125 protein-coding genes, 5 tRNA genes, 1 rRNA gene and 2 pseudogenes (1 of these 133 running past the window's edge) are annotated in these 115343 nt (G+C 43.6%); 50 read left to right on the top strand and 83 right to left on the bottom strand.

The genetic code is table 11. From position 1 onward, the window contains the following. The 5 genes from F955_RS13810 to F955_RS13830 all read right to left on the bottom strand — a co-directional run bounded on the left by F955_RS13810 (nt 1) and on the right by F955_RS13830 (nt 4918). Nucleotides 1-77 (bottom strand) — tRNA-Ile (locus F955_RS13810). 61 nt (nt 78-138) lie between these two features. Next, nucleotides 139-1676: ribosomal RNA gene (locus F955_RS13815) — 16S ribosomal RNA — on the bottom strand. Between the two features lie 433 nt (nt 1677-2109). Further along, nucleotides 2110-3186, bottom strand: coding sequence for a DUF6670 family protein (locus tag F955_RS13820; protein ID WP_004896061.1), 1077 nt, complete (start codon nt 3184-3186; stop codon nt 2110-2112). Between the two features lie 18 nt (nt 3187-3204). After that, a complete protein-coding gene (gene pssA, locus F955_RS13825) occupies nt 3205-4023 on the bottom strand; it encodes a CDP-diacylglycerol--serine O-phosphatidyltransferase (RefSeq protein ID WP_004896063.1) in 819 nt (272 codons plus the stop codon). Between the two features lie 37 nt (nt 4024-4060). Continuing rightward, nucleotides 4061-4918 carry a 23S rRNA (adenine(2030)-N(6))-methyltransferase RlmJ gene (locus tag F955_RS13830; protein WP_004896065.1) on the bottom strand — a complete coding sequence of 286 codons (858 nt, stop codon included), beginning with the start codon at nt 4916-4918 and terminating at the stop codon, nt 4061-4063. 114 nt (nt 4919-5032) lie between these two features. On the opposite strand from F955_RS13830, the gene F955_RS13835 reads away from it, so the two are divergent. Both F955_RS13835 and F955_RS13840 read left to right on the top strand, forming a co-directional pair. Continuing rightward, a complete protein-coding gene (locus F955_RS13835) occupies nt 5033-5635 on the top strand; it encodes a 2OG-Fe(II) oxygenase (protein WP_004896067.1) in 603 nt (200 codons plus the stop codon). A 59-nt stretch (nt 5636-5694) separates the two neighbouring features. Continuing rightward, entirely contained in the window at nt 5695-6222 is a 528-nt protein-coding gene (locus F955_RS13840; RefSeq protein ID WP_004896069.1) for a hypothetical protein, read from the top strand. A gap of 68 nt (nt 6223-6290) precedes the next feature. Here the strand turns inward: F955_RS13840 and F955_RS13845 are convergent, their stop codons facing one another. The 6 genes from F955_RS13845 to F955_RS13870 form a co-directional block, all read right to left on the bottom strand. Then, complete coding sequence (locus F955_RS13845) at nt 6291-6548, bottom strand: DUF2789 family protein (RefSeq protein ID WP_004809704.1); 258 nt, start codon at nt 6546-6548, stop codon at nt 6291-6293. 117 nt (nt 6549-6665) lie between these two features. After that, nucleotides 6666-6920, bottom strand: coding sequence for a DUF2789 family protein (locus F955_RS13850; RefSeq protein ID WP_004809708.1), 255 nt, complete (start codon nt 6918-6920; stop codon nt 6666-6668). A 53-nt stretch (nt 6921-6973) separates the two neighbouring features. Then, nucleotides 6974-7252, bottom strand: coding sequence for a DUF2789 family protein (locus tag F955_RS13855; protein ID WP_004809710.1), 279 nt, complete (start codon nt 7250-7252; stop codon nt 6974-6976). A gap of 168 nt (nt 7253-7420) precedes the next feature. Then, nucleotides 7421-8407: a malate dehydrogenase gene (locus F955_RS13860; RefSeq protein ID WP_004809714.1), complete on the bottom strand. Its 987-nt coding sequence runs from the start codon at nt 8405-8407 to the stop codon at nt 7421-7423. A gap of 173 nt (nt 8408-8580) precedes the next feature. Beyond that, nucleotides 8581-9219 carry a ribonuclease T2 family protein gene (locus F955_RS13865; protein WP_004896072.1) on the bottom strand — a complete coding sequence of 213 codons (639 nt, stop codon included), beginning with the start codon at nt 9217-9219 and terminating at the stop codon, nt 8581-8583. A gap of 31 nt (nt 9220-9250) precedes the next feature. Then, entirely contained in the window at nt 9251-11152 is a 1902-nt protein-coding gene (locus F955_RS13870) for a lytic transglycosylase domain-containing protein (RefSeq protein WP_228127701.1), read from the bottom strand. Between the two features lie 366 nt (nt 11153-11518). Here F955_RS13870 and miaB point away from each other — a divergent pair, with 366 nt between their 5' ends. The 4 genes from miaB (at nt 11519) to F955_RS13890 (ending at nt 15187) form a co-directional block, all read left to right on the top strand. Further along, nucleotides 11519-12976, top strand: a complete 1458-nt coding sequence (miaB, locus tag F955_RS13875; protein WP_004809718.1) for a tRNA (N6-isopentenyl adenosine(37)-C2)-methylthiotransferase MiaB — start codon at nt 11519-11521, stop codon at nt 12974-12976. A 39-nt stretch (nt 12977-13015) separates the two neighbouring features. After that, nucleotides 13016-14092, top strand: coding sequence for a PhoH family protein (locus tag F955_RS13880; RefSeq protein WP_004896076.1), 1077 nt, complete (start codon nt 13016-13018; stop codon nt 14090-14092). A 22-nt stretch (nt 14093-14114) separates the two neighbouring features. Next, nucleotides 14115-14597: an rRNA maturation RNase YbeY gene (gene ybeY, locus F955_RS13885; RefSeq protein ID WP_004809720.1), complete on the top strand. Its 483-nt coding sequence runs from the start codon at nt 14115-14117 to the stop codon at nt 14595-14597. A gap of 143 nt (nt 14598-14740) precedes the next feature. Then, nucleotides 14741-15187, top strand: coding sequence for a hypothetical protein (locus tag F955_RS13890; protein WP_004896077.1), 447 nt, complete (start codon nt 14741-14743; stop codon nt 15185-15187). On the opposite strand, the gene F955_RS13895 is transcribed toward F955_RS13890, so the two are convergent. Further along, nucleotides 15122-16147 carry an IS30-like element ISAba125 family transposase gene (locus F955_RS13895; protein WP_004994718.1) on the bottom strand — a complete coding sequence of 342 codons (1026 nt, stop codon included), beginning with the start codon at nt 16145-16147 and terminating at the stop codon, nt 15122-15124. The genes F955_RS13890 and F955_RS13895 overlap by 66 nt on opposite strands. Nucleotides 16148-16260: 113 nt before the next feature. Here F955_RS13895 and F955_RS13900 point away from each other — a divergent pair, with 113 nt between their 5' ends. Beyond that, complete coding sequence (locus F955_RS13900) at nt 16261-16560, top strand: antibiotic biosynthesis monooxygenase family protein (protein WP_004896079.1); 300 nt, start codon at nt 16261-16263, stop codon at nt 16558-16560. Here the strand turns inward: F955_RS13900 and F955_RS13905 are convergent. Continuing rightward, the gene (locus tag F955_RS13905; protein ID WP_212749370.1) at nt 16557-17420 is read right to left on the bottom strand and encodes an energy transducer TonB; all 864 of its coding nucleotides are present in this window, start codon (nt 17418-17420) and stop codon (nt 16557-16559) included. The two genes, F955_RS13900 and F955_RS13905, sit on opposite strands and share 4 nt — an antisense overlap. Before the next feature lie 268 nt (nt 17421-17688). Between F955_RS13905 and F955_RS13910 the strand changes: the two genes are divergently transcribed. The 3 genes from F955_RS13910 to F955_RS13920 all read left to right on the top strand — a co-directional run bounded on the left by F955_RS13910 (nt 17689) and on the right by F955_RS13920 (nt 19909). After that, on the top strand, nt 17689-18378 hold the full coding sequence (locus F955_RS13910; RefSeq protein WP_004896084.1) for a hypothetical protein: 690 nt from the start codon (nt 17689-17691) through the stop codon (nt 18376-18378). 151 nt (nt 18379-18529) lie between these two features. Beyond that, entirely contained in the window at nt 18530-19243 is a 714-nt protein-coding gene (locus F955_RS13915) for a DUF3108 domain-containing protein (RefSeq protein WP_004809730.1), read from the top strand. A gap of 90 nt (nt 19244-19333) precedes the next feature. Then, nucleotides 19334-19909 carry a xanthine phosphoribosyltransferase gene (locus F955_RS13920; protein ID WP_004809732.1) on the top strand — a complete coding sequence of 192 codons (576 nt, stop codon included), beginning with the start codon at nt 19334-19336 and terminating at the stop codon, nt 19907-19909. Between the two features lie 260 nt (nt 19910-20169). Here the strand turns inward: F955_RS13920 and F955_RS13925 are convergent, their stop codons facing one another. The 3 genes from F955_RS13925 to F955_RS13935 form a co-directional block, all read right to left on the bottom strand. Further along, the gene (locus F955_RS13925) at nt 20170-20847 is read right to left on the bottom strand and encodes a hypothetical protein (RefSeq protein ID WP_004896088.1); all 678 of its coding nucleotides are present in this window, start codon (nt 20845-20847) and stop codon (nt 20170-20172) included. Between the two features lie 83 nt (nt 20848-20930). Beyond that, nucleotides 20931-22133: a CsgG/HfaB family protein gene (locus F955_RS13930; protein WP_004896089.1), complete on the bottom strand. Its 1203-nt coding sequence runs from the start codon at nt 22131-22133 to the stop codon at nt 20931-20933. Continuing rightward, nucleotides 22127-22510: a hypothetical protein gene (locus F955_RS13935; RefSeq protein WP_004809738.1), complete on the bottom strand. Its 384-nt coding sequence runs from the start codon at nt 22508-22510 to the stop codon at nt 22127-22129. The genes F955_RS13930 and F955_RS13935 overlap by 7 nt, the downstream gene beginning before the upstream one ends. 854 nt (nt 22511-23364) lie before the next feature. Here F955_RS13935 and F955_RS13940 point away from each other — a divergent pair. After that, entirely contained in the window at nt 23365-23793 is a 429-nt protein-coding gene (locus F955_RS13940) for a hypothetical protein (RefSeq protein ID WP_167539045.1), read from the top strand. Between the two features lie 25 nt (nt 23794-23818). Here F955_RS13940 and wrbA read toward each other — a convergent pair whose 3' ends face one another. Further along, a complete protein-coding gene (gene wrbA, locus F955_RS13945) occupies nt 23819-24415 on the bottom strand; it encodes an NAD(P)H:quinone oxidoreductase (protein WP_004896093.1) in 597 nt (198 codons plus the stop codon). A gap of 110 nt (nt 24416-24525) precedes the next feature. Between wrbA and F955_RS13950 the strand changes: the two genes are divergently transcribed. Next, a complete protein-coding gene (locus F955_RS13950) occupies nt 24526-25809 on the top strand; it encodes a YihY family inner membrane protein (RefSeq protein ID WP_004896096.1) in 1284 nt (427 codons plus the stop codon). Nucleotides 25810-25931: 122 nt separating this feature from the next. On the opposite strand, the gene F955_RS13955 is transcribed toward F955_RS13950, so the two are convergent. Then, nucleotides 25932-26858, bottom strand: coding sequence for a DMT family transporter (locus tag F955_RS13955; protein WP_026056804.1), 927 nt, complete (start codon nt 26856-26858; stop codon nt 25932-25934). A gap of 106 nt (nt 26859-26964) precedes the next feature. Between F955_RS13955 and F955_RS13960 the strand changes: the two genes are divergently transcribed. Then, on the top strand, nt 26965-27765 hold the full coding sequence (locus tag F955_RS13960; RefSeq protein ID WP_004896099.1) for an AraC family transcriptional regulator: 801 nt from the start codon (nt 26965-26967) through the stop codon (nt 27763-27765). 59 nt (nt 27766-27824) lie between these two features. Here the strand turns inward: F955_RS13960 and F955_RS13965 are convergent, their stop codons facing one another. Together F955_RS13965 and F955_RS13970 are read right to left on the bottom strand one after the other, a co-directional pair. Further along, nucleotides 27825-28466 carry a fumarylacetoacetate hydrolase family protein gene (locus F955_RS13965; protein ID WP_004896100.1) on the bottom strand — a complete coding sequence of 214 codons (642 nt, stop codon included), beginning with the start codon at nt 28464-28466 and terminating at the stop codon, nt 27825-27827. Nucleotides 28467-28497: 31 nt separating this feature from the next. Then, on the bottom strand, nt 28498-28995 hold the full coding sequence (locus tag F955_RS13970) for a YcxB family protein (RefSeq protein ID WP_004809751.1): 498 nt from the start codon (nt 28993-28995) through the stop codon (nt 28498-28500). 171 nt (nt 28996-29166) lie between these two features. Between F955_RS13970 and F955_RS13975 the strand changes: the two genes are divergently transcribed. Beyond that, a complete protein-coding gene (locus tag F955_RS13975; RefSeq protein WP_004896103.1) occupies nt 29167-30468 on the top strand; it encodes a hypothetical protein in 1302 nt (433 codons plus the stop codon). Between the two features lie 102 nt (nt 30469-30570). On the opposite strand, the gene F955_RS13980 is transcribed toward F955_RS13975, so the two are convergent. The 4 genes from F955_RS13980 to F955_RS13995 all read right to left on the bottom strand — a co-directional run bounded on the left by F955_RS13980 (nt 30571) and on the right by F955_RS13995 (nt 31251). Beyond that, a tRNA-Arg gene (locus F955_RS13980) sits at nt 30571-30647 on the bottom strand. Between the two features lie 296 nt (nt 30648-30943). Then, nucleotides 30944-31020: transfer RNA gene (locus tag F955_RS13985), tRNA-Arg, on the bottom strand. A gap of 48 nt (nt 31021-31068) precedes the next feature. After that, nucleotides 31069-31145 (bottom strand) — tRNA-Arg (locus F955_RS13990). Between the two features lie 16 nt (nt 31146-31161). Beyond that, nucleotides 31162-31251 (bottom strand) — tRNA-Ser (locus F955_RS13995). 262 nt (nt 31252-31513) lie between these two features. On the opposite strand from F955_RS13995, the gene rnr reads away from it, so the two are divergent. From rnr to F955_RS14025, 6 genes are all read left to right on the top strand, one after another. Continuing rightward, entirely contained in the window at nt 31514-33961 is a 2448-nt protein-coding gene (rnr, locus tag F955_RS14000) for a ribonuclease R (protein WP_004896105.1), read from the top strand. A 78-nt stretch (nt 33962-34039) separates the two neighbouring features. Continuing rightward, nucleotides 34040-34627 carry a hypothetical protein gene (locus F955_RS14005; RefSeq protein WP_004896106.1) on the top strand — a complete coding sequence of 196 codons (588 nt, stop codon included), beginning with the start codon at nt 34040-34042 and terminating at the stop codon, nt 34625-34627. A gap of 74 nt (nt 34628-34701) precedes the next feature. Continuing rightward, nucleotides 34702-36741: a M3 family metallopeptidase gene (locus tag F955_RS14010; protein WP_004896108.1), complete on the top strand. Its 2040-nt coding sequence runs from the start codon at nt 34702-34704 to the stop codon at nt 36739-36741. Between the two features lie 40 nt (nt 36742-36781). Continuing rightward, a complete protein-coding gene (locus tag F955_RS14015) occupies nt 36782-36982 on the top strand; it encodes a YheV family putative zinc ribbon protein (protein ID WP_171058649.1) in 201 nt (66 codons plus the stop codon). Nucleotides 36983-37010: 28 nt separating this feature from the next. Beyond that, nucleotides 37011-37442 carry a hypothetical protein gene (locus F955_RS14020; RefSeq protein ID WP_004896113.1) on the top strand — a complete coding sequence of 144 codons (432 nt, stop codon included), beginning with the start codon at nt 37011-37013 and terminating at the stop codon, nt 37440-37442. A 57-nt stretch (nt 37443-37499) separates the two neighbouring features. Next, a complete protein-coding gene (locus tag F955_RS14025) occupies nt 37500-38387 on the top strand; it encodes a DMT family transporter (protein ID WP_004896116.1) in 888 nt (295 codons plus the stop codon). A gap of 43 nt (nt 38388-38430) precedes the next feature. Here the strand turns inward: F955_RS14025 and F955_RS14030 are convergent, their stop codons facing one another. The 5 genes from F955_RS14030 to F955_RS14050 form a co-directional block, all read right to left on the bottom strand. Then, entirely contained in the window at nt 38431-40626 is a 2196-nt protein-coding gene (locus F955_RS14030; protein WP_004809766.1) for a TRAP transporter large permease subunit, read from the bottom strand. Between the two features lie 176 nt (nt 40627-40802). Next, a complete protein-coding gene (gene rrtA, locus F955_RS14035) occupies nt 40803-41381 on the bottom strand; it encodes a rhombosortase (protein ID WP_004809768.1) in 579 nt (192 codons plus the stop codon). 59 nt (nt 41382-41440) lie between these two features. Further along, entirely contained in the window at nt 41441-42481 is a 1041-nt protein-coding gene (locus F955_RS14040) for a hypothetical protein (protein WP_004809769.1), read from the bottom strand. 547 nt (nt 42482-43028) lie between these two features. Further along, nucleotides 43029-43415: a hypothetical protein gene (locus F955_RS14045; protein ID WP_004809771.1), complete on the bottom strand. Its 387-nt coding sequence runs from the start codon at nt 43413-43415 to the stop codon at nt 43029-43031. Beyond that, complete coding sequence (locus F955_RS14050; protein ID WP_008302635.1) at nt 43408-43665, bottom strand: FAD assembly factor SdhE; 258 nt, start codon at nt 43663-43665, stop codon at nt 43408-43410. The genes F955_RS14045 and F955_RS14050 overlap by 8 nt, the downstream gene beginning before the upstream one ends. 176 nt (nt 43666-43841) lie before the next feature. On the opposite strand from F955_RS14050, the gene F955_RS14055 reads away from it, so the two are divergent. After that, nucleotides 43842-45014, top strand: a complete 1173-nt coding sequence (locus tag F955_RS14055) for an acyl-CoA dehydrogenase family protein (protein WP_004809773.1) — start codon at nt 43842-43844, stop codon at nt 45012-45014. 63 nt (nt 45015-45077) lie between these two features. On the opposite strand, the gene F955_RS14060 is transcribed toward F955_RS14055, so the two are convergent. The 30 genes and pseudogenes from F955_RS14060 to F955_RS14205 all read right to left on the bottom strand — a co-directional run bounded on the left by F955_RS14060 (nt 45078) and on the right by F955_RS14205 (nt 61366). Continuing rightward, nucleotides 45078-46583: a flavin-containing monooxygenase gene (locus F955_RS14060; RefSeq protein ID WP_004809775.1), complete on the bottom strand. Its 1506-nt coding sequence runs from the start codon at nt 46581-46583 to the stop codon at nt 45078-45080. A 219-nt stretch (nt 46584-46802) separates the two neighbouring features. Further along, nucleotides 46803-47168, bottom strand: coding sequence for a 50S ribosomal protein L17 (gene rplQ, locus F955_RS14065; RefSeq protein ID WP_004786886.1), 366 nt, complete (start codon nt 47166-47168; stop codon nt 46803-46805). Between the two features lie 18 nt (nt 47169-47186). Beyond that, a complete protein-coding gene (locus F955_RS14070; RefSeq protein WP_004809777.1) occupies nt 47187-48194 on the bottom strand; it encodes a DNA-directed RNA polymerase subunit alpha in 1008 nt (335 codons plus the stop codon). 16 nt (nt 48195-48210) lie between these two features. After that, nucleotides 48211-48837, bottom strand: a complete 627-nt coding sequence (gene rpsD / locus F955_RS14075) for a 30S ribosomal protein S4 (RefSeq protein ID WP_004809780.1) — start codon at nt 48835-48837, stop codon at nt 48211-48213. Nucleotides 48838-48849: 12 nt separating this feature from the next. Continuing rightward, entirely contained in the window at nt 48850-49236 is a 387-nt protein-coding gene (gene rpsK / locus F955_RS14080) for a 30S ribosomal protein S11 (protein WP_001040166.1), read from the bottom strand. 19 nt (nt 49237-49255) lie between these two features. Continuing rightward, nucleotides 49256-49612, bottom strand: coding sequence for a 30S ribosomal protein S13 (gene rpsM / locus F955_RS14085; RefSeq protein ID WP_004281492.1), 357 nt, complete (start codon nt 49610-49612; stop codon nt 49256-49258). Nucleotides 49613-49719: 107 nt separating this feature from the next. Beyond that, nucleotides 49720-49836: a 50S ribosomal protein L36 gene (rpmJ, locus tag F955_RS14090; protein WP_000867907.1), complete on the bottom strand. Its 117-nt coding sequence runs from the start codon at nt 49834-49836 to the stop codon at nt 49720-49722. Between the two features lie 19 nt (nt 49837-49855). Next, nucleotides 49856-51175, bottom strand: a complete 1320-nt coding sequence (gene secY / locus F955_RS14095) for a preprotein translocase subunit SecY (protein ID WP_171056626.1) — start codon at nt 51173-51175, stop codon at nt 49856-49858. A gap of 45 nt (nt 51176-51220) precedes the next feature. After that, nucleotides 51221-51661, bottom strand: a complete 441-nt coding sequence (gene rplO / locus F955_RS14100) for a 50S ribosomal protein L15 (protein ID WP_004809786.1) — start codon at nt 51659-51661, stop codon at nt 51221-51223. Between the two features lie 3 nt (nt 51662-51664). After that, on the bottom strand, nt 51665-51841 hold the full coding sequence (gene rpmD, locus F955_RS14105) for a 50S ribosomal protein L30 (protein ID WP_004896123.1): 177 nt from the start codon (nt 51839-51841) through the stop codon (nt 51665-51667). A gap of 5 nt (nt 51842-51846) precedes the next feature. Then, entirely contained in the window at nt 51847-52344 is a 498-nt protein-coding gene (gene rpsE / locus F955_RS14110) for a 30S ribosomal protein S5 (RefSeq protein WP_004657688.1), read from the bottom strand. 2 nt (nt 52345-52346) lie between these two features. Continuing rightward, nucleotides 52347-52697, bottom strand: coding sequence for a 50S ribosomal protein L18 (gene rplR, locus F955_RS14115; protein ID WP_004281497.1), 351 nt, complete (start codon nt 52695-52697; stop codon nt 52347-52349). Between the two features lie 14 nt (nt 52698-52711). Then, the gene (gene rplF, locus F955_RS14120; RefSeq protein WP_004809790.1) at nt 52712-53245 is read right to left on the bottom strand and encodes a 50S ribosomal protein L6; all 534 of its coding nucleotides are present in this window, start codon (nt 53243-53245) and stop codon (nt 52712-52714) included. 13 nt (nt 53246-53258) lie between these two features. After that, on the bottom strand, nt 53259-53654 hold the full coding sequence (gene rpsH, locus F955_RS14125; protein ID WP_004809793.1) for a 30S ribosomal protein S8: 396 nt from the start codon (nt 53652-53654) through the stop codon (nt 53259-53261). A 12-nt stretch (nt 53655-53666) separates the two neighbouring features. After that, nucleotides 53667-53972 (bottom strand): 30S ribosomal protein S14, encoded by a 306-nt coding sequence (rpsN, locus tag F955_RS14130; protein ID WP_004809795.1) that lies wholly within the window; start codon nt 53970-53972, stop codon nt 53667-53669. Between the two features lie 9 nt (nt 53973-53981). Then, entirely contained in the window at nt 53982-54518 is a 537-nt protein-coding gene (gene rplE / locus F955_RS14135) for a 50S ribosomal protein L5 (protein ID WP_004809796.1), read from the bottom strand. Nucleotides 54519-54534: 16 nt separating this feature from the next. After that, a complete protein-coding gene (gene rplX, locus F955_RS14140) occupies nt 54535-54852 on the bottom strand; it encodes a 50S ribosomal protein L24 (RefSeq protein ID WP_004809797.1) in 318 nt (105 codons plus the stop codon). Between the two features lie 9 nt (nt 54853-54861). After that, nucleotides 54862-55230, bottom strand: coding sequence for a 50S ribosomal protein L14 (rplN, locus tag F955_RS14145; RefSeq protein ID WP_001982634.1), 369 nt, complete (start codon nt 55228-55230; stop codon nt 54862-54864). Nucleotides 55231-55321: 91 nt separating this feature from the next. Beyond that, entirely contained in the window at nt 55322-55579 is a 258-nt protein-coding gene (gene rpsQ / locus F955_RS14150; protein WP_004809803.1) for a 30S ribosomal protein S17, read from the bottom strand. Continuing rightward, nucleotides 55576-55773, bottom strand: coding sequence for a 50S ribosomal protein L29 (gene rpmC / locus F955_RS14155; RefSeq protein ID WP_004786915.1), 198 nt, complete (start codon nt 55771-55773; stop codon nt 55576-55578). The genes rpsQ and rpmC overlap by 4 nt, the downstream gene beginning before the upstream one ends. Continuing rightward, on the bottom strand, nt 55773-56186 hold the full coding sequence (gene rplP / locus F955_RS14160) for a 50S ribosomal protein L16 (RefSeq protein WP_004809805.1): 414 nt from the start codon (nt 56184-56186) through the stop codon (nt 55773-55775). The genes rpmC and rplP overlap by 1 nt, the downstream gene beginning before the upstream one ends. Then, a pseudogene (rpsC, locus tag F955_RS14165) lies at nt 56165-56942 on the bottom strand (30S ribosomal protein S3). The gene rplP and the pseudogene rpsC overlap by 22 nt, the downstream one beginning before the upstream one ends. 1 nt (nt 56943) lies before the next feature. After that, entirely contained in the window at nt 56944-57273 is a 330-nt protein-coding gene (gene rplV, locus F955_RS14170) for a 50S ribosomal protein L22 (RefSeq protein ID WP_001982638.1), read from the bottom strand. 11 nt (nt 57274-57284) lie between these two features. Continuing rightward, entirely contained in the window at nt 57285-57560 is a 276-nt protein-coding gene (rpsS, locus tag F955_RS14175) for a 30S ribosomal protein S19 (protein ID WP_004673001.1), read from the bottom strand. Nucleotides 57561-57579: 19 nt separating this feature from the next. After that, entirely contained in the window at nt 57580-58404 is an 825-nt protein-coding gene (gene rplB, locus F955_RS14180; RefSeq protein ID WP_004809807.1) for a 50S ribosomal protein L2, read from the bottom strand. Between the two features lie 11 nt (nt 58405-58415). Further along, the gene (gene rplW, locus F955_RS14185; protein WP_004809809.1) at nt 58416-58736 is read right to left on the bottom strand and encodes a 50S ribosomal protein L23; all 321 of its coding nucleotides are present in this window, start codon (nt 58734-58736) and stop codon (nt 58416-58418) included. After that, nucleotides 58733-59335 carry a 50S ribosomal protein L4 gene (rplD, locus tag F955_RS14190; protein WP_004786925.1) on the bottom strand — a complete coding sequence of 201 codons (603 nt, stop codon included), beginning with the start codon at nt 59333-59335 and terminating at the stop codon, nt 58733-58735. Before rplD ends, rplW begins: the two co-directional genes overlap by 4 nt. A gap of 11 nt (nt 59336-59346) precedes the next feature. After that, nucleotides 59347-59985: a 50S ribosomal protein L3 gene (rplC, locus tag F955_RS14195; RefSeq protein WP_004809812.1), complete on the bottom strand. Its 639-nt coding sequence runs from the start codon at nt 59983-59985 to the stop codon at nt 59347-59349. Nucleotides 59986-60045: 60 nt separating this feature from the next. Then, a complete protein-coding gene (gene rpsJ / locus F955_RS14200) occupies nt 60046-60357 on the bottom strand; it encodes a 30S ribosomal protein S10 (protein WP_000070912.1) in 312 nt (103 codons plus the stop codon). Between the two features lie 274 nt (nt 60358-60631). Continuing rightward, entirely contained in the window at nt 60632-61366 is a 735-nt protein-coding gene (locus tag F955_RS14205) for a type 1 glutamine amidotransferase (protein ID WP_004896130.1), read from the bottom strand. Nucleotides 61367-61528: 162 nt separating this feature from the next. Here F955_RS14205 and F955_RS14210 point away from each other — a divergent pair, with 162 nt between their 5' ends. From F955_RS14210 to F955_RS14240, 7 genes and pseudogenes are all read left to right on the top strand, one after another. Next, nucleotides 61529-62731, top strand: coding sequence for a PLP-dependent transferase (locus F955_RS14210; RefSeq protein WP_004896132.1), 1203 nt, complete (start codon nt 61529-61531; stop codon nt 62729-62731). Nucleotides 62732-62749: 18 nt separating this feature from the next. Continuing rightward, nucleotides 62750-64333 (top strand): helicase HerA-like domain-containing protein, encoded by a 1584-nt coding sequence (locus F955_RS14215; protein WP_004896134.1) that lies wholly within the window; start codon nt 62750-62752, stop codon nt 64331-64333. 152 nt (nt 64334-64485) lie between these two features. Further along, a complete protein-coding gene (gene hmpA / locus F955_RS14220) occupies nt 64486-65694 on the top strand; it encodes an NO-inducible flavohemoprotein (protein WP_004896136.1) in 1209 nt (402 codons plus the stop codon). 85 nt (nt 65695-65779) lie between these two features. Then, the gene (locus F955_RS14225) at nt 65780-66220 is read left to right on the top strand and encodes an RrF2 family transcriptional regulator (protein ID WP_026056807.1); all 441 of its coding nucleotides are present in this window, start codon (nt 65780-65782) and stop codon (nt 66218-66220) included. A 99-nt stretch (nt 66221-66319) separates the two neighbouring features. Beyond that, nucleotides 66320-67096 (top strand): annotated as a pseudogene (gene yihA, locus F955_RS14230) (ribosome biogenesis GTP-binding protein YihA/YsxC); the annotation flags it as partial. A gap of 249 nt (nt 67097-67345) precedes the next feature. Next, the gene (locus F955_RS14235; RefSeq protein WP_004896140.1) at nt 67346-68290 is read left to right on the top strand and encodes a metal-dependent hydrolase; all 945 of its coding nucleotides are present in this window, start codon (nt 67346-67348) and stop codon (nt 68288-68290) included. Between the two features lie 97 nt (nt 68291-68387). Continuing rightward, nucleotides 68388-68807, top strand: coding sequence for a VOC family protein (locus F955_RS14240; RefSeq protein WP_004896147.1), 420 nt, complete (start codon nt 68388-68390; stop codon nt 68805-68807). Here the strand turns inward: F955_RS14240 and F955_RS14245 are convergent. Next, the gene (locus F955_RS14245) at nt 68789-70039 is read right to left on the bottom strand and encodes a dicarboxylate/amino acid:cation symporter (RefSeq protein ID WP_004896149.1); all 1251 of its coding nucleotides are present in this window, start codon (nt 70037-70039) and stop codon (nt 68789-68791) included. The two genes, F955_RS14240 and F955_RS14245, sit on opposite strands and share 19 nt — an antisense overlap. A 199-nt stretch (nt 70040-70238) precedes the next feature. Here F955_RS14245 and F955_RS17000 point away from each other — a divergent pair, with 199 nt between their 5' ends. Beyond that, nucleotides 70239-70367 (top strand): hypothetical protein, encoded by a 129-nt coding sequence (locus F955_RS17000; protein ID WP_005223361.1) that lies wholly within the window; start codon nt 70239-70241, stop codon nt 70365-70367. Between the two features lie 58 nt (nt 70368-70425). Here the strand turns inward: F955_RS17000 and F955_RS14250 are convergent, their stop codons facing one another. After that, complete coding sequence (locus F955_RS14250) at nt 70426-71298, bottom strand: acyl-CoA thioesterase (protein ID WP_004809832.1); 873 nt, start codon at nt 71296-71298, stop codon at nt 70426-70428. 285 nt (nt 71299-71583) lie between these two features. Here F955_RS14250 and plsB point away from each other — a divergent pair, with 285 nt between their 5' ends. After that, nucleotides 71584-74145, top strand: coding sequence for a glycerol-3-phosphate 1-O-acyltransferase PlsB (gene plsB / locus F955_RS14255; protein ID WP_004896151.1), 2562 nt, complete (start codon nt 71584-71586; stop codon nt 74143-74145). Between the two features lie 120 nt (nt 74146-74265). Here the strand turns inward: plsB and F955_RS14260 are convergent, their stop codons facing one another. Beyond that, nucleotides 74266-75084 (bottom strand): NAD-dependent epimerase/dehydratase family protein, encoded by an 819-nt coding sequence (locus F955_RS14260; RefSeq protein ID WP_004896153.1) that lies wholly within the window; start codon nt 75082-75084, stop codon nt 74266-74268. A gap of 34 nt (nt 75085-75118) precedes the next feature. Here F955_RS14260 and recG point away from each other — a divergent pair, with 34 nt between their 5' ends. Together recG and F955_RS14270 are read left to right on the top strand one after the other, a co-directional pair. After that, a complete protein-coding gene (gene recG / locus F955_RS14265) occupies nt 75119-77164 on the top strand; it encodes an ATP-dependent DNA helicase RecG (protein WP_004896155.1) in 2046 nt (681 codons plus the stop codon). Continuing rightward, nucleotides 77151-77786: a ComF family protein gene (locus F955_RS14270; protein ID WP_004896158.1), complete on the top strand. Its 636-nt coding sequence runs from the start codon at nt 77151-77153 to the stop codon at nt 77784-77786. Before recG ends, F955_RS14270 begins: the two co-directional genes overlap by 14 nt. Nucleotide 77787: 1 nt before the next feature. Here the strand turns inward: F955_RS14270 and F955_RS14275 are convergent, their stop codons facing one another. Continuing rightward, complete coding sequence (locus F955_RS14275; RefSeq protein WP_004896159.1) at nt 77788-78189, bottom strand: NUDIX hydrolase; 402 nt, start codon at nt 78187-78189, stop codon at nt 77788-77790. 31 nt (nt 78190-78220) lie between these two features. Next, nucleotides 78221-78811, bottom strand: coding sequence for an LOG family protein (locus tag F955_RS14280; protein WP_017401471.1), 591 nt, complete (start codon nt 78809-78811; stop codon nt 78221-78223). A 153-nt stretch (nt 78812-78964) separates the two neighbouring features. Between F955_RS14280 and F955_RS14285 the strand changes: the two genes are divergently transcribed. After that, the gene (locus F955_RS14285; RefSeq protein ID WP_004809844.1) at nt 78965-79978 is read left to right on the top strand and encodes a CorA family divalent cation transporter; all 1014 of its coding nucleotides are present in this window, start codon (nt 78965-78967) and stop codon (nt 79976-79978) included. Between the two features lie 271 nt (nt 79979-80249). On the opposite strand, the gene F955_RS14290 is transcribed toward F955_RS14285, so the two are convergent. The 8 genes from F955_RS14290 to dxs all read right to left on the bottom strand — a co-directional run bounded on the left by F955_RS14290 (nt 80250) and on the right by dxs (nt 89056). Next, nucleotides 80250-80540 carry an STAS domain-containing protein gene (locus F955_RS14290; RefSeq protein ID WP_004896164.1) on the bottom strand — a complete coding sequence of 97 codons (291 nt, stop codon included), beginning with the start codon at nt 80538-80540 and terminating at the stop codon, nt 80250-80252. A gap of 12 nt (nt 80541-80552) precedes the next feature. Further along, nucleotides 80553-81188: an MlaC/ttg2D family ABC transporter substrate-binding protein gene (locus F955_RS14295; protein ID WP_004896165.1), complete on the bottom strand. Its 636-nt coding sequence runs from the start codon at nt 81186-81188 to the stop codon at nt 80553-80555. A 17-nt stretch (nt 81189-81205) separates the two neighbouring features. Next, nucleotides 81206-81883, bottom strand: a complete 678-nt coding sequence (gene mlaD, locus F955_RS14300) for an outer membrane lipid asymmetry maintenance protein MlaD (protein ID WP_004896166.1) — start codon at nt 81881-81883, stop codon at nt 81206-81208. Beyond that, nucleotides 81883-82662, bottom strand: coding sequence for a lipid asymmetry maintenance ABC transporter permease subunit MlaE (mlaE, locus tag F955_RS14305; protein ID WP_004896168.1), 780 nt, complete (start codon nt 82660-82662; stop codon nt 81883-81885). Before mlaE ends, mlaD begins: the two co-directional genes overlap by 1 nt. Further along, nucleotides 82659-83477, bottom strand: coding sequence for an ABC transporter ATP-binding protein (locus F955_RS14310; RefSeq protein WP_004809856.1), 819 nt, complete (start codon nt 83475-83477; stop codon nt 82659-82661). The genes mlaE and F955_RS14310 overlap by 4 nt, the downstream gene beginning before the upstream one ends. A gap of 402 nt (nt 83478-83879) precedes the next feature. Continuing rightward, nucleotides 83880-85751 (bottom strand): DEAD/DEAH box helicase, encoded by a 1872-nt coding sequence (locus tag F955_RS14315; RefSeq protein ID WP_004896169.1) that lies wholly within the window; start codon nt 85749-85751, stop codon nt 83880-83882. 450 nt (nt 85752-86201) lie between these two features. After that, the gene (locus tag F955_RS14320) at nt 86202-87032 is read right to left on the bottom strand and encodes an inositol monophosphatase family protein (protein WP_004809859.1); all 831 of its coding nucleotides are present in this window, start codon (nt 87030-87032) and stop codon (nt 86202-86204) included. Between the two features lie 119 nt (nt 87033-87151). Next, complete coding sequence (gene dxs / locus F955_RS14325) at nt 87152-89056, bottom strand: 1-deoxy-D-xylulose-5-phosphate synthase (protein ID WP_004896170.1); 1905 nt, start codon at nt 89054-89056, stop codon at nt 87152-87154. A 310-nt stretch (nt 89057-89366) separates the two neighbouring features. Here dxs and ribA point away from each other — a divergent pair, with 310 nt between their 5' ends. After that, nucleotides 89367-89969 (top strand): GTP cyclohydrolase II, encoded by a 603-nt coding sequence (gene ribA, locus F955_RS14330; protein WP_004809863.1) that lies wholly within the window; start codon nt 89367-89369, stop codon nt 89967-89969. A gap of 138 nt (nt 89970-90107) precedes the next feature. On the opposite strand, the gene hemN is transcribed toward ribA, so the two are convergent. Then, nucleotides 90108-91481: an oxygen-independent coproporphyrinogen III oxidase gene (hemN, locus tag F955_RS14335; protein ID WP_004896171.1), complete on the bottom strand. Its 1374-nt coding sequence runs from the start codon at nt 91479-91481 to the stop codon at nt 90108-90110. 238 nt (nt 91482-91719) lie between these two features. Here hemN and hemF point away from each other — a divergent pair, with 238 nt between their 5' ends. The 5 genes from hemF to F955_RS14360 all read left to right on the top strand — a co-directional run bounded on the left by hemF (nt 91720) and on the right by F955_RS14360 (nt 96814). Then, nucleotides 91720-92664 (top strand): oxygen-dependent coproporphyrinogen oxidase, encoded by a 945-nt coding sequence (hemF, locus tag F955_RS14340; RefSeq protein ID WP_004896172.1) that lies wholly within the window; start codon nt 91720-91722, stop codon nt 92662-92664. Nucleotides 92665-92946: 282 nt separating this feature from the next. Then, the gene (locus F955_RS14345; protein ID WP_004809869.1) at nt 92947-93153 is read left to right on the top strand and encodes a hypothetical protein; all 207 of its coding nucleotides are present in this window, start codon (nt 92947-92949) and stop codon (nt 93151-93153) included. Nucleotides 93154-93244: 91 nt separating this feature from the next. Beyond that, the gene (gene aroE / locus F955_RS14350; protein ID WP_004896179.1) at nt 93245-94033 is read left to right on the top strand and encodes a shikimate dehydrogenase; all 789 of its coding nucleotides are present in this window, start codon (nt 93245-93247) and stop codon (nt 94031-94033) included. Between the two features lie 391 nt (nt 94034-94424). Then, nucleotides 94425-96248, top strand: coding sequence for an acyl-CoA dehydrogenase C-terminal domain-containing protein (locus F955_RS14355; protein ID WP_004896181.1), 1824 nt, complete (start codon nt 94425-94427; stop codon nt 96246-96248). 356 nt (nt 96249-96604) lie between these two features. After that, nucleotides 96605-96814 carry a cold-shock protein gene (locus F955_RS14360; protein WP_004786992.1) on the top strand — a complete coding sequence of 70 codons (210 nt, stop codon included), beginning with the start codon at nt 96605-96607 and terminating at the stop codon, nt 96812-96814. A gap of 340 nt (nt 96815-97154) precedes the next feature. Here the strand turns inward: F955_RS14360 and F955_RS14365 are convergent, their stop codons facing one another. Beyond that, nucleotides 97155-98117, bottom strand: a complete 963-nt coding sequence (locus tag F955_RS14365; RefSeq protein WP_004896182.1) for an HNH endonuclease — start codon at nt 98115-98117, stop codon at nt 97155-97157. A gap of 119 nt (nt 98118-98236) precedes the next feature. Then, nucleotides 98237-99391, bottom strand: a complete 1155-nt coding sequence (hemW, locus tag F955_RS14370) for a radical SAM family heme chaperone HemW (protein WP_004896183.1) — start codon at nt 99389-99391, stop codon at nt 98237-98239. A gap of 124 nt (nt 99392-99515) precedes the next feature. Here hemW and F955_RS14375 point away from each other — a divergent pair, with 124 nt between their 5' ends. Both F955_RS14375 and F955_RS14380 read left to right on the top strand, forming a co-directional pair. Then, complete coding sequence (locus tag F955_RS14375; RefSeq protein WP_004896185.1) at nt 99516-99974, top strand: DMT family transporter; 459 nt, start codon at nt 99516-99518, stop codon at nt 99972-99974. A gap of 40 nt (nt 99975-100014) precedes the next feature. Beyond that, a complete protein-coding gene (locus F955_RS14380; RefSeq protein ID WP_004896186.1) occupies nt 100015-101373 on the top strand; it encodes an MATE family efflux transporter in 1359 nt (452 codons plus the stop codon). A gap of 236 nt (nt 101374-101609) precedes the next feature. Here F955_RS14380 and F955_RS14385 read toward each other — a convergent pair whose 3' ends face one another. Continuing rightward, entirely contained in the window at nt 101610-101819 is a 210-nt protein-coding gene (locus tag F955_RS14385; protein ID WP_004809883.1) for a DUF1737 domain-containing protein, read from the bottom strand. A 255-nt stretch (nt 101820-102074) separates the two neighbouring features. Between F955_RS14385 and F955_RS14395 the strand changes: the two genes are divergently transcribed. Both F955_RS14395 and F955_RS14400 read left to right on the top strand, forming a co-directional pair. Then, entirely contained in the window at nt 102075-103373 is a 1299-nt protein-coding gene (locus F955_RS14395) for an ABC1 kinase family protein (protein ID WP_004809887.1), read from the top strand. Between the two features lie 117 nt (nt 103374-103490). Further along, a complete protein-coding gene (locus F955_RS14400; protein WP_004809889.1) occupies nt 103491-103742 on the top strand; it encodes a type B 50S ribosomal protein L31 in 252 nt (83 codons plus the stop codon). A gap of 62 nt (nt 103743-103804) precedes the next feature. Here F955_RS14400 and crcB read toward each other — a convergent pair whose 3' ends face one another. After that, the gene (gene crcB, locus F955_RS14405; protein ID WP_004896190.1) at nt 103805-104185 is read right to left on the bottom strand and encodes a fluoride efflux transporter CrcB; all 381 of its coding nucleotides are present in this window, start codon (nt 104183-104185) and stop codon (nt 103805-103807) included. 167 nt (nt 104186-104352) lie between these two features. Between crcB and F955_RS14410 the strand changes: the two genes are divergently transcribed. Next, nucleotides 104353-104685 carry a HopJ type III effector protein gene (locus F955_RS14410; protein WP_004896192.1) on the top strand — a complete coding sequence of 111 codons (333 nt, stop codon included), beginning with the start codon at nt 104353-104355 and terminating at the stop codon, nt 104683-104685. 80 nt (nt 104686-104765) lie between these two features. Here F955_RS14410 and F955_RS14415 read toward each other — a convergent pair whose 3' ends face one another. Beyond that, nucleotides 104766-105317, bottom strand: a complete 552-nt coding sequence (locus F955_RS14415) for a hypothetical protein (protein ID WP_004809895.1) — start codon at nt 105315-105317, stop codon at nt 104766-104768. 195 nt (nt 105318-105512) lie between these two features. Between F955_RS14415 and F955_RS14420 the strand changes: the two genes are divergently transcribed. Then, nucleotides 105513-106139: a class I SAM-dependent methyltransferase gene (locus tag F955_RS14420; RefSeq protein ID WP_004896194.1), complete on the top strand. Its 627-nt coding sequence runs from the start codon at nt 105513-105515 to the stop codon at nt 106137-106139. 14 nt (nt 106140-106153) lie between these two features. Here the strand turns inward: F955_RS14420 and F955_RS14425 are convergent, their stop codons facing one another. After that, nucleotides 106154-106735 carry a hypothetical protein gene (locus tag F955_RS14425; RefSeq protein WP_004896195.1) on the bottom strand — a complete coding sequence of 194 codons (582 nt, stop codon included), beginning with the start codon at nt 106733-106735 and terminating at the stop codon, nt 106154-106156. Nucleotides 106736-106746: 11 nt separating this feature from the next. Further along, complete coding sequence (locus F955_RS14430) at nt 106747-107223, bottom strand: Holliday junction resolvase-like protein (RefSeq protein WP_004809901.1); 477 nt, start codon at nt 107221-107223, stop codon at nt 106747-106749. 123 nt (nt 107224-107346) lie between these two features. Between F955_RS14430 and F955_RS14435 the strand changes: the two genes are divergently transcribed. The 4 genes from F955_RS14435 (at nt 107347) to F955_RS14450 (ending at nt 110449) form a co-directional block, all read left to right on the top strand. Beyond that, the gene (locus F955_RS14435; protein ID WP_004809903.1) at nt 107347-107991 is read left to right on the top strand and encodes a ParA family protein; all 645 of its coding nucleotides are present in this window, start codon (nt 107347-107349) and stop codon (nt 107989-107991) included. 116 nt (nt 107992-108107) lie between these two features. After that, on the top strand, nt 108108-109247 hold the full coding sequence (locus F955_RS14440) for an AI-2E family transporter (RefSeq protein WP_004896196.1): 1140 nt from the start codon (nt 108108-108110) through the stop codon (nt 109245-109247). Nucleotides 109248-109375: 128 nt separating this feature from the next. Then, the gene (gene sodC / locus F955_RS14445; RefSeq protein WP_004809907.1) at nt 109376-109939 is read left to right on the top strand and encodes a superoxide dismutase family protein; all 564 of its coding nucleotides are present in this window, start codon (nt 109376-109378) and stop codon (nt 109937-109939) included. Nucleotides 109940-110152: 213 nt separating this feature from the next. Next, nucleotides 110153-110449 (top strand): DUF3817 domain-containing protein, encoded by a 297-nt coding sequence (locus tag F955_RS14450; protein WP_004896197.1) that lies wholly within the window; start codon nt 110153-110155, stop codon nt 110447-110449. Between the two features lie 209 nt (nt 110450-110658). On the opposite strand, the gene craA is transcribed toward F955_RS14450, so the two are convergent. The 3 genes from craA to F955_RS14465 all read right to left on the bottom strand — a co-directional run bounded on the left by craA (nt 110659) and on the right by F955_RS14465 (nt 114067). Further along, nucleotides 110659-111888 (bottom strand): chloramphenicol efflux MFS transporter CraA, encoded by a 1230-nt coding sequence (gene craA / locus F955_RS14455; protein ID WP_004896199.1) that lies wholly within the window; start codon nt 111886-111888, stop codon nt 110659-110661. A gap of 249 nt (nt 111889-112137) precedes the next feature. Next, the gene (locus tag F955_RS14460; protein WP_004896201.1) at nt 112138-112515 is read right to left on the bottom strand and encodes a hypothetical protein; all 378 of its coding nucleotides are present in this window, start codon (nt 112513-112515) and stop codon (nt 112138-112140) included. A gap of 142 nt (nt 112516-112657) precedes the next feature. Further along, the gene (locus F955_RS14465) at nt 112658-114067 is read right to left on the bottom strand and encodes an FAD-binding oxidoreductase (RefSeq protein WP_026056737.1); all 1410 of its coding nucleotides are present in this window, start codon (nt 114065-114067) and stop codon (nt 112658-112660) included. Nucleotides 114068-114421: 354 nt separating this feature from the next. Here F955_RS14465 and serA point away from each other — a divergent pair, with 354 nt between their 5' ends. After that, nucleotides 114422-115343: the 5' portion of a phosphoglycerate dehydrogenase gene (gene serA / locus F955_RS14470; RefSeq protein WP_004809918.1), read on the top strand. Its footprint extends 311 nt past the window's final position; the window shows 922 of its 1233 coding nt (coding positions 1-922); its start codon is at nt 114422-114424; the stop codon falls past the right edge of the window.

Here is a 115343-nt window from a genome sequence, read left to right on the forward strand (position 1 = left end):
TGGTGGGTCTGACAAGACTTGAACTTGTGACCCCACGCTTATCAAGCGTGTGCTCTAACCAACTGAGCTACAGACCCTCAGATACATCGTCATGAAGAACAACTTGTTGTGGATTCTTACCAATCATCAATCTTTCGTTAAGGAGGTGATCCAGCCGCAGGTTCCCCTACGGCTACCTTGTTACGACTTCACCCCAGTCATCGGCCACACCGTGGTAAGCGTCCTCCTTGCGGTTAGACTACCTACTTCTGGTGCAACAAACTCCCATGGTGTGACGGGCGGTGTGTACAAGGCCCGGGAACGTATTCACCGCGGCATTCTGATCCGCGATTACTAGCGATTCCGACTTCACGCAGTCGAGTTGCAGACTGCGATCCGGACTACGATCGGCTTTTTGAGATTAGCATCCTCTCGCGAGGTAGCAACCCTTTGTACCGACCATTGTAGCACGTGTGTAGCCCTGGCCGTAAGGGCCATGATGACTTGACGTCGTCCCCGCCTTCCTCCAGTTTGTCACTGGCAGTATCCTTAAAGTTCCCGGCATAACCCGATGGCAAATAAGGAAAAGGGTTGCGCTCGTTGCGGGACTTAACCCAACATCTCACGACACGAGCTGACGACAGCCATGCAGCACCTGTATCTAAGTTCCCGAAGGCACCAATCCATCTCTGGAAAGTTCTTAGTATGTCAAGGCCAGGTAAGGTTCTTCGCGTTGCATCGAATTAAACCACATGCTCCACCGCTTGTGCGGGCCCCCGTCAATTCATTTGAGTTTTAGTCTTGCGACCGTACTCCCCAGGCGGTCTACTTATCGCGTTAGCTGCGCCACTAAAGCCTCAAAGGCCCCAACGGCTAGTAGACATCGTTTACGGCATGGACTACCAGGGTATCTAATCCTGTTTGCTCCCCATGCTTTCGTACCTCAGCGTCAGTATTAGGCCAGATGGCTGCCTTCGCCATCGGTATTCCTCCAGATCTCTACGCATTTCACCGCTACACCTGGAATTCTACCATCCTCTCCCATACTCTAGCTTTCCAGTATCGAATGCAATTCCTAAGTTAAGCTCAGGGATTTCACATCCGACTTAAAAAGCCGCCTACGCACGCTTTACGCCCAGTAAATCCGATTAACGCTCGCACCCTCTGTATTACCGCGGCTGCTGGCACAGAGTTAGCCGGTGCTTATTCTGCGAGTAACGTCCACTCACTTTAGGTATTAACTAAAGGAGCCTCCTCCTCGCTTAAAGTGCTTTACAACCAAAAGGCCTTCTTCACACACGCGGCATGGCTGGATCAGGCTTCCGCCCATTGTCCAATATTCCCCACTGCTGCCTCCCGTAGGAGTCTGGGCCGTGTCTCAGTCCCAGTGTGGCGGATCATCCTCTCAGACCCGCTACAGATCGTCGCCTTGGTAGGCCTTTACCCCACCAACTAGCTAATCCGACTTAGGCTCATCTATTAGCGCAAGGTCCGAAGATCCCCTGCTTTCCCCCGTAGGACGTATGCGGTATTAGCATTCCTTTCGGAACGTTGTCCCCCACTAATAGGCAGATTCCTAAGCATTACTCACCCGTCCGCCGCTAGGTCAGTTACCGAAGCAACCTTCCCCGCTCGACTTGCATGTGTTAAGCCTGCCGCCAGCGTTCAATCTGAGCCATGATCAAACTCTTCAGTTTAAAATCAATAGTGCTTTATTCAAAACACCAAATCTGGCTCATCAATTTTCTGACATTCATTTCTCAAATAAACTTCGAGTAATTTCTACCATTCAATCAATGAAAATAATTTCGATCAATCAACCAGTAAAAATCCACACAAGTTGTTCTTCATAATCTCTTAATGATCTTCTTGCTACTTCGTCAGCAGCAAGCTAGGTCGGCTATATTACTCTCTATCTCTAGAAAGTCAACCAGTAAATCAGATTATTTTTAAACTTATCAAATAAAACCTAACTCAACCAATCTTAACTAAGTTACTGTTTTATCAGAAGTTTTAATCTTCATCACCGCCGATGGATGTGCATTCTACAGTATTTCAGGAGGCTTGCAACCCCCTTTTTCAACAAAAACCACCGTCTGTTTATTTATTCTACAGAAATCAGCTTTTTCTCTATCTTTTGACTAAAAATGGTACAGAATCGGGCACGTTACTTAATATTTTTTCTTCTTTGCTGAGTTCCTGAAAGCGTAAAGCTCGACAATCGATGTATTCAATATAGCCCCCTTCCTCATTTTCTTCCTGATCATTGATCTTTACCTGATAGCTAAAACTCCCTACATAGCCTGCCCCAAGACCAAATTTAAAATCACCTCGACTTTGTCCTTGAATTGAAATCTGAATTCCATCTTTATTTTCACAGTGCCATTCGAATTCACGTGGTAAATACATTTTCTGGCCATTTGGTGTGGTCACACTTGGATAGACCCGATGCACTTTAAAAATTACCTTTTCATCCAGCATTTGGGTCTGCTGGCTTTCCAAATCTTTATAGTAAATGCGTGACTGAATAATCTTATTAAAGCTATCTCGTACCTGAACCAAAATAATCTGTCGGTTTTGACTCAGGTTAATCATCTGATAAGTCAAGAAAGCAAATGGCAAATAGGGAAACTTGAAACTACGAGCATATTCAAAGCTGCCCAGACTTTCGATTTGGTATTGTTGATCTTTATACTGAATGACACCTTCACACCAGCATGGAATCGACCAATAATCAGCCAAAGAAAATCGAAGCTGGGTAAAGTGGGTAATCAACTCGATAGCTCTAATTTTCAAATCAACACTGAGCTCGTCATCCTGGCGGGTGAAATGAAATTCCGGAAATATACTGCTCAATTGCTCACGTGTATGAAAATTAAAGTTACAGCTTTCAAAACGACACTCATTTTGGATGGAATAATGATTCAACTGACCGACCATGTGCGGACTGGTACTACAGATTACCGTTGCTGTATCCAAGGCATCCGTATGAATGGCATCGGGATTACATAGCATCGGCACATTCGGCTGACCGATCATGCTAAAAAAATTGAAATAATGCAGTGGCGCAGGCAGATTGGGAATAACAAAACGATGGTGAATATATTTATATTTTTTATTTGGACCATGACAGGCCAGATCGGCCTGGGCAGCAGGAGTCTGATTCAGCTGTTTCGAACGATCCAATAAATCCTGAAGAAACGCCATATCAGACTCTCCTGCATACTAGCTCACTTGTCGTTTCGCCATAAAAGTCGTAACAAAACCAGACAAAGCATAAATTACAGAGATAACCAGAATCCCGACCGGAATGTTGTAAGTCATCGCTGCAAAGATAAATACGGCAATTGGCAAGACAAAAAATGGAACCCGCTTACGCTCTACCGTTTTAAAAGAATAGTATTTGATATTAGAGATCATCAGCAAACCGGTAATCACAATCGCAACGGCATTGATGATCTGAACCACTGAATCTTTAATATCGAAAATTTCCGGGAAATCTAAACCGACCCAGACCAGCGAAATAATCATTACGGCAGCAAGTGGACTCGCGACGCCAATGAAGTAGCGCTTATCAACCACACCGATCTGCACATTGAAACGTGCCAGACGGAAAGCCGCACAAGCGGTATAAACAAAACATGCCGCCAGACCGATCCGGCCCAACTCACTTAAGCCCCAGCTGTACATCAAGATAGCAGGTGCTACACCAAAGGCCAGCATATCCGATAGCGAATCAAACTGTTCACCGAATGGACTTTGCGCCCCAATGGCACGTGCAACACGTCCATCCAGGCCATCGAGTAATGCTGCAATAAAAATCGCATAAATGGCTTGCTGAAAATTGCCATTCATACTGGCAATAATCGAGTAAAAACCTGCTAACAACGCTGCGGTTGTAATCAGGTTCGGCCATAGATAGATGCCTCGACGCTTAATTTTTTGCCCTTCGTGAGTATGCTCTTCTTCTTCCACCTCAAAGGTGATGCCATCAAAAGGCGCTTCGGTGGAAGAGTCACGTTCCGGTTTGCTTATATTTGTCATTCTTGTCGATCCTAGCTATGACCTGATCTTTAAAAAATTATTCGCCTACTAACCAGCGAACTGCGGCGTGACCACCAGTTTCCTGCATACGTAAATGCGGGAATAACCATTGAAGTGCTTCATCAGCATCTTCAGAGAACTTCCAAGGTGGGTTAATCACCAACAGACCACAACCATTTAAACCAACAGGAGTGTCGTCTGGCCATACACATATTTCACAGATCAGCTGACGGCGAATACCAGTCTTGAACATTTTTTTCTCGAAACGCTCAATCATGGCACGGTCTTTAATTGGATACCAAACAGCAAATACACCTGTCGGCCATTTTTTATAAGCTGCTGCAATCAACTCGACTAACTGAGGGAAATCTTTACGTTCCAGCTCATACGGCGGGTCGATCATTACCAGACCGCGTTTTTCTTTCGGTGGAATGACTGCGAGCAAACCTTCATAAGCATCACGCTCATGCAGACCAGCACGCTTGTCAAAAATATTCTGATCAAGCTGCTGGAAGACATCACGCTGCATTTCAAAAATGGTGGCTTTGTCGATTTCACGCATGCCTTCAAGGGCAAACCACGGGGAACCCGGATACGCGCCTTTACCAAAATTTTCACGCATTTTTTCAACAATTTTTAAATATTGCTGTATGCCTTCAGGGGCATTGCGCTTAATTGAATCATCCAGTTTAATCAGGCGATGAATACCGTTTAAGAACTCACCAGACTTCTGCGCTTCTGAAGTCGACAAGTCATATTTACCTGCGCCGCCATGCGTATCAATATAACGATATGGCTTGTCTTTATTATTAAGGCGAGACAAAATCTGAAGCAATAACACGTGCTTCATGACATCGGCAAAGTTGCCTGCATGGAAGTGGTGACGATAATTCATGTTTCAATTATTCCTAAGATCAATAGCTATTTTAACATGAAAAACTGATTCGTTCAGAAACGATTATTGCTCTAAAATAGCAAACCTTTTTACCACACGCTCGAGAATTGAAAAATGGAAGCAGTTGTCATCCCAGGGGATTGGAATGTTGATCAAATCTTAGATGATTTAGATCAACATGGCTTTAGTGTTGTTGACGGTGCTTATTCAATTGAATATCAACATGCGGTCAGTCAAGAATGCCTAAGTCACTTAAACGAATTTCGTGATGCCGCGATTCAAAATGGCGTAGTAAGCAACATCCGCAGTGATCATATTCTTTGGTTACAACCTAAATTTCAAATCTCTCACCAACATACCGAAACCCTGCAACAATTTTCTCAAGTTTTAAACCGCGCATTTTATTTGGGTATTAAAGATGTCGAAGCGCATTTTGCCTGCTATAACGCAGGTGAATTCTATGCTCTTCACCGCGACAACCCGCAAGGTAAGAATGGCCGCATGATTTCCTCGGTATATTATCTGCATGAAGAATGGCAAGATGACTGGGGGGGTAAACTACATTTACAAGATAAAAATGGACAGTGGCATACGATTTCACCTAAGCCCAACCGTTTAGCATTCTTCCAAAGTGATTTATTGCACGAAGTATTAGTAGCCAAACATCAACGTTTATCCATTACCGCGTGGTTACGCTCAGATACCTCTTTAATCTAGCCTTTAAAAGCAGACAATCATCCTCATATAGCAATCATTAAGACACGAGGACTGCGTTCATGCGACCAACCACCAAAGAGATCATTGCACGCATTGGTGAAACAGATCAGCTATTTTTAAATGGCAATACCCCTGAGCTGGCGCTTGAACGGGCTGACCTTCGCCTGCAACTGGTAGCGATCAGCCAGTTACGTCAGGAACAGGTGCATTTTCTGCAAGAAGCGATTGTTCTGCTGGAACAAGGTCGAATCGAGTTTGAAGAAATGCCACTCGATCTTTATATCAATCTGTCATTGCATTTGGCTAAAGCCTACATGATCTATTTTGAACTGACTAAAGAAAATCGCTATGCACTGATTACCCAGCAGATTTTAAAACCGATGACCCGTTATGAGCATGCGGATATCTATTTCTTCCTGGCATATGCCTCAGCAAGCAAAAAAGAACCGGCTATGACCCGTCACTGGTTAAATAAATACAGTAAATTGAACAATTTTGATCTGGAACTGGTAGATCAACATCCAGCATTTGAAGAATACCGTCAACAGGACTGGTTTATTCAAATTCTACACAGCCGGATGCATTAAAACTGCGAAATTATTCTCATAAAAAATGCCTCATGAATGAGGCATTTTTTATAACTAGTTTTATCTTCTTAAGCCAGTCGACGGCGATCGGCATCTAAGTGTAACTGTTGATTCAGTTCATCAACCCAAATTGCCCAGTCATCGTCTTGTACCAAATGACTAATTAACAATGAACGCTGTGCTTTATTCCAGAAATGCGCATCATGCAATGAGATTTCCTTAGGTAACTGATGAGTACGTACATATAGCTCAATGGCAGCAGGACTATTCGGCAAACCAAGTTGCGAAAATAATAGGGGTAAGGATGGTTGCATTGTTCCGAGCATCTCGCCCTCCTTATATCAGTTAATTTGTAATTCTTTATAGAACTAACTTATAAGATAAGACAAAAAAAACCTAGTCCTGTGACTAGGTTTGTTTGTATCTTTTTGTATAAAAGTGGACTAAGCGCTTTGCTTGTCACTCTCTACATGCAGTAATTGATTGAGCTTATCAATAATTACAATCCATTCATCATCTTGATGCCAATGTTCACGAAGAAATGCACTCTGCCCCTCACTCCAAAATTCCGCATCTGGCAGAATAACTTCAGATGGAAGCTGATGGGTACGGGTAAATTCATCAATCGACCTTTCATCTGCTGGCAGGCCGAGTTGTTCAAATAATAATTCTAAAGTAGGTTGCTGTTCCAATACCATTTGATTGCTCCGTAATAGAAATAAAAAATAATTTGCTGCTAGTTTTTTAACGTTCAAGGATGTGAGGAGGTCGGCAGATCACAAGTACCTGAACCCTCTGCTTCTATATGCAATTGTTCATTCAGTACATCGACAAAAATGGCCCAATCATCATCTTGCTTCCAATGCCCAATTAGAAAGTCATGTTGGTTCTTGGTCCAAAAAGGTGCTTTATGTAATGGCACATCCATCCCGATCTGATGGGTTCTGATAAATTCATCGATTGCTTCAGGGCTTGAATCCAAGCCGAGTTGCTCAAAAAAAACTTCCATGGTAGGTCGCTGCTCTAACATCTCAGTACCTCCTCTTTTATTGATGACTCTGCTTACAAATTAAACGACTTATATAGAAAGTTCAGTTGTCGCTCTTTGACAGGATGTTATTTTTTGTTTTTAGGATATTCTGAAATAAAAAAGCACTCCATTTGGAGTGCTTTTTTTATTTAATCTTAAAAGACTAAATTAGTTAAGCATGTCAGCCACTGCTGCGCGCTCTTCTTCAAGTTCGTTCAATGTAACATTGATACGTTCACGGCTGAATTCGTCGATTTCAAGACCTTGAACGATTTTGTATTCACCGTTTTCAGTCGTTACAGGGAAACCGAACATTACGCCTTCAGGGATACCATAAGAACCGTCAGAAGGAATACCCATCGTTACCCATTTGCCGTTAGTGCCAAGAGCCCAATCGCGCATATGATCGATTGCAGCGTTTGCAGCAGAAGCAGCAGAAGACAGACCACGTGCTTCAATGATCGCAGCACCACGTTTACCAACTGTTGGAAGGAATACGTCTTTGTTCCATGCAGCATCGTTGATTTTGTCTTTCAAGCTTTCGCCGTTTACGTTTGCAAAACGGTAGTCAGCATACATCGTTGGAGAGTGATTACCCCAAACAGTCATGTTTTCGATGTCAGAAACTGCAACACCCGCTTTTTGCGCAAGTTGAGTCAACGCACGGTTGTGGTCAAGACGTAACATTGCTGTGAAGTTTTTCGCTGGAAGATCTGGCGCAGATTTCATTGCGATGTAAGCATTTGTATTCGCAGGGTTACCCACAACAAGCACTTTAACGTCACGGCTAGCAACTTCGTTCAGTGCTTGACCTTGACCGATAAAGATTTCGCCGTTTACCTTAAGAAGGTCAGCACGTTCCATACCAGGACCACGTGGACGAGAACCTACTAACAATGCATAGTCAGCATCTTTGAATGCAACTTTAGGATCATCAGTACCGATCATGCCTGCCAATAATGGGAAAGCACAGTCGTCAAGTTCCATCATCACGCCTTTAAGCGCTTGTTGAGCTTTCTCAACAGGAATTTCTAATAATTGAAGAATAACTGGTTGGTCTTTACCCAACATTTCACCGCTAGCGATACGGAATAATAGGCTGTAACCAATTTGACCAGCAGCGCCAGTAACGGCAACGCGAACAGGTTGCTTCATGTAATTATCTCCAATTGAGAGGATAGTCAATGCGGATTAAATAGCTGTTCTATCTAATCTTAATAATCATAAACGGCAAAGATTGTACTCCAATCCTTTCGGAGATGCATGTAAAAGCGAATGAATTCCAACAAAAGTCTGATAGGAAATATAAATTAATTTGGCTGAAAAGCTTAGTATGTACCTTTAATTGTAATGTTCTGAGGGCAGGTATTTACTATACTGCTCGGACATTGCTTATATTGGCCATTGCTGCGATAGCACACCTTAACCGCAGTCAGCAGGCTGACACTACGGTTGGTCTGGCAGTTAAACCGGATGCCGCTGGCGGGTAATTGCGGATTAATCTTAAGGAATTTTGTACGCAATGTATTAATCGACATGACCATGTTTTCTTGGTCTGTCAGTTCCTGTGGTACTTTCAGACGATCCGCATAATTAATAATGGTCCGAAAATACTGGCTGGCACTCATGGGAATACACCCTCCAGTACTCTGCCATAAGCGTGCCCGTGAAGCCTCGTCCGGCATGACACGAGCAACCACCTTGGCTTGTAAAGGTGGAAGTGCGGATGAAGTCTGCGTGCTGCAATCCTGTTGACTGGTTTCAGGAAATAAGCCGGAGATATTCAAGGAATAACCTTCCAGACATTTTCGCTTTTTGGCCAATTCAGGATACAGACTGCAAAGTGCGGGAACCATCTGCACATCCATGATATAGCCCGTCGGTGCCGCAAGCGCAGGAAAACTCCCTCCTGCGACTATACAAGCAGAAAGCCATACTGATACTCGACGACTATTCATTAACTTCATGAATAATTCACTATCCCTAAATCATTAATTTTTATTGTGTACTACGTAGCGGAATTGCTTGCATACGTTTCCCGATTGATTGTGCTCCCTGGCCCAATAGGATGCCATAATGTGTCGCATTGGTCATGACATGTTTCACATAATCCCGTGTTTCTAATAAAGGAATGGTTTCCGTGTACTGATCTGCTGCTAGATTCTGTAAGTCTGGCTGCCAACGGCGTGCGCGATTCGGTCCGGCATTATAACCTGCCGTTGCTAAAACAGGACTGTTGCTGAGCTGGCGTTGAATCGTAGACAAATAGAAGGTGCCATAACGAACATTGGTATTCATATCGCTTAATGCTGCCGGATTATAGGTTTCGCCCATCTGACGCGCGACCAGTTTGGCCGTATCTGGCATGATCTGCATCAAGCCACCTGCCCCGACATGTGAACGCGCCACAGTATTAAATCGGCTTTCCTGACGCATCAAACCATAAGCCCATGCCGGATCAACACTGGCATTCTGGCTATGGCTGACCACATAATTTCGATATGGCATTGGGAAACGGTAATCATAGTTGTGCTTATTCACTGTACGATCTGCAGCATAAATAGCACGGTCATGCCAGCCCATATCATGCGCACGTTTCGCTGCGGCAAGCAGTAGATCATCATCATGTTTCAAGTAAGCCTGACGCACGGCCCAGTTCCATTCACGGTTTACATACGCAGCTGAAGCATTGATATTACGCAAGGCAAAAGCACGGCGGAAATGAATATCCTGATTCAGGCGTTGCATGGCCTGAGCAGAAGGCTGTGCGGATTTCGGCGTACCTAAGGTTAACTGTCCTAAGCGGTCACGTGCCAGCAAGTTATGATAATCATCACCAGTGGCCAGTTTTCGATAAATATCTTCAGCTGCTTTTTTTGATGCTCGGTCTGAGCGCTGTTCACTTGCACGAGCCAGCCAGTATTGCCAGCGGTCTTCCTGTTTCTGGGTCACACTCATCGCATCAATCGCCCGAATCAGACTTTCCCAAGCGCTAAAGCGAATCGCCTGACGTGCATAAATTTCTGCTTCTTCCGGACTAAATGACAGGCCATAACTCAGATCCAGATAATTCAGGACTTCACGATTAAAGTTGTTCTTCATCACCGTGGTGCCACCGATATAGCCGACTACACGGTACAAAGCTTTTTGGATCTGTTCAGGGGTGCCTTCAGCAGTACGTCGCACACTCGAAAATGCTGTATTCAGATCACTATCCGCCAGTCGCCCCATGGCATACACCAGATAAGCATGATCAGCAGTGGTCGCTTTGGGTGCCGTCCATAAATAGGCTGTCGGATTGGCCTGAATGCTATTAAGCTGCGCCAAAGAAAGGTTGAGGCCGATACTCTGGGCGGTCGCAATCGCCTGTCCAGACTGACCGGCACGCAATTGTGTCCAGAGTCGTTGCTGACGGTCTTCAATGGTTAATAAGGGACTGGACAGCATCATTCGACCTAAACCGGCACAGGATTCCGGTTGAGAATTGGTGGTCAGCCAGACATCTTTATATTCGGCATAGACCAGAGGATCACCACTTTTGGCACGTACCTGAGCAATCGCGCAGCTTTCTGCCTGATCTGGATTGGTCACATATTGCAGGACCGGCTGTGCTGCTGAAAAATCGGCCTGCTTTACTTTTTCTTCAACATAGTCTGCTGCCAGCTTTTCTGCCATGGCAGATTGCGGATAACGCTGGGCAAAATTAATAATCTGACTGGCCGGCTGCATGCCAAGATTTTGATTCAGAATCCAGTATTCCGGGTAGTAACCCAAGGCATCATTTTGCATGGCTGCACGATACTGTTGTAATAATTCAATATTTCCAGCATTTGCCGCAGTGAGTGCGTCATTAAATTGTTCTTCGGCAGCTTGAACGCCCATTGAACTCAGACAGGCCATCCCTACAGTGAATAATCTTGAATATTTATGTGTACTTATAATCTGTTTCAACATTAACTTAACTTCTATCATGTAGTTCGTGCCAGACAATTTTGTTCAACATCGGTGCTAGTTTATAAATTCTAGACCGACTCTACTGTTCTCTTATGTAACCTTATGATTCAGCAATATTAATTTTCAAACATTTTCTGTCCATAAATCAATATTTTCAGGCCACCAATAAAGGCTATAAGTTTAAGCGACTTTCCTGCTAAAATATGCGACTTCCAAAAAATTCATTCTGTGAATTGAATTCTAATTGACCTGATTCGCAGATTAATAAGGTCGTCCGTTCACAATTTAAACGTATTATCCCTAGGAGCCTTCATGACGGTTCAAACCTTCATTCCGAAGAGTGCCCCAGCTGCCTCAGAAAACACTGTTACCCAGCCAGCGCACACCCCAGCCCACGATGCTACAGTCAAAAAACTGTACATTGAAACGCAAGGGTGTCAGATGAATGAGTATGACAGTCATCGTATGGCCGACCTTTTGGGCGACTCACATGGCTATGTGCTAACCACTGACCCTAAAGAAGCAGATATTCTTCTGATGAATACTTGCTCAATTCGTGAAAAAGCACAAGAAAAAGTATTCTCTGAATTGGGTCGCTGGCGCAAACTAAAAGAAAAAAATCCGGATCTGATTATTGGTGTGGGTGGCTGTGTTGCTTCACAAGAAGGTGACAACATTCAGAAACGTGCCAATTATGTTGACATGATTTTTGGTCCACAAACCCTGCACCGTTTGCCGCAAATGCTGGATCAGCATTTTGAGCAAGTAGAAAAGCCAAAGAAAGATAAAATTAAACTGGTTGATATTTCCTTCCCGGATATTGAAAAATTCGACTTCCTGCCTGAACCACGTGTTGAAGGTTATAAAGCCTTTGTATCAATTATGGAAGGCTGTTCAAAATACTGTTCTTTCTGTGTGGTGCCGTATACCCGCGGTGAAGAAGTATCACGTCCGCTGGATGATGTCCTGGCAGAAATTGCAGGTCTGGCAGAAAAAGGCGTACGTGAGATTTCACTATTGGGTCAGAACGTAAATGGCTATCGTGGTGAAACCTTTGATGGCAAGATCTGTACTTTTGCCGATCTGTTACGTTTAGTTGCAGAAATTCCAGGTATTGGCCGCTTACGTTATACCACGTCGCATCCACTCGAATTTAATGATGACCTGATTCAATGCTACCGTGACCTGCCACAAATGGTGTCACATCTGCATTTACCAGTACAAAGTGGTTCCAATGACGTCCTTCAAGCGATGAAGCGTAACCATACGATTGATGTCTATATCGAGAAAATTGCCAAACTCCGTAAAGTCCGTCCGGATATGCACTTATCTTCAGATTTCATTATTGGTTTCCCGGGTGAAACCGACGACAACTTCGAAGAAACATATCAGTTTATTAAAGATATGGACTTTGATCATTCGTACAGCTTTGTGTATTCAAAACGTCCGGGTACGCCTGCTGCGGAACTTGAAGACACTACACCTGAACAGGTGAAAAAAGAACGTCTGGCAAAAGTTCAAAAATGGATCAAGCAATCCAGTATTGAGAAAACGGATGCGATGCTTGGCACCATTCAACGTGTTCTCATAGAAAAAGTTTCTGACAAGGATCCAAATGTCCTGGTAGGCACCGCAGATAACACACGTTATGTGACATTTATCGGTGATCCTGCATGGGTTGGACGTTTTGCCGAGATTGAAATCACTGAAATAAAAACACTCAATTTAGTTTACGGTGAGCTATTGAATCTTGAGCCTGACGTGGCGTAATGTAGGGATATAAGAACCCATCTCTATAAGGAACTCTCTTTGACAGCAGCGATTCGACGTACAGTAGCTTTTCCTGGAATTTCAATGGACCGTTTACAGAGCATGCTCGGTGCTTATAACGGTCATTTGAAGCAAATTGAACAACGTTTAGACGTCAAAGTTTCCCATCGAGGCGATAGCTTTTTTATTGATGGTGAGATCGATGCCGTTGAGAGAGCGGAGTTGCTCCTACAGCGACTTCATGAAGAATCTGAACAGAGCGGTCAGATCAGTGCAGATACCCTGCACCTGATGATCCAAGGCAGCCAAACCGACCGTGAATTGCAGGACAACCTGCATGATCAGGAACATACTGGTCTGGACAATGTCTGGCTGCAGACTCGCAAAGGCCGTATCAATCCACGTGGTGCCAACCAGAAACGTTATGTACAACGCATTCTGCAAAGTGACATTTCTTTCGGTATTGGTCCTGCCGGTACAGGTAAAACCTATCTGGCGGTAGCAGCTGCAGTGGACATGCTGGAACGTAATGAGATTCAGCGTATCCTCTTGGTACGTCCTGCGGTAGAAGCCGGTGAAAAACTTGGCTTCCTGCCGGGTGATCTGTCACAAAAAATCGATCCATACTTACGTCCGCTTTACGATGCCCTGTATGAAATGCTGGGTTTCGAAAAAGTAGCCAAATTGATTGAACGTCAGATCATTGAAGTGGCACCACTGGCTTATATGCGTGGTCGTACCTTGAATCACTCCTTTGTGATTCTGGACGAAGCACAGAACACGACACCTGAACAGATGAAAATGTTTTTGACCCGCCTGGGCTTTGGCTCTCGTGCAGTGATTACCGGTGACGTGACCCAGGTCGACTTGCCACGTGGTCAGCAATCTGGTTTGGCCCATTCACTTCGTGTATTGGAAAATGTGAAAGAGATTCATATCACCCGCTTCCATTCCCGTGATGTGGTACGTCATCAGCTGGTTCAGAAAATCGTTGAAGCCTATGAGGGCTGGGATAGTGAACAACAACGTTTAACTGCCGAAGCACGTGCCGAACGCAAAGCACGTCAGGAAGCCTTGGTCGCTGAAAATGATGCGGCAGCTGACGCCCAGCATTAATATTTACTTTTAAGGATTTGTTTTGAAACTTAGTCTTAGTCTACAACAGGATTTTCAGGCACCTGAACTCGTGATTAAGCGTGCCTATATCAAGAAAGTTGTAGAAACTGCTTTACGTCATATCGGTACGCAAAGTGATTGTGAAATTGGTATTGCCTGTGTCGACAATGATGAAAGCCACAAACTGAATCTGGAATATCGCGGAAAGGACAAACCCACCAATGTGTTGTCTTTTCCAAGTGATCTTCCGGATGAAATGGCAGAAGTTTTGGATGCTTTTCCGATTGGAGACTTGGTCATCTGTATCCCAGTGGTATTGCGTGAAGCCGTTGAACAAGGCAAAGCACCTTTGACTCACTTTACCCATATGCTGGTTCATGGCACCTTGCACCTGATGGGCTATGATCATGAGACTTCAGATGAAGATGCAGAAGAGATGGAAGGCATTGAGATCGAGATTCTGGCAAAATTCGGTTTTGCAAATCCATATCTGGAAAGAGACTAAAATTTTCCGACTATAAAAAGTGAGCTTCGGCTCGCTTTTTTATGCCTGTAAATAGCAATCAAATCAATGCTATTTAATTCAACCAAAGCTGATAAAATACACCTCATAACAATAAAGATGATTAGCTAAAGTTCAGGATAAAAATGAAAAAGATTCTTCTCGTATTGCTACTCATGGGTACTTCCCTTCTATCTTCAACGCTTTATGCAAGTTCAAAGACGCTATGTAAAGAAACTCAATTTCAAAAAGCAGATGAAGTCTGGACAGGTCATTATTATTTAAATGGCGTCATGGAAACAGGCTCTGAAATGCTGTTATTGCCTGAAGGTAAATTTAAATGGTATCTAACTTATGGAGCCCTAGATCAATATGCTGAAGGTAGATGGTGGAAAAATGGCAACTGCATCGGTTTAAAACCTGAGCGTAAATATAAAAAGCATCTGAGGATTTTTCCAAAGCATCTAAAAATTGAAGGCAAATTTTTAAATGTGATTTGGAACAGTTCCGGAGAACACGGGGCGAATTCAAACATGAGGTGCGACAGTTTCAAAAGCCATATGATAATCAACAAGCTGAGCAAATTTCTCTAATGGTGTAAGCCAATCTAACGCCTTTCTAGGACGAGTATTCAGTGACATGGCAACTTGATTTAAATAATGCTGATCTGCCTGATTTAAATCAATCCCTTTAGGTAAATATTGCCTAATTAAACCATTCATATTTTCGCATGTGCCTTTTTGCCAAGGTGAATGTGGGTCACAGAAATATACATCTATGCCTAAATCTTCTTCGAGTATTTTATGTTCTGACATCTCGCGTCCACGGTCATAGGTCAACGTTTTACGCAGTTCTGCAGGTAAATATTTCAGAGCTTCAGTTAAAGCCTTGCGCACTGATTCTGCCTTTGCATCAGGTAATGTTGCCAAGATACAGAGCCGTGTATTTCGTTCAATAAGTGTTGCTATCGAACTTTTATTGTCTTTACCTTTAATTAAATCAGCTTCCCAATGACCCGGTATTTTTCTTTCTTGAACTTCGGCTGGGCGCTCATGAATAGTTTTAATATCCTGTAATATAGAATCTTTTTTAGGTTCACCGTTAGCTTTTCGCTTTTTATTTTCATGACGCAGACAGGATAATAAGTCTTTTTTCAACTCACCCTTTGGTAATGCTCGTATCGTTGAATAAATCGTTGTATGGCTTACATTCATTGTTTGATCCAAATCAGGAAATGTCTTTAAACGCTTTGCTATTTGCTGAGGAGACCATAAACAACGGATCGCTTCAACAATAAATTTCCAGAGGATTGAATCGATTTTGAGTTTTCTGTGACCACGTCTACGTCTAGCGAAGGTGTTATCAGAAGCATATCGAGCTTGATAAACGTCATTGATGCTATTTCTTTTAAGCTCACGATAGATCGTACTAGGATGTCTTTTAATGAGTTCAGCAAATTTTCTGGCTGAAAAGCCTTCTTTTCTTGACTCAAGCATTAATGCAGTACGATCTTCAAAGTTAAGATGATGGTATGACAATTTTATATACTCCATAAACCCTTTAAATTAATTAGGTGGTTTATGTCGCACTTCAAGTTTTACTCTGCCCGGTTATTATCATCGTGTGGAAGAATAATTTCAGAAATTAGTTAAAATTAGAAGTTACTATGCAATATGTCGTTATTTTTAAAGCTAAAATTAAGCAGTTAGACACAGATTACTTTGCCACTGCCCAACAGATGCGGGAAAAGGCCTTGACCCAGTTTCACTGTCAGCATTTTGAAAGTTTAACTGAAGGAATCACTGAGATTGCACTTTCCTACTGGAGCAGCCTGCAGGATATTCATGCCTGGCATCAGGACGCTGAACACCAGGCCGCGCAACAATTCGGTAAAGATAACTGGTATCGCTATTTCAGCGTGGATGTCTGTAAGGTATTACGCCATTATGAAACAGCGCCAGATTAACGCACTTCAAACTCGGCTTCTGCCGGATCAAAACGCCAGGTTCGGATAATTCGTAATTCTGAAATATCTTTCATGTTGGCATCAAAAGCACCAAACGGCGCAGCCTTACGTAATGAGGTTCGAGCAGCTTCATCCAATACAGTATGACCAGAAGATTCCAACAATCGAATCGCTCGAATACCCCCATTTTGATTCAGGATCACCATTAAGCGGACGTCACCCGCCAAGCGCTGTATACGGGCAGATTCAGGATAAAAACGATTCCCATAAAATTCGACTTTTTGACGGAATTTTTCCAGATAAGCTGCAGATACATCCTGCTTGGCTTGGATACCGTCAACAGTTTTAATTTTCTGCTGACGGCTAAAGTTTTTCTGGCGCTGCGTATATTGAGCTTCCAGACTCGCGACCATAGCAGCTTTGGCTTGAAACTGGCTGTTGAGTTCTTCCTGACGTTTCTTGCGCTGATTTTCTTCTGCCTGTTTCTGCCAGCTTAGGGTTGTCATCAGAACTTTTTCTTCAAAGCTCAACTCTTGTTTTTGTTGCAGCATATCTTGGCTGTTTTGAAATATTTCTTCTTTTCCAGCTGTCTGATCCGGCATCGGCAATGGAGCATCACTGGACATACGATGCGCTTCACGGAACTGACCGGAACCTTGCTGATCTATCTGGGCAAGAAAATCAGCATGCTCGATTTTGTCATTACTGATTCGCAGGCTGACTGCAATTTCCTTGGTCGAAGTATCCTGTTCCGATGGCATTCCAAACTGCAGCATTAAAATCATGATATGTAACAATGCAGCAATCCCTACAGCACTGCTAAAAATTGGATCTTTCCACCATGATTTAACCAAGGGCATCAGGGTCATTCTAGTCACATTTTTCAGGCTCAGCCAGGAGCCTTTATCCTTAATATCTTGCAAAGAAAATTTTTCAATATACAAACATTGATACATCTTTCACTTTGAGTAGATAGTGAGAGCTATATCAAATCTTCTACGTTGTATAAACAAAACACTAAAAATGGTGCAATTTATTTTGCTAAACTGCAAGCACACGCTCTTGTATTTTTTATACTTTTCGACAAGATACATGCTATCAAAAATATAGTTGCCAGGATGCTTCCATATGCAAACCATCATTTCCAATATTTCCAGACGCATTCGCCAGGTGTATCAGAAGGCGGAAGGGTTTATTGAAGATGAACGCGAGTTTCCCCTCTCTCAGGTATTTTTGAATGCAACTTTTCAGCGTTTTGTGACTGATAACGTCAAAGCCTTAAAAGATCTGCATGCGGATCTGCATGATGACTGGTTACGCTTATATGCAACACTTGATTACAATGGCATGGTCATTACTCTGTCTGTTGACCTGAAACTGGTACAGATGGAGCTGAATAAAGACCGTCAGCTGATTGTTTTTGAACAGATTAGCGATACCCAAGTAATTGATGCTAAATACCCAAATATGTTCTATAAAATTGGCGTACGTTGTGCCCTATTTTTCTATCAGCGCATTTTGAATAAAGATCCTCTCGGTATGATTCTGGAAAAGCTGGGTGTAATTAAAGTTGTTGATGACTTATTACATTTAGATCTTAACCGCTGGCTCGGTAAAAGCCGATCAGTGATTGATACTTTGTCTAAAGTACATGTCAATCATGCTGTATTACGTGAGGCTGAACTGGTCGTTAGTGGAAATGTGAATCTAGCAGCCTTGTTCAGAAAGCTGTCTCAAGAAAAAGAAGAAAGCTGGGATGATGCAGATGAATTTAGTGAAAATCAGGTCACCCCAATCAAGCAAAAACAAGATTCGTAAAGTGTTTAAGTTGTGAAACAACAATGAAAAAAATGACATGAATGATACACTTCTGCAAATTTTATCAGTTCATTCTCCCTCCACATTTTAGTCTGATAATAAAGGCTTGGCAGAAGTGACTGACTGCCCTTTCATACAGGAAAATTCACTTATGGCACAACACTTAATTAAAACTATTGGTATGACTGCAGGACTGACCACAGCACTGGTATTCACAGGCATGTCCAGTCAAGCTTTTGCCATGAGCCCATTCCAGGCGACTTATCAGTTTAGCTATAATGGCAAGAACATGGGATCGGCAACACGAACCTTAACTAAGTCAGGCAATAACTGGACTTATGTATTTGCAGCCAAGGCTGCCGCGATTGCTTCTGCGACAGAAACCAGTCATTTTACTTTTAATAATGGCAAGATTAATTCTAGCAATTTTAGCCGTAGCAGTAAGGTATTGGTTAATAACAATACCATGAGTATCAAGTTCAATCCGTCTTCTAAAACTATTCATACTAAAAAAGATGACAAGGCACGTTCATTTGCTTGGAGAGATGGTGCCCTGGATGAATTAAATGCCGAGTTACAGATCCGTGAAGACCTAAAAGCTTCTGGTTTAAAAAGCAATTATTACATTGCAGATGCTAAAGAACTGGAAGCACGTAAATTTGTTAAGCAAGGTACAGAAAATATCAAAACCAATTACGGCACCTTTAGCACCATGAAAGTCGTAATGAAACATGACAAGCCAGGACGCGAAACCATCTTCTGGTTAGCCCCAAAACTTGATTATTTACCAGTCAAGGTAGCGCATGTCGATAAGAAAACTTCCTATGGTTTGTTACTCACTGGCTATAAAGGTCCAACGAACTAAGCATTTTTAACGATTTTCGCTTGATTTTTTCCGGGTGCTTTTTAAAATACGCTTTTGCTTGAAAAAGCATCTGGTCTTGAGGATTCTCCCGTGCACGCACTAGAACAGAAAATCTTAGCTGAAGGTATCGTTCTATCTGAAGAAGTTTTGAAAGTTGATTCTTTCTTAAATCATCAAATCGATCCTGTTATGATGCAGCAAATTGGTCAGGAATTTGCGCGTCTATTTAAAGATGCTGGTATCACTAAAATCATCACTATTGAAGCATCAGGGATCGCACCTGCTGTAATGGCTGGCCTTGAGCTGGGTGTTCCAGTGATCTTTGCACGCAAATATCAATCATTAACTCTGAAAGATGATCTGTATCGCTCTAAGGTATTTTCTTTCACCAAGCAAACTGAAAGTACCATTGCAATTTCTAAAAAGCACATCAACGCTGCTGATAAAGTACTGGTAATTGATGACTTTCTTGCAAATGGTCAAGCGGCTCTTGGCTTGGCAGACCTGATTCACCAAGCAGAAGCATCTGTCGTGGGTATTGGTATCGTGATTGAAAAATCATTCCAGCCGGGCCGTGACATTCTGCTTGAAAAAGGTTATCGCGTAGAATCATTAGCGCGTGTGAAATCACTAGCAAATGGTACGGTTGAATTTGTTCAAGACTAAAATTTCTCGAATTAAATTAAAGAAGAGTACTGAGGTGCTCTTTTTTTATATCCGTTTTCTTGAATTGAAATATTTTTAAGACAACTATATTCTTCTATTGCTTCGTTTTTTCCTAAAAAATTTCAATTAAAAAATAATCATTAATAGAAATTGCTTTACTTTCCGACAAGTAGACAATATTTTTTAAAAATTTTTATATAAAATAAGAGGCCTAACTATCTGCCAATAGTTAGACCTGTAAGAAAATCAAGCAAGTTATATTATTGTCCTACTGTGACAGTAATACTTCCAGTATTTACTGCACCAATTGCAGTAGTAGTAATGGTGTTGGCCACACTATTATCTACACCTTCTGCAATTGCACTTACAGAGGCATCAACTGCTCCAGCATTATAAGCAATATTCGCTACACTATAATTGCTTAAAGTTTTATTAACTTCCTCATCAAAAGTCCTATCCAGCGTTGTGCTCAATGTATCTGAAATATCCGCACTCGTTGTACTCTCCGAAATATCTTCTCCAATTGTTTCGTTATTGATTTCACTAGTTACATCAGTATATGCCCAATCTAGGGTTTCATTAAGTGTATTTGAAGTCACTGTACTCAAGCTACCTTGCGCGATTTCAATACTACCTGTATTAGCTGCACCCATTGCTGTAGTTTCAATTGTATTTTCAACTGAATTGACCACATCTTGAGTATCTGTTCCAAGATCTGATCCTAAATTGGCATAAGCCTCTGTATTAACACTTGCATTAATATCAGCACTATTGACAGCTAGATTCAGGGCAGATCCATTTTCGACCTGCTGGGAAATTGCATCCAGAGATGCCTGTAAACCGGTATCTACCTCTACATTTGTGTTTTGAGCATATGCCATACCTGCACCAGACAGGAAGGTGACGGATAAAGCGATTGTTTTGATCGTGTTTTTCATCTTTGTTTTTCCTTTTCTAGTTTTGAAGCACTCCTCGCTAAGTACTTCTTTTACTAATGGGAGCGAGCCCACTTGTGAAACTATTAATCACGCAATGTGCTTGACCAATAGTTTTCAACAACTTCAGGATTGGCATCCCATAGCATGGATGTTTTCTCCTCGTCTTTTTCTTTGCTGTTTTTTTCCTGCTTCTCTTTTTCCTCTAGCATTTTGTCTGAAGAGTCTGGAGAGTGTTTTTTACTGATATATTTAATGAGATCCTGTTTACTTATTTCAGGTTCTGGATCAGGATTTTGGATTACCTCGGATTCTTTGTTTTTTGGTGCTTTGGTATCTTTACTCGGTGTATTGGTAGATTTGTTTTTCTCTTGAGATTGCTGAATATCGTCCGAGGTTAATTCCTGAACCGGGGTACTTGAATCTAGATTATGTTGTTGCTGATTTTTTTTATATTTATGCAAAGCCACCGAACTTCGAGTTAAGTTTAAACGTCCAAATTCTGGTGGAATTTCTGCACGACACTTCTCGAACACTGGCGGTGGAACGACTTGGCTCAGTAATTCAAAAGTGGCCAGATTCAACATCTGACGTAAAGCAAAATTCGTCGCTTCGCGCTCACCTTTTCCGATCTGAATATTTAATAAGGTACGGCCGGTAAATCTTCCAGCGCTGATACCATAATCCTGTGCAGCAATCTGTTTCTGTAATGAGACATTCGCGACAACTTTACTGCTGCGTGTATCAGTCAGAGATAGATCCAAACCTACCATAATTCGGGTTTGACTATAATTCGGTCCAACACCTGCAATCTGCATGTCCAACCCGCCACCTGGAATAAAATCCAGGCTATTAATACTGCCCGTCACATAATAATCAGAGGCCTGGATTTGTCTTGGATCACGAATCCCCCACTTGGCTTCACTTTCAATAATACGAGGATCACGCCGGTTCATTACACTGACCCCAGACTGAAATAAGGCGGATTGCACCATATCTCCTGCGCCTTGGGTCACCATTTTTCCACTACCACCATTGGTTACGACGTCTTTACCTGTCTGGTCTAAAATTGCTCCTACAGAAAAGCTGATGTCATTGCGCAATTGCCCCTTTAAGCAAGATAAGGCCATATCAAAGGGAGTAAAAATATCAGTAATTGGCGGACCTTGTACCAGTTCTACCGGCTTTGAATTTGAAGATGCCAGACCGGTACATCCTGTCAAGGATTGAGTAAAAATCAAAATGATACCGGCGGAAGATAAAGACCTTCCATACGGGAAATTCAGCATAGTGTTTCTCCCGGCTGGTTACTCACATTTGGGCAGCGTGGTGAATTCCGATTGGAATTAGAACTCACTGGAGCTTCATTGAATAATTCACTGGAAATATTTACACCATTATCTGAGCCCTCCACCGTAATATTATTGGTTGGAGTATTCACAGTGCCGATAGAATTTGAAGAGGTGTTATATACGGTAGTTCTTGCTTTTCCAAAACTTTCATAATAATCAGACTCTCTGAGTTCAATCAGATTTGCCTGTGCCAGATGCTCATTAGAACGTGCAGGTGATGCTTTCCAGCGCTGAGTCCACTCATCTGATGTAGCATAAGCGTTGCTCAAAAAAAACAAACACAATAAACCCGCATTGATGACCAATATTTTCATACCTTTAGTATCCTCTGATTTAGTATGTTTATTAGTTTTCTGCTTAATTAAGATTTAATTTATCTGACAAAAATTAGATCATATAAAAATTTAAAAATTACATTTAATTATTATTCACATACTTTCTTATTTTTAATTAAATTCAAGTTATTGTTTTAATTTAAAATAGAATTTTTAATTAATTCTATTATTTATAAAAAATATTTTATAAATATTTTCAAACTATAAATTTATTTTTTAAAAAATATTTAAAATAATATTTTAAAAGTATTTATAAAATTAGAAAAAATACTTTAATCGAGGAAATATTTATGGTGATTTTCACGATCATTTATTAATAATTTTTCATTTTATAAAAGTTTATATTTTAATCACTCTTAATAAATCACTTTATTAAGAAATATAATTAACCGATTATACGAAGACTATTTTCCAAATACATTTTTTTACTTCTTAAAAAATCTAAAAACAAAATACTCAATATAGATACTCAATACCTCTACTAAACAGTACTTAATTTCAATTTATGATGGTCATGTTATTTAGTGTAAAAAGGTGACAAGTAAATTATTTTTTATAAGAAATAGAAAAGATACTTTGAAGATATTATTTTTAGTAGCTGTAGAGTATGGGAGAGCTAAAAACTTAAAGAATTCCAAAATGGATTTCGATATAAAATAATTTACAGCACAAATACAAAGCCTTATCAAATTCTCCTTTACAATCAAATTGGCAGGAAATGTCCCTGACATCAAAATATAAGACAGACATACTGTAGAGCTGTCATATATCCACCTGATTAGGCAAAATGACAAATCATAAATAGGCTGAACATCGGCCCATAACACTCATTGATGGAATACCTTATGCAATGTCCTAAATGTGGCTCAACAGATATTGAACAACGTGATCATGAGCAAAATCTGAAAAAAATTGGCGGTCTACTCATGACCTCTGCAGGCGCAACGGCGGGAACTGTAGGTGGCGCAGCTTCAGGTGCGTCGATTGGTGCTGCGATCGGGACTGTGGCAGGCCCACTTGGTGTAATTGTCGGCGGAACAGTCGGGACTTTCGTTGGCGCAATTAGTGTTGGGATTACTGGTGGTGTGGTCGGTAACTTCTTGGGTAAAAAAGCTGGTGTAACCGTAGATCGTAACCTGTTTCTGGATTATCGTTGTCTGAAGTGCAAATATCGCTTTAATATTCAGACAACAGCTGCTCAGGCACTGGAAGTGAATAAAGAAGATTCTCGGGAATCGAGTGATCAGGACAATAAAATCTGAAACTTATTGTCCTGATTGAGAATTATTAAACCTGATTTAACTTTAAAGCTATTTCTGCCAAGCGCTTACCCTGAGCTTCACATAGTACCTTTTCATCTTGGCTTAGTGCCTGATCATGGCGTGCACCACTGACATGGCTGGCGCCGTAGGGTGTACCACCCGTTTTAGTATTTGATAATGCTGGAACAGCATTACTTAGTCCCATGATCATCATACCGTGGTGGAACAACGGCGGAAGCATACTCAGTAATGTACTTTCCTGGCCGCCATGCATTGCACCAGAGGCTGTGAACACGCATGCCGGCTTAGCATGCAAAGCTCCATTCAGCCAAAGACTGGTGGTCTGATCCCAGAAATATTTCATTTCAGCAGCCATATTGCCAAAACGTGTTGGCGAACCCACTGCCAAAGCAGAACAGTTCGCCAATTCATCTAGCGTACAGTAGATATCCCCTTCCGCTGGGATACTCGCCTCTGCTTCTTTTACCACAGTAGAAAGATTCGGCACCGTTCTGATCTTCACTGCAATACCTGCGGATTCAACCCCATTGGCAATCAGATGTGCCATCTCTTTGACTGAACCATATTTGCTGTAATATAAAACAAGGACATAAGGTTGCATATGATGAATGTTCGATACTAAAAAAAGAAAACTATACGGTATTTTTCTGTTTTTTTGGGTAAGCTGAACCAGAAAATTCATGATGTATAAGAAATTGAGACAACAAGCGCATGATCGTTGAATACTTAAAGAAATTACCTTTTTATGAAAAGCACTGGTTTCAATTTATTTTATTTGTACTTAGGCGCTTTGAGGCGGATCGTTGCCGTGAACAGGCAGGCTCATTAACTTATACTACTTTGTTTGCTGTAGTACCAATGCTGACGGTTTTTCTGGTGATCATCTCTTCAATTAAGGCACTAGAACCTGCACGTCAGCAACTTCAGGAAATGATCTATACCAATTTCCTGCCCAAGACCACCATTGCCTTTGATAAAGCCCTGAGTGCTTTTACTGACAAATCCAGCAATCTGACCATCATCGGGATCCTGTTCCTGTTTATTACCACCGTGATGATGCTGACCAGTATTGAGACAGTATTTAACCGAATCTGGCGTGTCACAGAAACACGTGGCGGGATTATCGGCTTTATGCGCTATTGGACCATTATTTCTTTGGGTCCAATTTTACTCGGTAGCGCTTTCGTGATTTCTTCCACTGTAGCGTCCATGAATGTACTGAGCAATAACTTTGCCGGCTACGAATTGAATGGTGCTTTTATACTGTGGCTCATTTCATTTTCTTTGACGATTATCGGCTTCTTTATCCTGAACTGGACCATTCCTAACCGCAGTGTACCGATCAAATCTGCATTCGTGGGCGGTTTATTTAGTGCAGTGGTTTTTGAACTCTTAAAGAACCTGTTTGGCTTTGTCATGTCCAATTTCACCAGTTATGAAATTGTCTATGGTGCTTTTGCAGCGGTTCCTATTTTCCTGATCTGGATTTATCTGTCCTGGAATATTGTCCTACTCGGGGTTGAGATCAGTTATGCAATCACGGCATTTGAATCGGGCCAGGATTGTAAAATCCATCCAATTCTGATGTTACTGGATTTACTGGAGCTGTTTTACCGCAAGCAGAAAACTGGAGAAAGTATTAGTGAAGCACAAGCACTCGAAGTTTTAGGACGAGATGAAATTGGCCGTCTGCCAAGCTATATCAGCATGTTTGAAAAACAGAATCTGATTAAACGTACGGAGGATAATGAATATGTCTTGGTACGTGATCTGGATCAGGTCAATTTCTGGGATTTCTACCTCAAACTTCCTTATGCCCTGCCACACACACATCAAATTGAAAATCTTCAGATCAATGACCTCTGGATGCAGCGACTACAACCAAAATTACGAGAAGCAGATCAGTATCTGGCAGAAAATCTAGGCATTCCCCTTTCAGAGCTGTTTAAGCAAAAGGAAGGGCAGAATGAAGCTCAAACTCCATTTAAGTCTTAAGCACTTCAATAAAAATCCTCTCTTATGAGAGGATTTTTTTGGGAATTATATAAGTAAGTTTTTCAGTAAAAATTTTCACTGCGTTATTCACGCTTTTTTAAACACTATTGATAACCAATATTTTAAGGAGCTACTTTTATATTTTTCGGCTTTAGCCATCCCTGCAAACTTACTAACACAACACCCAGCATGACCATGATCGTGCCAATAATAAAGTTCATCTCAACTTCTTCATCCAATAACAGAATTCCAAAAATCATACCAAACACCGGCGTTAGAAAAGAAAATACACCCAGACGTGAAGCCAAATATTTTTTCAGCATCCAGAACCAGATCAGATAACTGGCAAAAGAAATGACCACTGTATGAAAAATCAGACTAGAAATAGATAAGGTTGTCCAGTTCACCGTTGCTTGTCCTGTCATCCAGGCAAGAGGTAACAGCAGCATGCCGCCCATCAATAGCTGATAGAACAAAGTTTGTGTTGCTGGAGCTTCAGCTAATCGTGTTAATCGAACACTCACAGTGGTAGCAGCCCAAAATATACCAGCCATTAAAGCCAACAAATCTCCCCAAAGCATACTGGCTTGCATAGCTTGACCAGTGTGGCTACGAAATAAGAAACTCACCACGATCCCGCTAAACGCAACGAGAATTCCACCCCACTGTAATGGAGATAAATGTTCTGAAGGAAGTTTCCAGTGCAATCCCAATGCCACAAAAATTGGTGCGGTATATAGTAATACGATGGTATGTGAAGCAGAGGTATAACGCAGTGCTTCAGCGACCAGGTAAAACTCTAAAGCGAACAATACCCCGACCAGCAAACCTGCCGGAAGATAGCTACGACTCCATAGCTGGCGCCTTACATCTGCTTGAATCAAAAGATAAACCATTAATGCAGATAAGGCTGAACGTAATGCAATCTGCATCAAGGCTGAAATATCTGATGCTGCCAGCTTGAGCACTACCTGCTGTAGTCCCCATAACAGACACAGGACAAACATGATTAACGAGGCTTGCGCATCAAGCGCTTTACGCTGCTCCACAATTTCAACTCTACGCACACTATCAAAGATGCACACTATAAATCTGTCAGAAATAAAAGATATACTTTAAAACAGACAAATAATCGCATTATTCAGGCAATCTAACGTGAGAAGCAATAAAACAGTCGCTCAAGATATCAAGCAACTTAGAACCAATGATGATATTGACGCAGCTCTGTGGATTAATTTTCGTGAAGACCCGGCCCTGTCAGTCTATCCATTGCATGATCATGCCTGGGGAGAGTTTATCTATGCTTTTAATGGCATCATGGAAGTGAAAATTGGGCATATTGATTATATTACCCCTCCGCCTTACGGTGTATGGCTACCACCTAACTTACAACATAGTGGTTTAAATCGTACCGATGTTTCACATGGAACTTTTTATATTCATGAAAGTTTATGTACAGGTTTACCAAATCAGCCGGGGATCTTATTAACCAGTCCTCTGGTCACTTCACTCTTGCAGCATTTAAAATTACATCCGACTAATGTAAGGTCAGAAGAGCATCAACGTTTATTACACGTACTGCTTGATCAACTTAAACAGGCACAGATGATTGGCAGTTATTTGCCGCATACTGAACATCCTCAACTCAGACAAATTCTGGATTACCTACATCAAAATCCAGAGAATAACAGTACCTTGCAGCATTTGGCAGCTATGCATAACCTGACTGAACGCACCTTGGCGCGCTACTGCCAGAAGGAGCTGAGAATGTCACTCAATGAATGGCGGCAGCGTCTGAAAGTCATCAAAGCCATGTCTATGCTGAAACAGCAAAAAACTGTAGAAAATATTGCCTTTGATCTGGGCTATGCCAATGCCTCAGCTTTTATTCAAATGTTTAAACGCTGGATGGGCTATACACCTGATCAATTCAGGAAAATTCATCAAACCAGTTAAAAATTTTAAATAAAAATAAAGGAGCCTTTCGACTCCCTTATTTCCACGTAAGATTCAGCTTATTTCACAAAGGTAGTCCAGATATATTCCTGGTTTTTACCCTTTAAGGTCATTTTCAGCTGTTCACCAGAGTGCAATGCTGCTACACCCGCTGGTGTACCAGTCATTACCACATCCCCTTCTTCTAGGGTAAATACCTGACTGATATCTGCCAGCAATGTTCCCACATCAAAGATCAGTAAAGCAGTATCGCCTTTCTGACGCAGTTCATCATTTACATGCAGCGTATAGTGTACATCTTTCCAGTCATTTACTACGTCTTCAACTGACACCCAGTCAGAGAGCAGGCAAGCGCCATCATAAGCCTTGGCACGTTCCCATGGCTGGCCTTTTTTCTTAAGGTCATCCTGCAAATCACGTAAAGTCAGATCCAGACCCAAAGTCACAGCACCCACTGCTTCTAAAGCTTTTGCAGGATCAGTTTCATTTTTCAGGGTACGGTCAATACGCAGGCTCAGCTCACATTCATAATGACAGCTGCCCAGATCACGATTCCATTCAATTCCTGCATCCAGATCGCCTAATGCACTTGGTGGCTTGATAAACAGGACCGGTCGGTCCGGAATGGCATTACCCAGCTCTTTGGCATGATCTGCATAACTGCGGCCGACACAAACGATCTTGGATGGACGTGTACTCATGATTGACTATTTTCCCTTTTAAATGTTGAAATTATTTCTTGAAAGTACGTTCGAAAATGCTTTGTTCAGTGGCATCGGCAAAGGCGCGTTTAGGTACGATCACCACAGTACGATTTTTAAGTTCCAGCATATAGGTCAGCTTGCCTTTGGCAAAGTTTTGCACTTCACTGTAATGCACGATCTTGTTGCGGCCATTATGGAAGATTTCAGCATGGTCCTGATACAGGTCAATACCCTGCTCGCTCTTGCCGAACTGGTATTTTACAAACTGGCGTTTGAACATCATCGGCAGGAACCAGTAACGCATGATGCCCTGTAAAAGCAGAAAGAATGCACCCAGTGCCACGTAATAACGCCCTACCCCATCAAAGCCCATAGAAAAGCCCCAGATGATGATTCCGACACTCACCAAAGGAGTCAGAAATCGGCTGATCTGCTTTTTGCCAAAAGTAGCCAAAGCAAATCCATCCTGAGATTCTTCTAAAGTCAGAAAATAGCGGGTCGATAAAGTCGGTGCTGACTCAGTCATAGCATCACATCAAAATATAAAAATCCTTGGCTCATACTATATCAAATTCACTGCTATCCCCATTAGCAAAATGTATTCGGAAATGAATTACATATCTTTGCTTCCGCTGGTTATAAAAATCGTTTTTAATCCACAACTATCAGAATAATAAAATGCACAACAGGACGTTGTATGAAATCACTAAAATCGTGTCTGCTTCTTTGCCTCTGCACAACTTATATTCCTTTTAGCTGGGCGAAAATTATTCCCTGGACGCCAGCACTTCCGAGCAGTATCGATGTCTTTTCCGGTAGTCCACAGCAGCTAGCGGATTTGACCGGTGACCGACTATTCATCTATGCACATCCTCGACAATCCTTACAGCTTCCGACCTTTAAGCAGACAGCTGCTCAAAGTGTACAATTTTATAGCAGTGCGGTGATATTACCGATTCCTGAGGCTCAGGTTAAAAAACATCTTTTAAATTATCAGGGCTATGCCGGCCTGTTTCCAGCGCTCAAGTCTGCTCAGATTCTGGAGTCCCGCGGACATATCCAGCAGGTGCGTTATCAGGTACATATTCCTACGCCCATTCCAGTGCTGAATTTTAAGGAAAATGTGGTGATGCAGCATCATGTGTCAGAAAACAGTATTGAAACTTTAATTGTGGATGCCCCGATTCCTTATGGTGCTGGACGGCTGGAATGGTTTGCACTTGGAGCAAATAAAACTTTGGTCACCGTGACGCAATGGGGCGACTTAAATCAGCCGAAAGGCTTTCTGTTTAGCAAAATTTTAAATGCCTTACCTGAAGCTAAACTGGGTATTCCTGCTGGTACCAATGCGTTCCTGCTTGAAGCTTTACAGCAACGTTTTAAATCCCAGTCGAGCATTCCATTATCTGCAAGCCAGATCCCGCAAGTACATTTTAATGCCGGGCAAATTCAGAAAATCACTCAACTGAGTCAGCAGTCTGCCCAGCCTGTCAGCTTTATTCTGCCTGCACGTCAGCTCAAATATGGTCAAACCTCAGAAAACATGCGTTTTAGTAGCAGTTTTCATTATTATCCACAACCGGTTCAGAAACTGCAGCCCTGGCTTGCAGTTGATGCCAGTCAGCAATTATTCCCACGACAGATTCGTAAAGTGGAACTCAATCCAGTGAATCGTCAGCAGATGGATGCCAACTATAAGGTATCGGTTGGGTTGGGAGTGATCCAGATTCCATTCGATTTTAAGCTTCGTTATCAACAACCCTCGCCTTTGCAAAGCCAGTTTGATGCGATTGGCGGAGATTTAAAATTTGTAAAGGCAGGAATGAAACTGCTGCCACAAGCTCATGGCACTTTATTTCAAATGACTAGCAGCATGAAGATTCATGATCAGGCCCCATTTTTATTACGTGCCATGCGCAGTATGCCTTATCACGATATTCTGCCAGCAGTTGGAGCAAATACGGTCTATGCACTTAAAGTACAGCAAAAGCTGAAGTAAATTCAAAAGCAGTTATTGTTTTTTTATATCTATAAATCAAAAACTACAGACGTAAAAAAACCGCATCAATGTGCGGTTTTTTTTGAGAATTCTTATCAAGATTGGTGCGCTCAGAGAGAGTCGAACTCCCGACCCCTTAGTTCGTAGCCAAGTGCTCTATCCAGCTGAGCTATGAGCGCGACGTCTTGATGGGGTGCATTATATATGTTTTTCTAAACTTGTTAAGTCTTTTTTAATAAAAACCCAACCGAACGTACAGTAAATAAACGATATGGTTAAATTCAGGTTTTATCGGTGAATTTTCCTGTAGATTTATACCTAAAAGCAATTAATAGCGTATCAGCTTTCGACCTTAAGCTAGTTTAGCTATCAGATTCATAGCGGCATAGTGAAAATTAAGCACTGGCATTTGAGCCTAATTCCAGAAAATTTCAGGCACAAAAAAACCGCAACATGTGCGGTTGATTGTTCAAGTTGGTGCGCTCAGAGAGATTCGAACTCCCGACCCCTTAGTTCGTAGCCAAGTGCTCTATCCAGCTGAGCTATGAGCGCGTAACTTGTGTGCCTAGGTTGGCAATACGTTTTTCTGCTTAACTTACTTGGTGCGCTCAGAGAGATTCGAACTCCCGACCCCTTAGTTCGTAGCCAAGTGCTCTATCCAGCTGAGCTATGAGCGCGCGACATAAGTAAGCGTGGCGGTGAGAGAGGGATTCGAACCCTCGATACAGTTACCCGTATGCGTCCTTAGCAGGGACGTGGTTTCAGCCACTCACCCATCTCACCGTAACGTGCCGCCATAATACAAATTTCGGCATAGCACTGCAAGCAAAGCTTTAAAAAAAAGTGCAGTTTTTTGCTCGATTAAATACTTTTTAAACAATTTATCTGTTTTTATACACTTATTGTGCGAAAAAGCTCCGCTTTCTATCCAATAGTCGAAAATCCGCCGAAAAACGGAAACTTAAACAGATTATTGCAATCATTTACGTGCAGTCTGAGCGCACATGTCTTATGCTAATCCCATCTCCTAGGAAAATTTAAAGACATGATGAAAAATTGGGTCGATCCTGAAGCAAAAGCTGAAGCTGAACGTTATGACAACCCTATCCCAAGTCGCACGCTGATTTTAGAAACCATAGAAAAGAATAATGCCCAGTCGCATGCCGACCTGGTGGAACATTTTGAAATTGCAGATCAAAAAAGTATTGATGCCCTGAGTCACCGCCTGATTGCCATGGTGCGTGATGGCCAGTTAATGAAAGATGGTTATAAATTCCAGATTGCTACTGAACAACCGGAATATGAAGCCACGGTATATATCAATTCTAAAGGCATGGGTACAGCCAATATTTCCGGTCAGGATGATCTGTTACTGCCCGAGCGTGAATTGCGCCAGGTCTTTAATGGTGACCGCGTTAAAGTCCGCCAAACTTCAGTCGACCGCAAAGGTAAGGCCTGGGGTTTTATTACTGAAGTGGTACAACATCGTGTCAAACAGGTTATTGGTAAAGTCTGCCAGCATGAAGGTGAATATTTCGTACAACCTGCCAGTCCGAATGCACATCAGCCGATCACCCTAGAAAAAGAACTGATTGAACATGCTCAGGTCAAAGTTGGTGATTCGATTCGTGTTGCGATTGATACCTATCCAACCAAAGAAGAATTTGCGACTGCGCATATTATCCAGTCAATGGCAGATAAAGCAGATACGGAAATCATCATTCCACAAACCATTCTGGAATATGGTCTGCCTTACGAATTCCCTGATGAAGTCATCAAAGAAGCAGAAAGTTTTAAAGAACCAAATGCTAAGGATCGAGAAGGTCGTATCGACCTGCGTGACCTGGCCTTAGTCACTATTGATGGTGAAGATGCTCGCGACTTCGATGATGCGGTGTATGCAGAGAAACGTCCTGGCGGTGGTTATCGTGTTGTCGTGGCAATTGCAGATGTGAGCCATTATGTCCGTGTTGGCAAGCCCCTGGATGACGAAGCCCAAGAACGCGGTACATCGGTTTACTTCCCGCATTATGTCTTGCCGATGCTGCCTGAAGCACTCTCCAATGGCTTATGTTCCTTAAACCCGAATGTTGACCGTCTCTGTATGGTTTGCGACTTAAAACTGTCACGTGCAGGCCGTGTGACCAGTTTTGAGTTCTACCCTTCTGTGATGCATTCCAAAGCGCGTCTGACCTATAACCAGGTTGCACAGTATTTTGAGGGTGACAGTAACGCGATTACTGAAGATCGTGATGTACGCAAATCACTGAATACACTGTTCCAGCTGTATCAGGTGCTGAAAGAATTGCGTGCGGATCGTCATGCAATGGAATTCGAAACTGTCGAAACCTATATGACTTTCGATGAGCTGGGTGGTATTCAAGAAATTCTGCCACGCACCCGTAATGATGCGCATAAGCTGATTGAAGAGTGCATGTTGCTCGCCAACGTGGCGGCGGCAGAGTATGCGCTGAAAAATGAAATTCCAATGCTGTACCGTGTGCATCAGCCACCAGAGTTTTCCCGTATTCAGAAAGTGCGTGACTTCGTCAAGCTACTCGGTCTGAAATTCCCGGAACAGCCCACCCAGAAAGATTATCAGGAAGTGATTGAAGCGACCAAAGACCGTATTGATGCCCCAAGTATTCATGCAGTCTTGTTACGCTCAATGATGCAGGCCTACTATGGCGCGAAGAATGATGGTCACTTCGGTCTGGCATATGATGCCTATACGCATTTCACTTCGCCGATCCGCCGCTACCCTGACCTGTTGTTACATCGGGCGATTAAAGCACAGTTGGCGCAGAAACCATATCCGATTTCGGGTGCATCGCTGGATGATGCCGGTGAGCATTTCTCTTCAACTGAGCGTCGTGCTGATGAAGCTTCACGTTCTGTAACGACCTGGTTGAAATGTCACTACATGCAGCAGCATCTGGGTGAAGAATTTGTTGGCATTATCAGTGCGACTGCAGAATTTGGTCTGTTTGTTACCCTGAAAGATCTCTATGTAGATGGCATGGTACATGTCAGCCAGCTCGGCGATGATTTCTTTATCTTTGATCAAAGCAGCCAAAGCCTGGTCGGTCAGAACCGTGGGCAAATCTTCGGTCTGGGGGATGAAGTCAAGATCAAGGTTGCCGGGGTGAATCTGGAAGAACGTAAGATTGACTTTGAACTGGTACAACAGTTAACCCATGCTGGCCGTCAAATCCGCGCCCGTGCACCACGTGTCGCAGAGAAAAAGCCTTTAGTCCGTCCGGAAGCTACTGAACAAGTCTTTGGCAAACATGAACGCGAGTCCAAAGCCAAAGATAATGCAGATGGAGAACAACCCATACGACGCAAAAAAGACAAAGGAAAACCCAGTTCCTACAGCAAAAAGCCTGCTAAAAAATCTGCAGGAAAGCCTGAAACAAAGGATAAAGGTAAGGTAAAGAAAAAAGCCAAAGCGAAAAAGAAAAAATCCAATGCCAAAGCAAAGGGTGAATGATTTTTGCTAAATAAAAAGAGCGCTACGGCGCTCTTTTTGTTTTAATATATCCATATAAAAATAAGCTACTTAAAAACAATGAATCCGCAAAAGATCTCGAAATATGATTATCACAACTATGTCTTGTTCGCATTTTTCTTGCTGACGATCTCAGCGCTTTTTGCCATCTTTAGCTTAGATTTCACCCCAACGGATCACGTCAAAATATGTGCTTTCATTTTAGCAATCGTTATGTATTTGGTGATTTTGATCTACTTTTATATGCTCCATCGACAGGGTGAATGGGTCATTCCCCGCACATGGAAAAATGCAAAGAAAAAACCGAAATTCTATTTCTTACTGCTACTGCCTCTTTTTGCAATTTTGATTTGTTATTTGAATCTGGTGTTTTATCCCCCTCTACTGCATACCCTTGTTTTTGGTACACCTAGTGTCGTGACCGTTGAGACAAGTGCAGTGAAAGAGCAGACATATAAACATGGCGTCAGCTATTTTTTGGATACAGCGTATGATGGATCTGGTATTTTTCGACTCAGTTCAAATGAATATGAACACTATAAAAATCAGGTTTTACAGATAAAGCTGTCCGTCATCCAAGGGCAATTTGGGACTTACATCAAAAAGATCGAATCCATCCAAATTGTCAAAGCAACACAGAATAAATAGCACCCAAGGCTTGATTTATCCTTCTAGAAGCCTTACTTCTACAAATAACACAGGAAATAAATCGGCAGACCGACATGACATTAGAAAAGGCAACCTTGCCTGTTCCAGAATTTGACCAAATTACCCTTGCAGACCTAAAACAAAAGATTGAACAGAGCATTGCCCAAGGTCAGGCATTTTTAAAAGAATTAACCGCTGTACCTGAATCTGTACAAGCACAGCTACAGGTACTCGAACACGTCGATACCCTTGAAAATAACATGAGTGAAGTATGGGGCGTACTTTCGCACCTGAATGCCGTGATGAACAATGCTGAAACTCGCGAAGTTTATCAGTCTTTACTCCCTGCTTTAAGTGAATACTACACCGCGCTTGGTCAACATACGGCGCTTTATCAAACTTATCAGCATGTGCATGATGCACCGGTATTTACTGACCTGCCTGCAGCACAGCAAAGCGCGATTAAACTTGCACTACGAGACTTCAAACTTTCAGGTGTCGCTTTAGAAGGTGAAGCGAAAAAACGTTATGCAGAAATTTCCGCACGTTTATCTCAGCTATCTTCAGATTTTTCCAATCATGTATTGGATGCGACTCAAGCCTACTTCAGACCATTAAATGAGGATGAACTGGCAGGCTTATCGGCAAACAATATTGGACTGCTCAAACAGTATGGCCAACAGCATAAATTGGATCAGCCCGTAGCCACCCTGGATTTCCCATCCTATTTAGCCATTATGACCCATTCAGAAAACCGCAGTCTGCGTGAGGAAATCTATAAGGCCTATACCACACGTGCATCAGATCAGTCCGACAAGTCTGAATTTGACAATACAGCTGTGATGGAAGAAATCCTGAATCTGCGTCAGGAAATGGCTGTGCTCCTCGGCTTTAACAACTATGCTGAATATTCACTGGCCAGTAAAATGGCACCAAGTGTTGACGCCGTAGATGAGTTTTTACGTGATCTGGCTGAGCATGCGCGTGCGCCTGCTGAAAAAGAGATTGCCGAGCTGAAAGCAATTGCAGCAGAAGATGGTATTACCGAGCTGCAACCTTGGGACAGCAGTTATTATTCTGAAAAGCTGAAAATGCAGCAGTTCAACCTGTCACAGGAAGCACTGAAACCTTATTTTCCGACCCCAAAAGTAATTCAAGGTCTATTCAGCATTGTGAACCGTCTGTATGGCATTCAGGTCATCGAACGTGAAGCTCCGCTTTGGCATCCGGATGCACATTATTTTGAACTGGAAGATCAGGGTGAAGTCATCGGTGGTTTCTACTTTGACCTGTATGCCCGTCAAGGTAAACGTGGTGGTGCCTGGATGAGTGGTTTCCGCTCTCGCATGCGTACCCATGACGGCTTACAAAAGCCCATCTGTTATATGGTCGGCAACTTTACCCCACCGGTCGGCGACAAACCCGCCCTGCTAAGCCATGATGAAGTGATTACCCTGTTCCATGAATTTGGTCATGGTCTGCATCATATGCTGACTGAAGTAGACAATATCTCTGTTGCCGGTACACATGGTGTGGCTTGGGATGCAGTTGAGTTACCAAGTCAGTTCATGGAATTCTGGGCCTGGGATCAGGACAGTCTAAATTTGCTCAGCGAGCATATAGAAACCAAAGAAGTCCTACCAGCAGATCTGCTGAAAGCCCTGCTAGATGCCCGCTTCTTCCAGTCAGGCATGCAAACATTGCGTCAATTCGAGTTTGCCCTGTTCGATCTGACCATTCACCGTGCCAATCCAGCGCTGAATGCTGAACAGGTTCAGGCGACCCTGAGTGAGATCCGAGACAAATATGCCGTGTTGCCAACGACACCGTATAACCGTTTCCAGCATAGCTTTAGCCATATCTTTGCAGGTGGCTATGCTGCCGGATATTATTCTTACAAATGGGCAGAAGTATTGGCCAGTGATGCCTTTGACCGTTTTGAAACAGAAGGCATTTTCAATACGGACACGGGTCACGCTTTCCGCAAGAACATTCTAGCAGTTGGTGGAAAAGACACTGCACTGGAGGCATTTGTGAACTTCCGAGGCCGTGAGCCAAAAATTGATGCTCTACTACGTCATCAAGGTTGGACGAATACATTAAAAAATGCTTAAACTAACGGTTTAAATTAATCAACAGGTGAGTATGATGACCATCAAACGTCGTTTCATTGCAGGTGCTAAATGTCCGAAATGTCAGGCGATGGATCGGATTGTCATGCTGACCTCCGGCGAGAATGAATGGATTGAGTGTATTGAATGTGGCTATGAGGAAAACCGTCCAACCCACGTTGAGCAACCTGAAGCTCCTGCTGTACCTGATGAAGTGGGTGTGATTCAGTTTAAACCGCGTTAAGTATAGAAAAATAAATAAGGTTGAACATATGAGTGTAGAGCAAAGGCATAGTTCTAAACTTTTAGTGGGGATTATTGGGGCTTTAGTTACTGTCGTGATTCTGGTATTTGCTTATCAGTGGTTCAGTGCATCTTCATCTCAGGAAATACCTGAACAGGAAACTGTAACAGTTACTCCTGCTCGAGAGCCTATTAAGACTGAGGCAACGGCTCAAGTAGCTCCAATTGAAACAGAAGCAAATCTTGCCAATCGATTGGTACAGGACGAGCTCATTAAAGCTCCAGTACCTGAAAACCCTGCACTGGCCAAAGAGGAAATCTCCCGTCTGGAAGATATCCAGTCACAGCTAGATGAGCAAAAAATCATGCTAGATGCTCAGCACAAAGATGCCGATGAACTGATCAGGCTGAAGGAAGAACAGATCAAGCTGCTGGAAGCCCAACTTGGAGAAAAATCATAATTTTTGATCAAATAGTTCGCTAGAATATTTCACAATCTTCTAACGATGCTTTTTCTTATGCCCAGCGCACTCCCTTCTGATCTGATTAAAGCCATCCTTTTGCTCACCTGCTCGGCTTTGCTGTTCTCTATGATGGGAGTGTGTATTCGTTATGCTTCACATACGGTTGATAACGCGACTGTCGTATTTTTCCGTAATGCGGTGGGTATGTTGTTATTCCTACCTTTGCTGCTCAGTAAAGGTATTGGTTTCTTTAAAACTGAAAAGTTATGGATGCATGTCTGGCGTTCTGTGGTGGGTTTAATGGCAATGTATGGTTTCTTCTATGCCATTGCCCATCTCAAGCTGTCTAATGCCATGGTGTTTACCTATTCCTCTCCAATTTTCATTCCCTTCATTGCCTGGCTATTTTTAAAAGAAAAGATCATCAAAGCGATGCTGCTTGCCGCTGCTATCGGATTTATTGGTGTCTTGTGTGTAACAAAGCCAGATTCGGGGCTGTTTAATCTCATGTCAGTGATTGGACTCGGTGCCAGCTTTTTAGCGGCTATGGCTTTTGTCACTGTACGTGCGCTGACAGATACTGAACCACCAGAACGGATCGTGTTCTATTTTTGCTTTATTGGCACACTGGTTTCAGTGATTCCGATGTTCTGGCACTGGCGCCCTTATCATCTAACTGAACTAGCTTATCTGATTGCAGCAGGCGTTTTGGCTAATATTAGCCAGATCCTGATGTCCAATGCCTACAAGCTGGCACCTGCCGGACAGATCGGACCTGTCAACTATGTGGCGATCATCTTTGCCGGAATTTGGGGCTATATCTTCTGGAAAGAAATCCCCGATATTATGGGCCTGCTTGGACTGGCTCTGATTTTCTCAGCCATTTTGCTATGTAGTCCTCTATTACAAAACAGCTTTAAACGAAATCATCCGTCCTCTTAAAGGCAGAAAAAAGCACCCGTAGGTGCTTTTTTAATATCCGGTGTTAGTGATACCAGCCGAACAGCTTGAACAGGTAGGGGACATAGGCAATGATCAGCATTGCTGGCAGTAACACAATTACGGGTAGAATCCAGCGTTCATAGCGGTAATAGAAGGACAAATGTCGTACCTCTGCATCTGCTTCTGCCACTTCAGCATCACCAATCGACTGCCGGGCCAGCAGATGATTCAATGCTACTGGTGGCGTCACATACCCCAGTTCAAAGCCAATCAGGGTAATCATCCAGAAATGTACCGGATGAATGCCATATTGGTACGCTACCGGCGCTACCGTTGCGGAAATCAGAATCACGGCGCCGAACGGATCCATGATCATGCCCACAAAGATCATCAAGCCAACAATCATGGTAATGACCAGAATCGTGCTGTTAATATCTGTCGGGAAAGCTTCCATGATTTCCAGACGCTCCAGCAAACCGCCAACGCTAACGGACAAAGCCATCAAAATGACCAGTGCACCGATATGCCCTACTGTTTCGCTGCTGGAGATATGCATGGATTTCCAGAAACCGAACTGACGTAAGGATGAACCAGGTGACGATTCAGGCTGTGCTGCTGTACCACCAATCCCATTCAGATTCATATTAAGACTTTCATCCCAATGCCCTACTGGTGGTATTGGTGCAGGCTGATGGCGCAGTTTGTCATACAGTACAATCATTAACAGGATGACTGGCATCATCACTGGTGCAGTGAACTCGTTCAGATTGGTCGACAATGCATATTTGTAAAACATCCAGATCAGTACAAAGATCACGATGTATGGAATCACAGCCAGGAAGGCACGACCTGATTGTGGTGCTGCTACGCCTGCTGGGGCAATACGGAACTTGCTTTCAGCAAAAAACAGTGAAATTACCAGGAACAGGGTCGAACTTAGTAAGAATACATACACACCGTAGTGATACAGCAAGTCTGTCGTTACTTCTTTATTTAATGAGGCTACAACCACAATTAATAGACATGGACGTAATACGACACCCAGAGAACCCGACATGGCAGTAGCTGCCAAGGCAAACTGACGGCGACCACCGGCATTCCAGACTTCCTTATAGATAATCGCACCAGCAGCAATCACGAAGATCCCTGATGCCCCGGTATAAGCGGTTGGCAATGCAGCTGCCAACAGGATTAACCAGGTCAGGGTTTCCGGTGCCAGATTCCATGGACGCAGAATATTCAGGAACATATCCACGACACGGGTCTGTTTCAGCAACATGCCGGCCCAGATAAACAGCGCCAGGTTCAGGAAGATGCTAGAGAACTCGACCAGCTGACCTAGATAAATCCCTTGCCCCATTGGATAATCCATGAAGAAGGTAAAGTTAATCCCGGTACTGATGGCCATATAGGCATACAGCGGTACGCTCAGGAAAGCCAGACCAAAACTGCCGCCTTCACGGGTAGGCTTCGGCAACTTAATCACCTGGAACAAGCTGATCAGGGTTAAGGTGCTAAACAGAATCATCCACAGCCAGTAGATGTATTTCATCTCTCCCATGGCCACGCCAGAGTTCAGTACTGACTGATACTGGCTATAAGATGAGAATGCCAGGAAGGCATTAGCGACGAGCATAGCCAGTGTATAGACCCGGAAATCAATTTTGGTGGCTGGGCTGCGCAGGCCAATATGATGGGTTTTCAAGGTCGCACTGATGGCAGCAAATACCACCATAATCACCAGCAGCAATGCACGGTTTTCCACACCAAACTTGAACAGACCAAAGAAACTGGTTTCAAAGCTACGGTAAGCACGAATACTCGGATGAGCATTGATATGATTTATGGCTTGGGTATAAAAAGCATGAGACTCTTCACAAACCTGTTGCGCCTGCATGACTGCTGCACGTACATCCGCCTCGGAACGCACGCCAAAAAAATCGGCATATTCATCGGCAGCATCAGCTTTCATCTGCTGTTGGACACGGCTATCGACATCGATGTTCCGTTCACATTGCGGTCGGGTTGGTTCAGCACGTAGGAATGAATACTGCATCCCCGTAGCTGGGTCGCCATAAAGCCGTTCACCCATGCGCAGCAATTGCCCATGGATCATTTCACCCGTACCAATGACAAGAGTCAGTAACAGCAAGACCAGTACGACAAATGTCGAGATCCATTCTGTCCAGATATAACGCAACAGACCTAGTCCCGATCTGTTTTCAGCATCATTTTGCATGTGTATTCCTATTGTTATTCTCTGGGAATGTCCACCATACTTGGCTTCACTTTCCCTTTGTCTTGTAAGTCCGATTTACAGACCAATCTGATTATTATGCTTCTGACTCTGCACCAGACTGTGCGAAATGAAAATGACAATTTGCATTTTCTTTTTTGTTATTTATGCCAACTGCATCATTGATCCAGCCAGTAATTACCAATGATATATAGATTGGCCACTACAATCCCCCAGATCACCCCCAGCAAATGCGCTTCAACCAGTACCGGACTACCAATCAATTGGGCCGTGCCCTCACTGCCGATGGTATTTTCCCAGACCAGCTTGGCAAAAATCAGAAACAATACCAAAGCTGCAAAACTGCGTTCTTTCTTATACAACAGATGCACACAGGCCACGGCGGCATACGCACCATGCAAGACACCCGACAGTCCAGCATAAGCCTCGATATCTGGCAGGAAATAATAAAAGCTAAGACTGATCAGCGGAGGCAAGACCAGTAGAATACTGACGAAGTTCCACACCGAAACACGTGGAAAGATAAAGGGCAAGCAGATAAAGGCCAGCATATTAAGGAAATAGTGTGTCCAGCCAACGTGCACCCAATGTGCCGTCCACAGCCGCCAGGGCTCACTTATCAGGCTAGCTTGCCAAAAGATAAAATTATCTTTAAAAATCTGCAGCCATGCGCAGAAAGCAACAAAGACTGCCAGAAAGACAATCTTGTTACGAAGATAGTGATCATGCATCTGCATCGCTTAGTCCCTTAACGTATGTCAATTTAGGTCCGCCTTAACGTACGGACCTGACTGGATCAGGAATCCGCATTAAACAGATCATCAAGGTCAGATGCTGTATCCGCTTCATCCCAGAAACGTTGCATGCCATCGTCTCCAGTGCGAACGCCGGTATGCTCGGTCCAGTAACGGTCTGCAATGCCACCCACCATAATCGAAGCCATACTGTCGATCAGCTTGAATTGTGGATTGACCGGTTTTTCATCAGAACGTGCCTGTGCAAAAGTTTTCAGCGCATCACGCAACTTGGCATCATCACCTGATGCCTGAGCAGCTACAGCATAAAGTGCATGTGATAAACGTACACCTTTCTGTTCACCAATCTGGGTCGACTGTTTCAAGGTCTGATATGGATCCGGCTTGCCATCACCTGCGCCTGGCAACAAGGTCCAGATCACGGCACGTGTAGCATTTGGTGCACCCCAGAATTTTTCATTGTTCAGACAGGTCATCCCGCGTTCTACCACAGCAGCGATGTCCTTCGGTACCTGCACCGCTCCACCCGAGTTAATATCATTGGTCATGGCTTGTAGGCCACTGAGCATGCCCAGCAGATAGACAGTCTGTTCTGTATCACCCTTCAAGGTTGGGCAACTCTCACCCAGCGCGACATTATATTTTTTCTCGTAACGCTTCTGGAACATCTGGTAACCGTTATATTGACGCTGTGCAGCCAATGCTGCCCAACGTTTCTGCTCTACGCGAGCATCCTGCGCCTCAGTAACCTGATTGGCTTTAGATGCACGCATATAGCGTAGTTCGGCATCTAGCGCTTTCTGCTCCGCACAAATACCGGCTGCAGAGTACATCAGTACGGCAACACGGGTTGGATCTGCCCCCATCTCCTTGGTTGACATGATCGCTGGTGTTAAGGCATTGCCTGAATTACACACCATTTCTGCATCATCCATCGCCAGAATTGGTGGCACTATATGTTTTTCAGTGAAACCCAGCGCCACATTGGCACCCGTTTTAACCACCTGTGAGCAACCTGTTAAAGCCGTTGTTGTTATTACTATGGCCGCCATACCCTGGCATATTTGTTGGACTTTTGACATTTTCCTGTCCTCTATAATTGTGATTATGTCCATGCTGCTAAACATAGCAGATGAACTATATGAATTAAAGAGTATTTACTCTAAATTAGATGAGTCACTTTGCCATTGATTACCGGTTCTGCAATTGACTTGATCGAAAGAAATACTGAATTTTGGGCAAAAAAAAGTAGCATTGCGACGGTTCAGCACATGCTACTTATTAACTGGGAAAGCTTTAACTTATCGTTTTAGCTTATTAATGTGATTGAGTTGAAATTTGTTCCCTAACTATAGTGCCGAGTCGTCCAATGACCAGTGCCAGAATTACCGCGATTACTGGAAATATCCACGTTGGAAATTCCATATTAATCTCCTCTGTTGACTTCGGTGATTCAAATGTACCTGTTTAAAATAAAAGCAATTAAGAAAATTGTCAGACAATTCAAATATTTTCCAAAGAATTATGTGAATTGTCTGACAAAGGATCAGTATATAAAGATAAGAATTTGAAAAATATATAATTTTAATTTTAATTTTAATTTTGATGAAAATACCGATTGTCTGGCAATCAGATCATTTTCGTAAGGACTTTCAATGACTTCCATTGTTGTGTTGGTAACTGGTCACACCAGATCAGCAATGGCGGTACTTTGGCATGCTGAAAATACACCACCAGATAAGCTTGGTGATCAATCACATGACTGATCTGGGCACGCTGTATGCGCTGATCATGATGGGTAATGCTCCATTCCCGACCATCCAGATATTCAAACTGGGCGATCTGCGGACGCTTGCGATAAAACAGATGATAGATGATCAGTCCTGCAACCAGACAGATTCCCCATAGCCATAAGGGCAATAACTGGTACATCACAAACATCAACACAATAAAAATGAAAAACTGAAACGCAAGTGCAAGCAGGCTGCGTTTCAGCTGATAACAACGATTATCCATGAACGTAGTGTTTAAGCTTGTTAATAAACTCACGTAATTCAGGACGTGGCGGTTCGGATACTTCCATAAACCAGTCCAGCAGGTCCGGGTCTTCTTGCGCTACGAGTTCAGCAAACATTTCTTTTTCAAATGGGTCTGCTGTCAAATAGCAGTTTTTGACATAGGGATCAAAATACACATCCAACTCTTTAAGACCACGACGTGCGCGGTAAATCACTTTACGCTCTTCCAGGCTGATGTCTTCAGTCATCATATTTCCCCAACGTGTTAAAAACATGAGTAGTTTACCTAAGCGCCAAGTAATTTTCGAGGGAATTGGCGGAAAGCATCAGCATTATCTGTATTTTGTACATTTCGCACATTGTCCCCAGATAGACCCTGCCCTTATGTTCATGAGAACAATAACCAGAACAAGGAATCCTGATCATGCAATCTGCTGCGATTCGACCAATGTCGCATCTTTTACCGCGTACTTTGTTTAATGCTGAGCATGATGCTTTCCGCGAGACGGTGCGCAAATTCTATCAAAAGGAAGTCATTCCGCATACCGAACGCTTCGAACAGCAACAACACGTAGATCGCGAACTATGGAATAAGGCAGGAAGCCTAGGGCTACTCTGCCCGACTTTACCAGAACAATATGGTGGTTCAGGTGTGGATCGGCTTTACAGTATGATTCTGATTGAAGAACAAGCTTATGCCGGTGATTCAGCGACCGGTTTTTCCCTACATTCCGATATCGTCGCGAATTATATTCTGAATTTCGGCAATGAAGCCCAGAAACAGCAATGGCTAGCAAAAATGGCCAGTGGCGAAGTGATTACTGCGATTGCGATGACTGAACCCGGCACAGGTTCAGATCTTCAGGCTGTACGCACCAGTGCCGTGTTGGAGGGTGATGAGTATGTGATTAATGGCTCGAAAATATTTATCACCAACGGCTATCTTTGCGATATGGCAATTGTAGTGTGTAAAACAGGCGATAGTGACAAAGGCTCAGCTAATCTTTCATTGATCATGGTAGAAGCTGACCGTGCTGGTTTTAGTAAAGGCAAACCGCTAAATAAAATCGGCATGAAAGGCCAGGATACCTGTGAACTATTCTTTGATAACGTGCGTGTTCCTAAAGAAAATTTATTGGGTATGCCCGGTATGGGTTTTATGATGCTGATGAAAGAACTGGCCTGGGAACGCCTGATTGTGGCAATGATCTGTCAGGCAGGCGCTGAAGCTGCTTTTGCACATACGGTGAAATACACTAAGGAACGTCAGGCTTTTGGCAAACCTATCTCAGCATTTCAGAACACTCGTTTTAAGCTGGCGGAACTACGTACTGAAATCGAAATCTGTCGAGCTTATCTGGATTGTTGTATGCAACAACAGTTACAGCAACAGCTAGGCGTAGATGCAGCTGCTGCCGCAAAATACAAAATTTCAGAAATGTTCAGTAAGGTAGTCGATGAATGTCTGCAACTACATGGTGGATATGGCTATATGCTGGAATATCCAATTGCTCGTGCCTACATCGATCATCGTGCGAACCGTATATATGCTGGAACCAATGAAATCATGAAAGAATTGATCTCACGAGCAATTTAATTAAGATCATATAAACAGATAACAAAAGGAGCATTTAATGCTCCTTTTCTATAGGTTCAGATATTAAGATACTAGACGTGGTTTAACTTTTTTGCCGTTAACTTTTCCCTGTTCAACTTTAGATTTAAACTGAAGAATATCATCCTCGAAAGTTGCAGTTTTAAGATCTTTACGGTCAGCTAAATAATTATTGCTGACACGCCAAGGGCCATGCTTACCTTGTTTTGGCATGACGTTTGCGGCACGGGCAATATAACCTGAGGTCAGGCTACCCATCACCGTATCTTCGAGTAACTCTGCAGCATTACCTTCGGGTAATACCTCATCAAAACCGTTCATATCCATATAGTTCAGCAGACGGCAGATATATTCGGCTGCGATGTCTACTTTCAGTGTCCAAGATGCATTGATATAGCCAATAATCAGCGCCATATTCGGAATATCACTCACCATCACGCCGCGATACAGCATATGTTTGGAAGTATCGATGGGCTTGCCATCGATGGAAGCCTGCATCCCACCCAAAATCTGAATATTTAATCCTGTTGCTGATACGATAATATCGGCATCAAGATGTTTACCGGATTTAAGCCGAATACCGGTTTCAGTAAATCTCTCGATATGGTCAGTTTCTACCGATGCACGACCTTCACGTAAAATTTTGAATAAATCTCCATCCGGTACCACGCACAGACGCTGATCCCAAGGCTCATAGTCCGGGGTAAAGTGTTTCATATCCACCTTACCCTTAAGTTGGAACTTCACCGCATTTAAAAGCAGCTTTTTAAGCAATTTTGGCTGTTTTTGTGCCAGCGCATAAATCCCGCGCTGCATACCAATGTTTCGTGCACGGGTAAGCTTATAAGCAATATCTTCAGACAGATACTTACGCATCTTGTCATAGACCATATCAATGGATGGTACCGAAGCAATATAAGTCGGTGAACGCTGCAACATAGTCACATGGCCTGCTCCACCTTTGACCATCGCTGGAACTAACGTAATAGCAGTTGCACCACTACCAATAATTACCACTTTTTTACCGCTATAATCGAAGTTCTCAGGCCAATGTTGCGGATGAATAAAAGTTCCTTTAAATGCATCTTGATTTGGAAATTCTGGTTGAAAACCTTGGTCATAATTATAATAACCAGTACAACCCAAAACAAAATTCGCTACCCAAGTTTCATTCTTACCTTGAGCATTTTCGATTTTCACTGACCATTTATGCGTATGCGTATCATAATTGGCATTTAAAACACGGTGCTGATAATGAATTCTGGATTCAAGTTGGCATTCTTCTACTACTTCAGACAGATAGTTCTTAATTGATGCACCGTCAGCCAACACGCTGGCTTTTTTCCAAGGTTTAAAATTAAAGCCGAAAGTCGACATATCAGAATCTGAACGGATGCCCGGATATTTAAATAAATCCCAAGTACCACCTACGCTTTCCCGACGTTCAATAATTTCAAAAGAACGCTTCGGACAATTTTTAGAAAGATGTACTGCTAAACCAATTCCCGAGATCCCCGCACCCACAATTAAGATATCAACCTGTTTTTCCATATTCTTCTTTTAACCCAAGTTTGTCATTTATTTTATTAAAGCACAAAACTGACAATACTCCATGTCAAGTTTGTATGTTTGCCCTATTTTTTTTATCTTTTGGGGACATTTTTATAGCTAAACCGATAATCAATTTATAAAAAGATAAGTTTTAGGCATCAAAAAAGGCCGGTTTATTCAACCGACCTTTCCGAACAACGTTTGCTGCTCTTCACGAAATTAGTTAACTTCGCGATCTACTAGCTCAACGTAAGCCATCGGTGCAGCATCACCTGCACGGAAGCCCGCTTTAAGAACACGTAGATAACCGCCGTTACGCTCTTTGTAACGAGGGCCAAGAACGGTAAATAATTTACCAACAGTTGCAGCTGAACGAGTACGAGCAAACGCCAAACGACGGTTTGCTACTGTATCGACTTTAGCTAAAGTGATTAAAGGCTCAGCAACACGGCGTAATTCTTTTGCTTTAGGCACAGTTGTTTTGATCAACTCGTGCTCGAACAAAGAGTTAGCCATGTTTTGGAACATCGCTTTACGATGACTGCTTGTACGGCCTAATTTCACACCACTATTACGATGACGCATGGTGATAGTCCTACTTAATTAACGGCTACGATAGGCGAAACGATCGTCCATACGGAGACTAGCTGGTGGCCAGTTCTCTAAACGCATGCCGAGTTGTAAGCCTTTAGAAGCCAGAACATCTTTGATCTCAGTAAGCGATTTTTTACCCAGGTTAGGAGTTTTAAGCAACTCAACCTCAGTACGCTGTACAAGATCACCAATGTAGTAAATGTTTTCTGCTTTCAAACAGTTAGCAGAACGAACAGTTAGCTCTAGATCATCCACTGGACGAAGCAAAATCGGATCAACTTCTTCACGAGGTTCTTGAGCAACAGGAGCTTGATCTTTCTGAAGGTCAACAAAGATTGCAATTTGTTGTTGCAAGATTGTTGCCGCTTTGCGGATTGCTTCTTCAGGATCAACTGTACCGTTAGTTTCAAGATCAATGATCAGTTTATCAAGGTCAGTACGTTGTTCTACACGAGCATTTTCAACTGTGTAAGACACACGTTTGATCGGGCTGTAAGAGGCATCTAACTGTAAACGACCCACTGGGCGAGTCTCGCCTTCTGGGAAACGTGAGTCAGAAGTCTCGTAGCCACGACCTTGAGCCACTTTCAGGCGCATCTTAAGATTGCCTGAAGCACTTAATGTGCCGATCAAGTGTTCAGGGTTAACCACTTCAACATTATGAGGTAAACGAAGGTCAGCCGCAGTTACATCGCCTGGGCCTTGTTTCTCTAATGTTAAATAAGCTTCATTTTGATCGAACAGCTTAATAGACAATCCTTTTAGGTTCAGCAAGAGCTCGACGATGTCCTGCTGCAAGCCTTCCAAAGTACTGTACTCGTGCTCAACACCTTCAATCTCAACTTCAACCACAGCAGCGCCAGGCAAAGAAGACAGAAGGATGCGACGTAAAGCATTGCCCAGAGTATGACCAAAGCCACGCTCTAAGGGTTCTAGAATAACTTTTGCCGAGGTCCCGCTTGCCGCTTCGACCTTGATCGCTTGCGGAGTTAGAAACTCATTTGCAGTACGCGTCATATTGCTACCTCAAGGATTATTTAGAATACAATTCTACAATCAAGCTTTCGTTGATTTCAGCAGGTAAATCAGAACGATCCGGTGCAGCTTTGAACGTACCTTCTAGTTTAGAATGATCTACTTCCATCCAAGAAGGAATGCCACGTTGAGCAGCTAATTCAATTGCGTTTTTGATACGTAATTGTTGTTTAGCGCCTTCGTGAACTGCAATCACGTCACCAGCTTTAACTTGGATAGACGCGATGTTAACGCGACGGCCATTTAAAGTGATTGAACGGTGAGATACTAACTGACGAGCTTCAGCACGTGTAGAACCAAAACCCATGCGATAAACAACGTTATCAAGACGGCTTTCAAGTAACTTTAACAAGTTCTCGCCAGTTGCGCCTTTAACACGAGCTGCTTCTTTATAGTAGTTACTAAATTGACGCTCTAAAACACCGTACATACGACGTACTTTTTGTTTTTCACGTAATTGTAGTGAGTACTCAGATTGTTTGCTGCCACGCGCACCACCGTGTTGGCCAGGCGCTTTAGCATGTTTTTTAGTCTTAACGTCAAATGGTTTAACGCCAGATTTTAATTGCAGGTCTGTCCCTTCGCGGCGAGAGAGTTTGCATTTTGGACCAATATAACGAGCCATGAATGTTTCTCCTTACACGCGACGTTTTTTAGGTGGACGGCAACCGTTGTGAGGAATTGGAGTCACATCGGTAATGCTATTAATTTTATAACCCACTGCACCTAAAGCACGAACCGCAGATTCACGACCTGGACCAGGGCCTTTAACAAGGACGTCCAAGTTTTTCAAACCGTAATCCAAAGCTGCTTTACCAGCAACTTCAGCAGCTACCTGAGCAGCGAACGGAGTTGATTTACGTGATCCACGGAAGCCTTGTCCACCTGAAGTGGCCCAAGCCAGTGCATTACCTTGACGATCGGTAATAGTCACAATGGTGTTATTAAAAGAAGCGTGAATGTGTGCAACACCTTCAGAGACGGTACGAGTGACCTTCTTGCGTGTGCGAGTATCTTTAGCCATCTTTTAGCTTCCAGAAATCTTATTTCTTAATTGGTTTGCGCGGACCTTTACGGGTACGTGCGTTAGTTTTGGTGCGTTGACCGCGGACAGGCAAGCTGCGACGATGACGAAGACCGCGATAGCAGCCTAAATCCATTAAACGTTTGATGTTCATGGAAATTTCGCGACGTAAATCACCTTCGGTCGGAACCTTAGCAACTTCTGCACGAATCGCATCAAGCTGAGCGTCATCTAATTCACGGATCTTAGTCGTTGGAGCAATACCTGCAGCAGCTAAGATAGCTTTTGAAGTATGGCGACCAATACCAAAGATATACGTTAGAGAGATAACAGCATGCTTGTTATCCGGAATGTTTACACCGGCAATACGAGCCATTCAATTTTCTCCAAAAAGGCAGTAGAGATAATCAACCGCCCCACAAAAATCTTGAGGGGCGGATAATAACCTAATTCGCCTACTGAAATCAACAGGTCTTGATCAGATTAACCTTGACGCTGCTTATGACGAGGTTCTGCGCTACAAATTACGCGGATAACCCCATTACGACGGATAACTTTACAGCTACCACAAATTTTCTTTACAGAAGCTTGTACTTTCATGATGAAACCTCTAAGTGCGCTATCCCTTAGGATGAGCAGTCGTTTTTCTCATTAATGTTTGATTGTCATACTGGTGCGAAGTGAGATGTGCTTGTAGCTGAGCCATAAAGTCCATCACCACCACTACCACGATTAGCAACGATGTTCCGCCCAAGCTGAATGGAATACCAAAAGAGCTTTGCAGGATCATCGGCATTAAACAGATGACAGTGATGTAAATCGCGCCAATGAAGGTCAAACGATTGAGAATATGATCTAAGTAACGAGCAGTTTGCTCACCTGGACGAATACCAGGCACGTAAGCTCCGCTGCGTTTCAAGTTTTCTGACACTTCTTTAGGGCTAAATACTAGCGCAGTATAGAAGTAACAGAAAAAGATAATTAACGCACCAAAGAGCACCAAATACAACGGCTGACCAGGCGACAACACCAATGCCAAATCTTGCAGACTACGCTTGATAATTCCTGCATCAGGATCTGCACTGCCAACCCACTGACCTAAGCTCGCTGGGAACAAAAGCAATGAACTTGCAAAAATTGCAGGAATCACACCGGCCATATTAATTTTTAATGGCAAATGTGTCTGCTGTGCAGTAAATACGCGACGACCCTGCTGCTTCTGAGCATAGTTGACCGGAATACGACGTTGCGCCTTCTCGATAAACACAATTGCTGCAAGCACGGCGATGGATAACAATGCAAATATCGCCAGACCAATAAGACTAGACTGACCATTATCGACAGAAGTCAGGGACTGCATAACCAAAGTTGGCAGACCTGCAACAATACCTGCGAAGATGATCATGGAAATACCATTCCCCACCCCACGCTCGGTAATCTGTTCACCCAACCACATCAGGAACATGGTCCCCGCAACCAATGAGGTTACTGCAGGAACATAAAAAGCCAGACCAGAGGTCAGGGTAATTCCCTGGCTGATCAAGCCCGCGCACATACCGACCGCTTGCACAAATGCAAGGAACAGTGTGCCCTGTCGTGTGTATTGATTTATTTTACGTTTGCCTTGCTCGCCTTCTTTCTTTAAAGCTTCCAGCGAAGGAACGACTGTTGACATCAGCTGCACGATAATCGATGCAGAGATGTATGGCATAATCCCAAGAGCAAGAATAGACATTCGCTCCAATGCACCACCAGAGAACATGTTAAACAAACCAAGGATCGTACCTTGGTTTGCATTAAACAAATTCTCCAGCGCAGCATTGTTAATGCCCGGTACTGGAATATGTGCTCCCAGTCGAAACACCAACAACGCACCAATGAGAAACATCATTCGACGAATAATTTCACGGTATTTCACATGAAATGGTTGGCCTTTCATCATGTTGACATGACCTGAAGAACTAGGAGACATAGACACTGGAGATTACTCCTCGACTTTACCGCCAGCAGCTTCAACAGCAGCTTTAGCGCCTTTAGTCAACACAACACCTTGTACAGTGAATGCGCGAGTAATTTCACCAGAAAGTACGATACGTGCACGAGTCATGTCTTTACGTACAACGTTCGCAGCTTTTAAAGTTTCTAGAGACACGATGTCGCCTTCAACTTTAGCAAGCTCAGATAAACGTACTTCAGCAGTTTTCAAAGCCTGTTGGCTAGTGAAACCGAATTTAGGCAAACGACGATAAAGTGCTGTTTGACCGCCTTCGAAACCTGGACGAGTACCACCGCTCTTACGTGAGTTTTGACCTTTGACACCACGGCCACCGGTCTTACCAACGCCAGAACCAATACCACGGCCTAGACGTAGGTTGTCACGCTTAGCACCTTCTGCAGGTGCAATAGTATTTAAACGCAGAGTCATGGCTTATTCCTCTACACTAACCATATAGTAGACTTGGCTGATCATACCACGGTTAGATGGAGTGTCTAACACTTCAACAGTATGACCAATACGACGCAGACCTAAACCTTTAAGGCTCAGCTTGTGATTTTTCAAGCGATGCGATGCAGATTTAGTCTGGGTAACTTTAATCGTTTTCATGATTATTACCCTTGAATTTGTTCTACTGAAAGACCACGTTTCGCAGCAACTTTCTCAGGAGAAGTCATATCACGCAGACCTTTAAAAGTCGCGTTAACTACGTTAGCAGCGTTAGTAGAACCGTAACATTTAGCAAGTACGTTGTGTACACCAGCAGCTTCAAGAACGGCACGCATAGCGCCACCAGCGATTACGCCAGTACCTTCAGAAGCAGGCTGCATGTAAACACGGCTTGCACCGTGACGAGCATTCACAGGGTGTTGTAAAGTCGTACCAGCAAGATCTACAGTGATCATGTTGCGACGAGCAGCTTCAAGTGCTTTAGAAATAGCAGCTGGAACTTCACGTGCTTTACCACGACCAAAACCTACGCGACCATTACCATCACCTACCACAGTCAATGCTGTGAAAGAGAAGATACGACCACCCTTAACAACTTTGGCTACACGATCAACGGCAACCAGCTTTTCAACAAGACCTTCGTTTTGTTCAACTTTAGCCATGATTAGAACTCCAAGCCGTTTTCACGAGCAGCATCAGCCAAGGCTTTGATACGACCATGATATTTGAAACCAGAACGGTCAAATGCAACTTTAGTTACACCAGCTGCCTTAGCGCGTTCTGCGATTAAAGCACCTACTTTTTGAGCTGCTTCAACATTACCAGTTGTACCAGCACGTAGAGTAGCGTCTAGCGTAGAAGCTTGCGCTAATACTTTGCCACCATCTGCTGAGATAACTTGAGCATAGATGTGACGCGGAGTGCGGTTTACACACAAACGAGTCGCACCCAATGCACGGATGTGCAAGCGTGTGCTTTTCGCACGACGCAAACGGGATTGTTTCTTTTCGTTCATAAGAACCTCGCGCCTTATTTCTTCTTAGCTTCTTTACGAAGTACAACTTCGTCAGAATAACGAACACCTTTACCTTTATACGGCTCTGGTGGACGGTAACCACGGATTTCCGCAGCAACTTGACCTAATTTTGCTTTATCAGCAGATTTTAGGATAATTTCAGTCGCTGTAGGAGTTTCTGCAGTTACACCTTCAGGAAGGTTGTAATCAATCGGGTGAGAGAAACCAAGGTTAAGGTTAACAATGTTACCTTTAACCGCAGCTTTATAACCAACACCGATAAGTTGTAACTTACGTTCGAAACCTTCGCTAACACCTTTAACAAGGTTGTTAAGCACAGCGCGAGCAGTACCAGCCTGCATCCAAGCGTCTTTAGATTCAGCTTTAGGAGCAATAACTAGAGTACCGTCTTCCTGTTTTAGCTCGACCAGCGCATGCAGGTTGAAAGACAATGTACCTTTAGTGCCTTTCACTTCGACCTGCCGGCCGTTCTGAGTAACTGCTACACCGTTAGGTACAGTTACTGGGGCTTTAGCCACACGAGACATGAGGAATCACCTATTAAGAAACAAAAGCAATAACTTCACCACCAATGCCTGCAGCACGTGCAGCGCGATCAGTCATGATGCCTTTGCTTGTAGAAACAATTGCAATACCTAAACCTTGCTTAACGCTTGGAAGTGCATCTTTACCGCGATACTGACGTAGACCTGGACGGCTTACGCGTTTCACAGTTTCGATAACTGGTTTGCCTTCAAAATATTTTAACGTAATTGTTAAAGTTGCTTTGCCTTCAACATCAGCAACTTCTACGTTAGAGATGTAACCTTCTTGTTGAAGAACGTTTGCAATAGCAACCTTCAACTTAGAATTAGGCATAGAAACAGTTTGTTTCTTCGCCATTTGTGCGTTACGAACACGTGTTAGCATGTCGGCAACGGTATCTTGCATACTCATTTATAGTGCTCCTTACCAGCTTGCCTTAACAACGCCAGGTACATCACCTTGCATTACTTTTTCGCGTACCATGTTACGGCTTAAACCGAACTTACGGAAGTAACCATGAGGACGACCAGTTAAACCACAACGGTTACGTAGACGTACTGGAGATGCATTACGTGGTAATGCTTGTAATTTCATCATCGCTTCGAAACGTTCTTCGTCTGACGCATTTACGTTAGCAATAACAGCTTTTAATTCAGCACGTTTTGCAGCGTATTTAGCAACAGTAGCTTCGCGTTTCAATTCGCGATTAATCATACCTTTCTTAGCCATTTCGACCTCTTATTTGAACGGGAAGCCGAATGCACGCATAAGCGCACGGCCTTCGTCATCGGTGCGAGCAGTCGTAGTGATGGTAATGTCCATACCACGAATACGGTCAATCTTGTCAAAATCGATCTCAGGGAACATGATCTGTTCTTTAAGACCCATTGAGTAGTTACCACGACCATCAAATGATTTCGCTGAGAAACCACGGAAGTCACGGATACGAGGAATCGCAATAGAGATCAAACGGTCTAAGAATTCGTACATGCGTTCGCCGCGTAAAGTAACTTTACAACCAATCGGCCAACCATCACGGATTTTGAAACCAGCGATAGATTTACGAGCTAACGTAAGTACTGGTTTTTGACCAGCGATAGCTTGCATATCAGAAAGAGCACCATCAAGGAGTTTCTTGTCAGCAGCAGCTGCACCAACACCCATGTTGATAGTGATTTTAGTGATGCGAGGGATCTCCATCACATTCTTAACACCCAATTGTTCTTGTAATTGAGCTTTAAGTTCGTCGTTGTAACGTGCTTTAAGTCTGGCCATTGCCTTTTTCAACCTATTACTTCGCTACCGCCACTGATTCACCATTTGATTTGAATACGCGAGTTTTCACGCCATCAATCACTTGGTAACCAACACGGTCAGCCTTTTGGGTTGTAGCATTAAAAAGTGCCACGTTTGAGATGTGAAGAGAAGCTTCTTGAGTTACGATGCCGCCTTCAGCGCCAGTAGCTCGGTTAGGCTTCTGATGTTTCTTAACTAGGTTAAGACCTTCTACCTTCACTTGGTCATTTGAAACAGACAGAACAGTACCCTGTTTGCCTTTTTCTTTACCTGCGATCACAATTACTTGATCGCCTTTTTTAATCTTAGCCATGATTGCCTCTTATAGAACTTCAGGAGCCAATGAAATAATTTTCATGAACTGTTCAGTACGAAGTTCACGAGTCACTGGTCCGAAAATACGAGTTGCAATCGGCGCTTTGTTGTTGTTCAAAATAACAGCAGCGTTATCGTCGAAACGAATCACTGAACCATCTGGACGACGGATGCCGAATTTAGTACGAACCACAACTGCATTCATCACGTCACCTTTTTTAACACGTGCGCGTGGAATTGCTTCTTTTACAGTAACTTTAATAATGTCGCCAACAGAAGCATAACGACGATGTGAACCACCAAGTACTTTAATACATTGTACGCGGCGAGCACCACTGTTGTCTGCTACGTCGAGCATAGTTTCGGTCTGAATCATTGCCCTACTCCAAAACCGAGCATCACCGGTCGCAAATTCGAAAGGCTCAAAGAGTACTCGAATTTGACCGATGATGCAACAAGAACGTTAATTACTCAGCAGCTGCTTCAATAACTTCAACTAGAGTCCAAGACTTAGTTTTAGAAATTGGGCGGCTTTCTTTGATTGTTACAACATCACCAGTTTTAGCTGTGTTGTTTTCATCATGAGCATGTAATTTTGTTGAACGGCGGATTGATTTGCCATACAACGGGTGTTGAACACGACGTTCGATAAGCACAACAATAGACTTGTCCATTTTGTCGCTTACTACTTTGCCTGTTAACGTGCGGACTGTTTGTTCACTCATTGTCCGTTCCCCTGTTTTTCGGTAAGGAGGGTCTTGATACGAGCAATAGTCTTGCGAGTTAATTGCACTTCGTGCGATTTACCCAGTTGACCAGTTGCTTTCGCCATACGAAGACGGAATTGGTTAAGCTGTTGCTCATCAAGCAAAGCTGTCAACTCTTCTACCGACTTTTCACGTAGATCTTTAGTTTTCATTACATTACCGTCCGAGTCACGATAGTGGTTTTAAACGGAAGTTTAGCAGCTGCAAGCGTAAATGCTTCGCGAGCTAATTCTTCGTTAACACCATCAATTTCGTACAAGACTTTACCTGGTTTGATTTGGCAAACCCAGTATTCCACAGAACCTTTACCTTTACCCATACGAACTTCAAGAGGTTTAGAAGTAATAGGTTTGTCTGGGAAGACACGGATAAAGATCTTACCACCACGTTTAATACGACGGCTGATAGTACGACGCGCTGCTTCAATTTGACGCGCAGTCATTTGACCACGTTCAATTGATTTAAGAGCGATTGTACCGAAAGATACTGAACTACCGCGGTGTGCAAGACCAGTGTTACGGCCTTTTTGCACCTTACGGAATTTCATACGTTTAGGTTGCAACATGGATTATTCTCCTTTTTCAGCAGAACGATCATTGCGACGACCACGACGCTCTTGACCTTCACCACGACCGCGACCGCGTTTAGCTGGACGTTCTTCAGCTGGAGCCGGGTTCATGACTTGTTTCATGCCGCCCAAGATCTCACCACGGAAGATCCAAACTTTAACACCAATCGTACCGTAAGTAGTTTCAGCACGCATAGTAGCATAGTCGATGTCTGCACGAAGTGTATGTAGAGGTACACGACCTTCACGATACCACTCAGTACGAGCGATCTCAGCACCACCTAAACGGCCTGAAACTTCAACTTTGATACCTTTAGCGCCAGCACGCATTGTGTTTTGAACCGCACGCTTCATAGCACGACGGAACATTACACGTTTTTCTAATTGAGAAGCGATAGCTTCAGCAACAAGACGTGCGTCTAAGTCTGGACGATCGATTTCGTTGATGCTTACTTGCGCAGGAACACCCATGATAGATGTTAATTCGCGTTGTAATTTCTCAATGTCTTCGCCTTTTTTACCGATAACGATACCAGGACGAGCAGTGCTAATAGTTACTTTAGCAGCGCCTGTAGGACGTTCGATAAGAATATTGCTGATCATTGCATTCTTAAGTTTTTTAGTTAAAAACTCACGAACTTGCAAATCTTTAAGCAAGTATTCAGCGTATTGTTTCGGACTCGCATACCAGTTAGCGTTATGACGTTTCACAACACCTAGGCGGATACCGATTGGATGAACCTTCTGACCCATATCAAACCCCTACCTTAACGGTAATGTGACAAGTACGCTTAGTAATACGATCTGCACGGCCTTTAGCACGTGGCATAATACGTTTCAGGCTCATGCCTTCATCAACGTAGATCGTAGAAACTTTAAGGTCGTCTACATCTAAACTGTTATTGTGTTCAGCGTTTGCAATTGCAGACTCTAACGCTTTCTTAACTAGGACTGCAGCTTTTTTGTTGCTGAAGTTCAAAATGTTAAGTGCGTGCGCAACAGATTTGCCGCGGATAAGATCTGCAACCAAACGAGCTTTTTGTGCCGAGATAGCGGCACCGCGTAATTTAGCAGTTACTTCCATCATAGCACCTATTAACGTTTAGATTTCTTGTCAACACCGTGACCACGGTAGGTACGAGTCGGTGCAAATTCACCAAGCTTGTGTCCAACCATATGTTCAGAGATGATCACTGGAACATGGTTACGGCCATTGTGTACAGAAATTGTTAAACCAACAAAATCCGGGAGGATCATCGAACGACGCGACCAAGTTTTGATCGGCTTACGGTTATTAGCCGCGATAGCCGCTTCAACCTTAGCGAACAAGTGCGCATCGACGAATGGGCCTTTTTTCAGAGAACGAGGCATTGTCAGATTCCTTTACTTGTTACTTAACGCGACGGTCGCGAATAATCATCTTAGTCGTACGCTTGTTGGTACGTGTCTTGTACCCTTTAGCTTTTTGACCCCATGGGCTTACAGGTTGAATACCTTTGCTACGACCTTCACCACCACCGTGCGGGTGATCTACCGGGTTCATCGCCATACCACGAACGGTAGGACGAACGCCACGCCAGCGCGCTGCACCAGCTTTACCCAATGAACGAAGGTTGCTTTCTGAGTTAGATACTTCACCTAACACAGCGCGACATTCAACGTGTACTTTACGCATCTCACCTGAACGAAGACGGATGATAGCGTATGAACCGTCACGACCCAACAATTGAGCAGATGTACCAGCAGAACGTACTAACTGTGCGCCTTTACCGATTTTAAGCTCGATGTTGTGAAGAGTAGAACCGATAGGCATGTTACGAAGTGGTAAGCAGTTACCTGGACGAATTGGAGCATCGTTACCAGATTGTACTGAATCACCAGCACGTAAACCTTTAGGCGCGATGATGTAGCGACGTTCACCGTCAGCATACTTCAACAACGCAATGTGCGCAGAACGGTTTGGATCGTATTCGATACGCTCAACTACAGCTGGGATGCCGTCTTTGTTACGTTTGAAGTCTACGATACGGTAGTGTTGCTTGTGACCGCCACCAACGTGACGAGTCGTAATGTGACCGTTGTTATTACGGCCGCCAGTACGTTTTTTAGCTTCAACTAGTGGAGCATAAGGAGCACCTTTGTGAAGATGGTCGTGAACGACTTTCTCTACAAAGCGACGTCCTGGAGACGTTGGCTTACATTTTTGAATAGGCATAGTTTTCGTCCTTATTCCGCTGCGCTTTCAGCGGCATCGCCCAAGTCAGCCATTTCTACATCTTGGCCAGCTTTCAGGGTGACGTATGCTTTTTTAACATCAGAACGACGTCCGATAGTTTTACCAAAGCGTTTAGTTTTACCTTTAGTGATCGTAGTGTTAACTTTAACAACTTGAACACCAAACAATTGCTCAACTGCTTTTTTGATTTCAAGTTTAGTTGCATCAGTAGCAACTTTAAAAACTTGAACACCAGCAGTTTCACCTAAAACTTGTGCTTTTTCTGAGAAAACAGGTCCTTGCAGGACTTGATATAAACGTTCGTTGTTCATCCGAGTTCTACCTCAATTTTCTTAGCAGCAGCTACAGACATAACAACTTTATCGAACGCGATCAAGCTAACAGGATCGATTGCAGTCGCATCAACCACATCTACGTGTGGAAGATTACGAGCAGCTAGATACAAGTTCTCATCAACAGCATCAGTAACGATCAATGCACGAGTCGCATTTAAGTCGTTAAGTTTTGCAAGCAATTCTTTAGTTTTTGGAGCTGCAACAGCAAACTCTTCAACTAAAACTAAGCGATCTTGACGAACAAGTTCAGCTAGGATGCATTGCATAGCACCGCGGTACATTTTACGGTTTACTTTTTGAGACCAGTCTTGTGGACGAGCAGCAAAAGTTTTACCACCGCCAACCCAGATTGGGCTACGAATAGAACCAGCACGAGCGCGGCCAGTACCTTTTTGACGGAATGGTTTTTTACCACCGCCAGAAACGTCTGCGCGTGATTTTTGAGCTTTAGAACCTTGACGACCACCAGCTAGGTAAGCTGTAACAACTTGGTGTACAAGAGCTTCATTAAATTCACGACCGAACGCAACTTCTGATAATTCAACAGCAGAGCCGGAAACAGTATTTAAATTCACGTTATTTCCCCTCAGGCCTTGATCGTAGGACGAACAGTTACGTCGCCACCAGTAGCACCAGGAACCGCGCCTTTAACTACTAGAACTGAACGTTCAGTGTCGATAGCAACGATTTCAAGACCCTGTGTAGTTACGCGTTCAGCACCTAAATGGCCAGCCATTTTTTTGCCTTTGAACACGCGACCAGGAGTCTGGTTTTGACCTGTAGAACCTAGAACACGGTGAGAAACAGAGTTACCGTGAGTAGCATCTTGAGTACGGAAATTCCAACGCTTAACACCACCTTGGAAACCTTTACCTTTAGAAGTACCAGTTACGTCAACGATTTGACCTACTTGGAACAACTCAACAGTAAGCGTACCACCAACTTCACGACCTTCAAGCTCAGCTTCTGAAACGCGGAATTCTTGAACCAGACGACCAGCAGCAACACCCGCTTTAGCAAAGTGACCTTTCTGAGCGTTAGTTACGCGAGATTCGCGACGTTCACCAGTAGTGATTTGAATCGCTTGATAACCATCAGTTTCAAGCGTTTTGATTTGAGTGATGCGGTTAGGATCAACCTCAATCACTGTAACAGGCACAGAAACACCAGCATCTGTAAAGATACGTGTCATACCGCACTTGCGACCGACTAAACCAATAGCCATGTGCATAAACCTCTAAAAAAGCGGCCTAATTAACTTAGAGCGTTAATTAACCCGAAAGCCTTAACCCAATGCGATCTGTACATCAACACCAGCTGCAAGATCTAACTTCATCAATGCATCTACAGTTTTGTCTGTAGGTTGAACGATGTCGATCAAACGCTTGTAAGTACGGATTTCGTACTGGTCACGCGCGTCTTTGTTTACGTGTGGTGATGTTAAAACGTTAAAACGTTCAATGCGTGTAGGCATTGGAATTGGACCACAAACTTGTGCGCCAGTACGTTTTGCTGTTTCTACGATTTCTTGAGCTGATTGATCAATTAGACGGTGATCAAAAGACTTAAGACGGATACGAATTCTCTGGTTAGACATACCAGTAAACTCCAAGCCAAATATATAAAGAATCACTCTTGACGCATCTCACCCCACTAATTTTTGAGGTAAGTGTCAAGAGCAGTGAATTATCACTAAGGTCATGATCGATGCCACGACTGTAACGATAGTTAACTACTTTCTTCGCAGTTAACATCCTTCCTATCGAAGGGTGGCTTATTATAGCCATTGTTTAATGCATAAGCAAATGCCTTTTATAGTTTTCGTCTGCAAATCAATTTGGTTGCTAAATCAAGAGTTTGTTTTTCACCCGTCAAGCTGATTTCTCTACCACATATTCGATTGCGCGATTTAGTATTTGATTTCCTTCAATAAAATTAGATTTTGGGCTTTTTCTGAGCTCATGCACAGGCTGCACATATTTTCCTGAAAATTTTAGCAACTCATCTTCATCTTCTAAAAACAGGGCCAAGGTTTCCGGGGTTATTTCTGGATGGAACTGGAAACCGAGAACATTTTTGCCTAATTGATACATCTGGTTGCGACAGGCTTCATTTTCTGCCAGATGTACTGCCCCTTTGGGAATTTCAAAGGTCTCGCTATGCCACTGCATGATCCGGAATTTCTCAGGCAAACTAAAACAGTCTGCTGGCACATTGGCCACTTTACTGACAGACATCCACCCCAGTTCCTGTTCTGGATTATAACTGACTGCTGCCCCCAAGGCATTGGCAATCAGCTGTCCGCCTAGACACAAACCAATCGCTGGCTTCCCCTGAGACAAGTAACGACGTAACCAGCGTTTTTCAATCTTTAACCACGGATAATTTGCTTCATCATTTACACTCATGGTCCCGCCCATAATAATGAGCAAATCTACTTCTTCTACTGCAGGTAGCGCTTCTATTTCCAAAGGACGATCCACAGGTAAAGCAAAGAATTCAGTCGCTGTAATTTGCGCCTGATGCTGCTTTAAAAATTCATGACAACTACCGTAACCTTCACCAGCAATATGCTGAAAATAATGTACTCGTAAATGCGACTTCATGCGCTCGAACCTGTTCTTGTATCTATATAGGCTAGGTTTTGCAAAAATGAAGCCAACTTTTTATTTTATGTGAGGTTTTTAAACAATTGATAACGCAAGTAGCGCTAAAGCAAAGATTCTCTTAAGCTAAAGCTGTTTTTGACTCCAGATATGAGCTGCAGCATGAAAAAAAATCCTCAAACCGCCCTGATTCATGCACCACGAAAGGCCCCTCAGTACATTTCGACGGTTCAACCTCCCCTCTATCGTGCATCAACCATTATTTTTAACAATACCGATGCCCTGTTTAATCGCCATTGGACCGATGATTATGACTATAGCTATGGCACACATGGTACCCCAACCACATTTACCTTAGGCGATAACATTGCCCAGCTCGAAGGTGGGCTCTATCACCTGCTTGCACCTAGCGGTTTATCTGCGATTAATCTCGTGAATTCCTGCTTTTTAAGTCAGGGAGAGGAAGTTTGGGTACCGGACAATATTTATGGCCCAAACATGGAGCATCTACGCAACCTGGAAACACGTTATGGCATTCAGGTACAAGTTTATAATCCATTATGCCTGGAAAGCTTTAATCCTTCAGATAAAGCCAAACTAATCTGGCTGGAAGCAGCTGGCTCAGTCACACTGGAATTTCCGGATTTAAATGGCCTCGTGAAGAAAGCTCAAGCACACAATATTCTGACTGCACTGGACAATACCTGGGGCGCGGGTCTGGCCTTTAATGCCTTTGATTTTGGTGATGAACACCTGAGTGTAGATTTATCCGTACATGCGCTGACCAAATATCCAAGCGGTGGTGGTGACATTCTGATGGGTTCAGTGGTCACGCGTGATAAAGAACTGCATCACAAACTGTTCCGCGCACATGCCATTCAAGGCATTGCTGTCTCAGGTGATGATGTTGCTCAGGTGCAACGTAGTCTTGCTTCCATGCAGCTGCGTTATGCCCATCAATCCAGTAGTGCACTCAACATTCTCACCTGGTTAAAACAGCAAGCGGAGTTTGTGCAGGTACTGCATCCAGCCGATCCGCATAGCGCAGGCCATCAATACTGGAAAGAAATTTGCAAGGAAGGTCATAGTGCCGGCCTGGTCAGTGTAATTTTTGACAGTAAATATGAACTGCAAGATATCCGCAATTTTTGTGACAGCTTAAAACTGTTTAAGCTTGGTTTTAGCTGGGGTGGTCCTGTTAGCCTGGTCATGCTATATAACTTAAAAGATATGCGTGTGCTTGAACATTCACATTTGAAAGAAGGCTTCCTAGTACGCTTCTGTATTGGTCTAGAACATCCGGAAGATCTGATTGAAGACATTCAACACGCACTACAAAACATGAAAAAAGTTAAAAATGAATAAATAACAATAGGAAATTATATGGGTACACCAATCGTAATCGCTAAAAAAACCGCCGATACCACCCAGGATATCGTGCTGCATTCTCAGCTTGCCAACCGCCATGGTCTGATTGCCGGTGCAACCGGTACTGGCAAGACCGTGACATTAAAGGTACTGGCAGAAAGTTTTTCCCGAATTGGTGTACCTGTATTCTTGGCCGATGCCAAGGGCGATGTTTCCAGCTTGGCGAAAGCTGGGGAAAGTAATCCCAAATTTGATGAACGCATTAAAAGCCTGAATATCGAGTCCATCCCTTTTTCAGCGTCGCCTGTGGTGTTCTGGGATTTATTTGGCGAGCAAGGCCATCCGATTCGCACCACCATTTCCGAGATTGGCCCTCTCCTTCTTGCCCGTATTTTGAATCTGAACGACACTCAGGAAGGTGTGCTCTCTGCCATTTTCCGTATTGCTGATGATCAGGGACTATTACTGATCGACTTTAAAGATCTAAAGGCCATGATTAGTTATGTCAGCGAACATGCCGCAGATTTTAAAGCGGACTATGGCAATCTGTCTCCTGCCAGTCTGGGCGCGATTCAACGCAATCTGCTTGCCTTGGCTGATCAAGGTGGTGAGCAATTCTTTGGTGAACCAGCGCTGGATCTGATGGATTTTTTACAAACCGACAGTCAAGGTCATGGCAATATCAACTTGCTTGCTGCTGACAAGCTGATGAATACACCCAAGCTATATGCCACCTTCCTGCTGTGGATGCTTTCAGAGCTGTTTGAACAGTTACCGGAAGTCGGCGACCTGGATAAACCTAAACTGGTGTTCTTCTTTGATGAAGCCCATTTGCTATTTGATAATACTAGCCCTGCCTTGCAAGAAAAGATTGAACAGGTGGTGCGTTTGATTCGTTCTAAAGGTGTGGGGATTTACTTTATCACCCAGAATCCACTCGATTTACCAGAAAGAGTTTTAGGTCAACTCGGCAATCGGGTTCAGCATGCTTTACGTGCTTTTACCCCTAAAGACCAAAAAGCGGTAAAAACGGCGGCAGATACTTTTCGAGCTAATCCAGAATTTAAAGTTCAGGATGCTATTACCGAACTGGCTGTCGGTGAAGCACTGATTAGCTGTCTGGATGAAAAAGGCACACCGCAAATTGTAGAACGCGGCTGGGTGATGCCGCCACACTCCTCTTTTACCCCCATTTCTCCTGAAGAACGCAAAACTTTAATGCAACAAAGCATTGTGGCTGGGATTTATGAACAGCAAGTTGATCGTGACAGTGCGCATGAAATACTGCAAAACAAAGTCACTGAACGCCAGCAACAGCTTCAGGCTGCGGAACTTGCCAAACAGCAAGCCAAAGAACAAGAAGCGTATGCCAAACAAGTCGCAAAAGAGCAGGAAACATTTGCTAAGCAGCAAGCCCGCGAACAGGAACGTCTTGCACGCGAACAGCAGAAAGAAGCTGAACGTGCAGCGAAACAGCGTGAAAAGTTCACCCAAGACATTGTTGGCACCTTTGCCAAAAGTGCCGCACGCACTTTGGGTAGCACTACCGGCCAGAAAATTGTCCGTGGTTTATTAGGGTCATTATTTGGTAAGAGATAACCCTCCTTTCTCCGATTATTTTCTTTATTTTTATGGGATATTTTAATATCCCATAATTTTTTCATGGTTTTTACTTAAAGATGTATTGTGAATATATCTTTAAAGATGTATTTTAAATACATCTTATAAATAACAGCCATGAGAGATCTGCTATGACTCCACAGCAAATTGACCTAGTAAAAGCTACAGTACCTGTGCTTCGTGAAAATGGGGTTGCTTTAACCGGTTATTTTTACAACCGGATGTTAAACAATAACCCTGATCTAAAAGAAACCTTCAACATGGGTCACCAGCGTAGCGGTGCTCAGGCGCAAGCCTTGGCAGGTGCAGTTTTAGCATATGCTGAAAATATCGAAGATCCTTCTGTGTTATTACCTGTGGTTGAACTCATTGCGCATAAACATGTCAGCTTAAATATTAAAGCACCTGATTACGGCATTGTTGGGGAAAACCTGCTGCATTCAATCAGTGAAGTACTCAATATTTCTATGGATGATCCACTGATTGATGCGTGGGCTACTGCATATGGACAATTAGCAGACCTGTTCATTGCGACTGAAAAAGCGATTTATGATCAACATGAACAGACTAAAGGTAGCTGGTTAGGCTGGCGCAATTTCAAGATTGCCAAAAAAGTAATAGAAAGCGAAGAGATCACTTCGTTCTACCTGGCACCAGTCGATGGCGGACCATTACCGAAGTATGAAGCAGGTCAGTATATTTCTGTACGTGTGTTTGTGCCTGAACTGAATTTGAGACAACCACGTCAATATACGCTTTCAACTTGTCCTCAAGATGAATACCTGCGTATTTCAGTGAAGCGTGAAGATCAAAAAGGTGATTTGGTTCCAGGCTGGGTATCTAATACTTTACATAGCTTGGCAGAAGGCTCAGAAATTGAAGTGTCTGCACCAACAGGTAATTTCTACTTGATTGATCCAAACAAACGTAATGTATTCGTCAGTGGGGGTGTGGGCTTAACTCCAATGGTAGCCATGTTAAATCAGTTGGTAACTCTGGATATGCCACAACCTGTGACTTTCATTCATGCCTGCCGTAGCAAACAGGTGCATGCCATGAAACAGCACATTCATGATTTGAAAGCCAAATATCCACGTTTAAGCACGCTGACTGCTTACGAATTCCCGCACCAAGGTGACAAACTGGGTGAAGACTATGATGTAGCAGGCCGTCTGGATCTGAGTACAGTTGATCGTGCTTTATTACCAGAAAATGCTGATTACTATCTATGTGGCCCAATGCCATTTATGGCAGAACAACACAAAGCGCTGGTTGCACGAGGCATTCCTGCTGAGAATATTCACAGTGAAGCCTTTGGTACTGGTGGCGTTCGCCACTAAGCAGTCAGCTTAAACTGAAATCAAGCAAGGGCTAGTCTGGCTGTGTTAGACTAGCCCTGCTTTGTATAAAAACTCTAGATTTATAATGCAGTTAAATAAATTTACCGATTACGCCTTACGGATTCTCATGTACATCGCTCAGCCGAAAGAAATGCCGTATACCATTGCGGAACTCGCGAATGAGCTGCAGGTGTCAGAGAACCATGCCATGAAAATCGTACATTTTATGGCAAAGCAGGACTGGCTCATCACTACTCGTGGGCGAGGCGGCGGCATTCGCATGAATCCGCTCACCTTAAAAATACCATTAGGTCAAATCGTGCGTATCCTGCAACAGGATAGCCAAGTGGTAGAATGCAATACCCCACCCTGTGTGCTGCGTAAAAATTGTGGTTTAAAAGGCATTTTAGATGATGCCGTAGAGCAGTTTTATGCCAGCCTGGATCAATATACGCTCAGTGAAGTGGTAACACCACTGCAAGGTCATTACAGCATCCAGTCACCAATCGGCCTGATCAATCTTTAGTTTTCACTTTCTGCTTACCAAGTCTTGCATTGAAAGTTCGCTTGCCCAAGCGACTTCCTTTATAATAGCTGCTTGTAAATTTAAGTTTGAAGTTGAGCCATGCACCACAGCAGAGGAAAATCGAAAAACAGTAAGGCAGCTGCTGCCCCAAAGCAAAAGATTAGCTATACCAAAAAAGTCGATCCTGCGATTACTGAATACTCTGTGCGCTCGCTCAATTGGCTGCGCAAAGCTGAATTTTTAATGAGTGCACCCAAACTTAATCTGTGTGTTGAAGATACAGGTTATGAAGTGGCATTCGCCGGTCGCTCCAATGCAGGTAAATCCAGTGCCATCAATGCGCTGACCAATCAGAAACAATTGGCACGTGCTTCGAAAAGACCGGGCCGTACCCAGATGATTAACTTCTTCAGCCTCGGCAATCCAGACCAGCGTCTGGTTGACTTACCCGGTTATGGTTATGCAGCTGTACCTGAAAAAATGAAACTGGTCTGGCAGAAAGAACTAGAAAATTACCTGATTCACCGTAAGAGCTTGCAAGGTCTGGTGCTGTTGATGGATATCCGTCATCCACTACAACACTTTGATGTGATGATGCTGGAATGGGCCTATTCACGTCACCTGTTCGTGCATGTCTTGTTGACCAAATCAGACAAGCTGAATCGTGGTCCTGCGTCCAAAGCCCTACAGGAAGTCAAAGCAACATTAAATAAAATGAAGCTAAACTTCTCGATTCAATTGTTCTCCTCTTTAAATAAAGAAGGTCTGGAAGAACTGGCAAGCGTGATGGCCGGTCGTCTGAACTTTACTCTGGATCAACCAACGGAATTTGATCTGGATAGTATTCCTGAAGCATCAATCCATGATTTAAACGAAGCTGATGAACCGATTGAATCTGTTGAGCTAGAAGATGACACTGACTCAGACCAAGATCATGAAATCACTGCAAGTGAATTAAACAATCTGGATGAGCCGGTTGAAGCTGATCAACCAGAGATTGTTGAACAAGAACAGCCAAAATAAGCCCGATGTGATCCAAGTGACAAAATAATGTCCCGTATTGCCTGCAGCAATTCGGGACATTATTTTCATACTGTATTGATCAAGCAGTGATGGATCCACCCCATGTCTTTACTCTCACGATTCAAAACAACAAAAATTGGCTCTTCAATTTCCTATTTTATCCAACCGCGCAAAGTTAAGTTTGAATGGCAGGCTACCCCGATTGACTGGATTCCAAATCAGCCTTTTGCCAGTTACTTTGTGAATGAAATTAATAATATTCTGCCGGCCGGTGAATTCTGGTTCTGTCGCCTGTATAACAAGGTTCTCGCTCAGATCACCGACGAAAAATTAAAGCATGATGTACAGGCTTTTATCCGTCAGGAAGCCATGCATGCTCAGGCACATAATTCGGCCAATAAAGAGTATCTATCTGAACGCCAGATTGATATCCAGCGCAATCTGGACATTATGGATTTCCTGTTCAATCAATTGCTGGCCGATCAGCCGCTTGGTCTGAAAATTCCTAAAATCGCAGAACATCAATGGGATCTGTTCCGGCTTGGTATCGTCGCGACTGTAGAGCATATGACCTGTGTCCTTGGAAAATATGCGCTCTATAACACCGAATGGGAACGGCTTGGTGCTGATACAAATATGCTAGATCTGGTGAAATGGCATGGCGCAGAAGAAATTGAGCATCGCAGTGTGGCATTTGACTTATATCGTCATCTTGGTGGCGGATATATTGCCCGCTACTATTTAAGTGTGGTGGTGATTATTGGAGTGATTGGTCTGTGGGTCGACGGTGCAGCACACTTGTTAGCACAAGACCCTCGCTTTAAGCAGCTGAAACCCACGGTGTATAAACCCTGGATCTGGAAAGAATGGTTGCGTATTTCACAGCAGGACAATCGTTTGTTACCGAATCCCCTATGGCTGGTTTCTCAGCAGCTCGGCTACCTGATGCCATGGTATGACCCGGTGCATGAAGGCAGTACCGATGATGCACTGTATTATCTTGAGCATTCCCCTGCGGCCAAACGGGCAGGTTTAAAAGTCGCCTGAGCTCTCCTCTTATTACAATTTCTAACAGCAGGGATCATTTCCCTGCTTTTTATTTGACCTAAGATAAAGCTACAGACATGACCCTAAGGATAAGCTCATGCAAGCACGGATTTCAGTGATTACACTCGGTGTTCGCGACCTGGAGGCTGCACTACGCTTTTATTATGATGGGCTGGGCTTTCCCAGTAAAGGCATTGTTGGCAAAGAATTTGAATATGGCGCAGTCGCATTTATTGAACTACAGGCTGGATTAAAACTGGCTTTATGGCCGCAAAGCAGCATCCAGCATGATACCGGACTCGAACCGAGCCCAATGTGTCCCACTCAAATGACCTTGGGACACAATGTGTATAGCCCATTAGATGTCGATCAGGTCATGACTCAGGCTGAAAAAGCTGGAGCCAAGATTGTGAAAGCTGCACAGGCCAGATTTTATGGCGGCTATGCAGGCTATTTTCAGGATCCAGATGGACATCTGTGGGAGGTGGTTTTCAATCCTCAACTAGAGATGGACTGATCCAGCTGCGGTTCACGGGTATGTCGGTCAACCACGACACTGATCATCATATCACCCTGCACATTCACCACAGTCCTGACCGTATCGAGCAGTCGGTCAATCGGCAACAGGATCGCAATGGCTTCTGCCGGTAGACCCACTGATTGCAGTACCATGATCATAGTCACCATCCCGGCACTTGGAATACCCGGTGCGCCTAAAGATGCAATCATTGCTGTGGCACACACGACCAATTGCTGCCCTAACGTCAGATCAAGTCCCATGAGGTTGGCAATAAATAAAGCTGCTGCGGCTTCATACAGTGCCGTACCATCCATGTTCAGCTGAGTCCCAAGCGGAATGACAAAGCCTGCCGTATGTGGACGTACTCCCAGATTTTCCTGGGCACATTTCATAGATAATGGCATGGTTGCAGAACTGGAACTGGTCGCAAAAGCGGTAATCAAGGCTGCGCGAGTGCCTTTGAAAAAGGTAATCGGGCTCATTTTCCCGAAGATCCACAACAATAATGGTAGAACTACCAGACCGTGGAAAATGGTGGTGCCCGTTACTACCGCAGCAAACTCTGCCAGACGGCTCAGTACCGAAATATCTTCAGTGGCAATCAGCTTGGCCAGTAGCGCAAAAATCCCGAATGGCGCCAGTTTCATGACCCAGCCAATCATCAGCATCATGATGTCAAAAAACTGCATACTGAGCTTACGCACCGTCCGAAACTTGTCTCCCCCTGCCACCAGTGCCACACCGACAAAGAGTGCAAAGACCACCACTGCCAGCACATTGCCATCGGCAAAGGCCTTAAACGGATTGATCAGGGTATTCTGAATAAAGTTGGTAAAGAATGAAGATGGCGTTAAAGTATCCAGAGTTTTATGCTGAGCCATGGCATCCTGGAACATTACTACATCGACACCCTTGCCTACATCAAACAGATGGGCACAAGCCAATCCCAAGATTAAAGCCAGGGTGGTCGTGGTGACACAGCATGCCAAGGTAATTTTCCAGGTTCGGCTCAGCTGACCACCAGCTTGCAGATTCGATACTCCAACCACAATCGAGCTAAAGATCAGTGGAACCAGCAACATCTTTAGCAAACCAATAAAGATGCTGCTCATGATACCCAGACCATACAGGCTGAGCTCTTCAAACGTGGTTTGCGGGAAAAGATTTAATAAAAAACCAAATAGGACACCCAATACTGCGGCAACTAGAATCTGCGTATTTAAGCTCATCTTCATGGACATTTTAATATTGAACTTATCCGGCACTATGCCATGCAAGTTTCGGATAATCGAGTAAAATTTTATAAACGCTTTGCAGCAAAATATCTTTTATTATTCATTTAATCCATATGGTGATGTACCAAATTTTGGCACGCAATGTGCTTAATCAGTGCAATAAGCTGGTTTTATACAAAGGAAATACACGTTCATGAAAAAAATGATCATTGCTGTTGCACTCATTTGCAGCATCGGGCAGGTTTTTGCACATTCTTCGGGCGGTAAAGAACAGCAAGGCTGCCATAAGCATTCAAGCAATGATGTGCCACATTGCCACTAACTTCAAATCACATCCATAAAAAAGCCGGAACTCTAATCCGGCTTTTTTATTTTGAATCTTACTGGGTTTCAATTTCCCGCAGACGGATCAGACCTTCCTGGGTTGTACTACAGACCAGTTCTCCATTCTGCCACATACGACCGAAGTTCAGACCACGTGAGCTGGCACTCACTGTCGCATCCATATCATAAAGCATCCATTCATCGGCCCGGAATGGCTTATGGAAATACATGGCATGGTCGATGCTGGCACATTGTAGGTTTGGTGAAATATAGCTCAGACCATGTGGACGCAATGCTGTCGTCATCAAGGTAAAGTCTGAGTAGAAGGCAGCAATCGCCTGATGCAGCGAAACCTCATCAACTTCCGGAGCGACTTGGCCATGGGTACGGATATAGTGCGCATAATTTGGCGCTTCCGGTTGCGGCTGGAATGGATTCACCGGCATCACAGGACGAATTTCTACATGGCGATCACGCATAAATGAAGCACGGACATTTTCCGGTACGAATTCAACAATCTGATGCTTCAGTTCTGCCTCATTTTTCAGGCTGTCAACTGAGGGATATTCTGGTTCAGAAATCTGATAGTTCAAGCCTTCTTCTGGTTCGGCAAAAGACACCATACACATAAAGATAGTACGGCCATGCTGAATCGCACGCACCTGACGACTGGCAAAACTCTTGCCATCACGGATACGATCTACTTCATAGATAATCGGTGCATTGACATCTCCTCCAAACAGGAAATAGGCATGCAATGAATGTGCTGGACGATCAGTCGTATACGATGCAGCACGCAAAGCCTGTCCTAATACCTGCCCACCGAATACGCGCTTGCCTACCAGGTTACGGCTAATTCCACGGAAAATATTCTCTTCCAGCTTTTCCAGGCTAAGCAATTCAACCAGTTCTTGTGTTAAGACATTCATAGGCAACCTATACGATGTTCGGGATATCCAACATTGGAAAAATAACAATGTGCTTCATTTCTGGTAATATTCTGCCATAAATTCTGAGTAAATCCCTAGAGATTGACTGACTGGCCTGTCATTCCCTTAATGGACGTTTCGCTAAAAAAAACGTTTTTTCACGTTAAAATCAAAGAACTTTTGTAGAATTTGTTAGAAAATGACATATTGTTTTCAAATACAATCTATCAAAATAGATCCCCCTCAGAAATCCTGTGGTTCTGGTCAGTAAAATTAGGAGTAGGTATGTCCAAGAGTGGCTTTGGTCAAATGTATCGCAAGCTTTCAAGTAAGATGCTTGAACTTGTGGTTACCCCGCATGTACTTGGGGAAGTACCAACGGAAGTCCCTGCTCCAGCGGCTGACCAGCAAGATCAGAAAAAGATTGTCTGTTATGTTCTGCAAAACCATTCTCGCAGTAATGCGCTGGTGGTAGATGGTGAAACCCGTCGTCTCAAATTGCCTGCTGCACTTGATCCAATGGATTTAGGTACGCGCCGGGAAAAAGCTTCGGTATTGTTCCTGCAATATCATGATGAAAGCAATCTGCTGAGCTCGCCGCCCCATGCTTTTCCACCACGTCTGCTGCGTCTGATTGAAGCACTGGAACAGAATCCAGAACTGGATGTAGAACTGATTCCGGTGACCGTGCTATGGGGTCGTGAGCCAGAGAAAGAAGATTCCTGGTTCAAATTGTTATTTACCGATACCTGGTCAACACCAAGCAAGATGAAACAGCTGGTGAATATTGGTCTGCATGGTCGTCAGTCTTATCTGGAGTTCCATGAAGCACAGTCTCTGCGTGCACTCATTGATCATGCCAAAGTGACACATCCGAACCTGTCTCCAGCAACTTATATTGTCAGCACCTTGAATGACTATCTGGATGCCCAACGAGAAGTAGTGCTGGGACCTGACCTTTCAGATCGCCGTAATGTGATGCAGGGTCTGATCAAATCTCCAGATGTGCAGGCGGCTATCCGTAATGAAAGTATCCGCAGCAAGATCAGTGTGGATGAAGCTGAACGCCGTGCCATTGGTTATTTAAATGAAATCGTATCAGATTACTCCAACTCAACCGTACGTTTTGCCGATAAGGCCCTGACCCGTCTCTGGACTCAGCTCTATGACGGCATTGATGTACATAACTTCAGTACGGTACGTGAACTGGCGAAAGACTATGAAATTGTCTATGCACCATGTCACCGTAGTCATATCGACTACCTGTTATTGTCTTATGTGATTTATCGTCGTGGTTTGATGGTGCCGTACATCGCAGCGGGTGATAACCTGAACATGCCATTTGTTGGTCAGATCTTGCGTGGCGGTGGTGCCTTCTTTATCCGCCGTACTTTCCGCGGTAATGCACTCTATACGACAGTTTTCAAAGAATATCTGTATAGCGTTCTGTCACGTAATACTCCACTGGAATACTTTATTGAAGGTGGCCGTTCACGTACCGGCCGTCTGTTGCCACCGAAAACCGGTATGCTGGCAATGACCGTGCATGGTCATTTGCGTGGCAAAGCGAAGCCTATCGTATTTGTACCCACCTATATCGGCTATGAACGTCTGATGGAAGGTGCAACTTATGTAGGTGAAATGAACGGTAAGGAAAAAGAAGCAGAATCTATTTTTGGCATTCTAAAAACCTTGCGCAAGATTGAACGTATTTTCGGTAAGGTACATCTGAATTTTGGTGAACCCGTCTTTCTGGATGACATGCTGAAACAGCATGGTGCAGATGAAATCAAGATTGAAAAAAATGATGATCCAATCCCGCCAGCAGTATCTGAAGCAGTAAATAGTTCTGCACAGGCGATTCTGGAAAATATTAACCGTGCAGCCGTCATTAACCCGGTATCCCTGCTGTCACTCATTTTATTAGCAACACCAAAACACACACTGGATGAGGCGATTTGTATCAAACAGTTAGATACTTATCGTAATCTGCTGACGTCTTTGCCATATGATGAACGTATGCAAGTGACGCCGTTATCAGGGAAAGAAATCATTGCCTATGCAATGAAGTTGAAACTGATCAAACGCGTCAATCATGTGCTGGGCAATATTATCGCCATCGAAGATAATCAGGCGATTTTACTGACCTATTTCCGCAACAATATTGTGCATGCCTTTGTATTACCATCACTGGTAGCCGCCCTGGTAAATCATAATGGTATTATTCGCCGTGATGATCTGGTGAATATCAGCAGCACGCTGTATCCATTCCTGAAAGCTGAACTGTTCCTGAAATGGCATGAAGATGAAATCAAGGTACCAGTAAACGCTTATATTGATGCTTTGATTGCAGCGAAGTTAATTGCACAGGATGGTGAAAATTTGGTGGCACCTACACCAAACAGCGAAGCGCATCATCAGCTAGAAGTTTTGGCTGCACCTGTCATGCAAAGTATCGAGCGCTATTACATGACGCTGGCACTGATCACCCAGCGTGGTTCAGGCAATATCTCCACCCGTCAGGTTGAAGAATTAAGCCATCTGGTAGGTCAGCGTTTGTCTGTACTGTATGAATTCAATTCACCAGAATTCTTTGATAAGGCACTGTTCCAAAGCTTTATCAAAACGCTAACTCAAAAAGGTTATATCAGTACTAATGAAGACAATGCGATTGTCTTTGATGAAAGCTTCAAAAATATCGCTCAGTATGCGGATCTGGTACTGGATGAAGTAAAGCTGCAAATGCTTCATAACCTTACAGCCTTTACGGATGAAGAATTGAAAGAAGCTTTGGATGCCTTGGCAGCTGAACAAGCCAAGAAGCGTGCGAAACGGAAGAAAAAGTAAGATTATTTAAGCGCCCTCTCCCTCTGGGATGAGAAGCATTGCTTCGCAAGAGGGATGAGAGAAAATGTTTAAAAACTTACCTCTCCCTAACCCTCTCCTAAAAGGAGAGGGAACCCAACTTTATTCAAGATGAGTGAATAACTTCATCAATTCCAAATAATCCTGAAAACAATCTTGATGCTTTAACTCATATCCCATTTTTTGCATACGGGTAGCATATAGTTTCTTCCCCGTCACCTGCTCACTTTCTACCTTTAATAAAGGCAATCTCATCTGCTGCTGAAACCATTGCAGAACTTCATGCAACAGTTGTGGCTGGTTATTGGTCAAAATATATGAAGATTCAAGATGTTCCACGTGAATCATCTCAGCCATAAAACGTGACAAGTCTTCAATATGAATCCGATTCGACCAGTGCAGATTTGGATAACTGGACATAAATCGTGCCATTTTTTCCAAGCGTGCAACTGAAGCTCCATAAATCCCACTTGGGCGGATGATCGTACATTGGTCTGGATAAGCAGCTAAATAAATCTGCTCCATTTGATGCAGGACTTTGCCTTGCGGATCATTCGGATAAATTGCACTGTCATCATCCACCCGCTCTCCGGCATTCTCGCCATAGACCCGGGTGGACGACACGACAACCAGACGTTTTATCGGATGGGATTTTAGCGCAGTCACAATTGGACCGACTGAGTCCAGATAAGTCTGTTGATAAGCTTCGACCGTACTCTGGTCAGGACTGAGCAAGACGTAGACCCAGTCAATCGGTGCAAGGCTGCTTAAATCGAGTTGATGCACATCCTGAACATGATGAGTGGCACAGGAATCTGTTTTCGCACTGCGACTGATTGTGCTAATTTGATGACCTTGCTCAAATAATTGTTTAGCTATGCGTGCGGATGTTTTACCATAACCGATAAATAAAATATGCATTCAGCACCAAATCACAAAACCTGGTTGAGGGGACATGGCTGCAGTCCATCAGTTACAAGGTGTCGGCAATGCCGCCGCCACATTACTTGAAAAATTAAATCTGTTCACAACTGATGATTTGCTCTTTCATCTGCCACGTGACTACGAAGACCGTAGCACGATCATTCCCATGAATCAATTGACTGTGGGACGTAGCTATTTGCTGGAAGGTATTGTCAAAGGCGTAGATTTTCCACCAGGTAAACGCAAGTCCATGGCCGTACTGCTGGATGATGATTGCGGTAAGGTGACGCTACGTTTCTATCATATCTATAAGGGCATTACCGACCGCTGCAAAGTTGGTGCAAGATTAAGAGTCTTTGGCGAAGTGCGTGTTGGTGCCCGTGGCCTGGAAATGTATCACCCCGAACTACAGGTCATTACTGAACATACCCCACTTCCACAGACACAACTTACCGCGATCTATCCGGCAACTGAAGGCCTGACCCAACCCAAGTTACGTGAATATATCAAACAGGCGCTCGCCCTACACAGTGATGATCTACCGGAATTGCTACCGGCTAAATTCAGCAATGGCTATGACCTGAAGCAGGCACTGGAATATATCCATCACCCTCCAGTCGATGCCAACATGTTGCAGCTGGCACAGGGTTCCCACCCCGCCCAGCAGCGTCTGATCTTTGAGGAACTGGTCGCGCATCAGATCAGTTTACTGACCCGCCGTGCCTTTATTCAGCAGATTGAAGCGCCTGCATTTTCACCAAGTAAGCGTTATGCCAAACAGTTGCTCGCGGGTCTACCTTTTGAAATGACGGGGGCGCAAAAACGTGTTTCACGAGAAGTTGCCCATGACATGAAAGGCAACAAACCGATGTTGCGTCTGGTACAGGGCGATGTCGGTGCAGGTAAAACACTGGTTGCTGGTGTGGCGGCCTGTCATGCTCTGGAAGAAGGCTGGCAAGTGGCCCTGATGGCACCAACCGAAATTCTAGCAGAACAGCATTATTTAAATTTTAAAAAATGGTTTGAGCCACTGGGACTGACTGTTTCATGGCTGTCTGGCAAGCAAAAGGGTAAAGCCCGTACTGCGGCAGAACAAAGCATTAAAGATGGCAGTGCCAATCTGGTGGTTGGCACCCATGCCTTGTTTCAGGAAAATGTCGAGTTTGCCAAATTGGGGCTGGTAATTATTGATGAACAGCATCGCTTTGGTGTGGATCAGCGTCTGGCTTTGCGCAATAAAGGGCTGGATGGTATGTCTCCACATCAACTGGTCATGACGGCGACACCAATTCCACGTACGCTCGCCATGTCTGCGTATGGTGATCTGGACACTTCAGTTATTGATGAACTGCCACCAGGTCGTACTCCGATCCAAACCGTCACTATCCCACTGGACCGCCGTGAAGAAGTACTCCAACGTATTGCCACCAACTGTGCTGAAGGTAAGCAGGCGTATTGGGTCTGTACTCTGGTCGAACAGTCAGAAATGTTAGATGCCCAAGCAGCAGAAGCCACTTTTGCCGAAATTAAGGAACGCTTCCCGGAAATCAATATCGGTCTGGTCCATGGCAAGATGAAGCCTGATGAAAAGCAGGCGGTGATGCAACAATTTAAAAATAATGAATTGCAGCTATTGATTGCCACGACCGTGATTGAGGTGGGTGTCGATGTACCGAATGCTTCTCTGATGGTGATTGAGAATGCTGAGCGTCTCGGACTCTCACAACTGCATCAGCTGCGTGGCCGTGTTGGTCGGGGTGCGAAAGCCAGTTTCTGTGTACTCCTGTATAAGCATCCTCTTTCTCAGAATGGTCAGGAACGTTTGCGTATCATGCGTGAAACCAATGACGGTTTTATCATCGCGGAAAAGGATCTGGAACTGCGTGGTCCAGGTGAACTGCTTGGCACCAAACAAACCGGAGATATGGGTTTCCGGGTAGCCAAGCTGGAACGGGATGACCACCTGCTTAATCAGGCACATTATGTGGCGCAGCAGATGTTAAAGGATTATCCGAAACAGGCCGATGCGTTATTAAAACGCTGGTTACCTGAGGCACCACGTTATGCCTATGTCTAAACTGATTCAGCAAGGCAAGCATTGGCTGGGCAAGTTACAACCCTGCCAGCTTTGTCACAACGATTATCAAACAATTCATTCAGTATGCCAGGATTGCTGGAACCAGCTACCCTGGGCACATCAGACCATCCAGCGCCAGGAAATGCAGGTACAGATTGCCTGCCATTATGACTATCCGATGGATCGTCTGATTCAGTTGTTCAAATATGAGCAGAAGCTTTATCTGGAAAACTTGTTAGCAGGCGCGCTTATCAGTTTAAAACTTCCCAAAGTCAGCGCAGTCGTCCCGATGCCAATCTCAACAGACAAATTGGTACAGCGCGGCTATAACCAGTCCTTACTGCTGGCTAAACAGGTCGCAAAGCATCTTCAAGTTCCAGTTTGGCAACCGGTGAGCCGGCTCAAACAGCATTCACAAAAAGGCTTAAGCCGCCTGGAACGGATTGAAGGTATTGAAGCACAATTTCAGATCAGTACATCATCAAAATTGCGTTATCGTAAGGTGCTGGTTATTGATGATGTGGTAACAACTGGTAGTTCAATTCGTGCACTTAATCAGAAGCTCGAAGAACTTGGCTGCCAGCAAATTTATACAGCCTGTGTCGCAGGTGCAAAGCTTTAAATTAAGCTTGGGCTAAAAGATTTGACTTCACCCATGGAATTACAATTTCTGTGGTTAACGGGGCCAGCGCTAAGTCTTGTTCATTGAGATCAATCCATTTCATCTCGGCAATCTCCGCCTCAATTTTTGGCATTTGATCCAGTTTGACCAGATATACATAACTGACCAGTTGGTGGTCGGGTTCATTCGCGGTATTCGTTTCAAAACGACCCACAAATTGCTGTACTTCAGCCTGACAGCAGATTTCTTCCTGGATTTCACGAACAATCGTCTCTTCAGGTGCTTCATTCGGTTCCAGCTTGCCACCCACCTGCATAAAGCAGCTGGTACCTTTCTTACGTACAACCAATAATTGCTGTGCTTCATTCAGTACAATGCCGGCGGCAACAGTAATAACTTTCATAACAACTTAAATTTAAAAATGATCAATGGGCTTATTTCACGAGATCTTGCTGATCAACCATCCCCCATTTCGCTTGCGGTGGTTGATAATTCTCAAAAGCATCCAGAATTGTTTCAATTTCTTCACTGACAATGAGTTTCTCGGTAAAACGTGCCTTGGTAAAACCCTGTTCAGTCGTGTGCTGAATAAAATGAATCAAACCGGTATAGAAGTTTTCTGCATTTAAAAATGCGCATGGCTTTTCATGAATACCGAGCTGTGCCCAGGTCCATTGCTCAAAGATTTCTTCCAGTGTTCCTACACCACCCGGTATCGCAATAAAACCATCTGCCAGTTCTGACATTTTGGTTTTGCGCTCGTGCATATTTTCAACGATATATAGTTCAGTCAGACCTGGATGGGCCAATTCACGGTCTACCAGTTGCTTTGGAATCACCCCAATCACTTGGCCGCCCGCAGCCAGAGTACTGTCCGCAACAATTCCCATCAAGCCTGAACGGCCACCACCATAGACCAGTGTTTGCTGTCTAGCTGCCAGCGTCTGGCCGACTTTTTCAGCAATCTGGGTATAAACAGGTGCGATCCCCAGTGCGGAACCACAAAAAATTGCGATAGAATTCATCATTTTTCACCATTTAGTTCTAGCTGTATCGCAAGGAATCCCTGATCGAAGCTTTTTTTGAAAAAATAACTGTTCAATCAGTGTTTTTATTCAATTCCTTGTCTAAAATACACCCATTCCAATTTACATACTGCGCAAGGGAGAAAAGACAGCATGCTTGAAGCCTTTTATGCCACAGAGCGCGGTAGCCTAGAAGATGCCACTATTAATGGCGACTTTGATTTACATCAAGATTTGGTTTGGGTTGATCTGATTGCTCCTTCACAGGAAGAGCAGCAATGGATCATGGACGCTTATGAGCAAAATCTTCCTACGCTCAAGTCATTAGAAGACATTTCATCCAGTGCCCGATTTTACCGCGATGATGACGGTATTTTGCATATCAGCACTTATTTTTTAACGAAAAATAAAAACTATCAGGTCGAAGAAGATACTGAAGATCAATCCAGCATTTTAGCCACGGTGCAAACCGTCGCCTTCATTCTGCATAAAGATCGGTTGTTTACCTTGCGTGGGGAAAAGCTGGTCGCGTTCCGTGCCTTTCGTGCTCGTGCGCGCCGCAATGATTATGAGATTGATTATAAGGATCCGACCTGGATTCTACTTGGCCTGCTTGAAGCCAAGCTGGATGAGCTGGCGGATATTCTGGAAGATGTGCACAAGGATCTGGAAAAATACTCAACCGAAGTTCTGAATAACCGCCATCGTGAACAGATTCTGGATCTGGATGACATGATTACCCGTCTGGCACAGCTCGAGGATATGCTTGGAAAAGCCCAGCTTTGTCTGATCGATTTACGCCGGGTACTGACCTTCCTGTCCCGTCCACGGGCGCTCGGTAGTCATATCTATGATGCGGACATTCGAGAGCTCAGTGAAGATGTACGCTCTCTGGTTGAGCATGATGCTTTCTTATTCCAGAAGGTGCGATTCCTGCTCGATACAACTTCCGGATTCATTAATACCGAACAGAATGACACAATCCGTCGATTCTCGATCTTGCCAAGTATGCTTGCGCCACCAATGCTGATTGCGAGTATCTATGGGATGAACACAGAAGTTCTGCCTTTTGCACATGGCACCACCAGCTTTATCATTGTCGGGCTAATTCTGGTCGCATTCTTCATTGGACCATTGATTTACTTTAGATGGAAGAAATGGATTTGAGCCAGCTTTGAGGCACTGCTTCAAAGCAAAGCGTAAGAAATCTCTGTATTTAATTCATATCTATTTAATCCCTCGTCAACTTCTCTCTAAAAAAGTGAAGAAAATTCCCCCTCCTTTTCCAGAGGAGGAGTTAGGTGAGGATTTTCACCCTCTCTCTTTAACTCTCCCTGAGGGAGAGAGGACTTACAATCTATACTTAGATCTATTTGATTTTCATTATTTTTTTAAAATCTAATCACAATAAAAAAGCACCTTTCGGTGCTTTTTCTTTTTACTGAATAATTTGTAAATCATTCTCCAGGTGACAGGACTGTATGATCTTCATCACTTTTGCAGGAACGGCTTTAAACTGCAATCCTTTGGCTTGTGGCGTCTGACGTAACCATCTGACCAATATCGCTAAAGCCAAAGTACTTCCGCTTTCAAGCTCAGCCAGATTTACCACAATAGGAAAAACTGTCTGTGACTGAATTTCACGCAGCCCCTGTTCATAGTATTGCTGCGCATTGTTATAGTCGATTTTGCCTACAACATGCAGTTCCTGATTACTGAATTTGATCACAGTTCACCTATCTTATTTTTTCTTTTCAACCGCTGCTTCTGCATCTGGCTTGAAGTTTGCGATTGCTTTATCCAGGTTACCGCCATTACGTTTTACAGTCGCTGCAAACTGGTTACGAAACTGTAAACCTAGATCAATACCAGATACGTTGATATTACGGATTTTCCATTGTGAACCTTTATCGGCCAACTGGAAAGAAACCGGAATTTTCTCGCCATTATTATGGAAATCAATGGTCACAACTGGATTTTTGCTACCGGTGTCTTTGTACGGACGCATGGTATAAGACTGGTTGGTATATTTGGCAAATGCTGAACCATAATTTTCAGTCAACGTTTCACGGAAGTTACGTTCAAACTGAGCACGCTGTGCAGCAGAACTATACTGATTAGTTGCATACGTTCCCATCACAATGCGGGTAAATGCTTGTGAATCGATATATGGATCAAGATTCTGACGAATAATAGTTTTCACCAGTGCCGGATTGCTCTGCAACTTGCTATGGTCTGCTTTGAGACGAGCCACCAGGTTGTCTGCAACTTTCTTGATAAATGCAGGTGGTGCTTCAGCCGGTGCAGCGAAAACACTTCCGATCGCCATGGTAGATAGAATGCTTGCTGCAAGGGTTTGCTTTACTAAAATATTCACTCAAATTTCCTCAATCATTATTCAACAAATGCAGGTTCTGCATCTGTAGCTTCAGAAGTTACTGCATCAGCAGATGCCTCCTGAGTTTCGGATGACTTACTGCCTGCCCCACCTGTCACGAATTTGGTAATTAAATCTTCAATTTCCATCGTGCCCTGGGTATTGGCAATCTGATCACCACGTTTCAAATAATTCAGACCGCCGCCTGGAATAATTTTCAAATACTTTTCACCCAGCAAACCATTGGTTGCTATCATAATGTAAGCATCTTCATCAATATTGGTAATGGATGTCATGTTGTCTAAGAGTTGCTTTTCCATTGCTTTTTGTTGCGCAGGTACCGCAGCTTCATAGTCAGTGCTGTAACGTAACTCATCTAGGGCTTCTTGCTGTACTTTCTTTAACTGTTCAGCATTAAATGATGTCAGTGAACCATCTAGCGTCATATGTACAGTGGCCAAGCGGGTGACTGGATCAAGTGTAATGGTATCGACCTGACCGACTTTCACACCGCTTAAAGCAACTTTGGCGCGCGGCTTAATACCATTTACATTTTCGAAAGTTGCTGTCATTTTATAGCTGTCGGCAATATTTGTTCCGACCAAACCACTGACACGCATTGCCAGGAAGAAAATTGCAATTCCAAACAGAATGACAAAAACACCAACGGCCAGCTCACTGGTACGTGATTTCATTAAACACCTCCGAACATGACCGCAGTCAACACGAAATCAAAACCTAAAACACACAACGATGAATACACCACAGTACGTGTTGTGGACGTTGCAATCCCTTCAGATGTTGGTTCACAGGCATAACCCTGATAGACCGCAATCCATGTACAAATCAATGCAAATACAAAACTTTTAATGATGGTACCGTTAAAGATATCCTTGTAGAACTGCACGGTACTTTCCATACCGCTCCAGTACGCGCCTTCATCTGCGCCAAGGAAATCTACACCGACCATTTTACCGCCCATAATCCCCACGGCAGCAAAAATTACGGACAGCATTGGCAGACTGAAAATCCCTGCCCAAAGACGTGGTGAAATGACCCTTTTCAGCGGATCAACCCCAATCATCTCCATGCTGGATAACTGTTCAGTGGCTTTCATCAGACCGATTTCAGCTGTCAATGCGGAACCGGCACGACCAGCAAACAAGAGCGCTGCCACAACCGGTGCCAGTTCGCGTAATAAGGTTAGAGCCACTGCGGTACCTAACATGGCTTCACTGCCGAAGGTTGCGAGAATGGTATACATTTGCAAACCGAGGACTGCGCCAATAAATAAACCTGAGACCACAATAATCAGCAGCGATAGCACACCAACACGGTACATCTGGTAGACAAATAGCTTAAAGCCAAGCCAGGTCGGTACAGAGAAGAGAATTTGAAGCAGCATTAAAGTCGCAACCCCAATCCCGCGCACACGTTCTATGACACGTCTACCCAATAAGGCAATTGCATTCATGAACGCACCTCATCACTTAAATAAGCCGCATGACTAAACTGATAATCCACAGGTCCCTCAACGGAACCCGTCAGGAACTGCTGAACAAATGCAGAAGGATGTGCTTTTAATTCTTCAGGTGTGCCTTCACCCTGGATCTTTCCTTCTGCGACCACATAAATATAGTCAGCAATGGATAAGGTTTCTGCTACATCATGCGAAACGATAATTGTAGTCAGGTCTAATGCTTCACGCAGGGAACGAATCAGACGTGTTAATACACCCATCACGATCGGGTCTTGCCCGGCAAATGGTTCGTCATACATGATCAGCTCTGGGTCAAGTGCAATCGCACGCGCTAGAGCCACACGACGGTTCATACCACCGGATAATTCAGAGGGCATCATCTGCTCTGCACCGCGAAGACCAACAGATTCCAGCTTGAGTGCCACGATTTCTGCGATCAAGTGCTCAGGCAATTTGGTATGTGCACGAATCGGGAAAGCGACATTTTCATAAACACTCATATCTGTGAACAAAGCGCCGCTCTGGAATAACATGCCCATACGTGCACGTGCAGCAAACAGCTCACTACGTGACATGCGTGCGATATCCTTGCCATCCAGCAACACCTGTCCTTGATCCGGCGTTAGCTGTCCGCCAATAAGACGCAATAATGTAGTTTTACCGGTACCAGAAGGTCCCATAATGGCAGTGATCTGACCACGTCGAATGTTCAGGCTGACATTCTCATAAATCACACGTTCGCCTCGCTTGAAGCTCAAACCTTTCACTTCTATGAGTGATTGAGTCTCAAACGCTGTTTGATTTTTCATAGCTAAGCGTTTTCCTGCATTTTTTCAGCATGCGTACTATAAAGGATTAACTCTCTAAATGTTACCTTTTGATCGGAATGTTACAATGGCAAAAAGGCAATATCTGAATGAAAAAAATGAGAAAGCATGATTTATTTTTATAATTTTATCGCTTGCTTATATGTTCAATAATCATTCAATTATAAAAATTATAGAGAAAGAGAATGATGTTACATAAGATCAGGATCAGCGCAATATAAGGCATAACAACCTCATGGATATAACTAGCCAAGTGTGATATTTGAGGATTAGTTATCGTAACCGATTCAAATTCAGGAATGGCACACACTTTACCTAAAACTTTAAAAAAATGCATCCATAAAAAAACCAGCGTTATCGCTGGTTTTTTTTGGCTAGATTCAATTAGTCATTGAATTTGCGACGTGGACGGTCTTCACCGAACGAACGCTCACCACGTGGTTTGTCATCGAAGTTACGGCGTGGACGATCACCACCGAAATCACGTTTAGGACGGTCATCACCAAATGAACGTGCTGGACGGTCACCGAAACCACCTTCACGACGTGGCGCCGGACGATCACCGAAATCACGTTTAGGACGATCCCCAAAACCACCCTCACGACGTGGCGCCGGACGATCACCGAAATCGCGTTTAGGACGGTCACCGAAAGAACCTTCACGACGTGGTTTGTAGTCTACGCGGTTGCCACGGTTGTCATCAGAACCTTCGAAACGAGGACGGTCGCCAAAATCACGTTTTGGACGGTCATCGAAAGAACGTTGCGGACGATCACCGAAACCACCTTCACGACGTGGAGCTGGACGATCACCGAAGTCACGTTTAGGACGATCACCGAAACCGCCTTCACGACGTGGACGATCACTGTTGAAGTCACGACGTGGGCGATCTTCGCCACCGAACGCAGGACGTTCGCCACGAGGTTTGTCATCAAAGCTACGACGTGGACGGTCATCACCACCATCACGACGTTTGAAGTTACCTTCACCTTCGAAACGACGACCACCGCCGAAGCCACCACGGCCGCCACGACCGCCATCACGACCACGACCACGGCCAGCGCCATCACGGCTACCGCGTGCAGGAGGTGGAGATGGCTCAAGACCTTCGATTTCAGATACTTCTAAACGAGCATCTAGGTAATCTTCAAGCGCACGGATTTTACCGCGTTCACGGTAAGTCGCTAAAGTAATCGCTTTACCAGTACGGCCCGCACGACCTGTACGACCAATACGGTGTACATAGTCCTCGTTCTTCATTGGAAGACCGAAGTTGATGACGTGAGAGATTGTTGGTACGTCTAGACCACGTGCTGCAACATCAGTTGCAACCAAGATTTTTGCACGACCTTCACGGATGCTGCGTAGACGACGGTTACGAACTGTCTGTGGCATTGCACCGTGAAGTGCTACTACTGATAGACCTGCTTCAGCAAGTTCTTCAGCCAGCATATCGGTATCTTCTTGCGTAGAAGCGAATACAACTGCCTGATCAACGTCTTCTTCGTTTAACCAGTGAGTCAGTAATTTTTTCTTGTGCTCAAAGCCATCAGTCCAGTGCAAAGTCTGAGTGATGTCAGTATTCGTAGAGTGACCAGTTTCGATCGCAATACGCTCTGGCTCATTCATCATGCGTTCAGCAAGCGTGATGATACGCGGTGCAAATGTTGCAGAGAACATCAAAGTCTGTTTACGGTTCGCAGCCAAGTCACCGATTGCCTCTAGGTCTTCAGAGAAACCAAGGTCTAACATACGGTCAGCTTCGTCGACGATTAACGCATCAACTTTGTCCAGTTTAATCTGGCGACGGTTAACAAGATCAAGTAAACGACCTGGTGTCGCAACTACAACTTGTGCACCTTTTAATTGTTGGATTTGTTTACCAAATGGCATACCACCCATGATTGCAGCAATACGAACACCTTTCATGTGACGTACAAATGCAATCGCATCCTGACAAACCTGTTGTGCAAGTTCACGTGTTGGTGAAATTACCAGGATATTTGGTTGAGTTACCGCTTTCATGCGTTCTTTGAACGGAACGAAAGTATCTTCAGTTGCAAGGCTATTCAATGTAGGGAGAAGGAAGGCTGCAGTTTTACCAGAACCAGTCTGGCTTGACACTAGAAGGTCTTTACCTTCAAGCGCCGCAGGAATAGATAGTTCCTGTACAGGTGTAGGCGCAGTAAAGCCTAGTGCTTGTAAAGCTTGTTGTAAGGATTCGTGTAGAGGAAAATCAGCAAAAGTTTTGCTCATAGAGTCTTTCACCCGGAAATTGGGTGCTCCATTAAAAATAAAGTCAAATGAACATCGACAAAAAGCGGTACAGCAATATACGCTGAAAATAAGAGATCATTCAGCGGCGATCCGAGTAACGACGATGTGATATAACGCACGCATGATTACGGCATAACCTGAAGGAATCGCTTTAGCGATTGGGGCGCGAGATATCGTCCTCTCTTTGGACCGCACGCGCATACACAATGATAAGAAGAGAAATGTTCAGGTAACGAACAGAAATTAAGTGCGTGCGCGGATTATAGCAGGATTTAAAATAATGTCATTAAGTTTTATTGTTATTTTGTATTAATCTAAAATTAGTTGATATTTTAACCATATTTAGCAGAAAAAAATATTATCCAGTCATAAAAAAGGCATCCCTTAGGATGCCTCTTATATGTTTTAAACCAAAATATCTAAACCCGATTATTTAGCTGCCTCGCCCCATGCAGGAACAACTGCCTGCATTAAAGGTTTCAGCATTTTCATAGAGCAGGCAATGACCTGACCTTTTTCCATAGATTCGCTGCCACCACGTGCATCAACCACTGTACCGCCCGCTTCTTTCACAATCAATTCACCAGCGGCGATATCCCAAGGTTTCAAACCAAGTTCAAAGTAACCATCTAAACGACCTGCCGCAACATAAGCCAGATCCAGCGCAGCAGAACCTGCACGGCGGTATTGAGCACCTGCTTCAGTAACGTTTAATAGTGATTCGAAATGGTTTTTCGCATAAGATACCACTTCACCGCCACGTTGAGCACGGTAAGCATGACCGACTGCCAGAAAAGAATTCTGCAAGTTGTCTTTCACATTTACACGGATACGACGCTGGTTCAGCATCGCGCCACGACCACGACTTGCAGAGAATAGCTCGTCTTTCACAGGGTCATAAATAACACCGTGTTGGGTTACGCCTTTGTGCTGAACAGCAATAGAGATACAGAAATGCGGGAAACCGTTGATGAAGTTCAGTGTACCGTCAAGAGGATCAATCACCCAACACCATTCAGCGTCGTGACCTTTACCTTCTTGCAGACCAAACTCTTCACCAAGGAAGCTGTGGTTTTTATAACTTTTACGCAGCGTATCGATAGTCAGTTGCTCCAGGTAACGGTCAACACGCGTTACAGGACCATCAATGCCTTTTTCTTCGACTTGTAGATCGAGTTTATGACGATTTTGATGCGCTTTTAAAAGCTCTTGACCAACTAATTGAGCCGCACGCGCAGCCATCACCACCATAGGTTCCATTGAACACCCACTACAAATTTGAAGATATTGATAAAGAATAATGCATAAAAGCCCCTACATTTTAGCAAATCTAAGGGCTTTTTGGGAAAAAATGTGTCTAAAATTTTGAAGACGTTGTTTCAGACTGGCTGGGTAAGTGAAGACCAGGCCTGATTTATTGACTTTTCAATGCCTTGAGCATCAAGTCCTGCCTGTTGCAGCATCTGTGCATGGGTCGCTTGCGCCATAAAGGTATCAGCAAGACCAAGATTTAAAATTGGTTTTACAATCTGCGCCTCAGCCAGATATTCATTGACTGCACTGCCCGCACCTGCCATCACTGCATGTTCTTCGACTGTCACAAACAGAGTGGTACTTTGCGAGATATCATCCAGCATTTGGGTATCCAGTGGTTTAATGAAACGCATATTCACCACACGTACTGCCACATCATGTTTTGCAGCAAAGGCTTGAGCTGCATCGATAGCGGCCTGCACTCGGCTACCAAATGCCAGTACAGAGATATAATCATCATGCTGACCATTAAAGCTAGCCACGATTTCAGCCTGACCCATTGGTAATTCAATCATATCCTGCTGAATCTCGACACCCAGACCACTCCCACGCGGATAACGTACTGCTGCCGGACCTTTATAGAGATACGCAGTGTGTAGCATCTGGCGACATTCATTTTCGTCTTTTGGCGCCATGATCACCAAGTTTGGAATGGTACGCATATAAGCATAGTCATATGCTCCAGCATGGGTCGGACCATCTTCACCAACCAGACCAGCACGATCGATAGCAAATGTTACATCCAAATTTTGTAGCGCCACATCATGGACCAGTTGGTCATAACCACGTTGTAAAAATGTTGAATAGATCGCTACAACCGGCTTCAAACCTTCGCAAGCCATACCTGCTGCTAGCGTTACCGCATGCTGTTCTGCAATCGCGACATCAAAGAAACGTTCAGGATATTGCTTAGCAAATTCCACCATGCCTGAGCCTTCACACATGGCTGGGGTAATGGCCAGCAAGCGGCCATCTTTCGCCGCTTCATCGCACAGCCACTGACCAAAGACATCAGAATATTTTGGTGCTGGATTTGCAGTAGAGCCTGCATTTAAACGACTAATCGCGTGATATTTAATTTGTTCTGCTTCTGCCGGAGCAAAGCCTTTGCCTTTTTTAGTATAGACATGAATCAGGCGTGGACCTTTACGCTTTTTCAGTGCATTAAACACATGCACCAATTGACTCAGATCATGGCCATCATAAGGGCCAAAATAATCAAAACCAATCGCCTTAAACAGGTTATCGGCAGCATCAGTCGCAGCACAATGCAGACGCGAGTTATACACCCATTCTGGATGCGGCTGAACGAAGGCTTCACCCTCTTCAGTAATATTCACCGACTCACCACGTTCCCACAGTGCAGCGAGATGCTTGGCAAAACCGCCAGTGCTGCAGGAAATCGACATGTCATTGTCATTCAGTACCACCATCAGATCCGCATTGTGTGCAACGGCGTCATTCATGGCTTCAAAGGCCATACCTGCCGTCATTGCACCATCACCAATAATAGACACCACTTCACATGGATTCTTTTGATAGCGACGCGCCAAGGCCATGCCCAAGCCTGCTGAAATCGCAGTGGAAGAATGCCCTACCCCGAAAGTATCAAATTCAGATTCATCACGCGCCGGGAATGCGGCCAAGCCATCTTTAGCACGAATCGTGGTTAATTGCTCACGGCGACCGGTTAAGGCTTTATGCGGATATGCCTGATGACCTACATCCCAGATCAAGCGATCTTCTGGGGTATTGAAGCAATAGTGCAAAGCCACAGTCAGCTCAACCACCCCCAGATTGGCACCAAAATGCCCACCACTTTGTCCTGCAGCATACAAAATGTACTGACGTAACTCATCGGCCACCTGCTCAAGCTGATTTTGCTCAAGTGAACGCAATTGCTCTGGATGATCGATCGCATCAAGCAACGGTGTTACAGGGCGTTGAGTTGGTATTTCTGTATACAGCATAAATGGCAAAGCCTTCAAAAGCCTGGCAAATCCTAAGCTAGGTCTGTCTATGGGGAGTCCCGATCATATAGTCGAATTGTAGCAGCTTCAATTGACTAAAGCTGTTAACGGCGCAATATTAAACAATGAGCTTGATCAGGGTAAAATTTGCAGAATACGATTATCCTGAATAATCTTACTGTTTATCAACTATTATCGTTCGCTTTATACAAAAAAGAAAATGTTCTCCAGAAAATCATCTATGCAACCCTACTAATGTCCAATCATTACGCTATACTTTGAGCAATTTCAGGATTTAACGGGTTCAGCTGTGCCTATCGAGTTTGTCGCAACATCAAGATTACCTACCGCTCATGGTGAATTTAAAATTACTGTTTTTCAAGACCCTAAGACTGGCGAAGAACATGTCGCGTTATCTAAAGGACTGGAAGAATCGAGTGATGAACCCGTGCTGGTACGTGTACATTCTGAGTGTTTGACGGGTGATGCTTTTGCCTCACTGAAATGTGATTGTGGACCGCAACTTCAGGCGACACAAAAGCTGATTAATGAAGTCGGTCGTGGTGTGATTCTATACTTGCGTCAGGAAGGCCGCGGGATTGGTTTGACCAATAAAATCCGTGCCTATGCCCTACAGGATCAAGGTCATGACACTGTAGATGCCAACCTGATGCTGAACCTGCCAGCCGATGCACGCCAATACGATATGTGTAGCATCATGCTGGATCATTTAGGTATAAAAGCTGTACGTTTGATTACTAATAACCCTACAAAAATCAATGCACTTAAAGACTTAGGTATTAATGTGGTGGATCGTGTACCGCTGACGGTTGGTCTAAATCCATTTAATGAACAGTACCTTAAGACCAAGCATGAGCGTATGGCGCATCTGTATCGGAAGGATGATTTTTGATTTTTATTTAATCTCCCCTAACCCCTCTTTGAAAAAGAGGGGGAAACTCCTTCATTTAGTAAGAATCGGAAGCCTCCCTGAGCGAGACTTAAGTATTGCTTTAAGTCGAAGTGCAAGAAAGAGAGGTTTGGTGGGATTCTAAATCGTCATCGAAAAAATCCGATTCTCCGGCATCTTGCGCTTGAGTCTCAGGTCAAAAGCCATACAGATATTACGTACAAAAGGTTTCCCTTTCTCCAAAATTGTGACTGATGAGTCTGCAATTTTAATTAACTGATCCTGTGATATTTCTTTGAGCTGTTCTAGTACTTCGTCAATTTCAGCAAATTGCATGTGCTCATCTGCCCAGGAAGTGGTGAAACTGCACATCAGATTCAGGATATGCTTACGGATGATTAAATCTTCCTGACTTAATACATGCCCTTTAACGACTGGAATCTCATTCTGTTCCAGACATTCATAATATTCTTCAATGGTTTTTACATTCTGGGCAAAGCTGTACCAGCTATCACTGATTGATGAAATCCCTAATCCGATCATCACTTGGGTTTTAGATGCGGTATAACCCATAAAGTTACGGTGCAAAGAACCCTCCTTAAAAGCCTGATACATGCTGTCACTTTTTAGCGCAAAATGATCCATGCCAATTTCATGGTAACCATGTGCCAGCAGTTTCTTCTTGCCTTCTTCATAGCACTGGCGCTTGATTTCATCTTTAGGCACATCGGCATCTTTAAAACCGCGCTGGCCATTGCCCTTGATCCATGGCACATGCGCATAGCTATATAAGGCTAAACGGTCCGGCATTAAGGTATTGGTTTGACCAATGGTAGTCAGTACATCATCCAGGCTTTGGAATGGTAAGCCAAAGACCAAATCATGCGAAATCGAGGTATAACCTATTTCACGCGCCCATTCGGTGACCTGTTTGACATTTTCATAAGGCTGGATGCGGTGAATGGCTTTCTGCACAATTTCATTATAATCCTGCACGCCATAGCTGACCCGGCGGAAACCCAGATCATATAAGCCTTGCAAATGTTCATAAGTGGTATTGTTCGGATGACCTTCAAAACTGAATTCATGCTCAGGTGCAATTTCAGCCTTAGCCAAGATACCTTTAATCAGTTGAATTAAGTGCTCAACCGAGAAAAAAGTCGGTGTACCACCACCAAGATGGATTTCCTTGATCATTGGCTTTTCTTCCAATAATTCACAGTACAGATCCCATTCCTTCAGCACCGCCTGAATATAGGGTTGCTCAACTTCATGGCGTTTGGTGACACGTTTATGGCATCCACAGAAAGTGCACAGGCTTTCACAAAAGGGCAGATGGATATATAGACTAATACCTTCTTTCTGATTCGATTCAGCAAAAGAGCGCTTTAAAGTCTGTTTCCACTGTTCCAGAGAAAAGTACTGTTCTTCCCAATACGGTACAGTTGGATAGCTGGTATAGCGTGGACCTGGGACATTGTATTTTTGAATGAGGGAAGTAGCCTGAACCGACATAATATCCACCTATAACCATCGAAAATTTACCCAAACATGGGCCATCTAAAGCTATTGTGTGGGGCTCGGAAAAAGAATTCAACCTAGCATCTCGGTCGGATTTAATACGCTACCCTGCTTTAATTTACTGTGAACAGAAAGTCTTTTTAGATCATCAGTATCGGCAAATACATCTTAATTTTTATGCCATTTTATGCTTTGATGTAGAAAGTCTTTCTTTCTCCCCATGAGGGCTTTGATGCAGCATCCAACTTCTGCGGATATTCAACGCGTACGCGAATTCCTCCTCGACTTACAGGCGCGCATCTGTGCGGCTCTCGAACAACAAGAACGTGCTGGTGGTGGCTCAGCTGAGTTTATCATTGATGACTGGGAGCGACCTGAAGGTGGTGGTGGCCGTTCACGTGTGCTGCAAAATGGAACAGTGATTGAAAAAGGCGGGGTGATGTTCTCGCACATCAATATTTCCAAACTACCGGCTTCAGCCACTGAACGTCATCCACAAATTGCCGGGGCTAAGGCACAAGCGATGGGTGTGTCACTGGTGATCCATCCCAAAAATCCAAATGTGCCGACCTCACATGCCAATGTGCGCCTATTTGTTGCTGAAAAAGAAGGCCAAGATCCGATCTGGTGGTTTGGCGGTGGTTTCGATCTGACGCCGTTCTATCCGAATGATGAAGATGTGCTTTCATGGCATCAGACGGCGCATGACTTGTGTACGCCATTTGGCGAAGAAGTTTATGCACAGCATAGAAAATGGTGTGATGATTATTTCTACTTAAAGCACCGTGATGAACAGCGTGGTGTCGGTGGCCTGTTCTTTGATGACCTGAACCAATGGGATTTTGAAACCTGTTTTAAATATATGCAGGCGGTGGGCAATGGTTACTTAGATGCCATTATTCCGATTTTCCAGCGCAATCAGGACAAACCTTATAGCGAAGCACAGCGTGAGTTTCAACTGTATCGTCGTGGTCGTTATGTTGAATATAATCTGGTGTATGACCGTGGCACTTTATTTGGCTTACAGACCGGTGGTCGGATCGAATCCATTCTAGTGAGTCTGCCACCACTCACTGGCTGGTCTTATCGTCCGGAATGGGCCGAAGGTTCACCAGAGAAACAACTCACCGATTATTATCTAAAGCCACGAGATTGGCTGCAAGAGTTAAAGAAGTAGGTGTACGCTTAACCAAAATGCTCTCAGTTTGAGGGCATTTTTTATAAAACTGTTCCAATTATTTTTTGCTTACAATACCTCTAACTTTTTTCTCCTTAAAGTTCCCTGTAATTAACTCGTTCCCCAATTTACAAAACTGATTCTTCAAGACTATTAATTTGAACGAAAAATTTTCCTATAAACATTTAGAAACTTTTCTTTATATAAATAAGTAGAAATGTCCTCACTTCGTCACAAGCTCTGCTGTATAGTAAAATCTTAAAAAATATTGAGTAAAAATATATGCAGCTACGACATTTCAAAAGTCATGTGCTGATGATGTGGGTATTTCTGGCCGTTACAGTCAGTGCAATTACTACAACATTCTTAACCAAGGATCTTATCTTGGACAGTCTGGCAATCAGTGTCAGCATTATTATGATTATCGGTATTATCTTAAGTGGTGCCCTGCTTCTGACCGAACGCATTATTAAAACCTGTAACTCCTAAAATAAGCCCCTAGAATTAGACCTTTCAATGCTTTAGTCCCTACCTGTTTTCACGTATATTGTTGAGCATTTCAGCACATGGACACTGTGAAATGAGCAAACAATTTGCTGTTGTTGGCAACCCGATTGAACAATCACGATCTCCAGAATTGCATCATGCATTTGCCGCTAAAACCGGTATTGATCTCACCTATAGTAAACGTCTGGCTCCGCTGGATGGCTTTGAAGCCAATATTCAGGACTTCTTTGCCCAAGGCGGTATCGGTATGAATGTCACGGTCCCGTTTAAAGAACAAGCTTATGCTCAGTGTCAAGTGCTGACTGAACGCGCTCGTATTGCCGGTGCAGTAAATACACTATGGATGGAAAATGGCGTCCTGCATGGTGATAATACCGATGGTCAAGGTCTGGTTGAAGCTATTCGTGCTTTAGACTGGAACTTGGAAAATACCGATATTCTGATTATTGGCGCTGGTGGTGCGACTCGTGGGGTGATCTATCCACTGGTACAGGCAGGTGTGAAGAAAATTGTGATTGCCAATCGTACCCTTACCCGTGCCGAACAGCTGATTGCGGATTTAAAAGATGCAGTACCACAAGCTGAACTGCAAGCGATTGCTTTAACTGATCTGGCGGGTGATTTCGATATCATTATCAATGCAACTTCTGCCAGCTTGAGTGGTGATGCCTTAATCCTGCCGGAAGCACTGCAGTTTAAACACGCTTATGAAATGGCATATGGCAAACCATCTACTTTTCTAGATCAAGCCCGTGCGCGTGGTGTTCCTAGCGCTGAAGGTTTTGGCATGCTGGTGGGTCAAGCGATTGAATCTTTCTCGATCTGGAATGGGATCAAGCCACAGCTCAAAGATTTCCTTTGAGTCCGTTTAGGCTTCTAATATGATTCAAGAGTCTCTACGGAGGCTCTTTTGCTTTTCCGACAGAAGGCAATATGCAAAGTAATAAGTGGATTTAATGACAGCACTTCTGTTTATTTTCAAACGATAACATTTGTGTACAATTCACCCAAAAAACCACCTAGACAAACAGAATAATTATCTATTAAAGTCGTCTCATATAAGTCTTTTTTATTTTTCATCTATTTATTATTAGTCCATATCCTTAACCTGAATCACCCTAATTTTTCTATCTACTCGATTCGCCTTTCTGACATTTTTATTTGCTTGCCTTATCAATGTATTTTTAGCTGCAATGTGAATAATCAAAGAATCGATACAGATAATCCAAAACTATTAATCAGGATTAAAACGCATGCCAGCATATAAAGCCCCGTTACGTGACATTCGCTTCCTTATGAATGAAGTGCTTGATTACCCTGCACATTACCAGACACTATCAAATGGTGAATATGCCGATGCTGATACCGTGGACATGATTCTGGAAGGTGCAGCAGATTTCTGTGAAAACGTACTGTCTCCATTGAATCAAAGTGGTGATCTGGAAGGCTGTCATTTTGAAAATGGTGAAGTCACTACGCCTAAAGGCTTCAAGGAAGCATACGAACAGTTCGTACAAGGCGGCTGGCAAGGTCTTTCTTATCCTGAAGAATTTGGCGGTCAAAACCTTCCACAATCTTTGAATCTGGTTAAGTCTGAAATGATGGGCACTGCAAACTGGTCATTCCAAATGTATCCAGGTTTAAGTGTCGGCTGTATCAATACCATTATTCAATTTGGTTCAGATGAGCAAAAAAATCTTTACCTGCCTCACCTGGTAGCAGGTACATGGTCTGGCACCATGTGTTTGACTGAGCCGCAATGTGGTACCGACCTGGGCCAGGTAAAAACCAAAGCTGAGCCAAATGCAGATGGCACGTATGCTATTTCAGGTACCAAGATCTTCATCTCGGCGGGTGAACATGATCTGACTGAAAATATCATTCATATCGTACTTGCACGCCTGCCAGATGCACCTGCAGGCACTAAAGGTATTTCCCTGTTCATCGTACCGAAATTCATTCCGGCAGCTGATGGCGGCATTGGTGAACGCAATCCGGTTACTTGTGGTTCGATTGAACACAAAATGGGAATCCGTGCATCTGCAACAGCTGTACTGAACTTTGACAATGCGGTTGGTTACCTGATTGGTGAAAAGAATAAAGGTCTGCATGCAATGTTTACCTTTATGAATACGGCACGTATCGGTACTGCAGTTCAGGGTATCTGTCATGCAGAACTGTCTTTCCAAGGTGCCCTGCCTTATGCCAAAGAGCGTATGTCGATGCGTGCCCTTTCTGGCAAGAAAGATCCAGAAAAAGTAGCTGATGCCATCATTCACCATGCTGATGTTCGCCGTATGCTATTGACGCAAAAAGCAATTGCTGAAGGCGGTCGTGCAATGATTTATCATGCAGCACAAATTGCAGACAAAATGAATGATGCTCTGGTTCGTGGCGATACAGCAGCTTTCGAGGCGCATGATGATCACTTAGGTTTCTATACCCCTATTCTGAAAGGTTTCCTGACTGAACTGGGCTATGAAGCAGCCAATCACGGTATGCAAGTCTTTGGTGGTCATGGCTATATCAAAGAATGGGGCATGGAACAGATCGTACGTGACTCGCGTATCTCTACTCTTTATGAAGGTACAACAGGTGTACAGGCACTAGATCTGATTGGCCGTAAAGTGCTGTTAACTTCTAAAGGCAAAGCGATTCGTGATTACACGGCAGAAATCCTGAAATTCTGTGGCCAGCATGCACGTAACAAATACATGCGTCGTTTTGCTTGGGACTTAACCAAACTTTGCGCACAATGGAATGCATTGACGGTTCGTATCATGCTGGCTGCACGTAAGGACCGTGATATTGTTTCTTCTGCATCTGTAGATTTCCTGATGTTCTCAGGCTATGTGATGATGGCATACTTCTGGGCACAACAGGCTGCGGTAGCTTCCGCAAAACTGGCTGAGGGCAACGGTACTGAAGTTCCTGAGTTCTATAAGGCAAAAATTAAGACAGCTGATTTCTACTTTGAGCGCATGTTGCCGCGTACTCAAGGTCATGCTGAAGCCATGGTCAATCCATCTAAAACGATGACTTCACTAGCATCTGAGCACTTCAGTTTCGATTACTAAGTTTTCACTGACTTTGAAAGTCAAATAACAAAAAGAGCGCCACGGCGCTCTTTTTGTTAAAGCATATTAAGTCCTTGATTTTTTAATTCTGTATAATTTTTCTACAATTTTATTTTGAGTGATATCAACTGCATAAAAAATAATAGTGATATACAGCTTGAATATCTCTGAATTCAGGGTATGATGGTTGCAACTAGAAAAATTCTTGTTTTGGTTAGTCTTCTTTAAGTATCGCAGTTTTAGTCATAAACCTCCGTTTTTATAGATCAAAAGCTCCATCCAGTCTATTTTTCCAAGTTACATCTTAGTCATCCCATAGGTTGACTATAAATCAATAAAACTCAATAGGTTATATTATGTCTAATACAGTTACTGGTACAGTAAAGTGGTTCAATGAAACTAAAGGTTTTGGCTTCATTCAACAAGACAACGGTCCAGACGTTTTCGCTCACTTCAGCGAAATCCAAGGTTCAGGTTTCAAAACTTTAGCTGAAGGCCAAAAGGTTTCTTTCAGCGTTGCTCAAGGTCAAAAAGGCCCTACAGCGACTAACATCACTGCAATCTAATCGTTGCTAAGATGAAAAAGAGCACTCATTAGAGTGCTTTTTTTGTGCTATACATAAATAGATACTTATCTTAGATACATTAATTAAGGTCTTGCTTTTCTCTAGTCCCTAGTCTTTCAATTCAAAATACTCTGTCTAATTTCTTCATCTGCATAAAATCATGTAAAAAATTACACTAAGTCATAATCATCGCAACAGCTCATATTACAAAATATCGCCTAGGCCTCGTTAATAACGAATAACTTGAAGGCAAAGTTGAAATAGAAGAAAAGCCCTAGGTAATCCATCGGGCTTTTTTATTTTTAAAAAATCAAAATGATATCAAAGGTTAATCTATTGCTTACTCTAACTTGAAACTGATATCGGCACTGTGATTATTTAAAAATACATGCTGCCGATGCCAAGCTAAAAAGTTTTGATCGGGCTGATAGCTCTTTGGCACCTGTAATCTCTGCCCCTCATACTGTTTTAAATAAATATATAAAGACTGGTCGTGTAGTGCTTTATTCGCAATACAAACTTTAAACTTTTCATCAATAGTCATAAAACCAGTATCAAAAGCTTTATCTAACAGAGAAGATAGACAAATTCCATTCCGTGGGTTAGTTCGTTGCGCATAATTTTCTGACCAAGGAATGATATGTGAAGCTACTAGAAAATCTTTGGTTTTGATCCCTGAAATTGCACATTGATATTGATAATTGAGCTTTACTTTTAAAGCAAATTCTCTTTGTTCAACGCCTCGGATTTTGATATGGGCACGCTTATCTTCAACAAAATAATCAGCAACTTCTTGCTCTACACGAGTTTGGGATGCATTGAATTCATAAGTATTACCTTGCACCCCAATATTCAGCAATCGCCAAAAATCATCAGCATGGATTTCATTCATACCATATTGCTGGAAAAAGTATTCCCAAGTTGGGCCACGGGTCTTAAAGCTCCACTGAAAATTTTCCAAATCGGATTGCAGGATGGGATTTTCAAAAGCAATGCCTTGTTCAATAGTGGCATAGACTGGCTTTTGACGAACTTTATCGGGCCTAGATGCATTCGGAACTTCAATCATCTGACCAATGCGGCCAGCACCGTAAATATAGAATTGGTTTTTTATTTCTGAAGCTTTTTGTGGTCGACGGTAGAGAAAGAAATCACCTGGACGAACTTTATTAAATTTTGCTTTGTCCCAATGATATTCCTCAAAATCCAAGTCACCATAAACCAGATGATCACTTTTACTATCCAAAATAAAAAAGCGTGCATCGTCTAATTCTACTTTGTAGAAATCTAATAAAGAACTCACCCGCCCCTCGCAATATTGTTATATTATTCAAATGACTTAATATTTGAATAATCACAAAATTATTGAGAAATTAATAGAGGCAGATGGAATTAAACTTTATTGAATAGAAATCCACAGGCTTATAAAAACTCTTCCAGTACTGAGTTTAAAAATACATGCCCCTGCTCGGTACAAGCCAGACGTTCTGGATCTTCAACCATGAGTTTACGTTGTCGCAGTGAAGTCAATAATGCATTCAGACCATCCAGACTGAGGCCAGTACGCTCTGCATACAACTTCGCTACTACACCGTTATTTAAACGCAAGGCATTCATCATAAATTCAAACGGCATATCTTCAGCTTCAATCCGTTTAAACTGCAAATGTTCTGCTGGTACTTTAGCTAAATAATCTTTCGGCAAACGGGTTTTCTGGAAACGATAGACCCCATCAGCTTGAGTCACTTTTCCATGCGCCCCTGCCCCAATTGATAAATAATCGCCAAACTGCCAGTAATTCAGGTTATGTGCTGACGGTAACTCTTTACGCCAAGCCGAGACTTCATAATTGATAAAGCCCTGAGCTTTTAAATAAGCCTCACCCTGTTCCTGAATATCTTCCAAGACCTCATCCATAGGTAAAATAGGCTGCGTACGGAAAAATACCGTATTGGGTTCAATAGTGAGCTGATACCAGGAAATATGAGTCGCTCCATTTTCCACAGCTAATTTCAAGTCATTTAAAGCCTGTTCTAAAGTCTGTTCTGGTAATCCATGCATCAGATCAACATTGATACGCTCAAAACCTGCCTCTTTCGCATGCGCAATTGCAGAGATCGCATCCTCATTACTATGAATACGTCCCAGCTTTTTCAAATGCTCAGTATTAAAGCTTTGTACACCGATCGAAAGACGGTTAATACCCGCTGCCAGGTAACCCGCAAATGGATCATGCTCTACTGTACCTGGATTGGCTTCCAAAGTGATTTCGCAGCCTTCTTCAAAAGGAAGCAGTGCTTTTAATTGGCTAAATAACCACTGATAACCTTGAGCAGAAATCAGGGATGGTGTACCCCCACCAATAAATACACTATGAATCTGACGTCCGTGTGCAAAGTCAAGCTGGGTCTTAAAGTCCTCAACCAAGGCATGCAAATATTCCTGCTCAAGATCCAGAGACAGCTTGCCATCTGGTACCGCATGCGAATTAAAATCACAATATGGACATTTACGCACACACCATGGCATATGAATATACAGGGACAAGGGAATAGCGGCAGGATTTAAATCAGTCAAGGACAGTGCTCAGAACATCAGATGAATTTTGTTGTATTTTAGCATGACAAAAGTACCCTGCTTATGAATTCTCATCCGCTTTACAGTAGACTCATTTTAACTCAACAAAAACAAGATCCTGAGAATGAAAATATCTTCCGAGATCCTGCTGTTTATCCCTTTGGCAATGGCAATTGGTATTGCCTTAAGTTTTCAGACCGGTATCAATACCCAGCTACGGGAATATTTATATTCTCCCTTACAAGCTGCCCTTTTCTCCTTTCTGATTGGTACAATATTGCTTGCTGTGTTGGTATTTTTTCAACAGGTGGATAAACCGAGCCTCAGTACATTTACGCAATTGCCCTGGTATTTATGGCTGGGTGGTGTCCTTGGTGTCTATGCAATTAGCATGAGCATCTATAGTGCGCCTAAGCTTGGGCTACTGACTTTGTCTGCATTGGTAATTTTTGGACAGCTGGTCTCTTCCATGATCATTGATCATTTTGGCTGGTTCGACAGTGAAAAAATACAACTCAACTGGCAACGTCTTCTGGGTGGCGTGGTGATTTTTATTGGTGTGCTTCTCACTTTACAACGCTAAACCTTCTATCTAAGCACATGATGAAAGATGAGTATTTTTTGTGTCGAATGTTTCGTCAGCCACAACCCTAAGCTTTGAATTAAAACGACTGTTCACCTTAATGTTGCCCATTTTGATCACCCAGTTTTCCCAAGCTGGTCTTGGTCTGATTGATACCATTATGGCGGGGCATCTGTCTGCAACTGATCTGGCAGCCATTGCGGTCGGAGTCGGGTTATGGATTCCGGTGATGTTATTATTTAGTGGCATCATGATTGCTACTACTCCTTTAGTGGCTGAAGCTTACGGTGCTCGCACTCCCGAGAAAATTTCAACGATTGCCCGTCAATCCCTTTGGGTAGCTTTAGTACTCGGGGTGATCGCAGGACTAGTTTTGCAGATTTTACCTCTAACCCTACCTTTGCTGGGTGTGCCGGAAAGCTTGCAGCCTAAGGCTGGCCTGTTCCTGCATGCCATTGGTTTTGGTATGCCAGCCGTGACTATGTATGCAGCACTGCGTGGCTATTCCGAGGCAATCGGTTATCCACGCCCAGTCACTGTAATCAGTCTATTGGCCCTGCTGGCATTAATACCACTCAACTTTATTTTTATGTATGGTTTCGGTCCAATTCCTGCATTGGGCAGCGCTGGTTGTGGTTTTGCTACAGCGATTCTGCAATGGCTGATGCTGATTACGCTTGCGATTTATATTCTAAAAAATAAGTCTTATCAGGCAACCCAACCCTTTACTCACTGGGAAAAAATTAATACTTACTGGCTCAAACGTATTCTCAAGTTAGGCTTACCGATTGGTCTGGCAATTTTCTTTGAAGTAAGCATTTTCAGTACGGCAGCGATTGTCCTGAGTCCACTCGGTGAAACCATTGTCGCGGCACATCAAATTGCGATCTCCATTACATCGCAGCTATTTATGATTCCGATGTCTTTAGCGATTGCTTTGACGATCCGTGTTGGAACCTATTATGGCGAGAAAAACTGGGTCGCAATGCGTCAGGTGCAATGGCTGGGTTTAGCCACTGCTACTGTACTCGCCGTATTGACCATGCTGCTGCTGTGGTTCTTTAAGCATGAGATTGTGGCGCTGTATACCTCAGAAATGCAGGTCTCCCAGATCGCAGTGTATCTGGTGTTGTTTGCAATTGCCTATCAGTTGATGGATGCCTGGCAGATCAGTGCGGCAGGTTGCTTACGTGGTATGCAAGACACCAAAGGCCCGATGTGGATCACCATGCTTGCTTATTGGGTGATTGCCTTCCCGGTCGGTGTCTATCTGTCCAGATTTACGGATATGAGTGCGGCCGGTGTCTGGGTGGGGCTGATTGTCGGTCTGAGTGTGGCCTGTGTACTACTGCTGATGCGTCTCTATAGCAACAATAAACGTTTAATTCAGCAGGCTTAAAAGAATTAACAAGGGTGAACTTTCAATCCTATATTCAATTAACCCGCAAGCGACATGGCTGTCGCCGTTGATCAGTCATCTTGCGCCACGCTTTAAAGCAGTGCTTAAAGCGTGGCCCAGAATATAGCATCAGTAATAAAGGGGTTTTATTACTTTTGCCGCTGTGAAAGTAAAAACCACCTACACAATAAGATAAAAATGCGAATGAAACATTGAGGGCATGATCATTCAGAACTCTAGTTCGCCTCTAAAGCTGCTTTTAAACCCTGTGGAATCTCAGACTCATCTGCTACTTCTTTAATGACGACCTGGCCCACAATCACTTCCGTTCCATTAAAAGTCATGGTTGGTGAACCATACAGCTCATAGCCTTCATTTAATGCCTTGGTGACACGGGCACAAAAATGCACATCATCCTTGCCGGTAAAATAACGATAAACTTTCATGGAATAGTCTTAGCTTAAATCATGCTGACTATTCTAATCTCATCAATGCATAAAAACTCAGAATTAATGGTGAACCCAATCACTCTAAATAATGAATCAAAGCGGTATTGGCACAGTTTTTGGAAGATTATTGAAGAAATTGTAAAGTATGAGATTGGGCTGGCAACACAACCTCTACAATTAGTTATAGGCATTTACGCCTTTGTCGCCTATGATCAAAGACAGCATTAAAAAGATGATTTTGAGGAATTCCGCATGGCAAAAACGGCTAGCACACCCGGTCGTCGCTTTATGAAACTTGCCGGTATGACAGCAAGTATCGCCAGCAAAACATTATCAAATTCTATTAAAAATTTAACTGCCGACGAAGAGCAGAAAAATGCAGCGCGCAGCAAACTTTTTCAGGATATTGGTGTACAGATTGCCGATACCCTTGGAGAAATGAAAGGCGCAGTGATGAAAGTCGGTCAGATCGCTTCTCAATATAAAGATATTTTTCCGCCTGAAGTCGCACGTGCCATTTCCAAGTTGCAACGTCAGGCGCCAGCCATGCCGTTTAATGTGATTAAAGCACAGGTTGAAAAAGAGCTTGGCAAACCGCTGGAGCAGATTTTCCAGGATTTTGAACCTAAACCTTTTGCGGCTGCCTCGATTGGTCAGGTGCATAAAGCCACCTTGCCGAATGGTCAGCAAGTCGTGGTGAAAGTGCAATATCCGGGTGTAGAAGAAGCTTGTGAAAGCGACCTAAAACAGGTCCGTCTGGCGTTACGTCTGATGGGGGTATTGAAAATTGACCGTAAACTGCAAGATCAGCTGTTTAAGGAAATTCAGCACAGTCTGGACGATGAGCTGAACTATGAAATCGAAGCACAAAATTTAGAGGTTGCTCGTGCTTTCCACGAAACACTGGATAGCAAGATTGTAATTCCACAAGTCTATCCGGATTATTCGTCACGGCATATTCTGACTTTAAGTCTGGAACATGGTGAAAGCATTGAAACTGCCAGTACTTGGCCGGTGGAAATCCGTAATGATCTGGGCCGTCGCCTGTTCCGTGCCATTGGCCAGGAAATTTTCTATCTGCGTCGTTTCCACTGTGACCCGCATCCGGGTAACTTCGCCTTCCGTGAAGATGGCACAGTGATTATTTACGATTTCGGTGGTGTAAAAACTTTATCTACTGAAGTGATTGGTCATTTTAGAGAGTTAGTACATGCAGCTCGGGAACAGAATATTCCGATGATCGAGCAACAGCTAGACTCGCTTAAGTCACTTACAGAACTTGGAAAATTCCCTCAGGAACTGTATGAACAGTGGCTGGAAGTACTGTTACGCCCACTAAATGGCTATTATGATTTTGAGGAAAACTCGGCGCACCATGACGGTGTAGAGCTGATCAAGCCATCCTTGAAATATTGGGACGTTTTTAAACCTTCTCCTGATACTTTGATGGTAAACCGGACCATTTCAGGACAATACTGGAACCTGATTCATTTAAAAGTTAAAGATGATCTCAGTGATGTATTTGAGGAGCTGGTACCGAAACGTGCCTAAGCTTTAACAAGAGTTACACCAGGATACACATCGTTACTGGGCGTATATTGAAAACAATATTGTTATATTATAACATAACATTAAATCTAATCATTGTTGTTCAAGCAAGGTAAAAATATGCGTCCAGATATCCATCCAGAGTATCGTGAAGTACTATTTCATGACACCAATGCCGATGTTTATTTCGTTATCGGCAGCACCATGAATTCCAGCCAGACTCGTGAATACGAAGGCAAAACTTACCCTTATGTCACTCTCGATATTTCAAGTGCGTCTCATCCCTTCTATACCGGTGAGCAGCGTCAAACCAGTAATGAAGGCCGCGTAGCAAGCTTCAATAAACGTTTTGCACGCTTTAAACGCAGTTAAACCTTAATGTCTCATTTCTAAATCCTCTATTGTCAGGAAATCTCCCTAGTTTCCTGACTTTTTTATGCCTGCGCTAAAGCCAGCTGAGTCAGATAGAAACCAATTCCCAGCAGCAGTACACCGACAATCACACTGGATACGACATAACTGATAGCAATTGTTAGCGCTCCCTGTTTAAGCAGCTGAAAAGTTTCCAAACCAAAACTGGAAAAAGTAGTAAAACCACCCAAGATCCCCACCATAAATAACAGCCGTGCTTCATTCTGTAGAAAGCTGTATTTCTGGCTAAAGGCAAAGAAGATCCCCGCACATAAACAACCGATAATATTGATCCACCAGGTCGGCCAAGGAAATAACATCTGCGGCTTGAAAATCAGCATGCCTGTTGCATAACGCAGTGTCGCCCCGATTGCGCCGCCCATTGCCACCAAAAGCCAGTTCATGTCCTCTCCGTTATCCTTCAATCCTGAATACGTCATCAGCCCTTATATTGGGCGAGAATAATGAATAACATCATGCACCTAAAATTGCACAATGAACATGGATCTTTGCCAAAAAATTGGTATATTCGACACCATTCATATTTATTTAAGTTCTAGAGGGAAACCCCATGGCTCAGGAATTACTGGCTCAATTGGCTGCTGGCGAAGCAAAATTTGCTGATGTAATTGCATTCATTGATGCACGCTATCAGCACACACCAACAGCTTTTAAAAATGGTCAACAAGCCAATGCCGCTACTGAAAACCAGGGTAGTGCAAAAGTATTCTCTTTTGCTAAATTGAATGGTCTGGATCAGGCGCAAACTTTGAGTCTGTTTGCTGAACACTATGCCGCAGTACTGGCAACGCCTGAAGCGACCGACCACCAGAATATCCGTCAGTTCATGCTCAATGGCTGGGATGGGATTCAGTTTGAAGGCGAAGCGCTAGCTGCTAAATAAATGCTCAATCAAGCTATAAAAAAACCGCTCCTTTGAGCGGTTTTCTTTTCCTATAAATTGCCATGAATGAACTTTTATCACTAACTACGTTGTACCTTTTCAATCCACTGAATTGAATTAACACGAAACACTTCACACGCGCCATCACCTGTATCGGTCGGAGTCAATGATGAGGTCCATACCAGATCTTTATCTCGCACTTCAACCAGCTCGCCTTTCAAACGGACCAGATCACCACGTTTGACCTGTTTAATGGCTTTGGCAATCTGCGGATTGGCAGGAATGATATGCATATTGGATACCATCTGCATGGCTTGTGCTTTAGGCACTGGAATACGATCCATTTTCCAGTTCAGATAGCGGTCATACTGGTTTACCGTGATATGCCGGGCAATTTCCGGTTCAGCAAATAGTCCCCAACTTACTGCATAATCAATTGGAGAAAATTTGGCCTGCGGATCATTATTATAAATTTTTGAACCCAAGATCCGGAAATCACCTTTAAACGGCTGCAATACCGAAATTGACTGGCCTTTTGCCACGGGTGGCAAGCCTTTGGCAATATTATGTTCTACGGATGCTTGTGACAGCACCGGTAACATCAGACCCAGACACAGGGCAATATGCTTCATGCTTTTCAACCTCATCTTGCTTTTATCCCAACCATCTCAGTTCATCTGTTTACCAAATATCTTAGCGCGAACTTATGAAGGAAATAGTTGAAATTGGTAACAATGTGCTATGAATGAGTCGTACTAAAAATTATATTTACCGAGGAATTTTCGGTTAAGCTAAGCGCAATCCAGCAATAAATTGAACCTAAAATCATGCTGTATAAACTTTATCAAAAACACATTTTCCCGCATCTGCTAAATCAGGTCATGCAAACCGCATCACTCATGGATCTGCGCCGTGAACTGCTACTTGGGGTTTCTGGTGAAGTTCTGGAAATCGGTTTCGGTACCGGGCTGAATCTACCCTTCTATCAAGGCGTCCATACCGTCTATGCCTTAGAGCCTAATCTCGAAATTTTTAAATTAGGCCAAGAGCGGATTCAGACGACGCCTTTTGTGGTTGAGCACATTCTTGCCAGTGCTGAAGCATTACCTTTTGATCGTGATCAGCTGGAAAATGTAGTTTCAACCTGGACTCTCTGCAGTATTCCTGATCTGTATCAAAGCCTGAAGGAGATTTATCGGGTACTGATGCCGGGTGGAACTTTGCATGTAGCAGAACATGTACTGAATCGGCAGAATCTGAACATACAACGTTTACAGCATTTATTGACCCCGATTCAGAAAAAAGTCGCGGATGGCTGCCATCTTGATCGGGATATTGAAACTGCTTTACTTGAAGCTGGTTTTGAACTGGATGAAGTAAAATATGTCGATGCCGCTGGTATTCCAAGTATTGGACAGCGTATGTTGCTGGCCCGGGCACGTAAGCCTGTTTGATGCATTAAATAAAATCAATTCACCTGAATAGCATGCACTTTAAGCAACTGACATTGGGCGCGATGTTTCGACCCGATTCCTGCCTGAAAAGCCTGACCTGTAGTACCCGACTGTACAGTGACAATGTTACCCTGAAGATGAACCTGCTGCCCTGATTTCAGACGGCGAATCTGATTGGCAATATTTTCATTGGCGGCAATCAGGCTAAAGTGCTGTACATGGGTTTTAATGGCTTCCTGCTGCGCTGTATTGATTGTACCTTCAATCTGGAAGCAGCGTTTTGGCTGATCGAGCTGCAGTTTAGCCTGCATAGTAGTGGGCAAAGGCTGAATCGCCAGCAAGATATCAATATTACTGACATAGGCCAGATCATTAAAACTGCCCACAAAGGGACTGGCCTGATGCAAGACCCGACGGTTTGGTTTGATAAACGATTTATCCAGCACTGTATACGTTGCTGAAACAGGCTGCACCGCTTCTACCTTAAAATTCTTGAGAACGCCGCTTTCTTCCAGATGAGGGATAGCGCGAAAATACTCTGACCAGACCCAGATCCCAAATGCGAATAGTGCTGCGGTGATCAGTAACTTATCCATATGATCTTTTCCTAATCCTCGAATTCTTCAAAATCGATACGGATGGTTTCAAAGCGTACCCGTCCTTCCTGAATTGCCCGGGCAATTGCCTGTTGCCCTTTGCTCAGCCTTGCGCCACCACTCTTGATATCAATCAGCACCACTTCAATATCTTCGGCCAGACCATCACCATCACGGAAGTCGGTATAACCATCAAAAACTACATAATCTACCGGATCACCCAGGAACTTGGCATCACTGGGTAAATACTGAAATTCAGGCATAATCGGTGCTAACTGTTCGGCCATTTTCCCCTTGAGTACAGCACGGCTGGTATTTACGCTACGCTTCTGGGCGGCCGTCAGAGCCTGCTGATGTTCCAATTCCAGCTCGGCAATATACTGTTCATATTCTGCCTTGATGCGGCCATTACGGCTTTGCCCCAGAATGAGTGTGGTTAGCACAATCCCGATACACGCTCCTATTAACATTGCCATCCATATGGACATTCAATCTTCCTTAATTTTCACTTAAGTTATGGTTAGATTCGACTGAAGTCGAGGTTTTCCGCCATCTGCCGATCAGAAAAGAATGATATGCTAGCAATGTACATAAATAAATCACCCCCACTCATGAAAACAATTTTAGTTGCAAATCAGAAAGGTGGTTGTGGCAAGACAATGACTGCCATCAGCCTAGCATCAGCACTGGCCCAAAAAGGTTACAAGGTTGCGCTTGCTGATGCCGATAACCAGAAATCTGCACTGCAATGGCTAAAACATCGCCCTGAAAATGCTGCTCCGATTCAGAGTCTGGACTGGCGTAGTACCAAATCTATTGGCGATGCACCCAAGAAAATCGAATACCTGATCATTGATGCGCCAGGCGCTTTAAATGGTGAGCATGCGGAACAACTGGTCAGTGAAGCACATGCCATTATCATTCCTTTACAGCCTTCATTTTTTGATATCGATTCGACCCGCCGTTTTCTGAAACATCTTCAGGAAATCAAGCGGATTCGTAAAGGTAAAGTCCAGATTCTGCTTCTGGCAAATCGTAACAGGCCGAATGCAGCATCGAATCAGGAAATTCAGCAGTTCTTTGACCGTATTGAACAGCAGCCGGTGGCATGGATTTCTGAACGTGCACCGTATGGACGTCTGGCGATGGAAGGTCTGTCGATTTTCGATAAACCACAAAAAATGTACCGGGAAATGCAGGCACAATGGCAACCTGTATTAAATGCCATTATCGATGATCCAGCCCAATGGTTCTAAACTCGCAGCGTACGATATCTTTTTTTTGATAAAAGAATCCGTATAACTTTGTCAGTGTACATTTGCGCCCGGCTTTTTTTCAGTTAATATGCCTGACAGACCTAAGGAATGAGTCATTGAATTCAGTGCAACAATACGCGCCTACATTACAAAAAGTTTTATTGTTTGGATTATTTTTTATCCTGCTTTATTTGAGTTTTAATGTACTCAAATACTTTATTGTACCTGTAGTTTGGGCAGCCATTATTGCCTATATGACTTGGCCTCTGTATCAGTCTATCAAACGCTCTGTCGGTTCAAGACCGAACCTGAGTGCGATTATCATGATGATTATGGTAACGCTGGTGGTCGGTATTCCACTAACATTTGCCATCTTCCTGCTGCAACATGAAGGTCGTAGCCTGTATTACGAATTACAGAAACAGGTCTTTTCTGGTCATCTCAATGTTCCAGACTTTATTCGTAATCTGCCCCTTGTAGGTAAGGAAATTTCCCGTACCTTGCGTGATATCAATAACGACCCGAACAGCATTGTCCAGAATATTTCCATCTGGATTCAGGGGCACCTGAACTACGGTAAAGTGGTATTTAATGAAATCAGCAAAAACCTGATTAAGTTAGGTTTTGCGATGCTGTCTTTGTTCTTTTTCTACCGTGATGGCGAAATCATTCTGAAACAGGTCAGCAAAGCCTTAGAAAAAGTGATTGGTCCACGTGTGCATCATTATCTGGATACCATTTCTGATACCACGCGTGCCGTGGTCTATGGTGTTGGACTGACTGCAATTGCACAGGCCCTCCTTGCGGGTGTAAGTTACTTTGTCGCAGGTGTGCCAAACCCGATGGTTCTGACCATTATTACTTTTATTTTTGCCCTGATTCCGTTTGGCCCACCTATGGCGTATGGTGCAGTATCCCTCTGGCTATTTTCACAAGGTCAAACTATCGAAGCGATTGGCGTGATGGCATGGGGCGTCTGTATCGTCAGCACGGCCGATAATGTAATTCGTCCATTGGTCATTTCCGGCGCAACCCAGATTCCATTCCTGCTGATCATGTTTGGTGTACTTGGCGGTATTGCCAGCTTCGGTCTGATTGGGGTATTTATCGGTCCAGTGATTCTGGCTGTACTACTGGCAATCTGGCGTGAATGGCTGCATGAAAATGGCCAGAATGAACCGCTAATGATGCCGAAAGCCACGCTGGCCTATGATCTGGAAGAAGAAAAGAAAGATCCACCAACATCGTCACTTTAAGTGGTGTTGGCAGCGCTTATATCGCATTACAAAGCTAAAACATTTAAGTGCTTAATCCATATAGAATTGTCATAAATTCTCTGTTTCAATGAGGACACAAAATCAAAATAAGTATGGGATGCCATATCATGTCTGCATTGTTTAAGTCATCAATGTTCAAGTTATCTGCACTGGGTATTATCAGTGCGGCCCTGTTCACTGGTTGTGCAACCTCCTCGACTCAACCAAGTATCGACAATATGAAAGCGGTTACGGTAAATGCTGTATCTCCACAAGGTGTGGGTCAGTCGATTGGTATGGTTTACCTGGCTGATAGCCCGGCAGGACTGGTGATTCGTACCAATTTAAGCAACTTGCCTGCGGGTGAACGTGGTTTCCATATTCATGAAAATGGTTCATGTGCTCCTGCTGAAAAAGACGGTAAAGTCGGCGCTGCAATTGCTGCGGGCGGTCACCTGAATACCAATCAGGCACCGAATCACGGTACGCCAATGAGTGGTCACCTCGGTGACTTGCCAGCGCTGAAAGTAGCTGCTGATGGTACTGCGAAAGTGACTGTGGTTGCACCACGCTTAAAGCTGGCTGATGTTCAAGGCCGTGCCATCATGGTTCATGCTGGTGGTGATAACTACTCTGATTCACCTAAACCACTTGGCGGTGGTGGTGACCGTATTGCCTGTGGCGTGATCTAATTCATTGACTACAGCAAAGCACCTTCCCGGAGGTGCTTTTTTATATCTTATAAATCATACAGATCATTTTACCAATATAAAAACACAGCTAAAACCAACCATACAACTCTGAATTATTTATTTTAAATACAATTACTTATAGTTATAAAGCCTATTTATTCTGCTACTTATATCGGCTACACTCGTAGAGTTTCCAAATATTCTGACTTGCTTATGAACATCAAAACCCTACGCCTTATTGGCCTGATTGAAGGTATTTCTTTCCTGCTGTTGTTATTTATTGCCATGCCGGTGAAGTACATGATGGACAATCCTGTTTTGGTGAAATATATCGGCATGGGGCATGGCGTGTTATTTATTCTTTTTATAGTAGTGCTGTTTGCGGTATGTGAAAAACAGAAATGGGCACTCAGTATGTTTATTATGGGCCTGATCGCTTCAATTCTGCCATTTGGGCCATTTATCTTTGATATGAAATTAAAAAAGCTGGAGCAGCCGGCTGAAGCTTAATTTTGGGATTGCAATCATTATCAAATGGTAATGGACATTCCCTCTCCTTTTAGGAGATGAGCAGTACTGCAGCACAAGGGGAAGATTATTTTATTAATATTTCCCTCTCTCTAACTCTCTCGCAGAGGGAGAGAGAACATTCAATACATTTTATCAAAGGGATATAAAGTAAATACCTTCATTTATATAAAAATTTAAAAAGGAGAGGCTTAAAACTCCCCTCTTTCCTTTCTTTCTGCTATCAGTGTTTTTAAACATGCTCTTGGAATGCCAAACCACAGTGCAATCAGCACAGCACAAGAAATACTATAACCCCCAATATTATAAGCTTCATAAATCACCCGTACCAGTTCAATCACAGCGAAGAAGCTCAGCATCATTAGTACAGATAATGCAGCCGCTACGGTGCCCTTAGACACTTCAGAAGACATCAAAGCAAAACGGTAAATAACCGAAAAACTCAAGCCTTCACCGAAACTGATTAGAGTCATGCCCAGAATCAGGCAGTGTACAAAATATTCTGGAATAAACAGCCCCGCGACGATGACCAATGTCCCAATAAACATCAGCGGGACGGCACGCATGACGGTATGACCTAATGGCATTTTGTCGATGATTTTTAGCAAGACCAGATTACCTGCTATCAGGCCGCCCAAAACTGGAATCTGGGCCAAACCATACTGCATACTGGTCAGGCCCAAATGCTCGACCAGCATAACTGGGGATAATGCAATCCACAACATTAACGGCATGCAGATGGTGGGCAATGACATGGTTAGTGTCACAAAGCGCTTATTCTTTAGTACTTCTTTGAAGTCATCCCAGACATAACTCAGCGGCTGTTTAACCCGACTGATTTGAGGGTCAGGCATTTTGGCTTTAAGACCAAACCAGCTCAAAAAAGCCAAGAAGGCAATCCCGATAAAACCCCAATGCCAGGATACATGCTCAATCATAAAGGCACCGAGCACAGGCCCCAACAATGGCGCGAGCAAAGACACATTTGCCATGAGTGCCATAACTTTAATGGCATCACGTTCTTCAAAGGTTTCTTGAATTGCGGCATAACCTACTGCACCGATCACAGATAGGCCGAAGCCTTGTAAAAAGCGCAGTGCAATAAAGCTTTCAATATTCGGAGCAAACAGAATTGCCAGACAAGTTATAACAAAGAAAGCGACACCGCCAAGTAATACGGTTTTACGACTGAGTCGATCAGATAAAGGGCCAAGCACAGCCGCAATAAATGCCCCACCCAATAAATAAAAAGACATGGACGACGGCGCCCAGGTACTGCTCACACCAAACTCTTTGGTAATAGCGAGCATGGCGGGTTGTACCAGGTCATTGCCGATATAGACGGAGAACTCAAACAGTACCAGCGCCAATGGGAACATAATGGTGGCACGGGTGAGTTTTGTCGTTTGAATATTTTGCATGGAAGAGTTAAGGCTCATTTACTCTTTTTAGAATTTTAAAAGAGCTGAATTTGGAAAAATTTAGCAAAGTGTAGCAGAGTTTATTGTTTAAAGCTTTTTGGGTTAAGTCTATCTAAATATAACTATTTAATAACTTCTATAAGTTGCGTATTTATAAATTTAAAATAAATTAAGCCATTCTTAAAAAAAGAAAAAAGCGCATCCTTAAAATACGCTTTTAACTAAGACCTGTTTAAAGAGCAAACAATATTATGGACACGGCTCTTGCTGGAATTTTTTCTTATCATTTCCCCGCAAGCATTGATAAGCTTTCTGAGTATTGACCAGCTCCCACTGACGACCATCCAGCTTAAAGTGATAAATGGTTTGAATGGCTTTTACCGAATCATCTTTCAGCCCGGTTTCTGTCACTTTCACCTGACCTGCAGTAGGTGACTCTACATTATTAAAGAATTGACGTAGTTCCACTGTTGCAAGGTTCTCACGCAGTTCAGGGCGCAATTTTAAAACCTGCTCTAGTGGGGTATCTGGTGACTGTAATTTAAAAATTGTATCCTGCGTCGTTGCACAACCACCTGTTACAGCCACACCCAAAGTCAAAGTTGCCAATAAAATTATTCGTAGCATGGTCTTGTTTCCATTGTTGTCTTTATTATCAAAAACTATGATGCCGGGCTTTCTTTTTACCGACTATTGAGACAATGTAAGTACGATTACACAACAATAAAAAAAGCGCACCTTTCGATGCGCTTTTGTAAATTTGACCAGATTAAAGATCGAATAATTTACCCGGGTTCATGATGCCTTTCGGATCGAACACTTTTTTCAGGGCTTTCATATATTCGATTTCTTCAGCTGAACGTGAATATTCAAGATATGGCTTTTTGGTCATACCTACACCATGTTCCGCAGAAATTGAACCGTCATATTTTTTCACGGTATCAAACACATACTTGTTTACGACCTGACATTTGGCAAAGAATTCATCTTTAGACAAATCAGCAGGTTTTAAGATGTTTAGGTGTAAGTTACCGTCACCGATATGACCGAACCAGCAGATCTCAAAGTCAGGATAGTTCTCAGAAACAATCGCATCAATTTCCTTAATAAATGCAGGAACGTGCGTGATTAGAACTGAAATGTCATTTTTGTATGGAATAAACGGCGCGATTGACTCAGAGATGTCTTCACGTAAACGCCACAAACTTTCCACCTGATCCAGACTCTGGCTCATCACACCGTCCAGCACCCAACCCTGTTCCATACAGTGTTCAAAGATTTCCATCGCCTTGTCCATAATCGGCTCAAATGGCGCTTCAAACTCAAGCAATACATAGAATGGGCATTCAGTTTCAAATGGGCGCTGTACATGTCCATTGGCCAGGACTTTTTGCATTGCCAGTTCACCAAAGAACTCGAACGCTGTTAAATCAATTTTTGCCTGGAAAGCGTGGAGCACTGGCATCACTGCTTCAAAGTCAGGTACACCCAGCACCATCACTTGTAAATCTTGTGGTTGACGTTCTAATTTAATTTCTGCTTCAGTCACTAGACCCAGCGTACCTTCACCACCGATGAATAAGTGTTGTAGCGCATAACCGGTTGCATTCTTGATCATGCCCTTGTTCAGACGTAATACATCACCTTTACCCGTCACCACAGTCAGGCCAAGTACCCAGTTACGGGTCATGCCATATTTGATCACTTTAATGCCGCCAGCATTAGTCCCGATGTTACCGCCAATTTGCGATGAACCTGCTGAAGCAAAGTCGACTGGATAATACATCCCCTGTTCTTCAGCATAGTTTTGCAACTGTTCAGTCACGACACCTGCCTGCACGCGTACCATACGGTCTGCCGGGAAGAATTCCAGAATCTGGTTCATCTTGTCCATGCTGACTACGATCTCGCCGTTGGCAGCCACTGCACCTGCCGAAAGACCAGTACGACCACCTGATGGTGTCACTGCAACGTTAAATTGGTTCGCCAATTTTACGATGTCTTGAACCTGCTCAGTGGTTGATGGGAAAACGATGACTGACGGGTTTGGATCAAAGTGCTTAGTATGATCGCGACCCCAATTCTGGAGGCTGTCCGTATCGGTTTTAATACGGTTTTCACCTACAATTGCAGTCAATTGGGTCAATAACTCAGGGGTTAAAGCGACTGGAGCATTCATCGTTTGCAGACCTAGCATGAAGTAAACAAGAGAAAGGTCGTCTGTTTATTTGCATATTTTTCAGGCATCAAGGCCTGTATGAAATTCAGACGATACATGACCATTAAAGCATCAAAACGGGCTGCTTTAAAAGCATGGCGCAATATTATAAGCTATTTTTAGGCGATTCCCTGAAAAAATGACAATTTAGCTAATATACCTTTGAAAATGATAGTTTAATTCAACCAGAATCATCATTTTCACCAATATCACTTGCAAAAATACCTGATATTCACGTCACGAAGGAAATGTAAATCAGGTACTTTCCTATGCTATTATACCGCGACTAAATTTGGCCTTTGTAGCGGAGCCGTAATGAGCCAACATCTATCTCTACCTAAAGATAAAATCCGTTTTCTATTGCTAGAAGGCGTTCACCAGAACGCAATCGACACATTGAATGCAGCTGGATATACCAACATCGACTATCGCAAAACGGCGCTTGAGGGTGAAGCACTGAAAGAAGCGATCAAAGATGCGCACTTTATTGGTATCCGTTCCCGTACTCAGCTCACTGAAGAAGTGTTTGAAGCTGCGAACAAACTGATCGCGGTAGGATGTTTCTGTATCGGTACGAACCAAGTGAACCTAGATGCTGCTATGCGTCGTGGTATTCCGGTATTCAACGCACCATATTCAAATACTCGTTCGGTTGCTGAACTTGTACTTGCTGAAGCAATTCTTCTTCTTCGCCGTGTACCTGAAAAATCGACAGATACACATGCAGGCGGCTGGAACAAATCTGCTGTAGGTTCATTCGAAACGCGTGGTAAGACTTTAGGTATCGTAGGTTACGGTTCAATTGGCTCACAACTTTCTGTGCTTGCTGAAAGCATGGGTATGAAAGTCATCTACTTCGATACAGTGACTAAATTACCTTTAGGTAATGCACGTCAGGTTGGTTCATTAGGTGAACTTCTTGCCAATGCTGATGTCGTATCTCTACACGTGCCAGACGTTCCATCGACACGTAACTTCATGACCAAAGACCAATTCGCGCAAATGAAAGAAGGTTCGATCTTCATTAACGCGGCACGTGGTACGTGTGTAGTGATTGAAGACTTGGCAGATGCACTTAAATCGGGTCACCTTGCAGGTGCTGCGGTTGACGTGTTCCCGAAAGAGCCGAAAGCAAACGGTGAAGAATTTGTTTCTCCACTGCGTAACATTCCAAACGTGATTCTGACTCCACACGTGGGCGGTTCTACTATGGAAGCTCAGGCGAATATCGGTCTGG

This window comes from Acinetobacter schindleri CIP 107287 (genome assembly GCF_000368625.1).
Lineage (GTDB): Bacteria > Pseudomonadota > Gammaproteobacteria > Pseudomonadales > Moraxellaceae > Acinetobacter > Acinetobacter schindleri.

Coding starts and splice junctions, on each gene's coding strand:
- F955_RS13865 (WP_004896072.1), bottom strand. CDS start 9,219: ATGAAGTTAATGAATAGTCGTCGAGTATCAGTATGGCTTTCTGCTTGT.
- F955_RS14205 (WP_004896130.1), bottom strand. CDS start 61,366: ATGAAGTCGCATTTACGAGTACATTATTTTCAGCATATTGCTGGTGAA.
- miaB (WP_004809718.1), top strand. CDS start 11,519: ATGACGGTTCAAACCTTCATTCCGAAGAGTGCCCCAGCTGCCTCAGAA.
- rpsK (WP_001040166.1), bottom strand. CDS start 49,236: ATGGCTAAAGATACTCGCACACGCAAGAAGGTCACTCGTACCGTCTCT.
- F955_RS13860 (WP_004809714.1), bottom strand. CDS start 8,407: ATGAAGCAACCTGTTCGCGTTGCCGTTACTGGCGCTGCTGGTCAAATT.
- F955_RS13830 (WP_004896065.1), bottom strand. CDS start 4,918: ATGAATTATCGTCACCACTTCCATGCAGGCAACTTTGCCGATGTCATG.
- rplV (WP_001982638.1), bottom strand. CDS start 57,273: ATGGAAGTAACTGCTAAATTACGCGGTGCCGCTATCTCGGCACAAAAA.
- F955_RS14410 (WP_004896192.1), top strand. CDS start 104,353: ATGGCTCAGGAATTACTGGCTCAATTGGCTGCTGGCGAAGCAAAATTT.
- F955_RS13900 (WP_004896079.1), top strand. CDS start 16,261: ATGCAATATGTCGTTATTTTTAAAGCTAAAATTAAGCAGTTAGACACA.
- rplX (WP_004809797.1), bottom strand. CDS start 54,852: ATGGCTAAGATTAAAAAAGGCGATCAAGTAATTGTGATCGCAGGTAAA.
- secY (WP_171056626.1), bottom strand. CDS start 51,175: ATGAAAGGCCAACCATTTCATGTGAAATACCGTGAAATTATTCGTCGA.
- F955_RS14435 (WP_004809903.1), top strand. CDS start 107,347: ATGAAAACAATTTTAGTTGCAAATCAGAAAGGTGGTTGTGGCAAGACA.
- F955_RS14240 (WP_004896147.1), top strand. CDS start 68,388: ATGCAAGCACGGATTTCAGTGATTACACTCGGTGTTCGCGACCTGGAG.
- rplB (WP_004809807.1), bottom strand. CDS start 58,404: ATGCCTATTCAAAAATGTAAGCCAACGTCTCCAGGACGTCGCTTTGTA.
- rnr (WP_004896105.1), top strand. CDS start 31,514: ATGATGAAAAATTGGGTCGATCCTGAAGCAAAAGCTGAAGCTGAACGT.
- F955_RS14280 (WP_017401471.1), bottom strand. CDS start 78,811: ATGAATTCTATCGCAATTTTTTGTGGTTCCGCACTGGGGATCGCACCT.
- F955_RS13950 (WP_004896096.1), top strand. CDS start 24,526: ATGATCGTTGAATACTTAAAGAAATTACCTTTTTATGAAAAGCACTGG.
- F955_RS13840 (WP_004896069.1), top strand. CDS start 5,695: ATGCGACCAACCACCAAAGAGATCATTGCACGCATTGGTGAAACAGAT.
- rplQ (WP_004786886.1), bottom strand. CDS start 47,168: ATGCGTCATCGTAATAGTGGTGTGAAATTAGGCCGTACAAGCAGTCAT.
- F955_RS14460 (WP_004896201.1), bottom strand. CDS start 112,515: ATGCTACGAATAATTTTATTGGCAACTTTGACTTTGGGTGTGGCTGTA.
- rpsD (WP_004809780.1), bottom strand. CDS start 48,837: ATGGCTCGTTATATTGGTCCAAAATGCAAACTCTCTCGCCGCGAAGGG.
- F955_RS14385 (WP_004809883.1), bottom strand. CDS start 101,819: ATGAAAGTTTATCGTTATTTTACCGGCAAGGATGATGTGCATTTTTGT.
- F955_RS14355 (WP_004896181.1), top strand. CDS start 94,425: ATGCCAGCATATAAAGCCCCGTTACGTGACATTCGCTTCCTTATGAAT.
- F955_RS13820 (WP_004896061.1), bottom strand. CDS start 3,186: ATGGCGTTTCTTCAGGATTTATTGGATCGTTCGAAACAGCTGAATCAG.
- hmpA (WP_004896136.1), top strand. CDS start 64,486: ATGACTCCACAGCAAATTGACCTAGTAAAAGCTACAGTACCTGTGCTT.
- pssA (WP_004896063.1), bottom strand. CDS start 4,023: ATGACAAATATAAGCAAACCGGAACGTGACTCTTCCACCGAAGCGCCT.
- F955_RS14310 (WP_004809856.1), bottom strand. CDS start 83,477: ATGAAAAATCAAACAGCGTTTGAGACTCAATCACTCATAGAAGTGAAA.
- rplF (WP_004809790.1), bottom strand. CDS start 53,245: ATGTCTCGTGTGGCTAAAGCCCCAGTAACTGTACCTAACGGTGTAGCA.
- F955_RS14430 (WP_004809901.1), bottom strand. CDS start 107,223: ATGTCCATATGGATGGCAATGTTAATAGGAGCGTGTATCGGGATTGTG.
- F955_RS14345 (WP_004809869.1), top strand. CDS start 92,947: ATGCAGCTACGACATTTCAAAAGTCATGTGCTGATGATGTGGGTATTT.
- F955_RS14320 (WP_004809859.1), bottom strand. CDS start 87,032: ATGGAACCTATGGTGGTGATGGCTGCGCGTGCGGCTCAATTAGTTGGT.
- mlaE (WP_004896168.1), bottom strand. CDS start 82,662: ATGAATGCAATTGCCTTATTGGGTAGACGTGTCATAGAACGTGTGCGC.
- F955_RS13845 (WP_004809704.1), bottom strand. CDS start 6,548: ATGCTCGGAACAATGCAACCATCCTTACCCCTATTATTTTCGCAACTT.
- F955_RS14210 (WP_004896132.1), top strand. CDS start 61,529: ATGAAAAAAAATCCTCAAACCGCCCTGATTCATGCACCACGAAAGGCC.
- F955_RS13970 (WP_004809751.1), bottom strand. CDS start 28,995: ATGACTGAGTCAGCACCGACTTTATCGACCCGCTATTTTCTGACTTTA.
- F955_RS14395 (WP_004809887.1), top strand. CDS start 102,075: ATGGCAAAAACGGCTAGCACACCCGGTCGTCGCTTTATGAAACTTGCC.
- rplW (WP_004809809.1), bottom strand. CDS start 58,736: ATGAACAACGAACGTTTATATCAAGTCCTGCAAGGACCTGTTTTCTCA.
- F955_RS14060 (WP_004809775.1), bottom strand. CDS start 46,583: ATGGAAAAACAGGTTGATATCTTAATTGTGGGTGCGGGGATCTCGGGA.
- F955_RS13930 (WP_004896089.1), bottom strand. CDS start 22,133: ATGCTGAATTTCCCGTATGGAAGGTCTTTATCTTCCGCCGGTATCATT.
- rplP (WP_004809805.1), bottom strand. CDS start 56,186: ATGTTGCAACCTAAACGTATGAAATTCCGTAAGGTGCAAAAAGGCCGT.
- rplO (WP_004809786.1), bottom strand. CDS start 51,661: ATGACTCTGCGTTTAAATACTATTGCACCTGCAGAAGGTGCTAAGCGT.
- F955_RS13910 (WP_004896084.1), top strand. CDS start 17,689: ATGCAAACCATCATTTCCAATATTTCCAGACGCATTCGCCAGGTGTAT.
- F955_RS14225 (WP_026056807.1), top strand. CDS start 65,780: ATGCAGTTAAATAAATTTACCGATTACGCCTTACGGATTCTCATGTAC.
- F955_RS14360 (WP_004786992.1), top strand. CDS start 96,605: ATGTCTAATACAGTTACTGGTACAGTAAAGTGGTTCAATGAAACTAAA.
- F955_RS13905 (WP_212749370.1), bottom strand. CDS start 17,420: ATGCCCTTGGTTAAATCATGGTGGAAAGATCCAATTTTTAGCAGTGCT.
- F955_RS14245 (WP_004896149.1), bottom strand. CDS start 70,039: ATGAGCTTAAATACGCAGATTCTAGTTGCCGCAGTATTGGGTGTCCTA.
- F955_RS14425 (WP_004896195.1), bottom strand. CDS start 106,735: ATGGATAAGTTACTGATCACCGCAGCACTATTCGCATTTGGGATCTGG.
- F955_RS14235 (WP_004896140.1), top strand. CDS start 67,346: ATGTCTTTACTCTCACGATTCAAAACAACAAAAATTGGCTCTTCAATT.
- rpmD (WP_004896123.1), bottom strand. CDS start 51,841: ATGAAAACGATTAAAGTTACCCAGACTAAATCTGCATCGCATCGCTTG.
- rplR (WP_004281497.1), bottom strand. CDS start 52,697: ATGAACGAAAAGAAACAATCCCGTTTGCGTCGTGCGAAAAGCACACGC.
- F955_RS14250 (WP_004809832.1), bottom strand. CDS start 71,298: ATGAATGTCTTAACACAAGAACTGGTTGAATTGCTTAGCCTGGAAAAG.
- F955_RS17000 (WP_005223361.1), top strand. CDS start 70,239: ATGAAAAAAATGATCATTGCTGTTGCACTCATTTGCAGCATCGGGCAG.
- F955_RS13915 (WP_004809730.1), top strand. CDS start 18,530: ATGGCACAACACTTAATTAAAACTATTGGTATGACTGCAGGACTGACC.
- hemN (WP_004896171.1), bottom strand. CDS start 91,481: ATGTCGGTTCAGGCTACTTCCCTCATTCAAAAATACAATGTCCCAGGT.
- dxs (WP_004896170.1), bottom strand. CDS start 89,056: ATGCTGTATACAGAAATACCAACTCAACGCCCTGTAACACCGTTGCTT.
- F955_RS14045 (WP_004809771.1), bottom strand. CDS start 43,415: ATGGATAATCGTTGTTATCAGCTGAAACGCAGCCTGCTTGCACTTGCG.
- rplN (WP_001982634.1), bottom strand. CDS start 55,230: ATGATTCAGACCGAAACTATGCTCGACGTAGCAGACAACAGTGGTGCT.
- F955_RS14040 (WP_004809769.1), bottom strand. CDS start 42,481: ATGTCAAAAGTCCAACAAATATGCCAGGGTATGGCGGCCATAGTAATA.
- hemF (WP_004896172.1), top strand. CDS start 91,720: ATGCAGCATCCAACTTCTGCGGATATTCAACGCGTACGCGAATTCCTC.
- F955_RS13965 (WP_004896100.1), bottom strand. CDS start 28,466: ATGAGTACACGTCCATCCAAGATCGTTTGTGTCGGCCGCAGTTATGCA.
- F955_RS14420 (WP_004896194.1), top strand. CDS start 105,513: ATGCTGTATAAACTTTATCAAAAACACATTTTCCCGCATCTGCTAAAT.
- rpsJ (WP_000070912.1), bottom strand. CDS start 60,357: ATGTCTAACCAGAGAATTCGTATCCGTCTTAAGTCTTTTGATCACCGT.
- rpsE (WP_004657688.1), bottom strand. CDS start 52,344: ATGGCTAAAGTTGAACAAAACGAAGGTCTTGTTGAAAAGCTGGTTGCC.
- rpsH (WP_004809793.1), bottom strand. CDS start 53,654: ATGAGTATGCAAGATACCGTTGCCGACATGCTAACACGTGTTCGTAAC.
- F955_RS14465 (WP_026056737.1), bottom strand. CDS start 114,067: ATGAATGCTCCAGTCGCTTTAACCCCTGAGTTATTGACCCAATTGACT.
- rpsM (WP_004281492.1), bottom strand. CDS start 49,612: ATGGCTCGTATTGCCGGTGTAAACATTCCGGATAACAAGCATGCTGTT.
- F955_RS14260 (WP_004896153.1), bottom strand. CDS start 75,084: ATGCATATTTTATTTATCGGTTATGGTAAAACATCCGCACGCATAGCT.
- F955_RS14025 (WP_004896116.1), top strand. CDS start 37,500: ATGCCCAGCGCACTCCCTTCTGATCTGATTAAAGCCATCCTTTTGCTC.
- rpsN (WP_004809795.1), bottom strand. CDS start 53,972: ATGGCTAAGAAAGGTATGATTAATCGCGAATTGAAACGCGAAGCTACT.
- rpmC (WP_004786915.1), bottom strand. CDS start 55,773: ATGAAAACTAAAGATCTACGTGAAAAGTCGGTAGAAGAGTTGACAGCT.
- F955_RS13895 (WP_004994718.1), bottom strand. CDS start 16,147: ATGGAGTATATAAAATTGTCATACCATCATCTTAACTTTGAAGATCGT.
- F955_RS14315 (WP_004896169.1), bottom strand. CDS start 85,751: ATGAGCAAAACTTTTGCTGATTTTCCTCTACACGAATCCTTACAACAA.
- F955_RS13935 (WP_004809738.1), bottom strand. CDS start 22,510: ATGAAAATATTGGTCATCAATGCGGGTTTATTGTGTTTGTTTTTTTTG.
- plsB (WP_004896151.1), top strand. CDS start 71,584: ATGTCCAAGAGTGGCTTTGGTCAAATGTATCGCAAGCTTTCAAGTAAG.
- F955_RS13925 (WP_004896088.1), bottom strand. CDS start 20,847: ATGAAAAACACGATCAAAACAATCGCTTTATCCGTCACCTTCCTGTCT.
- F955_RS14450 (WP_004896197.1), top strand. CDS start 110,153: ATGAACATCAAAACCCTACGCCTTATTGGCCTGATTGAAGGTATTTCT.
- rpsQ (WP_004809803.1), bottom strand. CDS start 55,579: ATGAGTGAACAAACAGTCCGCACGTTAACAGGCAAAGTAGTAAGCGAC.
- F955_RS14270 (WP_004896158.1), top strand. CDS start 77,151: ATGCCTATGTCTAAACTGATTCAGCAAGGCAAGCATTGGCTGGGCAAG.
- F955_RS14050 (WP_008302635.1), bottom strand. CDS start 43,665: ATGACTGAAGACATCAGCCTGGAAGAGCGTAAAGTGATTTACCGCGCA.
- rplE (WP_004809796.1), bottom strand. CDS start 54,518: ATGGCCAGACTTAAAGCACGTTACAACGACGAACTTAAAGCTCAATTA.
- F955_RS13975 (WP_004896103.1), top strand. CDS start 29,167: ATGAAATCACTAAAATCGTGTCTGCTTCTTTGCCTCTGCACAACTTAT.
- F955_RS14375 (WP_004896185.1), top strand. CDS start 99,516: ATGAAAATATCTTCCGAGATCCTGCTGTTTATCCCTTTGGCAATGGCA.
- F955_RS13940 (WP_167539045.1), top strand. CDS start 23,365: ATGGAATACCTTATGCAATGTCCTAAATGTGGCTCAACAGATATTGAA.
- recG (WP_004896155.1), top strand. CDS start 75,119: ATGGCTGCAGTCCATCAGTTACAAGGTGTCGGCAATGCCGCCGCCACA.
- craA (WP_004896199.1), bottom strand. CDS start 111,888: ATGCAAAATATTCAAACGACAAAACTCACCCGTGCCACCATTATGTTC.
- F955_RS14010 (WP_004896108.1), top strand. CDS start 34,702: ATGACATTAGAAAAGGCAACCTTGCCTGTTCCAGAATTTGACCAAATT.
- F955_RS13835 (WP_004896067.1), top strand. CDS start 5,033: ATGGAAGCAGTTGTCATCCCAGGGGATTGGAATGTTGATCAAATCTTA.
- crcB (WP_004896190.1), bottom strand. CDS start 104,185: ATGAACTGGCTTTTGGTGGCAATGGGCGGCGCAATCGGGGCGACACTG.
- sodC (WP_004809907.1), top strand. CDS start 109,376: ATGTCTGCATTGTTTAAGTCATCAATGTTCAAGTTATCTGCACTGGGT.
- F955_RS13855 (WP_004809710.1), bottom strand. CDS start 7,252: ATGTTAGAGCAGCGACCTACCATGGAAGTTTTTTTTGAGCAACTCGGC.
- F955_RS13890 (WP_004896077.1), top strand. CDS start 14,741: ATGAAAAAGATTCTTCTCGTATTGCTACTCATGGGTACTTCCCTTCTA.
- F955_RS14055 (WP_004809773.1), top strand. CDS start 43,842: ATGCAATCTGCTGCGATTCGACCAATGTCGCATCTTTTACCGCGTACT.
- rrtA (WP_004809768.1), bottom strand. CDS start 41,381: ATGCAGATGCATGATCACTATCTTCGTAACAAGATTGTCTTTCTGGCA.
- F955_RS14020 (WP_004896113.1), top strand. CDS start 37,011: ATGAGTGTAGAGCAAAGGCATAGTTCTAAACTTTTAGTGGGGATTATT.
- rplC (WP_004809812.1), bottom strand. CDS start 59,985: ATGGCTATTGGTTTAGTCGGTCGCAAGTGCGGTATGACACGTATCTTT.
- F955_RS14275 (WP_004896159.1), bottom strand. CDS start 78,189: ATGAAAGTTATTACTGTTGCCGCCGGCATTGTACTGAATGAAGCACAG.
- F955_RS14030 (WP_004809766.1), bottom strand. CDS start 40,626: ATGCAAAATGATGCTGAAAACAGATCGGGACTAGGTCTGTTGCGTTAT.
- F955_RS14005 (WP_004896106.1), top strand. CDS start 34,040: ATGAATCCGCAAAAGATCTCGAAATATGATTATCACAACTATGTCTTG.
- aroE (WP_004896179.1), top strand. CDS start 93,245: ATGAGCAAACAATTTGCTGTTGTTGGCAACCCGATTGAACAATCACGA.
- F955_RS14400 (WP_004809889.1), top strand. CDS start 103,491: ATGCGTCCAGATATCCATCCAGAGTATCGTGAAGTACTATTTCATGAC.
- mlaD (WP_004896166.1), bottom strand. CDS start 81,883: ATGAAATCACGTACCAGTGAGCTGGCCGTTGGTGTTTTTGTCATTCTG.
- rpsS (WP_004673001.1), bottom strand. CDS start 57,560: ATGCCTCGTTCTCTGAAAAAAGGCCCATTCGTCGATGCGCACTTGTTC.
- F955_RS14415 (WP_004809895.1), bottom strand. CDS start 105,317: ATGAAGCATATTGCCCTGTGTCTGGGTCTGATGTTACCGGTGCTGTCA.
- F955_RS14215 (WP_004896134.1), top strand. CDS start 62,750: ATGGGTACACCAATCGTAATCGCTAAAAAAACCGCCGATACCACCCAG.
- F955_RS14070 (WP_004809777.1), bottom strand. CDS start 48,194: ATGACGCGTACTGCAAATGAGTTTCTAACTCCGCAAGCGATCAAGGTC.
- F955_RS14285 (WP_004809844.1), top strand. CDS start 78,965: ATGCTTGAAGCCTTTTATGCCACAGAGCGCGGTAGCCTAGAAGATGCC.
- rpmJ (WP_000867907.1), bottom strand. CDS start 49,836: ATGAAAGTACAAGCTTCTGTAAAGAAAATTTGTGGTAGCTGTAAAGTT.
- wrbA (WP_004896093.1), bottom strand. CDS start 24,415: ATGCAACCTTATGTCCTTGTTTTATATTACAGCAAATATGGTTCAGTC.
- F955_RS13870 (WP_228127701.1), bottom strand. CDS start 11,152: ATGGCCTGTCTGAGTTCAATGGGCGTTCAAGCTGCCGAAGAACAATTT.
- F955_RS13850 (WP_004809708.1), bottom strand. CDS start 6,920: ATGGTATTGGAACAGCAACCTACTTTAGAATTATTATTTGAACAACTC.